General features: G+C 66.4%; 105 protein-coding genes (1 of these 105 only partly in view). 59 read left to right on the forward strand and 46 right to left on the reverse strand.

The window, feature by feature from the left end; all coding sequences use genetic code 11:
* The first annotated feature begins 251 nt into the window (after nucleotides 1-251).
* Nucleotides 252-506 (forward strand): ATP synthase F1 subunit epsilon, encoded by a 255-nt coding sequence (locus SPHN_RS14225; protein ID WP_248524389.1) that lies wholly within the window; start codon nucleotides 252-254, stop codon nucleotides 504-506.
* 542 nt (nucleotides 507-1,048) lie between these two features.
* Here the strand turns inward: SPHN_RS14225 and SPHN_RS14230 are convergent.
* Both SPHN_RS14230 and SPHN_RS14235 read right to left on the reverse strand, forming a co-directional pair.
* Nucleotides 1,049-3,220 (reverse strand): primosomal protein N', encoded by a 2,172-nt coding sequence (locus SPHN_RS14230; RefSeq protein WP_248524390.1) that lies wholly within the window; start codon nucleotides 3,218-3,220, stop codon nucleotides 1,049-1,051.
* 104 nt (nucleotides 3,221-3,324) lie between these two features.
* A complete protein-coding gene (locus SPHN_RS14235; protein WP_248524391.1) occupies nucleotides 3,325-4,767 on the reverse strand; it encodes a diguanylate cyclase domain-containing protein in 1,443 nt (480 codons plus the stop codon).
* Between the two features lie 160 nt (nucleotides 4,768-4,927).
* On the opposite strand from SPHN_RS14235, the gene SPHN_RS14240 reads away from it, so the two are divergent.
* Nucleotides 4,928-5,797, forward strand: a complete 870-nt coding sequence (locus tag SPHN_RS14240) for a tyrosine recombinase XerC (protein WP_248524392.1) — start codon at nucleotides 4,928-4,930, stop codon at nucleotides 5,795-5,797.
* 2 nt (nucleotides 5,798-5,799) lie between these two features.
* Here SPHN_RS14240 and SPHN_RS14245 read toward each other — a convergent pair whose 3' ends face one another.
* The 4 genes from SPHN_RS14245 to rsmI form a co-directional block, all read right to left on the reverse strand.
* Complete coding sequence (locus tag SPHN_RS14245) at nucleotides 5,800-6,405, reverse strand: DedA family protein (RefSeq protein WP_248524393.1); 606 nt, start codon at nucleotides 6,403-6,405, stop codon at nucleotides 5,800-5,802.
* A 193-nt stretch (nucleotides 6,406-6,598) separates the two neighbouring features.
* Entirely contained in the window at nucleotides 6,599-7,552 is a 954-nt protein-coding gene (gshB, locus tag SPHN_RS14250; protein ID WP_248524394.1) for a glutathione synthase, read from the reverse strand.
* 177 nt (nucleotides 7,553-7,729) lie between these two features.
* Nucleotides 7,730-8,092 carry a YraN family protein gene (locus SPHN_RS14255; RefSeq protein WP_248524511.1) on the reverse strand — a complete coding sequence of 121 codons (363 nt, stop codon included), beginning with the start codon at nucleotides 8,090-8,092 and terminating at the stop codon, nucleotides 7,730-7,732.
* 99 nt (nucleotides 8,093-8,191) lie between these two features.
* Nucleotides 8,192-9,037: a 16S rRNA (cytidine(1402)-2'-O)-methyltransferase gene (gene rsmI / locus SPHN_RS14260; protein ID WP_248524395.1), complete on the reverse strand. Its 846-nt coding sequence runs from the start codon at nucleotides 9,035-9,037 to the stop codon at nucleotides 8,192-8,194.
* 10 nt (nucleotides 9,038-9,047) lie between these two features.
* On the opposite strand from rsmI, the gene SPHN_RS14265 reads away from it, so the two are divergent.
* On the forward strand, nucleotides 9,048-10,256 hold the full coding sequence (locus SPHN_RS14265; protein ID WP_248524396.1) for a penicillin-binding protein activator: 1,209 nt from the start codon (nucleotides 9,048-9,050) through the stop codon (nucleotides 10,254-10,256).
* 261 nt (nucleotides 10,257-10,517) lie between these two features.
* Here the strand turns inward: SPHN_RS14265 and coaD are convergent, their stop codons facing one another.
* From coaD to SPHN_RS14300, 7 genes are all read right to left on the reverse strand, one after another.
* On the reverse strand, nucleotides 10,518-11,024 hold the full coding sequence (gene coaD, locus SPHN_RS14270; protein WP_248524397.1) for a pantetheine-phosphate adenylyltransferase: 507 nt from the start codon (nucleotides 11,022-11,024) through the stop codon (nucleotides 10,518-10,520).
* 21 nt (nucleotides 11,025-11,045) lie between these two features.
* The gene (locus SPHN_RS14275) at nucleotides 11,046-11,936 is read right to left on the reverse strand and encodes a polyprenyl synthetase family protein (RefSeq protein WP_248524512.1); all 891 of its coding nucleotides are present in this window, start codon (nucleotides 11,934-11,936) and stop codon (nucleotides 11,046-11,048) included.
* A 13-nt stretch (nucleotides 11,937-11,949) separates the two neighbouring features.
* On the reverse strand, nucleotides 11,950-12,189 hold the full coding sequence (locus SPHN_RS14280; protein ID WP_056060585.1) for an exodeoxyribonuclease VII small subunit: 240 nt from the start codon (nucleotides 12,187-12,189) through the stop codon (nucleotides 11,950-11,952).
* 74 nt (nucleotides 12,190-12,263) lie between these two features.
* Nucleotides 12,264-12,464 carry a hypothetical protein gene (locus SPHN_RS14285; protein ID WP_248524398.1) on the reverse strand — a complete coding sequence of 67 codons (201 nt, stop codon included), beginning with the start codon at nucleotides 12,462-12,464 and terminating at the stop codon, nucleotides 12,264-12,266.
* Nucleotides 12,451-12,615 (reverse strand): hypothetical protein, encoded by a 165-nt coding sequence (locus SPHN_RS14290; RefSeq protein WP_248524399.1) that lies wholly within the window; start codon nucleotides 12,613-12,615, stop codon nucleotides 12,451-12,453. Before SPHN_RS14290 ends, SPHN_RS14285 begins: the two co-directional genes overlap by 14 nt.
* Nucleotides 12,616-12,676: 61 nt before the next feature.
* Entirely contained in the window at nucleotides 12,677-14,995 is a 2,319-nt protein-coding gene (gene clpA, locus SPHN_RS14295) for an ATP-dependent Clp protease ATP-binding subunit ClpA (protein ID WP_248524400.1), read from the reverse strand.
* Between the two features lie 305 nt (nucleotides 14,996-15,300).
* Nucleotides 15,301-15,495 carry a DUF1192 domain-containing protein gene (locus SPHN_RS14300; protein WP_176501302.1) on the reverse strand — a complete coding sequence of 65 codons (195 nt, stop codon included), beginning with the start codon at nucleotides 15,493-15,495 and terminating at the stop codon, nucleotides 15,301-15,303.
* 124 nt (nucleotides 15,496-15,619) lie between these two features.
* Here SPHN_RS14300 and SPHN_RS14305 point away from each other — a divergent pair, with 124 nt between their 5' ends.
* Nucleotides 15,620-16,600, forward strand: coding sequence for an NAD(P)H-quinone oxidoreductase (locus SPHN_RS14305; RefSeq protein WP_248524401.1), 981 nt, complete (start codon nucleotides 15,620-15,622; stop codon nucleotides 16,598-16,600).
* Between the two features lie 548 nt (nucleotides 16,601-17,148).
* Here the strand turns inward: SPHN_RS14305 and SPHN_RS14310 are convergent.
* Nucleotides 17,149-17,412, reverse strand: a complete 264-nt coding sequence (locus SPHN_RS14310) for a hypothetical protein (RefSeq protein WP_248524402.1) — start codon at nucleotides 17,410-17,412, stop codon at nucleotides 17,149-17,151.
* A 180-nt stretch (nucleotides 17,413-17,592) separates the two neighbouring features.
* On the opposite strand from SPHN_RS14310, the gene SPHN_RS14315 reads away from it, so the two are divergent.
* The 6 genes from SPHN_RS14315 (at nucleotide 17,593) to SPHN_RS14340 (ending at nucleotide 23,498) form a co-directional block, all read left to right on the forward strand.
* A complete protein-coding gene (locus SPHN_RS14315; RefSeq protein WP_248524403.1) occupies nucleotides 17,593-18,477 on the forward strand; it encodes a UDP-2,3-diacylglucosamine diphosphatase in 885 nt (294 codons plus the stop codon).
* 159 nt (nucleotides 18,478-18,636) lie between these two features.
* Nucleotides 18,637-19,659, forward strand: coding sequence for a glycosyltransferase family 4 protein (locus tag SPHN_RS14320; RefSeq protein ID WP_248524404.1), 1,023 nt, complete (start codon nucleotides 18,637-18,639; stop codon nucleotides 19,657-19,659).
* Nucleotides 19,660-19,758: 99 nt separating this feature from the next.
* Nucleotides 19,759-20,436 (forward strand): DUF1013 domain-containing protein, encoded by a 678-nt coding sequence (locus SPHN_RS14325; protein WP_056484483.1) that lies wholly within the window; start codon nucleotides 19,759-19,761, stop codon nucleotides 20,434-20,436.
* 266 nt (nucleotides 20,437-20,702) lie between these two features.
* On the forward strand, nucleotides 20,703-21,767 hold the full coding sequence (locus SPHN_RS14330) for an MBL fold metallo-hydrolase (protein WP_248524405.1): 1,065 nt from the start codon (nucleotides 20,703-20,705) through the stop codon (nucleotides 21,765-21,767).
* Between the two features lie 34 nt (nucleotides 21,768-21,801).
* Complete coding sequence (locus SPHN_RS14335) at nucleotides 21,802-22,671, forward strand: dienelactone hydrolase family protein (RefSeq protein ID WP_248524406.1); 870 nt, start codon at nucleotides 21,802-21,804, stop codon at nucleotides 22,669-22,671.
* 212 nt (nucleotides 22,672-22,883) lie between these two features.
* Nucleotides 22,884-23,498 carry a glutathione S-transferase family protein gene (locus SPHN_RS14340; protein ID WP_248524407.1) on the forward strand — a complete coding sequence of 205 codons (615 nt, stop codon included), beginning with the start codon at nucleotides 22,884-22,886 and terminating at the stop codon, nucleotides 23,496-23,498.
* A 452-nt stretch (nucleotides 23,499-23,950) separates the two neighbouring features.
* On the opposite strand, the gene SPHN_RS14345 is transcribed toward SPHN_RS14340, so the two are convergent.
* From SPHN_RS14345 to SPHN_RS14355, 3 genes are all read right to left on the reverse strand, one after another.
* Nucleotides 23,951-24,469, reverse strand: a complete 519-nt coding sequence (locus tag SPHN_RS14345; protein WP_248524513.1) for a thioredoxin family protein — start codon at nucleotides 24,467-24,469, stop codon at nucleotides 23,951-23,953.
* Between the two features lie 5 nt (nucleotides 24,470-24,474).
* Nucleotides 24,475-26,157: a DEAD/DEAH box helicase gene (locus SPHN_RS14350; RefSeq protein WP_248524408.1), complete on the reverse strand. Its 1,683-nt coding sequence runs from the start codon at nucleotides 26,155-26,157 to the stop codon at nucleotides 24,475-24,477.
* A gap of 269 nt (nucleotides 26,158-26,426) precedes the next feature.
* Nucleotides 26,427-26,909, reverse strand: coding sequence for a hypothetical protein (locus tag SPHN_RS14355; RefSeq protein ID WP_248524409.1), 483 nt, complete (start codon nucleotides 26,907-26,909; stop codon nucleotides 26,427-26,429).
* A gap of 107 nt (nucleotides 26,910-27,016) precedes the next feature.
* Here SPHN_RS14355 and SPHN_RS14360 point away from each other — a divergent pair, with 107 nt between their 5' ends.
* The 3 genes from SPHN_RS14360 (at nucleotide 27,017) to SPHN_RS14370 (ending at nucleotide 29,893) form a co-directional block, all read left to right on the forward strand.
* On the forward strand, nucleotides 27,017-28,444 hold the full coding sequence (locus tag SPHN_RS14360; RefSeq protein WP_248524514.1) for an FAD-binding oxidoreductase: 1,428 nt from the start codon (nucleotides 27,017-27,019) through the stop codon (nucleotides 28,442-28,444).
* A 65-nt stretch (nucleotides 28,445-28,509) separates the two neighbouring features.
* On the forward strand, nucleotides 28,510-29,295 hold the full coding sequence (locus tag SPHN_RS14365; RefSeq protein WP_248524410.1) for a SapC family protein: 786 nt from the start codon (nucleotides 28,510-28,512) through the stop codon (nucleotides 29,293-29,295).
* A 34-nt stretch (nucleotides 29,296-29,329) separates the two neighbouring features.
* Nucleotides 29,330-29,893, forward strand: a complete 564-nt coding sequence (locus tag SPHN_RS14370; RefSeq protein ID WP_248524411.1) for a cytochrome b — start codon at nucleotides 29,330-29,332, stop codon at nucleotides 29,891-29,893.
* A gap of 449 nt (nucleotides 29,894-30,342) precedes the next feature.
* On the opposite strand, the gene SPHN_RS14375 is transcribed toward SPHN_RS14370, so the two are convergent.
* From SPHN_RS14375 to SPHN_RS14390, 4 genes are all read right to left on the reverse strand, one after another.
* The gene (locus SPHN_RS14375; RefSeq protein ID WP_248524412.1) at nucleotides 30,343-31,413 is read right to left on the reverse strand and encodes an AI-2E family transporter; all 1,071 of its coding nucleotides are present in this window, start codon (nucleotides 31,411-31,413) and stop codon (nucleotides 30,343-30,345) included.
* A gap of 112 nt (nucleotides 31,414-31,525) precedes the next feature.
* On the reverse strand, nucleotides 31,526-31,810 hold the full coding sequence (locus SPHN_RS14380) for a hypothetical protein (protein ID WP_248524413.1): 285 nt from the start codon (nucleotides 31,808-31,810) through the stop codon (nucleotides 31,526-31,528).
* Between the two features lie 107 nt (nucleotides 31,811-31,917).
* Nucleotides 31,918-33,144 carry a multidrug effflux MFS transporter gene (locus SPHN_RS14385; protein ID WP_248524414.1) on the reverse strand — a complete coding sequence of 409 codons (1,227 nt, stop codon included), beginning with the start codon at nucleotides 33,142-33,144 and terminating at the stop codon, nucleotides 31,918-31,920.
* Between the two features lie 253 nt (nucleotides 33,145-33,397).
* Nucleotides 33,398-33,670, reverse strand: coding sequence for a hypothetical protein (locus SPHN_RS14390; protein WP_248524415.1), 273 nt, complete (start codon nucleotides 33,668-33,670; stop codon nucleotides 33,398-33,400).
* 236 nt (nucleotides 33,671-33,906) lie between these two features.
* On the opposite strand from SPHN_RS14390, the gene SPHN_RS14395 reads away from it, so the two are divergent.
* Nucleotides 33,907-35,223, forward strand: coding sequence for a glycoside hydrolase family 130 protein (locus SPHN_RS14395; RefSeq protein WP_248524515.1), 1,317 nt, complete (start codon nucleotides 33,907-33,909; stop codon nucleotides 35,221-35,223).
* 24 nt (nucleotides 35,224-35,247) lie between these two features.
* On the opposite strand, the gene SPHN_RS14400 is transcribed toward SPHN_RS14395, so the two are convergent.
* The 4 genes from SPHN_RS14400 to SPHN_RS14415 all read right to left on the reverse strand — a co-directional run bounded on the left by SPHN_RS14400 (nucleotide 35,248) and on the right by SPHN_RS14415 (nucleotide 41,539).
* Nucleotides 35,248-35,964 (reverse strand): glycosyltransferase family 61 protein, encoded by a 717-nt coding sequence (locus SPHN_RS14400; protein ID WP_248524416.1) that lies wholly within the window; start codon nucleotides 35,962-35,964, stop codon nucleotides 35,248-35,250.
* A 510-nt stretch (nucleotides 35,965-36,474) separates the two neighbouring features.
* Nucleotides 36,475-39,507, reverse strand: coding sequence for a glycosyltransferase (locus tag SPHN_RS14405; protein WP_248524417.1), 3,033 nt, complete (start codon nucleotides 39,505-39,507; stop codon nucleotides 36,475-36,477).
* 106 nt (nucleotides 39,508-39,613) lie between these two features.
* Nucleotides 39,614-40,687 (reverse strand): polysaccharide biosynthesis/export family protein, encoded by a 1,074-nt coding sequence (locus tag SPHN_RS14410; protein WP_248524418.1) that lies wholly within the window; start codon nucleotides 40,685-40,687, stop codon nucleotides 39,614-39,616.
* 180 nt (nucleotides 40,688-40,867) lie between these two features.
* On the reverse strand, nucleotides 40,868-41,539 hold the full coding sequence (locus SPHN_RS14415) for an ABC transporter ATP-binding protein (RefSeq protein WP_248524419.1): 672 nt from the start codon (nucleotides 41,537-41,539) through the stop codon (nucleotides 40,868-40,870).
* A 26-nt stretch (nucleotides 41,540-41,565) separates the two neighbouring features.
* Here SPHN_RS14415 and SPHN_RS14420 point away from each other — a divergent pair, with 26 nt between their 5' ends.
* The 7 genes from SPHN_RS14420 (at nucleotide 41,566) to SPHN_RS14450 (ending at nucleotide 50,567) form a co-directional block, all read left to right on the forward strand.
* The gene (locus SPHN_RS14420; RefSeq protein ID WP_248524420.1) at nucleotides 41,566-43,002 is read left to right on the forward strand and encodes a glycosyltransferase family 4 protein; all 1,437 of its coding nucleotides are present in this window, start codon (nucleotides 41,566-41,568) and stop codon (nucleotides 43,000-43,002) included.
* Nucleotides 42,992-44,338 (forward strand): glycosyltransferase family 4 protein, encoded by a 1,347-nt coding sequence (locus SPHN_RS14425; RefSeq protein ID WP_248524421.1) that lies wholly within the window; start codon nucleotides 42,992-42,994, stop codon nucleotides 44,336-44,338. The genes SPHN_RS14420 and SPHN_RS14425 overlap by 11 nt, the downstream gene beginning before the upstream one ends.
* Nucleotides 44,339-45,142, forward strand: a complete 804-nt coding sequence (locus SPHN_RS14430; protein WP_248524422.1) for an ABC transporter permease — start codon at nucleotides 44,339-44,341, stop codon at nucleotides 45,140-45,142.
* 176 nt (nucleotides 45,143-45,318) lie between these two features.
* Nucleotides 45,319-46,365 carry a lipopolysaccharide biosynthesis protein gene (locus tag SPHN_RS14435; protein ID WP_248524423.1) on the forward strand — a complete coding sequence of 349 codons (1,047 nt, stop codon included), beginning with the start codon at nucleotides 45,319-45,321 and terminating at the stop codon, nucleotides 46,363-46,365.
* Nucleotides 46,355-47,947, forward strand: coding sequence for a beta-3-deoxy-D-manno-oct-2-ulosonic acid transferase (locus tag SPHN_RS14440; RefSeq protein ID WP_248524424.1), 1,593 nt, complete (start codon nucleotides 46,355-46,357; stop codon nucleotides 47,945-47,947). Before SPHN_RS14435 ends, SPHN_RS14440 begins: the two co-directional genes overlap by 11 nt.
* Nucleotides 47,944-49,269 carry a capsule biosynthesis protein gene (locus SPHN_RS14445; RefSeq protein WP_248524425.1) on the forward strand — a complete coding sequence of 442 codons (1,326 nt, stop codon included), beginning with the start codon at nucleotides 47,944-47,946 and terminating at the stop codon, nucleotides 49,267-49,269. Before SPHN_RS14440 ends, SPHN_RS14445 begins: the two co-directional genes overlap by 4 nt.
* Before the next feature lie 23 nt (nucleotides 49,270-49,292).
* A complete protein-coding gene (locus tag SPHN_RS14450) occupies nucleotides 49,293-50,567 on the forward strand; it encodes a glycosyltransferase family 4 protein (RefSeq protein ID WP_248524516.1) in 1,275 nt (424 codons plus the stop codon).
* Between the two features lie 29 nt (nucleotides 50,568-50,596).
* On the opposite strand, the gene SPHN_RS14455 is transcribed toward SPHN_RS14450, so the two are convergent.
* Entirely contained in the window at nucleotides 50,597-51,937 is a 1,341-nt protein-coding gene (locus tag SPHN_RS14455) for a class I SAM-dependent methyltransferase (RefSeq protein ID WP_248524426.1), read from the reverse strand.
* Nucleotides 51,938-52,085: 148 nt separating this feature from the next.
* Between SPHN_RS14455 and SPHN_RS14460 the strand changes: the two genes are divergently transcribed.
* From SPHN_RS14460 to SPHN_RS14475, 4 genes are read left to right on the forward strand one after another with little or no spacing between them, the layout of a single operon-like run.
* A complete protein-coding gene (locus SPHN_RS14460) occupies nucleotides 52,086-56,309 on the forward strand; it encodes a glycosyltransferase (protein ID WP_248524427.1) in 4,224 nt (1,407 codons plus the stop codon).
* Between the two features lie 29 nt (nucleotides 56,310-56,338).
* The gene (locus SPHN_RS18520) at nucleotides 56,339-58,495 is read left to right on the forward strand and encodes a glycosyltransferase (protein ID WP_248524428.1); all 2,157 of its coding nucleotides are present in this window, start codon (nucleotides 56,339-56,341) and stop codon (nucleotides 58,493-58,495) included.
* Between the two features lie 46 nt (nucleotides 58,496-58,541).
* Entirely contained in the window at nucleotides 58,542-59,363 is an 822-nt protein-coding gene (locus SPHN_RS14470) for a formate/nitrite transporter family protein (protein WP_248524429.1), read from the forward strand.
* Entirely contained in the window at nucleotides 59,363-59,980 is a 618-nt protein-coding gene (locus SPHN_RS14475; RefSeq protein ID WP_248524430.1) for a phosphatase PAP2 family protein, read from the forward strand. Before SPHN_RS14470 ends, SPHN_RS14475 begins: the two co-directional genes overlap by 1 nt.
* Before the next feature lie 94 nt (nucleotides 59,981-60,074).
* Here the strand turns inward: SPHN_RS14475 and metK are convergent, their stop codons facing one another.
* A complete protein-coding gene (metK, locus tag SPHN_RS14480; protein WP_248524431.1) occupies nucleotides 60,075-61,292 on the reverse strand; it encodes a methionine adenosyltransferase in 1,218 nt (405 codons plus the stop codon).
* Nucleotides 61,293-61,363: 71 nt separating this feature from the next.
* Complete coding sequence (lnt, locus tag SPHN_RS14485; protein ID WP_248524432.1) at nucleotides 61,364-62,896, reverse strand: apolipoprotein N-acyltransferase; 1,533 nt, start codon at nucleotides 62,894-62,896, stop codon at nucleotides 61,364-61,366.
* A 358-nt stretch (nucleotides 62,897-63,254) separates the two neighbouring features.
* Here lnt and SPHN_RS14490 point away from each other — a divergent pair, with 358 nt between their 5' ends.
* Together SPHN_RS14490 and SPHN_RS14495 are read left to right on the forward strand one after the other, a co-directional pair.
* On the forward strand, nucleotides 63,255-63,674 hold the full coding sequence (locus tag SPHN_RS14490) for a VOC family protein (RefSeq protein ID WP_248524433.1): 420 nt from the start codon (nucleotides 63,255-63,257) through the stop codon (nucleotides 63,672-63,674).
* Between the two features lie 9 nt (nucleotides 63,675-63,683).
* Entirely contained in the window at nucleotides 63,684-63,986 is a 303-nt protein-coding gene (locus SPHN_RS14495; RefSeq protein ID WP_056411856.1) for a polyhydroxyalkanoic acid system family protein, read from the forward strand.
* Between the two features lie 55 nt (nucleotides 63,987-64,041).
* Here SPHN_RS14495 and SPHN_RS14500 read toward each other — a convergent pair whose 3' ends face one another.
* From SPHN_RS14500 to pyk, 4 genes are all read right to left on the reverse strand, one after another.
* Nucleotides 64,042-64,563, reverse strand: coding sequence for a biliverdin-producing heme oxygenase (locus SPHN_RS14500; RefSeq protein WP_248524434.1), 522 nt, complete (start codon nucleotides 64,561-64,563; stop codon nucleotides 64,042-64,044).
* Nucleotides 64,560-64,748, reverse strand: a complete 189-nt coding sequence (locus SPHN_RS14505; RefSeq protein WP_248524435.1) for a YbdD/YjiX family protein — start codon at nucleotides 64,746-64,748, stop codon at nucleotides 64,560-64,562. The genes SPHN_RS14500 and SPHN_RS14505 overlap by 4 nt, the downstream gene beginning before the upstream one ends.
* Nucleotides 64,745-66,799 (reverse strand): carbon starvation CstA family protein, encoded by a 2,055-nt coding sequence (locus tag SPHN_RS14510; protein ID WP_248524436.1) that lies wholly within the window; start codon nucleotides 66,797-66,799, stop codon nucleotides 64,745-64,747. Before SPHN_RS14510 ends, SPHN_RS14505 begins: the two co-directional genes overlap by 4 nt.
* A gap of 628 nt (nucleotides 66,800-67,427) precedes the next feature.
* Nucleotides 67,428-68,891, reverse strand: coding sequence for a pyruvate kinase (pyk, locus tag SPHN_RS14515; RefSeq protein WP_248524437.1), 1,464 nt, complete (start codon nucleotides 68,889-68,891; stop codon nucleotides 67,428-67,430).
* Between the two features lie 79 nt (nucleotides 68,892-68,970).
* Here pyk and SPHN_RS14520 point away from each other — a divergent pair, with 79 nt between their 5' ends.
* Both SPHN_RS14520 and SPHN_RS14525 read left to right on the forward strand, forming a co-directional pair.
* Nucleotides 68,971-69,285, forward strand: a complete 315-nt coding sequence (locus SPHN_RS14520) for a DUF1244 domain-containing protein (protein ID WP_248524438.1) — start codon at nucleotides 68,971-68,973, stop codon at nucleotides 69,283-69,285.
* Nucleotides 69,286-69,453: 168 nt separating this feature from the next.
* The gene (locus SPHN_RS14525; RefSeq protein ID WP_197942503.1) at nucleotides 69,454-69,696 is read left to right on the forward strand and encodes a DUF2312 domain-containing protein; all 243 of its coding nucleotides are present in this window, start codon (nucleotides 69,454-69,456) and stop codon (nucleotides 69,694-69,696) included.
* Between the two features lie 172 nt (nucleotides 69,697-69,868).
* On the opposite strand, the gene SPHN_RS14530 is transcribed toward SPHN_RS14525, so the two are convergent.
* Entirely contained in the window at nucleotides 69,869-70,159 is a 291-nt protein-coding gene (locus tag SPHN_RS14530; RefSeq protein WP_248524439.1) for a GIY-YIG nuclease family protein, read from the reverse strand.
* 169 nt (nucleotides 70,160-70,328) lie between these two features.
* The gene (locus SPHN_RS14535) at nucleotides 70,329-71,792 is read right to left on the reverse strand and encodes an ATP-binding protein (RefSeq protein ID WP_248524440.1); all 1,464 of its coding nucleotides are present in this window, start codon (nucleotides 71,790-71,792) and stop codon (nucleotides 70,329-70,331) included.
* Nucleotides 71,793-72,055: 263 nt separating this feature from the next.
* Here SPHN_RS14535 and SPHN_RS14540 point away from each other — a divergent pair, with 263 nt between their 5' ends.
* From SPHN_RS14540 to SPHN_RS14560, 5 genes are all read left to right on the forward strand, one after another.
* Nucleotides 72,056-72,598, forward strand: a complete 543-nt coding sequence (locus tag SPHN_RS14540) for a DUF1003 domain-containing protein (protein WP_248524441.1) — start codon at nucleotides 72,056-72,058, stop codon at nucleotides 72,596-72,598.
* Nucleotides 72,599-72,628: 30 nt separating this feature from the next.
* Nucleotides 72,629-73,372 carry a YebC/PmpR family DNA-binding transcriptional regulator gene (locus SPHN_RS14545; protein ID WP_107951882.1) on the forward strand — a complete coding sequence of 248 codons (744 nt, stop codon included), beginning with the start codon at nucleotides 72,629-72,631 and terminating at the stop codon, nucleotides 73,370-73,372.
* A gap of 203 nt (nucleotides 73,373-73,575) precedes the next feature.
* Nucleotides 73,576-74,082: a crossover junction endodeoxyribonuclease RuvC gene (ruvC, locus tag SPHN_RS14550; RefSeq protein WP_248524442.1), complete on the forward strand. Its 507-nt coding sequence runs from the start codon at nucleotides 73,576-73,578 to the stop codon at nucleotides 74,080-74,082.
* Nucleotides 74,083-74,671: 589 nt separating this feature from the next.
* Nucleotides 74,672-75,835, forward strand: a complete 1,164-nt coding sequence (locus SPHN_RS14555; protein ID WP_248524443.1) for a polysaccharide pyruvyl transferase family protein — start codon at nucleotides 74,672-74,674, stop codon at nucleotides 75,833-75,835.
* Nucleotides 75,832-76,026, forward strand: a complete 195-nt coding sequence (locus tag SPHN_RS14560; RefSeq protein WP_248524444.1) for a hypothetical protein — start codon at nucleotides 75,832-75,834, stop codon at nucleotides 76,024-76,026. Before SPHN_RS14555 ends, SPHN_RS14560 begins: the two co-directional genes overlap by 4 nt.
* On the opposite strand, the gene SPHN_RS14565 is transcribed toward SPHN_RS14560, so the two are convergent.
* Nucleotides 76,023-76,274, reverse strand: coding sequence for a hypothetical protein (locus SPHN_RS14565; RefSeq protein ID WP_248524445.1), 252 nt, complete (start codon nucleotides 76,272-76,274; stop codon nucleotides 76,023-76,025). The two genes, SPHN_RS14560 and SPHN_RS14565, sit on opposite strands and share 4 nt — an antisense overlap.
* Before the next feature lie 82 nt (nucleotides 76,275-76,356).
* On the opposite strand from SPHN_RS14565, the gene ruvA reads away from it, so the two are divergent.
* A complete protein-coding gene (gene ruvA, locus SPHN_RS14570; protein WP_107963179.1) occupies nucleotides 76,357-76,956 on the forward strand; it encodes a Holliday junction branch migration protein RuvA in 600 nt (199 codons plus the stop codon).
* A 179-nt stretch (nucleotides 76,957-77,135) separates the two neighbouring features.
* Here ruvA and SPHN_RS14575 read toward each other — a convergent pair whose 3' ends face one another.
* Nucleotides 77,136-78,044, reverse strand: coding sequence for a 2-hydroxyacid dehydrogenase (locus SPHN_RS14575; RefSeq protein WP_248524446.1), 909 nt, complete (start codon nucleotides 78,042-78,044; stop codon nucleotides 77,136-77,138).
* Nucleotides 78,045-78,098: 54 nt separating this feature from the next.
* Here SPHN_RS14575 and ruvB point away from each other — a divergent pair, with 54 nt between their 5' ends.
* The 7 genes from ruvB (at nucleotide 78,099) to SPHN_RS14610 (ending at nucleotide 87,495) form a co-directional block, all read left to right on the forward strand.
* Complete coding sequence (ruvB, locus tag SPHN_RS14580; protein WP_056061260.1) at nucleotides 78,099-79,124, forward strand: Holliday junction branch migration DNA helicase RuvB; 1,026 nt, start codon at nucleotides 78,099-78,101, stop codon at nucleotides 79,122-79,124.
* 269 nt (nucleotides 79,125-79,393) lie between these two features.
* Entirely contained in the window at nucleotides 79,394-81,667 is a 2,274-nt protein-coding gene (gene ptsP / locus SPHN_RS14585) for a phosphoenolpyruvate--protein phosphotransferase (RefSeq protein WP_248524447.1), read from the forward strand.
* A gap of 109 nt (nucleotides 81,668-81,776) precedes the next feature.
* Nucleotides 81,777-82,742: a RodZ domain-containing protein gene (locus SPHN_RS14590; protein ID WP_248524448.1), complete on the forward strand. Its 966-nt coding sequence runs from the start codon at nucleotides 81,777-81,779 to the stop codon at nucleotides 82,740-82,742.
* A gap of 96 nt (nucleotides 82,743-82,838) precedes the next feature.
* The gene (locus SPHN_RS14595) at nucleotides 82,839-83,762 is read left to right on the forward strand and encodes a tetratricopeptide repeat protein (RefSeq protein ID WP_248524449.1); all 924 of its coding nucleotides are present in this window, start codon (nucleotides 82,839-82,841) and stop codon (nucleotides 83,760-83,762) included.
* A 179-nt stretch (nucleotides 83,763-83,941) separates the two neighbouring features.
* Nucleotides 83,942-84,910, forward strand: a complete 969-nt coding sequence (gene tilS, locus SPHN_RS14600; RefSeq protein WP_248524450.1) for a tRNA lysidine(34) synthetase TilS — start codon at nucleotides 83,942-83,944, stop codon at nucleotides 84,908-84,910.
* Between the two features lie 128 nt (nucleotides 84,911-85,038).
* Nucleotides 85,039-87,042, forward strand: a complete 2,004-nt coding sequence (ftsH, locus tag SPHN_RS14605) for an ATP-dependent zinc metalloprotease FtsH (protein ID WP_432715101.1) — start codon at nucleotides 85,039-85,041, stop codon at nucleotides 87,040-87,042.
* Between the two features lie 63 nt (nucleotides 87,043-87,105).
* Nucleotides 87,106-87,495, forward strand: coding sequence for a hypothetical protein (locus tag SPHN_RS14610; RefSeq protein ID WP_248524451.1), 390 nt, complete (start codon nucleotides 87,106-87,108; stop codon nucleotides 87,493-87,495).
* 596 nt (nucleotides 87,496-88,091) lie between these two features.
* Here the strand turns inward: SPHN_RS14610 and SPHN_RS14615 are convergent.
* A complete protein-coding gene (locus SPHN_RS14615; protein WP_248524452.1) occupies nucleotides 88,092-89,198 on the reverse strand; it encodes a DUF3667 domain-containing protein in 1,107 nt (368 codons plus the stop codon).
* A gap of 77 nt (nucleotides 89,199-89,275) precedes the next feature.
* On the opposite strand from SPHN_RS14615, the gene SPHN_RS14620 reads away from it, so the two are divergent.
* The 11 genes from SPHN_RS14620 to SPHN_RS14670 all read left to right on the forward strand — a co-directional run bounded on the left by SPHN_RS14620 (nucleotide 89,276) and on the right by SPHN_RS14670 (nucleotide 97,220).
* Nucleotides 89,276-90,538: a glutamate-5-semialdehyde dehydrogenase gene (locus SPHN_RS14620; protein ID WP_248524453.1), complete on the forward strand. Its 1,263-nt coding sequence runs from the start codon at nucleotides 89,276-89,278 to the stop codon at nucleotides 90,536-90,538.
* A 31-nt stretch (nucleotides 90,539-90,569) separates the two neighbouring features.
* The gene (locus SPHN_RS14625) at nucleotides 90,570-90,824 is read left to right on the forward strand and encodes a hypothetical protein (RefSeq protein ID WP_248524454.1); all 255 of its coding nucleotides are present in this window, start codon (nucleotides 90,570-90,572) and stop codon (nucleotides 90,822-90,824) included.
* The gene (locus tag SPHN_RS14630; RefSeq protein WP_248524455.1) at nucleotides 90,821-91,105 is read left to right on the forward strand and encodes a type II toxin-antitoxin system RelE/ParE family toxin; all 285 of its coding nucleotides are present in this window, start codon (nucleotides 90,821-90,823) and stop codon (nucleotides 91,103-91,105) included. Before SPHN_RS14625 ends, SPHN_RS14630 begins: the two co-directional genes overlap by 4 nt.
* The gene (locus SPHN_RS14635; RefSeq protein WP_248524456.1) at nucleotides 91,102-91,716 is read left to right on the forward strand and encodes a nicotinate-nucleotide adenylyltransferase; all 615 of its coding nucleotides are present in this window, start codon (nucleotides 91,102-91,104) and stop codon (nucleotides 91,714-91,716) included. The genes SPHN_RS14630 and SPHN_RS14635 overlap by 4 nt, the downstream gene beginning before the upstream one ends.
* Before the next feature lies 1 nt (nucleotide 91,717).
* A complete protein-coding gene (gene rsfS / locus SPHN_RS14640; protein WP_248524457.1) occupies nucleotides 91,718-92,119 on the forward strand; it encodes a ribosome silencing factor in 402 nt (133 codons plus the stop codon).
* A gap of 32 nt (nucleotides 92,120-92,151) precedes the next feature.
* Nucleotides 92,152-92,574: a 23S rRNA (pseudouridine(1915)-N(3))-methyltransferase RlmH gene (locus SPHN_RS14645; protein WP_248524458.1), complete on the forward strand. Its 423-nt coding sequence runs from the start codon at nucleotides 92,152-92,154 to the stop codon at nucleotides 92,572-92,574.
* A 3-nt stretch (nucleotides 92,575-92,577) separates the two neighbouring features.
* Nucleotides 92,578-93,750: a murein hydrolase activator EnvC family protein gene (locus tag SPHN_RS14650; RefSeq protein ID WP_248524459.1), complete on the forward strand. Its 1,173-nt coding sequence runs from the start codon at nucleotides 92,578-92,580 to the stop codon at nucleotides 93,748-93,750.
* Between the two features lie 456 nt (nucleotides 93,751-94,206).
* Entirely contained in the window at nucleotides 94,207-95,601 is a 1,395-nt protein-coding gene (locus SPHN_RS14655) for a S41 family peptidase (protein WP_248524460.1), read from the forward strand.
* Nucleotides 95,602-95,621: 20 nt separating this feature from the next.
* Complete coding sequence (locus SPHN_RS14660; RefSeq protein ID WP_248524518.1) at nucleotides 95,622-96,104, forward strand: disulfide bond formation protein B; 483 nt, start codon at nucleotides 95,622-95,624, stop codon at nucleotides 96,102-96,104.
* Entirely contained in the window at nucleotides 96,101-96,637 is a 537-nt protein-coding gene (locus SPHN_RS14665) for a demethoxyubiquinone hydroxylase family protein (protein ID WP_248524461.1), read from the forward strand. Before SPHN_RS14660 ends, SPHN_RS14665 begins: the two co-directional genes overlap by 4 nt.
* Nucleotides 96,638-96,710: 73 nt before the next feature.
* Nucleotides 96,711-97,220, forward strand: coding sequence for a hypothetical protein (locus tag SPHN_RS14670; RefSeq protein WP_248524462.1), 510 nt, complete (start codon nucleotides 96,711-96,713; stop codon nucleotides 97,218-97,220).
* A gap of 388 nt (nucleotides 97,221-97,608) precedes the next feature.
* On the opposite strand, the gene SPHN_RS14675 is transcribed toward SPHN_RS14670, so the two are convergent.
* Nucleotides 97,609-98,241 (reverse strand): DedA family protein, encoded by a 633-nt coding sequence (locus SPHN_RS14675; protein ID WP_248524463.1) that lies wholly within the window; start codon nucleotides 98,239-98,241, stop codon nucleotides 97,609-97,611.
* A gap of 80 nt (nucleotides 98,242-98,321) precedes the next feature.
* Here SPHN_RS14675 and SPHN_RS14680 point away from each other — a divergent pair, with 80 nt between their 5' ends.
* Nucleotides 98,322-99,119 carry an aldo/keto reductase gene (locus tag SPHN_RS14680; RefSeq protein ID WP_248524464.1) on the forward strand — a complete coding sequence of 266 codons (798 nt, stop codon included), beginning with the start codon at nucleotides 98,322-98,324 and terminating at the stop codon, nucleotides 99,117-99,119.
* 148 nt (nucleotides 99,120-99,267) lie between these two features.
* On the opposite strand, the gene SPHN_RS14685 is transcribed toward SPHN_RS14680, so the two are convergent.
* The 7 genes from SPHN_RS14685 to SPHN_RS14715 form a co-directional block, all read right to left on the reverse strand.
* Complete coding sequence (locus SPHN_RS14685) at nucleotides 99,268-100,653, reverse strand: UdgX family uracil-DNA binding protein (protein WP_248524465.1); 1,386 nt, start codon at nucleotides 100,651-100,653, stop codon at nucleotides 99,268-99,270.
* A gap of 34 nt (nucleotides 100,654-100,687) precedes the next feature.
* Nucleotides 100,688-101,932 (reverse strand): putative DNA modification/repair radical SAM protein, encoded by a 1,245-nt coding sequence (locus tag SPHN_RS14690; protein WP_248524466.1) that lies wholly within the window; start codon nucleotides 101,930-101,932, stop codon nucleotides 100,688-100,690.
* A 67-nt stretch (nucleotides 101,933-101,999) separates the two neighbouring features.
* Nucleotides 102,000-102,194, reverse strand: a complete 195-nt coding sequence (locus tag SPHN_RS14695) for a hypothetical protein (RefSeq protein WP_248524467.1) — start codon at nucleotides 102,192-102,194, stop codon at nucleotides 102,000-102,002.
* Nucleotides 102,195-102,240: 46 nt separating this feature from the next.
* A complete protein-coding gene (locus SPHN_RS14700; RefSeq protein ID WP_248524468.1) occupies nucleotides 102,241-105,627 on the reverse strand; it encodes a chromosome segregation SMC family protein in 3,387 nt (1,128 codons plus the stop codon).
* A 361-nt stretch (nucleotides 105,628-105,988) separates the two neighbouring features.
* Nucleotides 105,989-106,729: a thioredoxin domain-containing protein gene (locus SPHN_RS14705; protein WP_248524469.1), complete on the reverse strand. Its 741-nt coding sequence runs from the start codon at nucleotides 106,727-106,729 to the stop codon at nucleotides 105,989-105,991.
* Between the two features lie 26 nt (nucleotides 106,730-106,755).
* Nucleotides 106,756-107,421 carry a thioredoxin domain-containing protein gene (locus SPHN_RS14710; protein WP_248524470.1) on the reverse strand — a complete coding sequence of 222 codons (666 nt, stop codon included), beginning with the start codon at nucleotides 107,419-107,421 and terminating at the stop codon, nucleotides 106,756-106,758.
* The gene (locus SPHN_RS14715; RefSeq protein ID WP_248524471.1) at nucleotides 107,421-107,972 is read right to left on the reverse strand and encodes a DUF721 domain-containing protein; all 552 of its coding nucleotides are present in this window, start codon (nucleotides 107,970-107,972) and stop codon (nucleotides 107,421-107,423) included. The genes SPHN_RS14710 and SPHN_RS14715 overlap by 1 nt, the downstream gene beginning before the upstream one ends.
* Before the next feature lie 26 nt (nucleotides 107,973-107,998).
* On the opposite strand from SPHN_RS14715, the gene SPHN_RS14720 reads away from it, so the two are divergent.
* From SPHN_RS14720 to nudC, 3 genes are read left to right on the forward strand one after another with little or no spacing between them, the layout of a single operon-like run.
* On the forward strand, nucleotides 107,999-109,063 hold the full coding sequence (locus tag SPHN_RS14720; RefSeq protein WP_432715102.1) for an A/G-specific adenine glycosylase: 1,065 nt from the start codon (nucleotides 107,999-108,001) through the stop codon (nucleotides 109,061-109,063).
* Nucleotides 109,060-110,409: a serine hydrolase domain-containing protein gene (locus tag SPHN_RS14725; RefSeq protein ID WP_248524472.1), complete on the forward strand. Its 1,350-nt coding sequence runs from the start codon at nucleotides 109,060-109,062 to the stop codon at nucleotides 110,407-110,409. Before SPHN_RS14720 ends, SPHN_RS14725 begins: the two co-directional genes overlap by 4 nt.
* Before the next feature lie 5 nt (nucleotides 110,410-110,414).
* Nucleotides 110,415-111,293, forward strand: coding sequence for an NAD(+) diphosphatase (gene nudC / locus SPHN_RS14730; protein WP_248524520.1), 879 nt, complete (start codon nucleotides 110,415-110,417; stop codon nucleotides 111,291-111,293).
* Nucleotides 111,294-111,404: 111 nt separating this feature from the next.
* Here nudC and SPHN_RS14735 read toward each other — a convergent pair whose 3' ends face one another.
* Nucleotides 111,405-112,403 (reverse strand): LLM class flavin-dependent oxidoreductase, encoded by a 999-nt coding sequence (locus SPHN_RS14735; protein ID WP_248524473.1) that lies wholly within the window; start codon nucleotides 112,401-112,403, stop codon nucleotides 111,405-111,407.
* Nucleotides 112,404-112,528: 125 nt separating this feature from the next.
* Between SPHN_RS14735 and SPHN_RS14740 the strand changes: the two genes are divergently transcribed.
* Both SPHN_RS14740 and dapD read left to right on the forward strand, forming a co-directional pair.
* Entirely contained in the window at nucleotides 112,529-113,194 is a 666-nt protein-coding gene (locus SPHN_RS14740; protein ID WP_187503876.1) for a pyrimidine 5'-nucleotidase, read from the forward strand.
* On the forward strand, nucleotides 113,191-113,544 hold the start of the coding sequence (gene dapD, locus SPHN_RS14745; protein WP_248524474.1) for a 2,3,4,5-tetrahydropyridine-2,6-dicarboxylate N-succinyltransferase. Its footprint extends 477 nt past the window's final position; only the first 354 of its 831 coding nucleotides appear in the window; it begins with the start codon at nucleotides 113,191-113,193; its stop codon lies beyond the right edge, outside the window. The genes SPHN_RS14740 and dapD overlap by 4 nt, the downstream gene beginning before the upstream one ends.

Raw genomic sequence — 113,544 nt, forward strand, 5'->3', positions numbered from 1 at the left:
TGGGCGTGCGTTCGGGGCGGGTGGGGCGGGGATAAAGTCCCCCCCGCGGCGGCGGCTGTTGCCGGAGGGGGGCACACAGGGGCGGCGCGCCAAGAGGGGGAGGGAGTGGGGGGGGGGGGGGGCCCCCCCCCCCCCCCCCCCCCGGGGGGGGGGGGGGGGGGGGGGGGGGGGCCCCGCCACAAGCGCCCTCGCCCGGTACTGCCCCTCACCCCGACCCTCTCCCCGAAGGGGAGAGGGAGAAGGTCCCAGACATGCTGCATTTCGAACTCGTCACGCCAGAAAAGCTCGTCCGCTCGGAGGAGGTCTACATGGTCGTCGTTCCCGGCACCGAAGGCGATTTCGGCGTCCTCGAAGGCCATGCGCCCTTCATGTCGACGGTCCGCGACGGCGGCGTGCAGATCTTCCGCACGCAGAACGGCGCCCCCGAGGTCATCGCGATCAGGGGCGGTTTCGCCGAGGTCAACGCCAAGGGCCTGACCGTCCTCGCCGAACACGCCGGCGAGTAAGACTGTTTCCCCGCGAAGGCGGGGATCCAGACTGGGCATTCGCCTTCGCGGTTGAACAAACTTGGCTGGTGACGGACGCTGAACTAGCGCCCCCTTCAAACCGTCATCCCAGCGAAGGCTGGGATCTCCCCGTTCCGGACCGCAGCGCCCGCCTCGAGGATATCCCAGCTTTCGCTGGGATGACGGTCGTGGGAGGGGGCGCTCTTCGAAGAAATATGCGGGCAGAGGTCTACCGGCTTGCGAGCTTGCGTCGGGCAGCCGCGCGCCCCCAACCGTCATCCCAGCGCAAGCTGGGATCTCCCCGTTCCGGGTCGTGGCGCCCGCTCCGATGATATCCCAGCTTTCGCTGGGATGACGGTCGTGGGAGGGGGCGCTCTTCGAAGAAATATGCGGGCAGAGGTCTACCGGCTTGCGAGCTTGCGTCGAGCAGCCGCGCCCCCCAACCGTCATCCCAGCGCAAGCTGGGATCTCCCCATTCCGGGTCGCAGCACGCGCCCCAGTGATATCCCAACTTGCGCTGGGATGACGATCTGTGGGCGCCGCTACAAGAAATTATACGGGTCGACGTCGACCGTCACCCGAACCTTCGACGGCCAGTCCAGCTTACCCAACCACGCCCGGATGACATCCTGCACATCCAGCGCCCGCCGTGCGTGGACGAGCAGCCGATACCGGTGCCGCCCCCGCAACATCGCCAACGGCGCCGGCGCAGGCCCATACACGTGCATGCCCTCGACCTCGGGCGCACTCCGCCCCACCAGCTTGGCCGTATCATGCGCGCAACCCTGGTCCTCCGACGACACCACGATCGCAGCATACCTTCCGAACGGCGGCGCCCCCGCATCCTTCCGCGCATCCGTCTCCGCCGCATAGAACGCATCCGCATCACCAGTGATCAGCGCCTGCATCACCTGAGCCCCCGGACTATGGGTCTGAATGAACACATGGCCGGGTTTCTCGCCACGCCCGGCGCGGCCCGATACCTGCCGGATCTGCTGGAACGTGCGTTCCGCCGCTCGGAGGTCGCCGCCGTCTAGACCCAGATCCGCATCGACCACGCCGACCAGCGTCAGGTTCGGGAAGTGATACCCCTTCGTCACGAGCTGCGTACCGACGACGATGTCGATATCGCCCGCCTCCATCCGCCCGACAAACTCGGCCGCCTTGGCCGGCGACCAGATCGTGTCCGACGTGACCACGGCAGTTTTCGCCTCGGGGAACAGCGCCGTCACCTCGTCGGCGATCCGCTCCACGCCGGGCCCGCAGGCGACCAGCGTGTCCTCGCCCTTGCACTCCGGGCACACGCGCGGCGTCGGCTCCGCATGCCCGCAATGATGGCACGCAAGCCGCCGCGTCAGCCGGTGCTCGACCATCCACGCGGTACAGTTCGGGCATTGGAACCGATGCCCGCACGTCCGGCACAAGGTCAGCGGCGCATAGCCACGCCGGTTGAGGAACAGCAACGACTGCTCGCCCCGCTCCAGGGTCGCCTGCATCGCCTTCACGAGCCGCGGCGCGAGCCAGCGGCCACGCTCGGGCGGTTCCTTGATCAGGTCGATCGGCTCGATCGTCGGCATCTCCGCCGCGCCGAACCGACCGGGCAGCTTCAACTCCGCATACCGCCCGGTCACCACCTGTTGCCGCGTCTCGATCGCCGGCGTGGCAGACGCGAGGATTACCGGGCACCCCTCGAACTTGCCGCGCATCACCGCGACGTCGCGCGCATGATAATGCACGCCCTCTTCCTGCTTGAAGCTGGTCTCGTGCGCCTCGTCGACGACGATCAGCCCGAGATCGCGGTAGGGCAGGAACAACGCGGACCGCGCGCCTACCGTCACCAGCGCCTCGCCGCTCGCGATCGCGCGCCACGCCCTGCGCCGTTGGGTCGAGCGCAACCCCGAATGCCAGGCGATCGGCTCGCACCCGAACCGGTCGTGGAAGCGCTTGAGGAACGGCTCGGTCAGCGCGATCTCGGGTAGCAGCACCAAGGTCTGCCGCCCATCGCGGATCGCCTGCGCCACCGCCTCGAAATACACCTCGGTCTTGCCCGATCCCGTAACCCCGTCGAGCAACGTCGGGTGGAACGCGTGCTCCGCCACCCCCGCCACCAGAGCATCGGCCGCCGCCCGCTGGTCGTCGGACAGTGTCGGCTCATGATGCGAGGGATCGGGGACGGGGTAGGGGCTGTCCAGGCTGACCTCGACCGCCTCGATCGCACCGACCTTCACCAGCCCTCGGATCACCGCATCGCTGACGTCGGCGGTCGTCGCCAACTCGCGGATCAGGCCTTGGCGATCACCGATCCGCTCAAGCGCCTGCTCGCGCTGCGGCGTGAGGCGGGGCGGCACGACGCCGGTGGACCGGTACTCGACAGCGGTCCGCGCGCCCTCCAGCGCCGAGGTCGAGGCGAGCGTCATCCGCAACACCGATGCGGCCGGCGCGAGATAATAATCCGCGGTCCACTCGACCAGCCGCCGCAACGGTGCCCCCAAGGGCGGCACGTCGGCGACCGCGAGCAGGTTGCGCAACCGGTTGTCGCCGACCTCCGCATCCGACGGCATCCGCTCCGGCTCCCACACCACGCCGAGTAGTTGCCTTGGCCCCAGCGGCGCGACCACGATCGAGCCCGGCCCCACGTCCATGCCGGCCGGCACGCGGTAGTCGAGCGGCCCGAGGGCGGCGTTGAGGATCAGGACACGGGCGCGGGACGACATCGTGTCCGTATATGGGGCCGGATCGCTCCTGCGTGAACCGCTTTACGCGGCGCAGCACTTCACGCAACGCCGCTGCGCGCCTGCACTGCCCGCCCGCGTCGACCTCAGGCGGCGGTCTTCCGATCGCCACGCCGCCGCTCGCCGACCCGCTCGCGTTTGGCCTGATAGAGATTGGTATCGGCGCGGTGGACGAAATCGCGGATCGTATGGCAATCGTGATCGAGCATCGCGATCCCGACGGTACCGGCACTGATCATCGCCAGCCCCCCCATCGCGATCGGAAAGCGCAGCGCTTCCTCGAGCCGCCGACGGACGTGGCTCATCGACATCGCCAGCGCCGGATCGTCGACGATTACCGCAAACTCGTCCCCGCCGAGTCGTGCGGCGAAACTGCCCTTCAACCACGGCGCTTCGAGCACCCGCCCGACGCCGCGCAGCACGTCGTCGCCTGCGGTATGACCAAGCGTATCGTTGATCGCCTTGAACCCGTCGAGATCGACGAGCGCCAGCAACAACGGCGTGCCGTGTTCGTGCGCGCGCAGTATCGCGGCGTCCAGCGCACGATCGAACGCCGCCCGGTTGGCGATTCCGGTGAGCGAGTCGGTGTCGGCGGTCCGGCGCAGCGTCACTTCCAGCGCATGGCGTTCGGTGACGTCCTGGAACACGCCGACCAGCGCGGTCGGTGTGTCGCCGTCGCCCTCGCATTCGCCCATCACGCGGACGCGGCGCAGTTCGCCTTGTGCGGTCGTGAAATCGACCTCGATATCGAGCGATGCACCGGTCTCGACCGCGCGCGCCAGTCCGGCGCTGATCTCGGCACGGGCATGCGGGGGATAGAAATTCAACGCCGTCGCCATGGTCGGGCGCTCGGACATCGGCAGGCCATAGATGTGATAGACGCCGTCCGACCATTCGATATCGTCGTTGGCGAAATTCACGCGCCACGATCCGAACGCAGCCATCCGTTCCGCCTGGCGAAAGATCCGGTCCTGTCGCGTGAGCGCAGCGGCTTGGCGGTCTGCGATGGTGGCGATCGTTATCGCCTGACGCGCGGCGGCACGCGCCGCGATCGTCGTTTCGGCCAGCGTCGCCAGATGCTGCAACGCGCGCCGTCCGGCGTCGTTCAGGCTGCGGGGTGCGGTATCGACGATGCACAGCGCACCGATCGCATGTCGCTCGCCGGTGTCGTCGGTCGCGTGGATCGGCGCACCCGCGTAAAAGCGCAGGCCGTCCTGGGGAACGACCAGCGGGTTCGCGCCGAACCGCGGGTCGAGCGCCAGATCGTCGACGACCATCGGATCGCCGCCTTGGATCGTATGCGCGCACATGCCGACGTCGCGGGCGATCTCGCCCCGCGCACCCGTACTCGACGCCTTGATCCACAGTCGGTCGGTGTCGACCAGCGTCAACATGGCGGTCGGGCAACCGAGCATTTCTGCGGTCAGCGCAACCAGCGCATCGAATTCGCGCTCCGGCTCGCTATCGAGCAATGCGAGCGCATGAAGCGCGGCCAACCGCCGTGTTTCGTCCGCGAACATGTCGGCCATGGGCAGTGCTGGGGACATAATGTTTCTATTAAAGCGAGGGAGTTAATTTTCTTTGCCGGTTCGTGCGGATACTGTCCATCGGATGACCGTGACCGTTTCCTTGTCTGCCACCGATGCGTCGACATCCGATGATGTTGATCCTTACAACAGGCCGCCATCGATGCTCTGGAGCGAGCATCTCGCGCGGGATCGGCGTCGATCGGTGCATACGGTACGCGCCTATCGCGCGTCGGCCGAGCGGCTGACCGCGTTCCTGATCGGCCATTGGGGCGAGGCGATCGACCGCGCGGCGCTGGCGCGGGTCACGGCGACGGATCTTCGCGCATATCTGGCGCAGCGTCGCGAATCGGGACTCGGCAACGCCTCGGCGGCGCGCGAATTGTCGGCGGTGCGCGGGTTCCTCGCCTGGGCGAACGAAGGCGCCGAGCAACCGCGGATGCGCGGACCGCGCGTCAAGACGGGCGTGCCGCGGCCGATCTCGCCGACCGAAGCCGTCGCGCTGGCGGAGGAGGTGGCCGACGATGCCGCCGAGCCGTGGATCGGCGCGCGCAACTGGGCGGTCCTGATGCTGTTGTACGGCGCAGGTCTGCGGATCGGCGAGGCCCTGACGTTGCGGGGCGAAATCCTGCCGCTCGGCGAGACGATCCGGGTGACGGGCAAGCGCGCCAAGACCCGCGTGGTGCCGCTGTTGCCACAGGTGCGCGACGCGATCGACGCGTATGTCGCGCAGACACCTTGGCCGGCCTCGCGCGACGAACCGCTGTTTCGTGGTGCGAGGGGCGGGCCGCTGTCGCCGGTCATGATCCGTCGTGCGGTGCAAGCCGCGCGGACCCGGCTGGGACTGGGCGACCGGACGACGCCGCATGCGCTGCGCCACAGCTTCGCGACGCATCTGCTGGGGCGGGGGGCGGACCTCCGCGCGCTACAGGAGCTGCTCGGCCATGCCAGTCTCAGTTCGACGCAAGTCTATACGCAGGTCGACGCGGCGCATCTGATGGACGTGTACCGCAACGCGCATCCGCGAGCCTGAGATCAGGCGGAGCCCTTGGGCTTCCACGTGACGACGCGCCAGACATAGCCGATGATGATGACGACGAACGTCGCGACGGCGACCGGCCCGACATAGCGGTCGAGCTCCTCGAAATGCGAGCCGAGCAGGATGCCCGCATAGGCTAGTACGGTGTTCCAGATCGCACTGCCGGCCGCGGTCCAGATCACGAACTGCCAGATCGGCATGCGCGTCATGCCTGCGGGCAGCGAGATGACGGTGCGGAAGGTCGGCATGAACCGGAACACGAAGATCACCCAGCCGCCGCGCTTCACGAAGAAACGGTGGATCTTCTCGACGTCCGACCATTCCATCGTCAGCCAGCGCCCGTTGCGCTCGATAAACGGGCGGAAGCGTTCGTATCCGATGTTGCGGCCGATATAATACCAGAAGTAGTTGCCGACGACCGACCCTGCCGTGCCCCAGGCGATCAGCGGAACGACGGTCATGTCGCCGCGCGCGACCGCCATGCCACCAAGCCCCATGATCACTTCGGATGGTACCGGTGGCACGATATTCTCGAGCGCCATCAACAGGAAGATACCGAAATATCCGCCCCAGGCGATGAGATCGAGGATGAATTCGGTCATGGGTATGAGATACTGCCGGGACGCCGGATGGGTTCCGCGAGGCTTTTCATCATTGCACCACCCCGGCCCATCATTGCACCACCCCGGCGGAGGCCGGGGCCCAATTGGGGGACGGTTGTGACGGAGGACGGCGCTCCGTTACTGCGACCTTTCCAGTTGGGCCCCGGCCTCCGCCGGGGTGTTTTTGGAAAGGCTACCGCGCCGCGACCTTCGCCTCGATCGCATCCCAGATCATGCCCGCCACATCCGTCCCGTCGAACTTTCCGATCGCCACGATCCCCGTCGGCGACGTTACGTTGATCTCGGTCAGCCACCTGCCCCCGATCACATCGATCCCGACGAACAACAGCCCGCGCTTCTTGAGTTCCGGCCCGAGCACCGCGCAGATCTCGCGCTCCTTGTCGGTCAGCTCCGACTTCTCCGCCGAGCCACCGACCGCGAGGTTCGAACGGATCTCGCCTTCGCCCGGCAGGCGGTTGATCGCGCCCGCGACTTCGCCGTCGACCAGCACGATCCGCTTGTCGCCCTTCGCGACGTCGGGGAGGAACGCCTGCACCATGTGCGGCTCGCGCCACGTCATGTTGAAGACCTCCATCAGCGCCGACAGATTGGCGCCGTCCGACTCGACCTTGAAGATCGCCTTGCCGCCATTGCCGTGGAGCGGCTTGATGACGATCGCGCCGTGCTCGGCGAGGAACTTCCGCGCCTCGTCGAGCGAGCGGGTGACCAAAGTCGGCGGCATGAACTGCGGGTAGTCGAGCACGAACACCTTCTCGGGCGCATTCCGCACCTGCGCAGGATCGTTCACGACCAGCGTCCTGTCGGCGATCCGCTCGAGCAGGTGCGTCGCGGTGATGTAGCCGAGATCGAACGGCGGATCCTGGCGCATCAACACGACATCGGCCTCGTCGCCGAGGTCGAGGTTTACCGGTTCGCCGACGCTGAAATGATCTCCGACGACGCGCTGCACGGTTACCGGATGCGCCTTCGCCCAGACCCGGCCGTCACGGTAGTTCAGATCCTCGGCCGAATAATGGAAGAGCGTATGACCACGATCCTGCGCGGACAACATCAGCGCGAAGGTTGAATCGCCGGCGATGTTGATGCTGTCGAGCGGGTCCATCTGGACGGCGACGGTGAGGCTCATTCTCGCATTCCTTCCATGCACCCCGCTTTGGCCGTCACCCCAGCGGAAGCTGGGGTCTCCCAGTTACGGAGAGACCACAGCTTCCGCTGGGGTGACGGGCTGGGATGGTTCGGATCGGGACTTAGGAAGGCGGGCGGGATTTGTCACCCACGCTCGCCTGATCCCCGCCCGATCCCGTCACCCTATCCCGCCTCCGATCCACGCATTCTCGATATGCCGCGGACGCGTACCCGGCGCGAGCAGGATCACGTCCACCCGGATATCGTCGCCCGGCCCCGCATAGCGCGGCATCAGATATTCCGCCGCCGCCGCCACGCGCGCGAGCCGGCGCTCGTCGATCGCGAAGTCGAGTTCGGCCGCGGTCGCGCGCGTCTTGACCTCGACGAATGCGATCAGGTTACCTTTGCGCGCAACGAGATCGACTTCGCCCGCCGGAGTGCGGACGCGGCGATCGAGGATTCTCCAGCCTTTGAGACGCAACCACCACCCGGCCAATCGCTCGCCGCGACGCCCGGCGGCTTCCGCAACCTGTCGGTCAATCGTGTTCCCCTTCCGCTTGCGGGAGGGGCCAGGGGAGGGCGGGGGCGGCACGTCCGTGACATGCCCTGGCCCAACCCCTCCCGCAAGCGGGAGGGGAGATCAGGCCTTCGGCTTCAATTCCAGCGCCCGCGCGTAAAGCGCCTTCCGGTCGAGCCCGAGCTTCTTCGCCACCTCACTCGCGGCCTGCCCGGTCGACAGTCGCGTCAGCGCCTCGACCAGCGCAACATCGCCGTCCTCCGCGCTCGCAGGAGGCGCTTCACCCGGCGGTGCGACGACGATCACGATTTCCCCCCGCGGCGGCGCGTCCGCATAGCGCTCGGCCAAAGTCGACAGCGTCCCCGTCACCGCCTCCTCGAACTTCTTGCTGATCTCGCGCGTCACCGCCGCCTCGCGGTCGCCGAGCCCTTCCAGCAGCGCCGCGAGACACGCCCCCAACCGCGGCCCCGACTCGTACATCACCAAAGTTGCGCGAATGGTGGCTACCTCCGCGATAGCCTCCGCCCGCGCGTGCAGCTTCGACGGCAGGAACCCGACGAACAGGAACCGGTCGGTCGGCAATCCCGCCAGCGTCAGCGCCGCCACCGCCGCGCACGGCCCTGGAATCGTCACCACCAGATGCCCCGCCGCGCGCGCATCACGCACCAGCTTGAAGCCTGGATCCGAGATCAACGGCGTCCCCGCATCCGACACCAAAGCCACCGCCTGCGTCGCCATCCGCGCGATCAATGCCGGTCGCACACCCTCCGCGCTGTGATCGTGATACGGCACCATCGGCGTCTTCGTGCCGATGTGGCGGAGCAAGCCGGCGGTCACGCGGCTGTCCTCCACCGCGATCACGTCAGCCCGGCGGAGGATGTCGGCGGCGCGCGGCGACAGATCGCCAAGATTGCCGATCGGGGTCGCGACGATGTAGAGGCCGGGATCGAGAAGAGATTCAGGGTTCATGGGGATGGTCATGGCAGACGCGACGACGATAGGGCAACCGGGACGGCACCGCGCATTCGGCCGGTGGGTGGCACTCGGTGCGGCGTGCCTGCTTGGCGCATGTCAGACGATCGTCCCGCGCGGACCGGTCGAGCCGTCGCAGCAGCGCCCGACCACGCGTCCGGTCGAGCGTCCCGACATCGGCGTCGAGACCGGCATCCCGCGCGATGCCGAGCGTAACCGCGTCGCGCTGCTCGTACCGCTGTCGGGCAGCAACGCCGGCGTCGGCACCTCGATCGCCAACGCGACGATGCTAGCGCTGCTCGATACGCAGAACCAGCGCGTCCGGATCACCAACTACGACACCGCGACCGGTGCCGCCGCCGCCGCCCAGCGCGCGATCGCGGAAGGCGCGCAGCTGATCCTGGGCCCGTTGCTCGCCGACGACGTCCGCGCCGTCGCACCGATCGCGCGCGCCGCGAACATCCCGGTGCTCAGCTTCTCCAACGATCTCGGCGTGGCGGGCAACGGCGCCTACCTGATGGGCTATGTCCCGACCCAGTCGATCGCGCGCGTCGTCGATTTCGCCAAGGAGCGCGGCGTCAGCAATTTCGCCGGCCTCGTCCCCAACGGCCTGTACGGCGAGCGCGCCTCGACCGCGTTCCTCCGCGCGGTCGAAGGCGCGGGTGGCCAGGTCGTCTCGCTCCAGACCTACGCGCGCGGTCCCGGCGGCATTTCGGGCGCGGTCACGCGGTTGGCGGCAAAGGCCCCCTATGACGCGGTGCTGATCGCCGACGGTGGCGCCACCGCAGCCTCGGCGGCAGCGATGGTCAAGCGCGGCGGCGGTGCGTCGACGCGTATCCTCGGCACCGAACTCTGGAATTCCGACACCAGCATCGCCGCCAAGCCCGCACTGTCCGGCGCCTGGTACGCCAGCGTCTCGGACACGCTGTACCGCCAATACGCCGCCAAATACCGCGCACGCTTCGGCGCCGGGCCATACCGCCTGTCGAGCCTCGGCTATGATTCGGTCCTGCTGACGGTCCGCATCGCGCGCGACTGGAAGCCCGGCACGCCGTTCCCGGTCAACCGCCTGCGCGACGGCGATGGCTTCGCCGGCATCGACGGTGCGTTCCGCTTCGGCCGCGACAACGTCGCCGAGCGCGCGCTGGAAGTGAAGGAAATCCGCGGTGGCACGACCACCGTGGTCTCGCCCGCGCCTACCGGCTTCGGGAAATAACTTTCGGGTTCTGAGGCTGCAGCAACGCCAGATTGGCTTCGGCAGCCCGGGCCAGATTGGCTTCGTCAGCTTGGACCGGGTCGGCGGTTATCCCGATCGGACATGCAAAGCGTGTTTCCCCGCGAAGGCGGGGACCAGTCTGGGCTCCCGCCTTCACCGGGAGAACAAGGCGGCGGGAGTTGCTAGGTCCTCGGCTTCAAACTGGACGGCGGTCTATCCTAGAGGTGCTTCATTCGCTCGCGGGATGATGCACCATCCTGATCAACTGCCCTTGCGGCCGATCTTCTCGACCCGCGCGACGACCTCTTCGCGCACGGCTTCGGGCACGAACTTGGCGATGTTGCCGCCGTACAACGCGATTTCCTTGACCAGCCGGCTCGCGATCGGCTGCAACGCGACATCGGCCATCAGGAACACCGTTTCGACGCGCGGATTGATCTGCTGGTTCATCCCCGCCATCTGATACTCATATTCGAAATCGGCGACCGCGCGCAGGCCCCGGACGATCACCTTCGCCCCCTGCCGCTCGGCAAAGTCCATCAGCAGCGAATCGAACTCGACGACTTCGATATCGCCGCCGATCCCCGCGACCTCGCGCCGCACCGTTGCCATCCGCTCCTCGATCGTGAACATCGGCGACTTCGACGGATTGGTCGTCACCCCGATCACCAGCCGGTCGACCAGCTTCGCGCCGCGTCGGATGATATCCATATGGCCCAACGTGACCGGATCGAACGTGCCTGGATAGACACCAATGCGTGCGGCCATGTTGAACTCCCGGTTATACGCTCAGCGGTCGCGTTCGAGCACGAAGCGCGCGATGTCGCGCAACAGATCGGCTTCCTTGCCATAGCTATGCAGGTGCGCGATCGCTTGGTCGACCAGCATCCGCGCCTGTTCGCGCGCGCGCTCGGGCCCGAGCAGCGACAGGAACGTCTCCTTGCCCGCGACCTCGTCCTTGCGCAGCGACTTGCCGACGACCGCCTCGTCGCCCTCTGCATCGAGCAGGTCGTCGGCGATCTGGAACGCAAGCCCCAGGTCATGCGCATAGCCGCGCAGACCAACCCGGCCCTCCGGCGGCAACCGCCCGAGGATCGCGCCGGCCTCGACCGACGCCGAGATCAGCGCCCCCGTCTTCATCTGCTGGAGCCGCGTAACGGTGTTCAGGTCGAAGCGCGTGCTTTCCGCCTCGATATCCATCTTCTGCCCGCCCGCCATGCCGTTCGGGCCGGCTGCGCGCGCGAGGTCGGTCACCAGCTCGATCCGCACGAACGGATCGGGGTGCGTCGCCGGATCGGCGAGGATCTCGAACGCCAGCGCATGCAGGCAATCGCCCGCCAGGATCGCGGTCGCCTCGTCGAACACCTTGTGGACGGTCGGCTTGCCGCGCCGCATGTCGTCATTGTCCATCGACGGCAGGTCGTCATGGATCAGCGAATAGACGTGGATCGCCTCCAGTGCAGTCGCTGCCCGCGCCGAACATTCGTGCGCGACGTCGAACAGATTGGCGGTCGCGAACACGAGCAGCGGGCGCAACCGCTTGCCGCCGCCGATCGCGGCATGCCGCATCGCCCGGTACAGGTCGCCGCGCGGATCGTGGGGGATCGTCAGCAGCTGGTCGAACTGCCGGTCGATCTCGGCCGCGACGTCGGCAAGGGCGGCATCCAGCGTGACGGGCATCTGGCTCACCGCGTCAGCCCGCCGCGAACGGGCGGACGCCCGCGGGCTTGCCGTCGCCATCGAGCCGGATCGCCTCGATCCGCGCCTGCGCCGCATCGAGCCGGTCGGCGCAACGCTGGCGCAGCTTGTTGCCGCGCTCGTACAGCTCGATCGCCTGCTGGAGCGGCGTATCGCCACTCTCCAGCTTCCCGACGATAAGCTCGAGTTCCTTCAGTGCATCCTCGAACGCGAGGTCTTCGATCGGCGTGTCCATGTCCGTCGCTATGGCGCAGGCACGCGATGGGGGTCAAGGACGTGGCGGCGGGGTTCTGACGGGTTCGGCGGCGTTCAGCGCAGCCGGTTCACGGTCCAGGTGTAGAGCACCGAAACGCCGACCAGCCCGAAATCGACCGCCGCCTGGATCCGGTGCGGCGACGGATCGCGCGAATCATGCGTGACCAGCTGCAGATCGACGGTCGGATGCCGCACGGCCACGACAGCCAGCGCGATCAGCCCCGCGACCACCAGTGTTCCCTTACGATCCCGCATCCTGTGTCCCCCCGGCAACGCGGCCGATCATGTCGCAATTCGTCCTTGCCGACAAGTCGAGTGGCGGTCCGGCGCCGATGCACCCGGCCGCCGCGTCCCCCTTCTCGCCCAATACCGCCCCGGCATCGCCGATCCCCAGGCGGGCGCGCACGAAAAAGCCCGCCGCCGGATCGCTCCGACGGCGGGCTCTTCGCTTCGATCACAACCCGAAGTTACTTCGCGTCGACAGTCTCGACCTTGCCCTTCTTCTTGGGCTTCTTCGGCGCGGCCGGCTCGATCGCGAACGACAGCGCGCCGTCCTTCATCTTCACCGTCACCTCGCCGCCGTGGACCAGCTTGCCGAACAACAGTTCCTCGGCAAGCGGCTGCTTGATCTTCTCCTGGATCAGGCGACCCATCGGCCGTGCGCCGTACAGCTTGTCATAGCCCTTGGTCGTCAGCCACGCCTTCGACTCGTCGTCGAGCAGGATGTGCACGCCGCGGTCCGCCAGCTGGAGTTCGAGCTGGAGGATGAACTTGTCCACGACCCGCGCCACGACTTCGGTCGGCAGGTACCCGAACGGCACCACCGCATCGAGACGGTTGCGGAATTCCGGCGTGAACATCTTGGTCACCGCCACCTCGTCCTCGCCCTCACGCGTCAGGTTGCCGAAGCCGACCGTCTCGCGCGCCATGTCGCTGGCGCCCGCATTGGTCGTCATGATCAGGATGACGTTGCGGAAATCGACCGACTTGCCGTGCTGGTCGGTCAGCCGCCCGTTATCCATCACCTGCAACAGGATGTTGAACAGGTCCGGATGCGCCTTCTCGATCTCGTCGAGCAACAGGACGCAGTGCGGGTTCTGGTCGATCGCATCGGTCAGCAGACCGCCCTGGTCGAACCCGACATAGCCCGGGGGCGCACCGATCAGACGGCTGACCGAGTGGCGCTCCATATATTCGGACATGTCGAACCGCTGGAGCGGAATGCCGAGGATCGTCGACAGCTGCTTGGCCACCTCGGTCTTGCCGACACCGGTAGGCCCGGTGAACAGATAGTTGCCGATCGGCTTCTCCGGCTCGCGCAGACCTGCCCGCGCCAGCTTGATCGCCGACGCCAGCTTCTCGATCGCCGCATTCTGCCCGAACACCACGCGCTTGAGATCGGTCTCGAGCGTAGCCAGCGCCAGCTTGTCGTCGGTCGAGACCGACTTCGGCGGGATCCGTGCCATCGTCGCGATGACCATCTCGATCTCCTTCGGGGTGATCGTCTTCTTGCGCTTGTTCGGTGGCACCAGCATCTGCATCGCGCCGACCTCGTCGATCACGTCGATCGCCTTGTCCGGCAGCTTGCGGTCGTTGATGTACCGCGCCGACAGCTCGACCGCCGACTTGATCGCATCGGGCGTGTACTTGACGTTGTGGTGATCCTCGAACGCCGAGCGCAGCCCCGCGAGGATCTTGATGGTGTCCTCGATCGTCGGCTCGTTCACGTCGATCTTCTGGAAGCGCCGCAGCAACGCGCGGTCCTTCTCGAAGTGATTGCGGAACTCCTTGTACGTGGTCGAGCCGATGCACCGGATCGTACCGCCGCTAAGCGCCGGCTTGAGCAGGTTAGACGCATCCATCGCCCCGCCGCTGGTTGCGCCGGCACCAATGACGGTGTGGATCTCGTCGATGAACAGTACGGCATCGGGGAGCTTCTCAAGCTCATTCACGACCGCCTTCAGCCGCTCCTCGAAATCACCGCGGTACCGCGTACCCGCCAGCAACGCGCCCATGTCGAGCGAGTAGATGATCGCCGGCAACAGCACGTCGGGCACGTCGCCCTCGACGATCTTGCGCGCCAGGCCTTCCGCGATCGCGGTCTTCCCCACGCCCGGATCGCCCACATAGAGCGGGTTGTTCTTCGACCGGCGGCACAGGATCTGGATCGTGCGATCCACCTCCGGCCCGCGCCCGATCAGGGGATCGACCTTGCCGGCCTTCGCCTTCTCGTTGAGGTCGACCGTGAATTGCTTGAGCGCGCTTTCCGTCTTGCCCTTCTCCTGTCCCTTGGCCGGCTTCTCGTCGTCCGCACCCTTTGGCGTGGATGCTTCGGTCGCCTGCTGCCCGCCCTTGCCGACACCGTGGCTGATGAAGCTGACCGCATCGAGGCGGCTCATGTCCTGCTGCTGCAGGAAATACACCGCATAGCTCTCGCGCTCGCTGAACAGGGCGACGAGTACGTTGGCACCCGTCACTTCGTCGCGGCCCGAGGACTGGACGTGGAGGATCGCGCGCTGGACGACGCGCTGGAACCCGCTGGTGGGCGAGGGATCGGTCGCCGCATCGACCTTCAGCGCATCGAGTTCGCTGTCGAGGTAATGCGCGACGGTATTTTTCAGTTCGCCGATCTCGACGTTGCACGCGGTCATGACCTTCGACGCGTGTTCGTCGTCGATCAGCGCGAGCAGCAGATGCTCCAGCGTCGCATATTCGTGGCGCCGGGACGACGCCGCCTCGAGCGCCTTGTGCAGCGTGGTCTCGAGGGCGGGTGCAAATGATGGCATTTACAATACTCCTGTCGGGCCGCGAGCACGCGAGCCCTTTGACGCTATGTCGGAACTGATATCGGTCGCATCAAGCACTTGAACCGTGGCCCGACCGTTCCTGCGTCGGTTAAAGATCACGCGGCGCTGCTCCCTTGCCCCGTCATCCTGGGCTCGACCCAGGATCCAGGGCCAGGATCGCCCACGCTTCTGGCTCTGGATCCCAGCGTTCTCTGGGATGACGGCGGGATGGGGCCATGCGGCAATGGTCGATGGAACAGTGCCGGTCGATGCCGTGGCAGCGAACACAGGCACCGCCGCGCCGATCACCGCCTGAACAGGTCGTCGGCGATGGCGCGATGACTGACGGCGCGGTCTTTCTTGACCTGGCATCGCGCGATCTCGCCCTGCAGCACGGTGATCCGCGCATCGAGTTCGGCGACCGACAACGGATCGAGGTCCTGCCGCACCAGTGCGTCAAGCAGATCGTCGGGACGGGAGGGGGCGTCTTCCAGGTCCATCGTGCCTGCAACGTTGACCCGCACCCGAGTGATGTCAATAAGGCCGGCACATCAAAAGGGACGTGACGAGCCGATGACCGCGATACCCGAAAACCAATCCAGTAACTTACGTGTACCTGACGTCATGAAGGCGATCGATCCAGAACAGCCCGGCGGTCCCGAAGTGCTGGTGCTCGTCGATCGTCCCGTCCCGCAGCCGGGGCCGGGCGAGGTGCTCGTCAAGGTCGCCGCGGCCGGGGTCAATCGCCCCGAGGTCATGCAGCGCCAGGGCAAGTATCCGCCCCCGCCGGGTGCGCCCTCGATCCTCGGCATGGAAATCTCCGGCACGATCGTCGCGGTCGGCGACGACGTCGGCGACGAACAGATCGGTCAGTCGGTCTGCGCGCTGATCTCGGGCGGGGCCTATGCGGAATATGCCGTCGCACCTTTCGGCCAGTGCCTGCCCGTCCCCGAGGCGCTGGCGATGGTCGAGGCCGCGGCGATGCCCGAAACGCTCTTCACCGTCTGGACCAATTTGTTCGAACGCGCCTACGCCACCGAGGGCGACACCGTCCTCGTCCACGGCGGCACCAGCGGCATCGGCACGATGGCGATCGGGCTGTGCAATCTATTCGGCATCGACATCATCGTCACCGCCGGTTCGAAGGCCAAGTGCGAAGCCGCGCTCAGCCTCGGCGCGACCCACGCGATCGACTACAAGACGGAAGATTTCGTTGAGCGCGTGAAGCAGATCACCGGCGGCAAGGGCGTCGCCGCGGTGCTCGACATGGTCGGCGGCGACTATGTACCCCGCAACCTGCAATGCCTGGCGGAGGACGGCCGCCACGTCTCGATCGCGGTCCAGGGCGGCATGATCGCAACGGTCCCCCTGTTCGAGATCATGCGCCGCCGCCTGACGCTGACCGGCTCGACGCTTCGCCCCCGCGACACCGCATTCAAGTCGCTGGTCGCCGACGAACTGGCGCGCACCGTCTGGCCGCACGTCGAGGCCGGCAAGCTGAAGCCGGTCATCGACCGCGTCTTCGCGTTCGCCGATGCCCCCGCCGCCCATACTCGCATGGAAGCCGGCGACCACGTCGGCAAGATCGTCCTGACGATGGGCTGAGGGGAGCACTCGCCCCCTCCGTCACCGGTTGGAGCACGATAGCCAGTAGCATCGGTGAGGGGGGGGCCACCAGTCGCGTCGGTGATGGAGCAGGACACCCGTCCCAATCCCGTCACCCCAGCGAAAGCTGGGGTATCCCCGTTTGACGGATAACGGTCACCCCAAGCTCACCACCACCCTGGCGAAGGCCGGGGCCCAATCGGGAACGCCGAGCAACGACCCGCAGTCCTCCGTTACTGCGACCTTTCCAATTGGGCCCGGGCCTCCGCCCCCGGGGGGGCGTAGGAAAGCGCCGACCCAGCCAATTTTGTTCTCCCGCGAGGGCGGGAGCCCGGTCTGGATCCCCGCCTTCGCGGGAACACAAGCTGCCTTCGCAAACCAAACGGCCCAATCCTCCCCCGCCAGGGGGAGGTGGCTGGCACTTGCCAGACGGAGGGGGAGGGAAGGGTAACTACCGTTCCGTGTCCTCCCCCTCCGCCGCCTTACGGCGCCACCTCCCCCTGGCAGGGGAGGATTGCAGCAGGCTACCCCATTCCCGCGCCTACCCCTTAGTTGCTGTCCGAACCGTCATCGTCATCCCCGCCGCTCGTCGCGAGCAGCACGCCGACCACCAGCGCGGCCAGGATGCCGATATTGACATAGGTCGCGGTCGGACCCTCGGCGAGCGCGCTCTTGCCCGTCGTCGTCGTCCCCGCACGCGCCTTCGCCACCGACAGCGACGACGCGCCATTCGCCGCGGATACCATCGTCGGTGCGACCATCATCGCCGCGCCCGCAACCGCCACCGCAACATTCCTGAAACCAGACTTCACGATATTTTCTCCCTGCAACATCGCCGCATAGGTTCAGCTTCGCCCCGATTCGTCAACGCGTTTGCGCGCAGTTGCAGCAACGTTTTTCACTGACTTCTAACAGTCACCGGACTGCGACTACCCTGTCACAATACTCGGCTAATACTCGCGGCGAGGGATACCTTGCCGGGGGACAGGCTCATGAACGCCGTTACGACGTTTCCGCCATCTAGCGTCTTGGGCGCCGACATCACCGATATCGCCGATTTCATCCACTCCCGGCCCGCCGCGCCCGAGCCGATCGTCGAGCGCCGGCAATATCGCACGATCTGGATCTCCGACGTCCATCTCGGCACGCGCGGCTGCAACGCCGGCATGCTCAACGACTTCCTCGATCACGTCGACAGCGAGACGATGTATCTCGTCGGCGACATGATCGACGGCTGGCGGCTGAAGAAGAAATTCTACTGGCCCGCCGCGCACAACGACGTCCTCTGGCGCCTGCTGAAGCGCGCCAAGCGCGGCACCCGCGTCGTCTACATCCCCGGCAATCACGACGAGGTGTTCCGGCAATATTCGGGGCTCGACTTCGGCGGCATCTCGATCCGGCGGAAAGCGATCCACGAGACCGCCGACGGTCGCCGCCTGTTGGTGCTCCACGGCGACGAGTTCGACGCGATCACGCTCGCGCACCGCTGGGTCGCGCATATCGGCGACGCGGCCTATACGATGCTGATGGGCCTCAACCGCTGGGTCAACGGCGTGCGCCGCCGGATGGGCATGCCCTATTGGTCGCTGTCGAAGCACGCCAAGGCCAAGGTCAAGAACGCGGTCGCCTTCATCTCGCACTTCGAGGAAGTCGTCGCCCACGCCGCCGGCGTCCGCGGCGTCGAAGGCGTCGTCTGCGGCCACATCCACACCGCCGAGATGCGCGAGATCGCTGGCATCGCCTATTACAACGACGGCGACTGGGTCGAGGGCTGCACCGCGCTGGTCGAGCATTTCGACGGCCGCATGGAGCTGCTCCACTGGGCCGACGAAATCGCCGCGCGCGAGCGAGACAAAATCGTCACCCTAGCCGCCTGACCCAAAACCCTCTCCTCAGCGGGGAGAGGGAAAGACGCGAAGCGGCGAGGGTGAGGGCAAGTCCACCGCACTAAACAAAAAGCGTGCCGTCACCCTCCCACCGCAAGCGCGGCGGGCCCTCCCTCTCCCGATGGGAGAGGGGCAAAACGGAGAAGACAGATGCGTATCGCAATCGTCACGGACGCCTGGAGCCCGCAAGTCAACGGCGTCGTCCGCACCCTCCAGTCGGTCCAGCGCGAACTCGAATCGATCGGCCACCAGGTCATGGTCGTCTCGCCCGAGCGCTTCGCCTCGATGCCATGCCCGACCTACCCCGAGATCCGCCTCGCCTTCGCCCGCTCCGGCGCCGTCGGCCGCATGCTTGCCGCGTTCGGGCCGGACGCGATCCACCTCGCCACCGAGGGGCCGGTCTGCCTCGCCGCCCGCAACTGGTGCCTCGCCCGCGCGCTGCCGTTCACCAGCGCCTATCACACGCAATTCCCCGACTATATCGCCGCCCGCACCGGCGCGAACCCCGACTGGATCTGGCGCTACATCCGCTGGTTCCACCGCCCCGCGCAGTCGATCCTCGTCTCCACCCCCTCGGTCGCCGCGACGCTCGCCGCCCAGGGCCTGAATCAGGTCCGCGAATGGGGCAGGGGCGTCGACTTCGCGCAGTTCGGCCTCGACGGCGCGCGCGACCCGGACATGGCGGCGCTCCCCGGTCCGATCCAGCTCTATGTCGGCAGGGTCGCGGTCGAGAAGAACATCGAAGCGTTCCTGTCCTCCTCGCATTCCGGCACCAAGATCGTGGTCGGCGAAGGCCCCGCCCGCGCCGCGCTCGCCCGCCGCTTCCCGGACGCTGTTTTCCTGGGCCAACGCTCCGGCCTCGATCTAGCCGCCGCCTATCGCACCGCCGACGTCCTCGTCTTTCCCAGCCGCACCGACACCTTCGGCCTCGTCATGATCGAGGCGCTGGCGTGCGGCACGCCGGTCGCCGCCTATCCCGTCACCGGCCCGATCGACGTCCTCGACGACCGCGTCGGCGCGATGCACGAAGACCTCGACACCGCGATCGCCACCGCGCTCACGCGCGACAGCGTCACCTGCGCCGCCTATGCCGCGCGCTACAGCTGGCCGGCCAGCGCCCGCCAGTTCCTCCACGCGCTCGTCCCGCTGGAAAGGAAGCTGTTAGCCGCCTGAGCTTGCGTGCTTGCCTGTTGCCACCGCGCGCACTAAGTCTCTCTCATGTCAGGCCGCTCCGAAAGGGGCGGCCCTTTCTATTTTTACGGAGTTTCCGCCGTGGCCCAGCCGCTCATGCCCCACGCGACCGCCGCCTGGATGGTCGACAATACCGCGCTCAGCTTCGAGCAGATCGCGGACTTCTGCGGCCTGCACATCCTCGAGATCCAGGCGATCGCCGACGACACGACGTCGACCAAGCTGACCGGTCGCGATCCCGTCCGCGCACACGAAGTGACGCAGGAAGAGATCGACAAGGGTGCCGCCGATCCCGACTACCAGCTCAAGATGATCAAGGGCCCCGAGCAGGTCCGCCGCACCAAGGGCCCGCGCTACACGCCGGTCTCGAAGCGCCAGGACAAGCCCGACGGCATCTCGTGGATCATCCGCAACCACCCGGAGATCACCGACGGCGCGATCTCGCTGCTGATCGGCACGACCCGCACGACGATCGCCGCGATCCGCGACCGCAGCCACTGGAACATCGCCAACATCACGCCGAAGGACCCGGTCACGCTCGGCCTGACCTCGCAGCGCGAGTTGGATGCAGCCGTGGCGAAGGCGGCCAAGGCAGCCGGCATGGAAGCGCCGACCGACACGCGCCTCGAAGGCGACCGCGAAGTGCTCCTCCAGCAGCTCCGCGCCGAGCGCACCCAGGCGGCAGCCGACGCGCAGTTCGTGGCAGACGGCGGCGTGTTGCCCGTCAAGCCGCTCTTCGACGACCCCTTCAAGCGCTGACCGCACGTCCCCTCCCGCAAGCGGGAGGGGACAGGGGTGGGCGCACGCTCACCTCAAACGATACGTCGAGTGAGCGCGGTAAGGCCCACGTGCCGCGCAGATGGACAAGCGCAAACCCCTCCTCCGTCATCCTGACGAAAGTCAGGATCCAGAGCCAAAAATGTCGCCCTACGTTATCCTGAATCCTGACTTTCGTCAGGATGACGGGGAGCGCGCAACGCCCGCCAGCACTATCTCCCGCCACATCCAGTTGCTAACCGCAACCGATGGCAACCGCACCCGACACCGATTTCGCGCCGACCAGCCACAAGGGCCTGACCTACCCCTTCGGCGGCGCCGAGCCCGAAGTCGGTGACGTCTTCGAGGTCGCCCCCGGCATAGACTGGGTCCGCCTCAAAATTCCCGGCCCCCTCAAACACGTAAACTGCTGGCTGCTAGCCGACACCGACGGCGACGCGCTGATCGACACCGGTATGAACACCGCCGAGGCCCGCGACGCCTGGAAAGCCATCTTCAACGGCCTCAAGTCCGGCGTCCGCATCACGAAAATGATCGGCACCCACTTCCACCCCGACCATATCGGCCTCGCCGGCTGGATGTGCGATCACCATGCCGCCCCCCTCATTATGACCCGAGCCGAATGGCTGACCGCGCGCATGCTCGCCGCCGACGCCCGCGACTCGGTCCCACACGAGATGCTCGCCTTCTGGCGCGGCGCAGGCTGGGGCCCGGACCAGATCGACCATGCCACCGCCAAGGGCTGGGCCGGCTTCCGGAAAATCATCACCCCGCTCCCACTCAGCTACACCCGCATCGAAGACGGCGACACGCTCACCATCGGCGCGCGCGACTGGCGGATCGTCACCGGTTCCGGCCACTGTCCCGAACATGCGTGCCTGTACGACGAAGCCGGCGGCATTCTGATCGCCGGCGATCAGGTCCTCCCGCGCATCAGCCCCAACGTCTCGCTAGGCGTCACCGAACCGAACGCCGACCCGCTGGGCGAATGGTTCGCCTCGATCGCCAAGCTCAAGACGCTGCCAGCCGACCTGCTCGTCCTCCCCGGCCACGGCGACCCGTTCACCGGCCTCCACACGCGACTAGACGCGATGGACCGCGAACACCGCGAGCGACTCGACGAACTCGAAGTCTTCCTCGCCGAACCCCGTCGCGCGGTTGACTGTTTCGGCCGCCTGTTCCGCCGCGCGATCGGACAGGACGTGCTCGGCATGGCGACCGGCGAGGCACTCGCGCACCTCCGCCGCCTCGAAGTCGAAGGCCGAGCGACCCGCGACACGCACGATGGCGTATGGTGGTGGCGCGCAGCCTGAGTTAGCATGCGGCCAAATTCAAGAGGATAGCCCCATGTGCGACGAGCATACCGCAGACGATAACGAAGCGTATCTGGCCGGCGTCTCGCGCCGCCAGTTCGGCGTGATGACCGGCGCGATCGGCCTGACGATGCTGCTGCCCGCCCCAGCGAACGCCGCCGTCATCAAGGGCCGCGACGTCGCGATCACCACGCCCGACGGCAAGGCCGACGCCTATTTCGTCGCGCCCGCCACCGGCAAGCACCCCGGCGTGCTGATCTGGCCCGACATCATGGGTCTGCGCCCCGCCTTCCGCCAGATGGCCGACCGCCTCGCGCAATCGGGCTATGCGGTGCTCGTCGTCAACCAGTTCTACCGCTCGACCAAGGCACCGTTCCTCGCGCCCGGCGAGTCGTACGACCAGCCCGCCGTCCGCGCCCGCATCGCCCCCTTCCGCGAAGCGCTAACGTCCGAAGGCACGGTGCGTGATGCGAAGGCCTTCACCGCCTTCATCGACGCGCAACCGCAGACCGACCGAAAGCGCGGGCTGGCGACCACCGGCTATTGCATGGGTGGCCCGATGGTGATGCGCACCGCCGCAGCCGTCCCCAACCGGATCCGCGCCGGCGCGACCTTCCACGGCGGTGGCTTCGTCACCGACACGCCCGACAGCCCGCACCGCCTGATCCCGCAGATGAAGGGCCGATACCTCATCGCGATCGCCGCCAACGACGACGCGCGATCGCCCACCGAAAAGGACACGCTCCGCACCGCCTTCGCCGCCGCCAAACTCCCCGCCGAGATCGAGGTCTACGCCGGCACGATGCACGGCTGGTGTCCGCCCGACTCGAAGGTCTACAACGCAGCCCAGGCGGACAAGGCCTGGGCCCGCATGCTCGCGCTGTTCGACAAGGCGCTGGTGTGAGGCTCCCGCCGATCTTCCCCGTCACCCCGGACTAGTTCCGGGTTCCACGGTCCCGCATATTCTCAGGCCAACGCGTATGCGGAGCGGTGGATGCCGGAACGAGCCCGGCATGACGGGAGGAGAGGGTAGTGTCTGATGCCCGCAGCCAGCCGCTTGACCATGCCAACTGTCCATGAGACCATCGTTCACGATCCGTTCTCAAGGAGAGTCACATGACCCTGACCCTGTACACCAACCCGATGTCGCGAGGCCGGATCGCGCGGTGGATGCTCGAAGAGGTCGACGCCGAGTATGAGACCGTCGTCCTCGACTACGACACGACGATGAAGGCCGAGCCGTATCTGTCGATCAACCCGATGGCCAAGGTCCCGGCGATCGTCCACAACCACAAGACCGTCACCGAGTGCGCCGCGATCTGCGCGTACCTCGCCGACACGTTCCCCGACGCCGATCTCGCCCCCCGCGACGAAGAACGCGCCGATTACTATCGCTGGCTCTTCTACGCCGCCGGCCCGGTCGAAGCCGCGACCGGCAACCGCGCGCTCGGCGTCGTGCCCGATGCCGCGCAGCAACGGATGATCGGCTATGGCAGCTTCGATCGCGTGATCGACGTGCTCGAACAGGCTGTGGCAGCGCACCCGTACATAGCCGGCGACCGCTTCACCGCCGCCGACGTCTATGTCGGATCGCAGGTCATCTGGGGCATGCAGTTCGGCTGGCTGCCGAAGCGCAAAGCGTTCGCGGACTATGCCGCGCGCCTGATCGAACGCCCGGCGTACCTGCGCGCCGCAGCACTGGACGACGCCCTGATCGCAGTCGCCGCGTAGGAGCGAGCGCGTGACCAACCAACCAAACCCGTCATCCTGACGAAAGTCAGGACCCAGGATACCAGGAGCTAGCCTCCATGGCTCTGGGTCCTGACTTTCGTCAGGATGACGGCGGGGGTTGGAACGACTGGAGTGGGTGAAAATCCACTTTCTACTATAGGCGGCCGGGCCTGTGGACTCGCTGCGTGGTGGGCGGGTACCTCGCGTACAGCTAACGACGATCCTCCCCCGCCAGGGGGAGGTGGCGCCAAAGGCGACGGAGGGGGAGGACACGGAGCAGAGGTCGGCGCTTACCGCCCCCTTCGTCAGGCTGCGCCTGCCACCTCCCCCTGGCGGGGGAGGATCGTTCGGGGCCAGCACCTCAGCTTACCGATACGTTTTAAAACCGAGTCGCCATCGAAGAGCGACTTACGAAAATGCAAACCGCCGGAGTAGACGCTACAGATTAGCGATCAGGCCGCCCATTTCGCCAGCCAGTCGGCCAGCGCCTGCGGCCCCATCGATCGCGCATCCGCCAGTTCGGTCTCATGCCCAGCGTTCAGCAGCTTGTTGCTCCGCGGATCGACCACCAGCACCGCCGGCACGCCCTTGAGCCGCCCCTTGATACCGTAACCCGCCGCGATCTGCCCGTTCTTGTCGAAGCGGCCGATGTCGACCGTCACGACCACGAACTTGCTGTCGACGAAACGCTTCATCTCCGGGAGGTCGATCGTCCCCGCGAGCAGGCGGCAGTCGAGGCACCAATTGCCGCCGAGATCGATCAGCAACCGCTTGTGCGTCTTCAGCGCGCGCGCACGCGCAGCCGCAACCTGCGCATTGGCGTTCGCCGACTCGTTATACGGCAGCGGCAAGGGCTGCGGCAGCTTGTCGAAGCTCGTCGTGTTCACGTGCGGCGCCACGACTTTCGCGCGGGGCGCGGCGGGAGCGGCCACCGCGGTTACGAGCAAGGCAAGCGCGGCGAGACGGCGCATCGACATCATTCATATCCTCCGATCACGGCATTCAGGAAGCTCGGAAATGGTCCGTTCCAGCCATCCGCCGGCGTATCGGCGACCGGTTGGCGCCGACCACCGGTTGGATCCGCAGGAATGCGCTCCGTCCGTGGCGGCTCGACCTTTGCCGCCTCCGTACGAACAGGTTGCGAGCGAACCGGTTCCGACCGCACTGGCTCAGACCGAACGGGCGCCGCGCGAACCGGTTCGACATATGCCGGTTCGACCTGCACCGGCTCGACCCGGGCCGGCTCCGCCACGCGCGGCTTCACCGCGGGCACGGGCTCGTCGATCGGCGTCCGCTCCCAGCGCGGACGCTTGGCCGCCGCAACCGGCTCGGCCGCAGCCAGCACTTCGGCGACGATCGCCGGGGCCACCGTATCCGCCCGCGGCACCCGCCGCGTACGGGGCCGATCCGACTCCTCGGCAACCGCCGCCGCAACCGGCACCGGCGTAAACGTCTCGGACCGAGCCCCACGACGCGGTCGTCGACCGCGCGGCGCCGTGCCCTCGTCTTCAGTCACGGCAGGAACCGCAGCAGCCTTAGGCTCGGCACCCTTCAAGCGCTCGATCGTCTGCCCGGTCAGCTTCTCGATATTGACGATATTCTCGGAATCGTCGGGCGCGACGAACGTATACGCCGTCCCCGTCGCCCCGGCGCGACCCGTCCGCCCGATCCGGTGGACGTAATCGTCCGGATGCCATGGTGCGTCATAGTTGAACACCGTCGACACGCCCTTGATGTCGAGCCCGCGCGCCGCGACGTCCGACGCAACGAGGATCGTCACCGCGCCGGTCTTGAACAGCTCCAGCTCGGCCAGCCGCTGCGGCTGCTCCATGTCGCCGTGGATCTCGCCCGACTTGTAGCCCGCCTGCTTCAGCACCTTGTTCAGGTCGCGCACCGTCGTCTTGCGGTTGCAGAAGATGATCGCGTTGGTCACCTCCTCCTGCGCGAGGATGCGGCGCAGCGTGTCGCGCTTGGCGGTCTGGCTCGCCACCGGCACCAGATACTGCTTGATGTTGAGGTTGGTCGACGCCGGGCGCGACACCTCGATCGTCTTGGGATTGGTCAGGAACTTGTCCGCCAGCTTCTTGATCGGCGGCGGCATCGTCGCCGAGAACAGCAAGGTCTGGCGCTGCTTCGGCAGCTTGGTGCAGATTTCCTCGATGTCGGGGATGAAGCCCATGTCGAGCATCCGGTCCGCCTCGTCGATCACCAGCATCGAACAGCCGTTGAGCATGATCTTGCCGCGCCCGAACAGGTCCATCAGTCGGCCCGGCGTCGCGATCAGGACGTCGACGCCCTTCTCCAGCGCGGCGAGCTGGTCGCCCATCGACACGCCGCCGATCAGCAACGCCATCGAGAGGTTCGAATTGACGCCGTATTTCTCGAAATTCTCCGCCACCTGCGCGGCGAGTTCGCGCGTCGGCTCGAGGATCAGCGAGCGTGGCATCCGCGCGCGGCTGCGGCCATGCGCGAGAATGTCGATCATCGGCAGCACGAACGACGCGGTCTTGCCGGTGCCCGTCTGGGCGATACCGATGATGTCGCGCATCATCAGCACCGACGGGATCGCGCCGGCCTGGATCGGGGTCGGCTCGGTGTAGCCGGAGTCGGTGACTGCCTTCAGCAGTTCGTCGGAGAGGCCGAGGTCGGCAAAACTCATGCAAATGTCCGGTAAATGGAGGGTGAAATGCACTGCCCTCAAGCCTTCCGGCGCTCGCCGATTTAGCGCCAAATGTCAAGGAAACGCGGTGAATGGAGGATGGAGAGGCACCGGTGGCCGGCGCACTTCCGCAAACGCCCCGTCATCCTGACGAAAGTCGGGATCCAGAGCCAAGCAGCGTACCGTCGGTTACTCTGGATTCTGACTTTCGTCAGGATGACGGAACGGGTGACCTTGCATCCGCCAAGCGCGTTAGCGGCCCGACCCCGCTACTTCTTCGCCCGCAAGCTCTTGAACCCGTCGATCTCGCAGCGCGCACCCGAGCGCATGCGGATCGCGTCGCGGTCCTTGCAGATCAGGCCGTCGGGCCCCGGCCTCAGATAGAATCCCGAATAATAATCGAGCGGCCTGCAGTCGCCGTCGAGCCGCGCGCGCAGCCGCGTCGTATCGTCCATCACCAGGTCGACCGCGCCCTCCTTGTTCAGCATCGCGCCGGCAATTTCGGAAACCGCGATGCATTTGGGGCCCTTATGCTCCTTCCACTCCCGAGGCGGCGAGAAGGTCCGCGCTGGCGCCCGGCTCATCCGGGGCACGCGGATGATGACGCGCTGGTGGATCGAGATCTGCGCGACCTGCAGGCCGTCCAGCGCGAACCGAGGCTGGGGGACATCGCGCCCGCTCGCAGAAAAGGGGGCCGCGACGAAGGGGCCCGCGAGCGCGAGGAGGGTGGCGGGAATCGCGGGATGGATCATGTTGACGTAACCGTTAGGGCCAATCGTTGAACGCGCGATGAATTTTGTCTAGCGCTGCTCGCGTGGTTCAAATTCAGACAGCAACCCTGACGCCTTCGCAAGCCGCGATGCTGGCCGCGCTCGCGCCGCATCTCGACGCCAAGGCGATCGTCACCGACCCCGCCGACATCGACCCCTGGCTGCACGACTGGCGCGGCCGTTTTCACGGGGTCGCACCCGCGATGCTGTCGCCCAGCTCGACCGCAGAGGTCGCGCTGATCGTCAAGGCGGCGGCCGAACACCGCGTGCCGCTGGTCGCGCAGGGTGGCAACACCTCGATGGTCGGCGGCGCGACCGCCCCCGCGGACGGCAGCGCGCTGATCCTGTCGCTCCGCCGCCTGAACCGCATCCGCAGCGTCGATGCGGAAGCCGGACTCGCGATCGCCGAGGCCGGCGTGATCCTCGCCGACCTCGACTCCCCCGCCCAAGGGCAGGGGTGGCGCTTCCCGCTGACGCTCGGCGCGCGCGGCACCGCCACGATCGGCGGGCTCGTCTCGACCAACGCGGGCGGCACGCAGGTCCTGAAGTTCGGTACGATGCGCGGCCTCGTCGCGGGCGTCGAGGCGGTGCTCGCCGACGGGACGATCTACGACGGCCTGTCCGCGTTGAAGAAGGATAACCGCGGCTACGATCTCGACCAGCTGTTCATCGGCGCGGAGGGCACGCTGGCGATCGTCACCGCCGCCACGCTCCGCCTCGCTCCCGCGATCGCGGCGCGCGGCACGGCGTGGGTCGGCATCGCGTCCCCCCAGGCCGCGCTGAAACTCCTGCGCACGATGCAGGCGAAGACCGACGCGATCGAAAGCTTCGAGATTCTCCCCGCCGAATCGCACGACGCGGCGGTGGCGCATCTCCCGAACGCCCGCGCCCCGCTAGTGGGCCGTCACCCCTGGCACCTCCTCATCGAGGCGACCGCGGCCTCTACCGAGGGCGAATCCCCCAGCGCGCTACTCGAAAGACTGCTCGCCCAAGCGCTGGAAGACGGCGCGATCGAGGACGCGACGATCGCCACCAGCGAAGCCCAGTCGGACGCATTCTGGCTGCTCCGCGACTCGCTCTCCGCCGCCGAACGCGCGCTCGGCCCCGCGACGCAGCACGACATTTCGATCCCGGTCGAGACGATGCCCCGCTTCATGATCGAGGCGGCGGCGGCGTGCGACGCGCGCTTCCCCGGCACGCACGCGAGCGGTTTCGGCCATCTCGGCGACGGCAACGTCCATTTCCACGTCCGTGCCGCGCCCGGCACCGACCCTGCGCACTGGTATGCCGAGGACGCGCCGGTCGTCACCCGCTTCGTCGGCGATCTCGTCACGGCGGCGGGCGGCTCGATCTCGGCCGAGCACGGCATCGGCCAGATGAAGCGCGACGAACTCGAACGCCTGTCGTCGCCCGCCCGCATGACCGCGCTCCGGGCGATCAAGGCCGCACTCGACCCGCTGGGCATCCTCAACCCCGGCAAGCTCGTCACACTTGCACCAGCCCGCCCCGCACCATAGAGCCTCGCCCCAATCGGTGGCACCAGCCGCCGGCAATGTTTTGACCGACCGACCCGGAGAGTATCATGGCCAGCGCCGCCCAGCTTCCGCTTTTCTATAACGGCCTCGAGCCGCTCTCGAGCGACACGCACGCCAATTACAAGGTCCGCCCGCAGGACAGCGCGCCGTTCCTGGTCGGCCAGCACGCCATCCCGATCACCGTCGACGAGTTCCCGCTGGTCCAGCGCCACATGCCGATCGTCTTCTCGACCGGTGACGACGCCATCCCGCTCGCGCTGATGGGCCTGAACGAGGGCGTCAACGTGTTCGTCGGCGACGACGGCAAGCTGACCGAGAGCACGTTCTACGTTCCCGCCTATGTCCGTCGCTACCCGTACATGCTCGCGCGCCTCCACCCGGACGCGCAGGAGCTGTCGCTCTGCTTCGATCCGACGTCGCCGACGCTCGGCGAGTTCGAGGACGGCGATGCGCTGTTCGAGAACGGCCAGCCGACCGAGCTGACCAAGAACATCCTCGGCTTCAACGAGTCGTTCGAACAGGCCGGCGCACGCACGCAGAACTTCATGAACGAGCTGCGCGAGCTCGAGCTGCTGATGGACGGCGAAGTCACGATCCAGCCCGATGGGGCCGAGCAGCCGTTCGTCTATCGCGGCTTCCAGATGATCAACGAAGAGAAGCTGATCGACATGCGCGGCGATGCGCTGCGCAAGATGAGCAAGTCGGGCATGCTCCCGCTGCTCTACGCACACCTCTTCTCGTTGTCGTTGATGCGTGACATCTTTGCGCGCCAGGCGCAGCTTGGCCAGACTCCGCAGCCGCAGATGGCCGCACCGACGCCGTTCAACGTCTGATCGCGACGGCATAGCCCTTTATCGAAGGAAGACCATGGCAGCGCAGGATCGTCCGGACGGACCCGGGCCGGACCGCTACTCGAGGGTGGCGATCTGGTTCCACTGGACGATCGCGCTGCTGGTCATCTTCAACATCGCGGTCGGCCTGCTGCATGATCCGGTGCCGGCGCTGCGCAACCTGATGGGGGCGCACAAGGCGCTCGGCATCACCGTGCTGGTGCTGACTGCCGGACGGATCGCGTGGCGGCTGGCTCATCGCCCGCCGCCGCTGCCCGTCCATACCCCGATGTGGGAAAAGGCGCTCGCGCATGCCGCGCACGCGCTGCTCTACGTGTTCATGATCGCCCTGCCGCTGACCGGGTGGCTGATGGTGTCCGGCTCGGCAAAGCGTTCGCCGCTGAACTGGTTCGGTCTGTTCGACATCCCGTATCTGCCGGTGTCGGCCGCGACCGGGCGGTTGGGTCATGAAGCGCACGGCGTGCTGGGCTGGCTGATGCTCGCGCTCGTCGTCCTGCATATCGGTGCCGCTCTGCGCCATCACCTAGTGTTGCGCGATCCGGTTCTGGCGCGGATGGCCCCGGTTTTCCGTCGGCGCTGAACAGCCATAGCCAAACCGTTCGAAAAATTATTTGCGGTGCGTCGCAACAAAGGTTGAACCAAAACCGGGCTCACCCATTTAGATCCTGTACGGCATCGTGTCCCCCCCTTTCGCGGCGCCGTACGGTACGCTTCTAGCGTACCTCCTCCCTGAACCTAGGCCACTCCGTGCGTCATGCACGGGGTGGTTTTTTTTGGCCCGCGTAGGCGGATAAGCGCGACGGCGCGCCGCGACCAATTCTAGCGCAACGGGTGCGACCATTCTTCAAACCGATCCTACCCCGCCAGGGGGAGGTGGCACCGAAGGCGCCGGAGGGGGAGGATGGGCAGCAGAGGTGGTCGCTTACCGCCCCCTCCTTCAGGCTGCGCCTGCCACTTCCCCCTGGCGGGGGAGGATTTGAGATTCGTGGCGCGCGGCCAAAGCAACGTCTCGGTAGTGTCGGCAGCGGCTCAGGCGTCGGGCTCCGGCTGGCCCAACCGCTGCTCGGTCAGGATCTGCCATCCGGCCATGAACAGCGCCGCGACCACCGGGCCGACGACGATCCCGCTCAGCCCGCACAGTTCGATCCCGCCCAGCGTGGTGACCAGCACGACGTAATCCGGAATGCCCGTGTCGCGACCGACCAGGATCGGCCGGAGGATATTGTCGGCAAGCCCGATCACGACGATCCCCGACACGATCACCGCAATCCCCTGCCAGATCGCACCGGTCGCCAGCAGATACACCGCGACGGGCACCCACACGATCGCCGGCCCCAATGCGGGCAGCAACGAGGTGAGCGCCATCAGCAGGCCCCACAACAGCGCCGCCGGTACGCCGACCAGCCAGAAGGTCAGCGCGCCCAGGCCACCCTGGACGAGCCCGACGATCACCGAGCCCTTGATCGTGGCGCGCACCACCGAGACGAACTTGCCGACCAGTCGCTCGGTCACGGATCGCTCCAGCGGCAGCGCGCGACAGAGCGCCGGCCCGACGCGGTCGCCGTCGCGCAGCAGGAAGAACGTCACGTACAGCGCGATGCCGAATGCCAGCAGGAACGCGAACGCGTTGCGGCCGATCGACAGCGCCTGGCCGGCGATGGTCCGCACGCTGTTGCCGAGCGCGCCGGAAATACGCGATTGGAGCCGCTCGAAACTGTTGATGCCGGACTTGTCGACCAGCTGCTGGAGCCGCTCGGGCAACGCGTCATGAACCTGTTGAAAATAGGCGGCGAAATTGATCTGACCGCTCTGCATGCTCGTATAGACCGAGGATGCCTGGTCGATCATGAGGCTCGCGATGATCAGCGTCGGGACGATTACCGCGACGAAGATGATCAGCATCGCCAACGATGCGGCAAGATTGCGCCGCTCCGGCCAGCGCTTGAGCAGCTTATGGTACAGCGGCTGGAACAGGATAGCCGCCAGCGCGCTCCATAGCAGGGCGGCCGCGAAGGTCGATACCACCATGCCCAACGCTATGGTGATGATGGTCAAGAAGAGGAGAAATCCCCCGTTCTCGATCCGGCCCCTGTTCGTCATGTCGCCCACCCCGTTTCGCCAGCTTGGCCGACGCGCCCCGGTCGACGCGCACCGGCCGCCGTCTCGCATCACTTATAGAAAAATCCCCCCGGTCGTGCCGGGGGGATGATCGTCAACGCAGCTTCTCGCTACCGTTGACCAGGGCCGCCTTCTCGCTGGCGGGCATCGCCTGCGCGTTCACGTCGGCGTCGTCGATCGCATCGGCCTGCTGGTCGCCGCTCTCACGGACGGCCTCGGCCTGATCCTCGAGATTGTCGGCCTTGGCTTCCAGCGCGTCGGCGCGGTTGTCGGCGGCGCCCTCGACCTGGCTGCCGAGCTTGTCGTCACCCTTGCCGCCGCAAGCGGCGAGCGGAACGGTGAGAGCGGCCATCATAAGCGCTACGGTCAGTTTCTTCATGATCGGGTATCCTGTTGGTGTTGTGTCGACGCAAACCGTCACGGTCACGTAACGGTTCCCAACGACCGCGATCCTTCTGAAACAGTGTGATCTTTTTGCACCGCGGCCTAGTTCGCCGCCGTCCTCCGCTGGAACCAGAAGCCGCCTTCGATCAGGTACACGAGTATGAGCGCGCCCAGTCCGATCCCGAGATATCCGATCGCAAGGGGGAAGGTGGAGCCGTCATAGGCCTGGCCGATCAACGATCCGACGACCACCGCGCCCAGGCTGGTGATGAAACCCTGCACCGACGAGGCTGTCCCGGCGATATGCCCGACCGGCTCCATCGCCATCGCGCCGAAGTTCGATCCGCACAAGCCGATGCACGTCATGCTCAGTGCCTGGAACACGATGTAGCTCCACAGCGTCTCGATGCCCGCGGCGATGACCGCGATGTGGATCAGCGACAGCGCGATCAATATGAAGACGCCGGCCTGCGAGATGAGCCGCGTTCCCAGCCGTTCGACCAGCCGGCTGTTGGCGAACGACGCACAGCCCATCGCGAACGCGCAGACCGCGAACAGGATCGTGAATCGGTCGCCGGCGCCGAACTCGTCGACGAAGATCTGCTGGGCCGACGATACGAAGGCGATGATCCCCCCGAACGTCAGCGACGCGGCGGTCGCATAGCCGATCGAATAGCGGTTGGTCAGCGTGAGACGGTACGCGCTGCGCAACGTGGTCAGGGAGATCGCCACGCGTCTGTCGATTGCCAGCGTCTCGGGCAGGCGGACCGCCGACCAGGCGAGGATGAACGCGGCGAACCCGGCCAGCGCGTAGAAGATGAACCGCCACGGTCCGAACGCCAGCAGCACCTGGCCGATGCTGGGGGCCAGGATGGGCACGAGGAAGAAGATCATCTGCGCCAGCGACAGCGTCTTGGCCATCTGCCGGCCCGAATACCGGTCGCGAACGATCGCCACGGCCAGCACGCGCGTCGATGCCGACATCAGTCCCTGCAGGATTCGCGCGCAGATCAACGCGGTGAAGGTTGCCGAACTCGCCGCGAAGATGCTCGCAAAGACGAAGCCGATCAGCGTGGCGAGCAGGATCGGTCGCCGGCCATAGCGGTCGGCGAGCGGACCATAGACCAGCTGGCCGATCCCGAACCCGAACAGATAGGCGGTGACGATCCATTGCCGTGAATTGGCGGTCGCTGCATGCAGTTCGGCGCCGATCGCGGGCAGCGCGGGCAGCATCAGGTCCACGCCTAGCGCGTTCACCGCCATGATCGCGGCGATGAACGCGACGAACTCGCGACGGCCAAGGGCAAAATGGGTAAGCGGTTGCGTCATATCACCGCGCCTAACGGTTTATGCTGCACCGCGCCATATTCGATCGCACCCTCCCACGATCCTCCCCCGGCAGAGGGGGGAGGCGCCGAGCGCTATCACAATCCTCCCCCGCAAGGGGGAGGTGGCTGGCGCTTGCCAGACGGAGGGGGGAGGAAAGGAAAACCTCCGTTCCGTGTCCTCCCCCTCCGTCGCTGCGCGCCACCTCCCCCTTGCGGGGGAGGATGATCTAATTTCGTGCCCGCCTCAGTCCCCGCTAGTCGGTGACAGGCGTGTCGCTACGCTCCACCGCGACGATATCGACATGGTGGCTTTTCCATCCCCGCGTAGATGCAGCCTCGACCGCGAGAGTCTTGGTCTTCTTCGCGTCGGCAAGCGATTTGCTATGTCCCCAGAAGACTTCGGTCTTGCCGTTGGCCAAGACCGCGACGATGCGCCAGTAATGCGTCAAGTCGAGCGCGGTCGGGCCGATCGTCTTGACATAACCATCGGGCAGGACCGCCGTGAGGTAGAATTTACGCTTGGCCATCGCGCCCTGCTAGAAGCTCGACGAGACGAAGGCATCCGCGAAAATCGCCGTTTACTTAGGGGCGTCATCCACGGCGACAGGATTGCCTGCCCGCCCAGGGATCGAATTGGCGCGTGCAGCGCTCCTTCCATGACTCCTTTCGAAGGGCTGACATGACGACATTCGACGCTGCTCCCACCCATCCTCTCAAGGGCGACCTGACTGCAACGAGCATTCCGGAAACGGCCGGGTCCGATATGCGGGGAATTGATTTCAAGGCGGCCGCCGATGTCTTCACCAAACTCGACGTCGAACTCATGCCCGATCCGTCGCGTACCGTGATCCGTCCCTTCAGTTTCGCGTATCCGGCGGCGTTCGAGGCGGATCGGCCATCCCGGCTCCATGTGGTCGTCGAACGGGTTCGCGCGCTCGATCCGGCGATGCGGACACGGATGCGTGCGCTGCTTGCGGCGCCGATGCGCGAACGTCACCGCAACGCCGACCAGGTGTTTCTGCGCCGTTTCGCCGCAATCCGCGACGAGATCGGTACGGGCGATTTCGATAACGACGAGCAATGGCTGATCGGGGCGTATTTCAGCCAGGAATACGCGTTCGAGGCCGCCGCGCTGTTCAACCCGAGCATGGTCCGGTTGCCCGACGATGCGCTCGACGGGCGACCGACCGAACCGGGTGCGGTGCGGTTTCTGCTGTCGCTGCGCGGGATCGGCGAGGGGCACATCTCGTCGGTGACGTTCCGGACCGGCGAATGGGGGCCGGGCGATCGGCTGGTGGTCGATCCACCGAGCGCGAACGGCGTGCCGCCGCAGATCGAGCGGACCGACTCGGATTGGGTGCGGCTGCTGTGCGAGGACAGCCGGGACGTCTCGGAAACGGTGATCTTCCCGGTCCTGCCCAGCCAGCATCAGGGGATCGAGGATCTCCGCATGGTCACCTTTACCGATCATGACGACGTGCAGAGCGTCATCGGCACCTACACCGCGTTCGATGGCAAGGTCGCGCGGCAGGAGATGTTGCGCGGGATCGATATCAGGACGTTCGAGATGCGGCCGCTGGCGGGGTCGATGACCGGCTACAAGGGGATGGCGTTGTTCCCGCGGCGGATCGACGGGCAGTTCGTGATGCTCGGGCGGCAGGACAGCGAGAATATCTGGCTGCTGCGGTCGGACGATCTTTACACCTGGGATAGCGGCACGCCGATCATGGCGCCGAAATATCCGTGGGAATTCGTCCAGCTCGGCAATTGCGGGTCGCCGATCGAGATCGACGAGGGCTGGCTGGTCTTCACGCACGGCGTCGGCATGGTCCGCGGCTATTGCATCGGCGCGTGCCTGCTCGACAAGGCGGACCCGTCCAAGGTGCTCGCGCGGACGCCGTCGCCGTTGCTGTTCCCGTCCGCGGAACAGCGCGGCGGCTACGTCCCCAACGTCACCTACAGCTGCGGCGGCCTGCTCCACGATCGCCGGATCCTGCTGCCGTACGCGATCGGCGACGAATACAGCGCCTTCGCGGTTGCCGCCGTGGACGACCTCCTCGCCGCCATGGTCCCCGCCTGAGACCATGGCCAACCGCGGCGTGCGTCAGCCAAGCGCCGCGAACATCTTGTGTATAATTTCTGTATCAACCGAAAAATCCCGCCGATCCACCGCGCGGGTGTCGGTGGACACGGTAGGGCCAACGGCAGCCAGATAATCGAGCTGTCGGTGGTGCGCGAGATTGGCGAACAGCGTGGCATCGCCCTCGCGCCCTTCCGGAGCTATCTCGATCAAAGCGCTGCCGGGGCGCATGAACACCGCATTGGCAAGCCCGGCGCCCAGCGGCCCGGCAATGGCGCCCGCGCCGGAAAAGAGTTCGACCTGCTCGCGAAATGCCAGATGTTGCGGCTCGATGGTCTCGAACCCATGCTGCGCGGCAATCGCGATGATCTCATCTTCATTGATCAATTTGCGCGATCCGGCACCGGCGCGCGTGACAAAAAACCTGCGTCCCGATGGCGCGGCTGGCGCGAAACGCTCGCGGATTTCGTCCGCCATGGCAAATGCATGGGCGCCGAACGTGTGTATGTTGCTCAGGCCGCGCGCGGGCATCAGCAACCGGGCGCACCGCGTGATGCCGTCCCCTTGCGTCGCCCGCCTGTCGATAGGTTGCAACGCATCGATCATATCGGCCATCCATGGCCGCAGTTGTGGCAGCCAAACCGTTGCGTCCGCTGCCAACCCTTCACGCTGCGCCAGCCAAAGTCGCGGCATGGCTTCGAGCAGCCAGTGAAAATAGTTCAGATTGGTCTGTATTCCCACGACCAGATGGGTCCCCGGTAGTTCGGGGCCGCCGACCAGATCGATCGAGAAAACGCGATCCGGATGCTCGTGAAAGCCGTAGCGTGCAAGCGACCCGAATGCACGAAAGCTGTCGCTGAGGATTCGATGAGCCTCATCAGCAACCAGGAAACCGTCGGTGAGAATCGCGCCGTGCGGTAGCGCGACGACGAAAGAGGGTGCCAGTCGCGTGGAAGCGACCGCTTCTGCGCGCAGTTGGTGTTCGCGCGCTACGTCGGCGACGCGTGGGTCGATCGCGAAGAATACGGGAGGCTGCCGTAATACCGGAGCGCTGCCAGGCAGGATGACTTGCGTTGCATGACCCGTGGCGGTCGACAGATCATTCGTCGTCGGAATGCTATCGCGGTGGAACAGGCGGTACAGCGTATTGGGTACGAACTGGGGGTCGGCGATCGTCGGTTCCTTGCAGTAAACGTTATGAAGTACCTGCGTCTCATAGTGCCGTCCAATGGCAACCCACGATCGGCGCGATCATGTGGTGCTACCGTCGGCTAGGACCGTCGTGAATACGCGTCGGTCCTGCGCCACTTGCGCGTACAAATCGCAATAGCGGTCCGCCATCGCCGCAGTGTCGTAGCTACGACCGACGGTGTCCTGCCAGCGGACGGTCGCGATGCTGGCGGCCTGGATTGCATCCGGAAGGGCCGCCAGATGGGTAAGCCACTGGGCGAGGTCCGCGGCTGGAATGCCGACATGGTGCAGCCACCCGGCGCCAGATTCCTTGATCCGGTCCCCCACCGCGCCGATGTCGAAGCCGATTACGGGAAGGCCCGCTGCCCAGAGTTCGGTCAACGTATGACAATAGGTCTCCGCCCATATCGAGAATATCGCCCCGACATGTGGTGCGATCTCGGCCACGCGGGCCGCGAACGCATCGCGTTGGTAGCGTCCGTGCAGGACCAGTCCAGGCCGCGCCACCATGTGACCCGAGTCGCCGAGAACGTGGAACTCGAACGTGCGCCCCCTGTCGATGTCCGCCACCGCCTCGACGAGAACGGCCCCTTTTGCGGCAGAAAGGTTGCCGGGCACGAGCACTCTAAGCGGCGCGCCGGAGTGCCGCGGAACCGTCGTGGCGAACCCTGTAAAGCTGCGTCCATGCGGAATGACTTCGAACGGCCTGCCGACGATGTCGGGCAACGCATCGACAATGATTGCCCGAGCCGTAAGGCTTGTCGTGACATAAGCGTCGCAGTGACGAAGCGCGTCGCTCATCATCGCGCGCCAGCGAAAAATGAACTGGTGCTTCAGGTTGGGAAATGCATCGACCGGCCAGAGTTCCGGGCGACAGCGTCCCATGCCCGGCGTGCAGCGGCCACCGCAGAACACCATATCCTGGTCGAGCAGTTTGACCGTCGGGCACAGCATGTAGAAATCATGGAACGAGAAGATCACCGCGATCCCTAGCCGGCGGCATGTTTGGGGGAGGGTGGTGCTGTGCCACGCCATGTGTCGAATATGGACAAGTTCGATCGCGTGCCGGGTGAGCATATCGGCGACGATCATGTCGTATTCGCTCGACCGGTGGACCAGCGGATCGATGCCGCGGTGAAGGTCTGCGGTCTCGACCGGGACGAGCGCGCCATCGTGCAGCCGCGACAATTCGAGCTGGACCGTATCGCAGCGTAGCAGCCACGGCTCGAACCGGTCGTCGATCGCGGTCATCAGGTCCTGGTTGGTCTGCGGCGTGCCACCCGATTGCGTCGCGATCACGTACAGGATGCGGGGTCGCGGCGGCGCGACGGCCTGTGCAACCGCGCGACGGATGCGCCACCGCATCGCCAGCATGTCGCGACCACGCGCGAACACGCCGATCCGCGCCTTGTATTCGGGATAGCGCGCGTCGACCACCAGCCGCCCCGCCGCATACAGCGCCGCCTTGGCCGTGCCGAAGCTCGCCGACCCCTCGTGATGGACGAAGGTACGGTCGTCGACGACGTTGCGCAGCCCGGCATGATCGGCGCGCATCGAGAAATCGTTCTCCTCGCCATACCCACGCGGAAAGGCGGTGGCATCGAGCAGGCCGATCCGGTCGAGCGCATCGCGGCGGATATACAGGCAGAACCCGTGCCCGGTCGGCACCTCCGGCCGCAGCGTCATCGCCGACTGCCGGACCAGCCGCGCCATGTCGTCGAACGACAGCAAGGCAGGAACCGGGTTGGCCATGCCGGTTTCAGGTACCGAGAAAGCGCCCGCATTGTCCGACACCGCGGTGGCGGTCGCGACCGACCGGCCGCTATAGGCCGCAAGACGCAGGCCCTGGAGCCATCCCGTGGTCACCTGCGTATCCGAATTGAGCAGGACCACGTCGTCGCTACCGGCGAGCGCGATCGCCCGGTTGACAGTCCGCGTGAACCCCAAATTCTCCGTGTTGCGGTGAACCTCGACGTTGCGAAGCGCCGCCGCGGTTTCGAGAATGCCGGCGATCGCCGGATCGGTGCTGCAATCGTCGATCAGGATCAGCCGGCAGGGTATGTCGGTGTTGCGGCAGAGCGCGGCGATGCACGCGGCGGTATCGCTCGCGGCATTGTATATCGGGACGATGATCGTCACGCCGCGTTCGTCAATGTCGGGAAGAATGTCGAGTATCACCGACGGCAACAGCGAGCGCCGCTCGGGCACCGCCATGTCGGTCGCGCCGCGAATCGCCATGGCATCATCCCGCGCATGGACCGCAACATGTGCAGTCGATCCACCGGTCATGCTGGTCGAGGGCATTTCGAAGCGAAATCCGCCACCGGCCGTGACGATGCCCTTGGCGACGAGATCGGCGCGGTTCCGATCGGCGAGGCCGGTTGCATAGCGGATGCCGTCGATCCGCATCTCGACCTGGAGCATTCCGTCCGGTCGGTTGGCGTCGGCGGCCCAGCCTCGTGCTTCGGCCGGCGTGACGCGCTCGAGCTTGCCGTGGACGAGCGGCGTCCGGACGATCGCCGCGTCGCCGACGATGTGCGTGCCGGCCCGCAACAGGACCCTGTCCGGTCCCAAGGCGGTATCGGACGACGGCCTTGAGCGCGCGCGCAACGCCTGTAGCGATACGCGAAAGCCATAGGTCGGGGTGTCGCCCGGCACGATCTGCGCGAGATCGGGCCGGTCGATCGCCGCGTCGATCGTGGCCGTCAGCGTGCCGTCGAACTGGAGCGTGACCGGCAGACCTGCCGCGACGATCCATCCCCCGACATCGTCGCTGCCGGCCACCTCGATATGGCCGAGCGGTGCCATGGTGCGGATCGCATCCGCGGCGATCTGGAGCGATGCGCCGATAATCGCGGCGGTGACATGCGTGCCGGGCCCGATCGGTACCGGCAGGCAGACCCGAAAGGCGCGCGCACCGACCGCGGCCAGATCTTCGCGGTAGGTGGTATCGATGATCTGCACCACGGTCTGCGCGATACCGTCGATCGAGAGCGTCAAGGCGCCGGACCGTAACGCGTCGTCGTTGGCCCAGCCCTGCACGACCGTACGATCCGTCAGGCATTCCAGCGCTTCTATATAGCCTGCGGTCATAAGTCTTCGCTGCTCCGTTCGCCCGATTGGTATCCGGAGCCGGCCGGGGAAGGTCGTTCCCGTCGCCGATCGTTTCCGGTCTAGTCCGAATCACCTGTGCCGACGGTTACCGCGTCAGGCTGCGGCCGATCGCTAGCGGGGTGAAGAGCTGGCCGATGATCTGCGTCATCTTGGCCGGCGCATTGGCGGCGGCGCTGGAGACGTAGATGACGTCCTTGTCCTGCATCTCGACGCGTTGCGATAGGAAATAGCTGTCGGCGCGGACCATGTTCAGGCGGTAGACGACCGGCTTGGGTTCGGCACCCAGCGACGTGTCGTAGCGAAAGAGATAGACCGCGGCCGGGTCGGCGGTACGCTCGCTGGGTCCTCCGATCCGCGCCATCGCCTCGGCCAACGACAGGGAGCTTGCACCGAATGCGACCTGCGAGACCTTCTCGGTTGCACCGAAAACCAGGAACGTCCGCGGCCGGTTGAACAATTCGACCCGATCGCCCGGCAGCAGCGCGATGTTCTGGTCGCCCGACGCATCGATTTCGCTGAGCCGCGTTTCGGCAGACCGCGCGCTGCGGGTGAGGCGCACGATCATGTCGTTGGGCTGGTTGGTGGTGCCCCCGGCGCGCGCGATCGCATCGAGCAACCGTTCACGCGGCAGGCCCAGTTCGAACCGGCCCGGGGTCCGGATATCGCCGGAAACATAGAAGACATTGAACGCGTTCGCCATGACCGCCACGACGACCTGAGGGCGTTGCGACAAACCGATCATACCGTGTTCGATCGTCCGTTCGACTTCGCCGGGTGTCTTGCCGGCAACCGGGATGCGACCGACATACGGCAATTGCACATTGCCGGCGGAGTCCACGCGAACGGTAAGATCGGTGCCCGATGCCGAGGGCGTGAAGCTGCTTTGGGCGGTGGCGCCATTGCCGCGCGTAAACAGCGTCACGCCGACCTCGAAAATGTGGATCGACAGCGTGTCGCCGGGCCCCAGCGTGTCGGTGCGACCGACTTCGTCCAGCGCCGCTAGCGGTGCGGCGGGGGCTCCATGGATGGCAAGACGCGCCGTCGTTGCCGCGTCGATGTCGACGATCCGGAACCCCGTGCCGTTGTCCTTGATCTCCGCACGCCGGATCTGTGCCGCGGTCGGGCCGGCGGCCGGCAGGGTCGCGCACCCCCCGATCACGCCAAGTCCGACACATGACAGGATGACCCTCGCCAGAGGTTTCCCGTATCGGCGCCGTGAATTGTAATTTTCAGACACTGTCATCGATCAGTCTTCCAATAAAACGGCAGAAAGGAAAAATGAATCGATCGGCTTTCCCCGGTCCTCCATTAAATCAGCACGTTGCTGAAAACAATCGAATCAACGTGGCGGCGGCGGAAAGCTTTGTAGCCTGTGATGAACATCGGCTGCTTCTTGAATCGTGTCGTATAACGTTACAACTCCACCGAATACGACCGCACCACGCTCACAATATCGAAATAATGCGTGCGTATCATGCGAGACCATGACTAGGGTTCCACGGTCTCTACGCGCGGTAAGTGCCTCTTCAGACTTGATTCTGAAACGTTCGTCCCCCGCGCCCGTAATTTCGTCGACGATGTAGCAATCAAAGTCTATGGCGAGTGATACACCGAACGCCAGACGTGCGGACATGCCTGCCGAGTAGGTGTTGACAGGTTCATGGATATAGGAGCCAAGTTGCGCAAAATCCTGAACATAGTCGAGCAGTTCTTGCGGATCCCGGCCATAGATGCGGGCGATGAATCGGGCGTTGTCGGCACCGGTGAGGCCCGCCTGGAACGCGCTGGCATAGCCGATCGGCCAAGATGTCGTCATGGTGCGCTTGATTACGCCCGACGTCGGCCGCTCGACACCCGAAATCATCCGCATCAAGGTCGATTTGCCGACACCATTGGCGCCGCAAACACCAATACTGTCACCGCGTTTAATGACCATATTCACATCATTGAGTACGGCATTATCAAAACCACGCCCGTGATATTTCTTGTAGACATTCTCGAAGGCGATCATCGCGTCGAATGCTCCGCATGGAAGGGATGACAACTCGGGCTGTACTCGACCGCGCCGTTCATAAGAAGGTGAAGATTGCCGTCGATGCCCGATTGGCAGGAACTGCCGCCACCGGGGTCGCGAGCTACCGTCGGGCGGTACTGGCCGCACTCGCTATCGCGGGCCGCACGACGATGGCCTTGCACGATGGTTCGGTCGGTCGTTTCGGCGTGCCGAGCACGCGGCGCGAGGCGGCATCGCGGTGGCTGTCGGCATGGTCGTCGCGGCCGCGTCGGTTGTTGTTGAAATCGTACGCCGGCGATGGCGGCGATGGCGCCCATGCGCAGAATTGCAGTGCACCGAAGGGTGAGGTGTCGAGACGCGATGCCCCGACATCGCATGTACCGGCTCGCGGTGCCCCGGCAATGGACCTGCTGGCGTGCGATCCGCCGGCCTTGTGGCGACAAGACGTCTTCAGGCTCGCGCATATCCATTTCAGACGGCACGGCACGCTGTTGCGGCTGACCCCGCCGCAGCCCGTCGGCGTGATGCACTGGACGTATCCCATCCCCGCGATCGTCGACGGATGGATCAACGTCCACACCGTGCACGATGTGATCCCGTTGCGTCGACCCGATCTGTCGCCGATCGATGCGGATCGGCTACAGGCATGCCTGCTCGCAATCGCCGCGCGCACCGATCGGATCGTGACGGTATCCGCCTGGGCGCGCCGGACGATCCTCGATGCGCTGGTGGTCCCGGCGGACCTGGTCACCGATTGCGGCAGCGGCCTGGCCGAGCTTGTCGGTACACGTGGCGTGGGCACGGCATACCTCCCCGGTACCGGTGAGAGTGGCAGGGCTGATTCTCATCCGGAGGAACGCGGTGATGGGATCTTGCCCTATGACCTGCGCCCGGACGGTTATCTCTTTTTCTGCGGCGTGATCGAACCCCGCAAGAACCTCGCTCGGCTTGCGGGCGCGTGGAGGGTCAGCGGCTGCGGCATGCCGCTGGTGGTGGCGGGGCCCGATGGCGCCCACGGCGGTGCGCTGCGCCGCGAGCTCGAACGCGCCGGTGCGCTCGTGCTGCCGTATCAGGACAGGCCGGTACTGATCGACCTGATCCGCAACGCACGGGCACTGGTCCTGCTGTCGCTGGAAGAAGGGTTCGGGTTGCCCGTGGCGGAGGCGATGGCGTTGGGAACGCCGGTTCTGACGTCGGATCGTGGCGCATTGCAGGAGATTGCGGGCGGCGCGGGCCTGTTGGTCGATCCGACCGATGCGCCGGCGATCGCCGAAGCGCTCCGGCGGATCGTTGCCGACGACGTCCTGCGCGGGGCGTTGGTCAGGCGTGGGCTGCACCGGGCGGAGGCGTTCCGGCCGGCGGCATTCGGCCGGCGGCTGACCATGCTGTACGATCGCTTGATCGACGCGCGGATCGCCGATGGCGTGTGGCCCGAATTGGAGACCGCGGGTGAACGCTGACGTGCGGATCGCGATCGACGGGTTCAACCTCGCTTTGCCGCACGGCACCGGGGTCGCGACCTATGGCCAGGCTCTTGGCGACGCGATCACGTCGTTGGGCGCGCGCCTGGACGGCGTATTCGGGATACCCGTGGGGATTCACCCGGAACTGCGCGAGATCCTGTTCTACGAGGCGCTCGGGCGGGGAATTCCGCAAGGCCCCGGGCTCGCGGCAGTGCGGGCGGTGCGGGAGTGGTTCGGCCAATATCGGCGGACGCAGATGTTCGACGTTCCGATGCGGGGATTGATCGTCCAGGGCGCGATCGCACGGCGACTGCCGCGATTCGAGCGGATCATGAGTTCCGCCCGGCTGTTCGAGCGTGCCGACCGATATTTTGCGCGGACCGGACGGTTCCTGCCGATCCGGGTCTCCGATCCGCCGCACATCATGCACTGGACCTACCCCGTGCCGATCCGGATGCAGGGGACGAGCAATGTCTACACGCTGCATGATCTGGTGCCGCTCAAGCTCCCCTATGCGACGCTCGACCGAAAGCGGCTCTATTACCGGATGATCGAGACGATCGTGCGCGCGGCGGACCATGTCTGCACCGTGTCGGAGTCGAGTCGTGACGATGTGATCGCGCAGTTCGGTATCGCCGGGGACCGCATCACCAACACCTATCAATGCGTCTCGACCGCGCAGACGCGGCAGGACCATGTCGGCGACGTCACCGCGTTGTTCGGGCTGAAGCCGCGCGGCTATTTCCTGTATTACGGCGCGATCGAGCCCAAGAAGAATGTCGGTCGGTTGATCGAGGCCTATCTCGGCAGCCAGGTGAAGACGCCGCTCGTCCTGGTCGGCGCTGGCGCATGGCAGGCCGACGAGGAGCTTCGCCTGCTCGCGACCGGAGCGGCAGGATCGCACAATGCCTTTGGCAGGCGCGTGGCGAGCCAGGTCATCCGGCTGCAATATCTGCCGCGCGCGCTGTTGCTGCAGCTGATCGCGAACGCCAAGGGGGTGATCTTCCCGTCCTTGTACGAGGGGTTCGGGCTTCCCGTCCTCGAAGCGATGCAGCTTGGCACGCCGGTCATAACGTCCGACCGGAGTTCGTTGCCGGAGGTCGCGGGGCAGGCGGCATTGATGGTGGACCCATACGACGTCGGCGCGCTGACCGTCGCCATCCTCGCGCTCGATACCGACGACGCGCTGGCGGATCGGCTCGTGGCGGCCGGCACCGAGCAGGCGCAAGTGTTCACGCAGGATCGCTACCGCGCGCGGCTCGGCGCGATGTACGACACGATCCTGGCCGGGGGGCTACGGACCCGACGCAATATGCCCAGGGGGTGGGAATAGATGGCAACGCGTATCGCGCCGCGCGGCTCGCTGCGCCGGGGGCTCAAGGTCCAGGGCAACGTGATCGGCGCGCTGATCATGCGCGAACTGCACACGCGCTATGGTCGCGACAATATCGGCTATGTCTGGCTCATCCTGGAGCCGATGATGCTGGCGACGATGATCGCCTTGCTGCACCAGCAGACCGGCGGGCATTTCGGCAACGACGTCAAACCGGTGCCGTTCGCGCTGATCGGCTATTGCATCTTCATCATGTTCCGCAGCATCTTCGGGCGGGCGGAAGGGGCATTGGAAGCCAATCTGCCGCTGTTGTACCACAAGACCGTCACGATCTTCGACATCCTACTCGCCCGTGCCCTGCTCGAAGCGGCTGGCTGTATCCTGTCGTTCATGATCCTGATGAGCCTGGCGGTGGCGATGGGTCTCGCAGATCTTCCGGCGCGACCGCTTTACGTATGCCTGGGCGTGGCGTGCATGTTCTTCCTGGCCTTTGGTCTTTCGCTCGTCGTCTGTGCTTTCACGTTCGAAAACAGAGCGATGGGAAGATTGGTTCATCCGATAGCCTACATCATGCTGCCCCTGTCCGGTGTATTTGTGATGATGCAATGGGTGCCGGCGAAATTCAGGCCGTTCTTCTCGGTAATTCCGATGTCGCATATTTTTGAAATGTTGCGATACGGTTGGTTTGTCAGTGCTGTCCCGTACTTCATCGATGCCTGGTATCTTGCAGGCTGGATATTTGGATCGACCTTGGTCGGTCTGCTGGCAATTGCTGCCGTGAAGCGCAAGATACATATGCCGTGACGATCCGTGACGGCACTATACTCGGCCTTCAGTGCAGGCCGACCCTCGGAGAACATCATGGTGCACGGTTTCATGTCCCCGGCGACGGTCGAGCCGGAGGCGTCGCCGAGCCTCCGCGAGCGATGGCGTTATGCCCGGACGCATTATGGCTGGTTCTTCGTCGTCGTCGCGCTGCCGTGTCTTGCCGCCGCGCTTATCTCTACGCGTTCGCCGCGGATCAGTATGAATCCGAAGCGCATTATCTGGTGCGCGCGCAAGGGGCGCCGGCATCGAGCGGATCGAGCATCGAAAAGCTGCTCGGGGCGAGCGGCGGCGGCGGCGGTGGTCAGGGCGAGGCCAACAGCGTCGCGGACTTTCTGCTGTCGCACGACGCGGTCGACGCGCTCGGCAAACAGAGCGGTTTGGTCGAGCGGTTCCGGCGCCCCGAAGCCGATCGGTTGAGCCGACTGGCCTCCGCCGAACCGACCCCCGAAGCGCTGCTCAAATATTATCGCAAACAGGTCGACGTGCACTACGACACCGACACCGGCATCACGACCCTGAAGGTCCGCGCGTTCCGACCGACCGATGCCTATGTCATCGCCCGCCGGCTGCTCAGGCTGGGCGAAGGTCAGGTCAATACGATGAACGTCCGGTCCTATGACGATGCGGTCAAACTGTCGCGCCAGCAACTCGCCGAATCGGAAGCGGCCCTGACCGAGGTCCAGGCGCGAACGACCGATTTTCGACAGGACAGCAGGGACGTGAACCCGCAAGGTACCATCGCAGCGCAGATCGGCCTGGTATCGAAACTGGAATCCGAGTTGTCCGCGGCACGATCGCAGCTGTCGACGACGGTAAGCCTGATCGGCACGCGCAATCCGCAATATGCCGCGCTGTCGCAGCAGGTGCGGTCGTTGCAGACCCAGGTCACCGCGCAATCCGCAAAGCTTGCGGGCGGCGGCAATGCGATCGCAGCAGGGCTGGGCGATTACGAGCGTCTCCGCATGCAGCAGGAATTCCTGTCGAAGCGCTCCGACGCGGCGTCCGCCGCCTTCGAAGCGGCGCGCCAGCAGGCGGTTCGGCAGCAACTCTACATCGTCCGGATCGTCGATGCGAACATGCCGGTCCGCTCCGAATATCCCAAGCGTGCGCTGTCGCTGCTCACGCTCTTCATCGCGTTGATGGTGCTGTACGGCCTTGGCTGGCTGGTCGCCGCCGGTGTTCGGGAACATGCGAGCTGAGCGCGGCCGCGTGTCGTCGCACGGCATGACGAGCGGGCACGGGACCAGCATCGTGCCGCTGCTGCGGCACGGGACCAGCATCGTGCCGCTGCTGCGGCACGGGACCAGCGTCCTGCCGCTGCTGCGCGCGCCCCCCTTTCCCTCGGCGGCGCCGGTGGCGATCACCGTGACGGGCGGCACGCCCCCAAGTCTTGCAGAGGCGCGTGATGCGCTGGACGCCTTGCGTGCGGCGCGCGTCGGCGGCGCGTTCTGGGACGGCGAGCGCGATCCCTGGACGCAGGTCGCGCAGGGTGCCGCCGTGCAGGCCAATGTCGACGACGATTTGGCGATCGTCGCCTGGCTGTCGGGCGTTGCGGTGCATGACATGGCGGGTACGATCGTCGACCCGGCCCGGGTCGAACGCGCATGCCTCGACCGGCTGACCGCATTTGCCTGCCATGACCCGTTCGAGGATCGACCCGCGACATTGGCTGATACCGTCCTCCGACTGGCAAACTGGCGCCGAACGCTCGACGCCAATCGCGGGATCGGCGTGATGACCGGCATGGCGCTCTGGAAACGAGCCGCGATCGGCAACTTCCTGTGGGACGGACGGCAAAGTCCGGTTGCAGCGTCTGCAAACAAGGCACTCGTCACCGCCCGCCGGTCGGGACGAGCGATTGCGGGCTGGGCATCGCGGATACCGGCCGACTATGCCCGCGACGCGCAAGCGGCAGGGCTCGAGCTTCAGATCGTCGAGGATGGCTTCATCCGGTCCAGTGGCCTCGGCGCCGATGGCCGTGTGCCGAGTTCGATCACGATCGACACGCGGGGTATCTATTACGACCCGGCCCGGCCGAGCGATCTCGAAACACTGCTCCAGACACAGGTTTTTTCCGACGATCTGATCGAACGGGCGCGCCGTCTGCGCACCCTGATCTGCGATCATGATATCGGGAAATACGGTGTCGCCGCCGGCATGGTCAGGCCGTTGCCCGATCGTCGCTGCGTCCTCGCAATCGGTCAGGTCGAGGACGATCGCTCGGTGCTGTGTGGCGGAGCAGGCGTGGCCTCGAACCTGCAATTTCTCGCGCGCGTGCGGGCTTGCGAGCCCGATGCGTTCATCGTCTATCGACCGCACCCCGACGTCGTCGCCGGCCATCGCAAGGGGCATATATCGTCATTGGCGGGCGCAGAATGGGTAGACCGTATCGACCAGGATAGCGCGTTGCTATCGCTGGTCGGCCGGGTCGATGCGGTTCACGTCCTGACCTCGTTGACCGGGTTCGAGGCGTTGATGCGTGGACGCCCGGTCACCGTACACGGTCGCCCTTTTTTCGCCGGCTGGGGACTGACCGAAGACCGTGTCGAGCAACCTGCGCGGCGTCGCCGGACGCTGACGATCGATCAGCTCGTTGCCGCCACGCTCATCCTGTATCCGCGGTACATCGATCCGGTGACGGGTGTGTTCTGCGAAGTCGAAACGCTCATCGCCCGGATCGCGGCGGGGCAGGGCGGGTCCGACACCGCGTTTACGCTGATCCGACAGGCGCTTGGCCGACTCCGGCGGCAGGGCGTCCTGATTGCGGCGGGTGTCCGATGACGCCGGCGACCCGTGGCAAGCATACGTTCCTGTTCCTGCAGGGGCCGCATGGTGCCTTTTTCGATCAACTGGCCTCCGCGCTGGCCATGCAAGGCCATGCGATACGCCGGATCAACCTCAATGGCGGCGATCGCGCCGATTGGAGCGGGTTTTCGACGAACTACCGAAGCTCCCTGAAGGGCTGGCCCTTGTTCTTCGATGATTTCGTCGTCGATCATCACGTCACCGACGTCATCCTGTTCGGCGATTGCAGGCCGCATCATGCCTCCGCGCATGGCATGGCCAAGCTGCGCGGTATCCGCGTCCATGTGTTCGAAGAAGGCTATATCCGACCGGATTTCATGACGTTGCAGGAAGACGGCGTGAACGGAAACTCGACCCTGCCGCGCGATGGCGACTGGTACCGCGACCAGGCAGGCCGCCTGTCAGGGATCCCGCCGGTGGCGCCGGTCCCGTCGAGCTTCGCACGACGCCTGCGCGAGACCAGCCGCTATACGATCCTCAGCGCGCTTACCCGGCCATTATATCCCTTCTATCGCTCGCATCGCTCCGCCGCGATGCTCAGCGAGGCGCTTGGCTGGGCCGTGCACTTCATCACCAGGCGTCGCGAGCGCAGGCGGTCCGCCGCGACGATGGCGGCGATCGGCGACACGCCGTATTTCGCGCTGCCGCTGCAATTGAATTCGGACTATCAGATCCGCGTCCATTCGCCGTTTCGCGACATGCGTGCGGCGCTCCGGTTCATCATCAAGAGTTTTGCGCGGTCGGCGCCGCCCGGGGTCAATTTGATCGTCAAGCGGCATCCCCTCGATGGCAGCCTGTCGAGTTGGCGACGGTTCGTACGCCGCGAAGCGCACCGTTACGGCATCGCCGACCGGGTCTTCTATATCGGCGATGGCGACATCTCGGATCTGGTTGCCAAGGCGCGCGCGGTCGTGACGGTCAACAGCACGGTCGGCACGCTGGCGTTGAACTCGGGCGTGCCGGTGGCCGTGCTCGGCGAGGCGATCTACGATATTGAGGGGATCGTCCGACGTGAACCCCTCGATATGTTCTGGGCCGATCCGCCGGCGGTCGACGTCGCGCTTTACGACGCGTTCAAGCGCGTGCTGATCGACCGATGCCTGATTCCCGGCGGCTATCTCAGCGACGAAGGGATCGCGATGCTCGTCCGGCACGCCGAACGGCGCCTGACCGGCGAGCCCGTGGTCGCACAAACCCCTGAGCCGGCGGATACTGCGGCGGATACTGCGGCAGGCACTGGTAGCGACGACCGCGACGCCGACGGTGAGCTTGGCGCACATGATGAAGACGGCGTTTGAAGCCGTTTCGTGCATTCGCCCCGATGCTGCTTAGCCGGACGCTCGTGCCGCGGTGGCTTGGCGGCCGTGCCAGCGTCGACGCGGAGGTCGTGCTCGACCTGTCGCGCCTGCTGAGCCGATCCTATCATGTGACGCCGACCGGGATCGACCGGGTCGAGTTCGTCTACGCGCGCGAATTGCTGCACCGTATGCCGAACCGGCTCGCGTTCGCCGCGGTGCATCCCGCGGGGGGCTATTACGGCCGACTGCCGGTCGGGGCGGTGCGGCAGTTTCTCAGCTTCACCGATGCGCGGTGGCGAAACCCGGACGTGCTCGACCCCCAAGCGGTGCGGGCCGCCGCCAATCGGCACTTGCTGGCACTTCGGCCGCGCCCGGTGCCGACCGCGGCGCGGCAGCGGATCTATCTTCAGGCGTCGCATCACCATCTGGAAGATATCGACCTGGTGGCGGCGATCCTGAAACGTGAGACCGCGCGGCTGATATCGCTGATCCACGACGTCATTCCGCTGACGCACCCGGAGTTTGCCCGGATCGACGGCAGGGCGCGGCATCTCAGGGCCATGCGAACGATCGACCGCCATGCCAGTGGCATCATCGGCAATTCCGCGGCGACGGTAGAGGCCGTCCGCGAACATCTGACGGACATGCGCAGCGACCGCGTCATCCGGGTCGCGCATCTCGGGACCGACCCCGTCGAACTGCCATCGGTGAGCCGGCCGGCAAGTCTTTCGACGGTTCCAGCCGGCCCCTATTTCGTGTGCGTCGCGACGATCGAGCCCCGCAAGAACCATCTGCTGCTGCTCAACATATGGCGCAGACTGGTGGAAACGCTTGGCAGCGCGGCACCGCGGCTCGTGCTGATCGGCAGGCGCGGGTGGGAAAATGAAAACGCCATCGACATGATCGAGCGCTGTACCGCCTTGTCCGGTTACGTGATCGAGGCGTCGAACATGTCGGATCGCGAGATGCATGCGGTGCTCGGCGGCGCGCAGGCGTTGCTGTTGCCCTCGTTTGCCGAGGGTTTCGGGATGCCGGTCAGCGAAGCGCTCGCGGCCGGGCTTCCGGTAATTTGCAGCGACATCGCCGCGCTACGCGAGGTTGGCGGCGCGGCACCCGACTATCTCGATCCGCTCGACGGCGTGGGATGGCTCGAGGCGATCATGGCGTATTCGGCACCGGCATCGCCGCGCCGTGCCGCGCAACGTGAACGCATGGAGCGATGGCGGCCGGTGAGCTGGGCGGAGCATCTCGACGTGGTCGAGGCGACGATCGATGCGGTCGGCGCTATCGGGCGATAGCGACGCGCCGCACATCGCCGGGGTCTACGTTACCGATCGCCGCGGCGGACGACGATCCCGAACGAGGTCGTGACATACTGACCGAGCGCGAGCTTCAGATGGTTGTCCGCCGAATAGGGGGGCACGTCGACATAGGCGTCCTGTTGCGTGTCGCCGAGATCATATTTGATCTGCGCGACGAAATGCCCGCGCGAGACGAGATCGACCGCGAGCCGTTCGAAATCGCGACGCCGGAACAGGACGGTGCCGCCGCTATCGATCGTCGCGTCGTTCGAGGTGAGATTGAGTTCGGTGGTGTGTACCGCGAGCCCGCCTGGATTGAGGCACTGGACCGCGTTGCGGACGAAATCGAGACCGGCCTCGATCGATCCGAGATGCTCGTACGCGCACGACGACCAGGTGAAGTCGAACCCGCGCAGGTCGGCGGGAATCGCGTTCATGTCGGCCACGCGGAACGCGACGTTGCGATCGAAGACGTCGTTTGGACAGATCTCGGGATAGCGAAGCTGGTCGAGGCCTTCGCTATGCTGGTTGGTCAGGGTCCAGTCGCGGCTGCGGACGTCGTCGGCGGCTAGATCGGTCGCCACGATCGAGCAGCCGATCGCCGCCATCGCTGCGGGCAGGGGTTCGATGCCCACGCCGAAGCCCAAACCGCGCGCCCCCGCCTTGAGCATCCCGTAACGCTCGAGCGTCTGAAGGATGTAGACGAATTCCCATTGCTTTCGATGGCGGTGCTTCGCCAGCTTGAGGCGTTCGAGCCACTGGTCATAGGCCGGCTCGTTGAACTGCGATGCGGTGCAGGTCTGCGATACCGGATCGGCCAGCGTCGCCTTGCCGTGTGCCAGCAACCGCGAGGCGCGACGGAAGACGCGTTGGCCGAAGATCGACTTGCGGGCCGCCTCGACCTGTTGCTCGAAATGCGGTTGGCGGACGGCGGCGTCGAGCAGGATCGTGAACGACTGCGCGATGGCGTCGGTCTCGGTATAGAGATGCCCGAGGACCGCATATTGCATGCCGTCGACCGCATCGAAGGTCAGCCGCATGGTCCCGCCGGCCGCGACGATCTCCTTCACGGCGATCGGCCAGGTCTTGATCGTCTCGGCCGGGCGCGATCCGTCCAGCGGCAACGCGTTGACCCGAACGATCATCGAGCCAAGCGTCGCGGTCAGCCCGGTAAAGACGAGCGAGCAGCGGACCGTGCTGCTCTCCAGCGAAACATAGCGGGTATGGAAGACATAGGCCGGGTCTTCGGAGGATTCGGAGCCGCCAAGTCCTTGAATTCGGCTCGATCGAGTCGGCCAGAAATCGAATGGACCCGTATCTATGTCAAATGTTGCGGCGATTGCCGACGGGGAAGGCGGACTTTGCATGTTGGAGTCGTAGCGATGAAGAATGTAATCGTCACTCGTTTTGCGCGGCCAAGTCCCGAAATTGTACGACTATACTTTGATCGCATATATCCTTCGTGGAGCTTTATCTTATAGTGTCGGCAGCGCAGGCCCGGAATAAGAGAGACCGATGAGCAACTTATTTCAGGCGGGTTTCGAGCGTTTGATGGGCAAATCAGGCAGGGTCGGGCTCGGATCCGCGGCGCGATCGGCCGAGCGGATCGCAGGCGATGCCTCGCGCGACATTCGAGACTGGGCGGGCGCGATCGATGCCTATCGCCGGCACCTTGAAACCTTTCCCGGCGATTTCGCGATCCAGGTGCAATTGGGGCACGCGCTGAAGGAGACCCGCGATTTCGTCGCGTCGATGGAGGCCTATCATGCCGCCTACAGGATCGATGCCCGCGACTCGGATCTGCTCGTCAACATCGGCCATCTGCACAAGATGCGTGGGCAGCAGGCGGCGGCATGCTTTGCGTATGTCGCGGGCTATGCGCTGGATGCCAATGTCGATGCGGCGACCGAACTCGGCGATCCGCAACTCGCCGCAGACATCGCGGTCGCCCGCAACGCCTTCTTCGCCGATCCGACCCGCGATCCGGTTGTCCTTGCCGCCGATCTACCGCCGCCCGCAGCGGCAGCGTCGCCAGACCCGAACCTGGTCCATGGCGACACGATCGGCTCGTCGCCCTTGTTCGACGAACGCTGGTATCGACAGCGGTACGACGTCGGCGCCGACATGGACGCTGCCCAGCATTATGCGACCGTCGGCGCCGCCGAGGGCCATGAACCGCATCGTCTGTTCGACAGCCGCTTCTATCGCTCGCAAGTCACGGGAGACCTGTCGCCGGGCGCCAACCTGCTCGATCATTTCCTGAAAGTCGGTGGGCCGAACGGGCTCGATCCGCATCCGCTGTTCGCCGGCGCCTGGTACCGCGAACAGCATCCCGACGCGGCCCGCGACGGCATCGTGGCGGTCCTTCACTATCTGACGACAGCGCCGGATCGCGCCGTCAGCCCGACGCCGCTGTTCGATGCGGCATGCTACCGGGGGTCGATGTCCGACATGGATCCGACGGACGGCGCGCTCATTCATTATCTGGACTATGGCGATGCCGCGGGCGTCACCCCGATCGCCGGGTTCCAGCCCGGTCGGGTTCTCGAAACCTTTGGGGGTTCGCCGATCGGAGGCGAAAGCGCGCTTGAACTATACGTGCATTTCATCGGCCGTGAGCAGGCGCTGGCCGGTGCGAAGTTCGACGAACTCCGGCCGTCCGAGTTCGGCGTCCGGCCACCACCGCTGCGCCTGGAAGCCGAGCGATCCGTCGACGAGCGGATCACCGCTGCGACCGAGGTGGTCCAGCGGCTGATCGGCAATCCCCCCGGCGGCGACGCGGGCCTGTTCCCCGACCGGTACGCTATGGCGAAGCTCGAATTGCTGCGTCGCGATCCCGCCCTGCTCGATGCCGCGGTCCGAGACCTCCACGCCGCCACCGCCGCCACGGCAACCGAGGTGGTGACGTTGTTCGGCGTGCTGCCGCTGCACGACATTGCGCCGAACGGCGGCGATGCGGATGTCCCGCCGGCCGGGGTGCCAGGGCGCTATCGGGCGAGCCAGCGTGATCTCGCCAGCCGGTTCCGCCTCGATCACGACCGCGTCGGCACGGTGACCGAGGGGGTAAGGATTTCCATCCTGCCGATCTACCGTTCGCCGATCCTCTACCTCGAGCGGGCGCTCCTGTCGGTGCTCGCGCAGACCTACGCCAATTGGGAATTGTGCATCGTCGACGACTGTTCGCGGGAAACCGCGTTGACGGACATCGTCGAGCGGTTCTGCGCGGGCGATGCGCGTATCAAGTTCGTTGGCGCCCGGCGCAACGGCGGGATTGCGGATGCCACCAACCGCGCGCTCGACCTGGCCACCAGCGAGTATGTCGCGTTGTTCGATCACGACGACATGCTGACGGTCGACGCGCTCGAAATCGTCGCGGCACGGATCGAAGCGGCGCCCGATACCGACTGGCTCTACAGCGACGAGTGCAAGATCGGGACCGACGACCAGCCCGACGAACTGCTGACCAAGCCCGACTGGAGTCCGGCGCTGCTGATGTCGGTGATGTATACCGGACACCTGTCGGTATATCGATCGTCGCTCGTCCGGTCGGTCGGTGGTTTTCGCAGCGCGTATGATTTCTCGCAGGATTACGATCTCGCGCTGCGCATTTCGGAGACCGCGCCGATCGTCCATCACATCCGCAAAATCCTGTACGGCTGGCGGATGATCGAGGGATCTGCCGCAAGCGGGGGCAAGCCCGAGGCACGGCGGACTAACATCGCTGCGGTCCAGGCGGCGATGGATCGCCGTGGCTGGGCCGGTCGCGCGATTGCGTTGCCGTCCTCGAACCGTTCGCAGGCCGACTATGCGACGTTCGATCAGCACGTCTCGATCATCATTCCGTCCGACGATTCCGCGCACATCGTCCGGACGGTGATGTCGATCGTCGCCTGGACCGCCTATTCCCGATACGAGATCGTGATCGTCACCAATTCCCGGACGGCCGCGCAGTGTCGCGAGTGGCTGGACGGACCGCGCATCCGCTTCGCGATCTTCGATGCGCCGTATAATTTCTCCGCGAAATGCAATGCCGGTGCTGCGATCGCGCAGGGCGACTATCTCGTGTTCCACAACGACGACGTGCTGGTCGTGACGCACGACTGGATCGAAGTTCTGCTGGAGCAACTCGTCCGTCCCGGGGTCGGCGGCGTCAGCCCCAAGCTGCTCTACGAGAACGGGCGTATCCAATATGCCGGCATGGCGGTTGGCCTGCGGCGACTGACGGGAACGACATTCCACGCCTTTCCCCGCAATACCGCGACCCATTTCAACCTGGCGCAATCGACCCGCGACGTCGGCCTGTTGTGTGGCGCGTGTTGCGCGATGCCGGCCAGCCTGTTTCGGGAGCTTGGCGGATGGGATGCGCAGAACGTCGGCATCGCGCATTCCGACGTCGATCTCAGCCTGCGGATGCGCGAGGCAGGATACCGGCTGGTCTACACGCCGCATGCCGAGCTGATCCATATCGGCCACGCGTCGATCGGCGCCGTGATCGGGGGCGATCCCGACCTGCCGCCGGGATCGCGCTGGAAAAAAAGCAAGGCCGACATCTTCCTGCTCAAGCGCTTTCCGGCGCTGATCGCCGACGATCCGTATTTTCCGCCGACGATGAGCGGGATCAGCTATGTGGATTCCCAAGAGCCCTATCGCATTCATCCCGGCAAGACGCGCTACGCGGGCAATGGACCCGACATCCTGATCCTGTCGCACGACCTGACCAACAGCGGTGCCCCGCGTGTCGCTGTGGACATGGCGATCGCGCTGAAACAGTCGGGCGCGTTCGTCGTCGTGACGTGCCCGACCGACGGCCCGATGCGCACCCGCCTTGCCGAGGCCGATATCCCCGTCATCATCGATGCGCTTGCACTGACCGGCACTGCGAGCTTCCGTGATTTCGCCTGCAATTTCGATACCGTGATCGTCAATACGGTCATCGGCTGGCGCGCCGTACAACAGCTAGATGCCGAAACGGAGCTACGCTGGTACATGCACGAAGCCGGGCTGATCGACGAGATGGTCCGCGACATCGACGGATTCCACGCAGTCCTGAAATCGGCGCGCAATATCCTCGCGGTCAGCACGCGGACCGCAGCGGCGTTACGCAGGCACGGCGTGGCGTCGCGTCTGCTGGAGACCGGAATCGCCGATCCGAGGGGCCTGTATCCGGTGGCCGCGCGGTCGGACGTCGTCCGGATCGGCGTGTTCGGGTCGTTCGAGCCCCGCAAGGGCCAGGATATCGCCGCGCAGGCCTTTGCGATGATCGAACCTGGCGTCCGCGCGAATGCCACGCTCGAGTTCTTCGGCCGCGATCACGATCCCGAGTTTCAGCAGAAGGTCCGGCGCACGTGGCAACGACAGGACGGCCTCCATTTCCACGGTGAAAAGGGGCATCCGGACTATTGGTATTGCTTGGCCGATATGGACATCGTGCTGGTCCCGTCGCGCGACGATCCGCTGCCGCTGGTGGCGTCCGACGCGCTCGCGCTGGGCAAGACGATCGTGTGCAGCGACAGCACCGGGACGTCCGATTATATCGAGCACGAGGTGTCGGGCTTCGTTTATCCCACCGCGCGCGCGGCCGATCTCGCCGCGATGCTGACCCGACTGATCGAGGATCGCGCGTTGCGGGAATCGGTGCGGGTGCCGGCACGCGCGGTCTACGAGGCGATGTTCACGATGACGGCGTTCACCGAGCGGCTGGCGGACCGGATCGCCCCTGTCGCCGTCGGAGCTTCGTAATCGCATCCGATGACGCTGTCGCTGCGCTGGTGGCGGGCGCCGATGCCGCGCGGGATCGCCGCGACTGGCTGGCGGCGGCGGATGGGTATCGGGCGGTGGTGCGCATGCAGCCGCGCAACGCCGGGTGGTGGGTGCAGCTGGGTCACGCGCTGAAGGAATCGGGTGGCCTGCAGGCGGCAGGCGATGCGTATCGGCGTGCGCTGTCGATCGATCGGTTCAACGCCGATACGCATCTTCAGCATGGTCATCTGCTCAAGATGCAAGACGACCGTGGCGGGGCGGTCGCCGCATATGCGCAGGCACTGCGGCTCGATCCGATGCTCGATTCCGCGCTTGGCGAACTCGTCCACCTCGGCGCTCGTGATCATATTCCAGCGGCTGTGATCGATCGTCAGGCGATGTGGCGCAGGCTCGACCGGGTGGCGGAGGCGTTGGCGGAAGCAAACGACGTTCTGCGCGCCTGGATCGGAACATCGGCGTATCCGATGGCGGCGTATGACAGATTTCGCTCGGATATCGCGGTCCGGCCGCCGCCGCCGCTTGCCACGTCGCTCGACGATCCGACAGCGCCGATGATGCTGGCGATCGATTGCCGGACAGCGACCGCGACCGCCGTGCGGGCCACATTGACGGCGTTGCTCGACCAATCGGATCGTTGCTGGGAAGCGCGGTTGGTCGAGGCGTCGGGGATCGCCAGCCATCCCGTGGCGAGCATGCTCGTAACCGACATGCGGATCGGGTTCGAAGACGCGGGGACATACGCGCAGCGACCGGGACTGTTGATCAGCATCGACGCGGGCGTCATCCTCCACCCGCATGCCCTGGCCTGGTTGCGCTATGCAGCGGCTCGGTCGGGCGCGGCCGCGGTAACGTGCGATCATGACCGCGCAAGACGCCATTGGGCGCGCGGTCAGCGTCATGCCGAACCGGTTCTCTACGGGGTCGACGATGCGTTCTTGCGTGCCGCCGTACCGCCTCCGCTCGTGGCGATGCGGGGAGACGCGGTGCCGCGACTGGGCGACTGCGCGGGTATTTCGGGCGCCTGTTTGCGTACCGGCATGACCGACGCCGCGCGGACGGTGCGATCGCCGGTGGTGCATGTTCCGCGTATCCTTGCGTCGATGCTCGACGATGGCGTGGAAAGGCCGATCGTACCGGGTTCGCGCGCTGGGCCGCCCGCCAGCCCCAGTGCCAGCCGCAGTGCCAGCCCCAGTGCCAGCCGCAGTGCCAGCCCCGGCCCCCCAGGTCCGCTTGCAGCGCGACGTTCGCGCATCGCCATCGTCATGCCCACGCGGGACGAAGCGGCGATGCTGGTCGGGGCGGTCGACAGTCTCCTCGCGATGGCTGACCTGCCCGATCGGATTATCGTGATCATCGTCGACAACCGGAGCCAGGAGCCCGCGACGCACGCCGTCCTTCGAGCACGCGCCGCGCGATCCGACCATGCCGTCGTGACGATGGACGAACCCTTCAACTGGTCGCGGGCGAACATGCTGGGTATCGCGGATCCGCTCGCGGCGGACTGCGACCTGCTGGTGTTTGCGAACAACGACGTCGTGATGCTGACGCAAGGCTGGGACCGCGCACTCGAACAGCAGTTGCACGATCCGCAGGTCGGGATCGTCGGGGCACGGTTGCTCTACCCGGACATGACCGTCCAGCATGCCGGCATCGTGATGGGCGCCGGCGAGGGGTTGCCGCTGCACGAGGGGCGCCATGCCGCGTTCGACGACCCGGGGCCGGGCGCACGGTATGTGACCCAGCATGACGCCGCCGCGGTGACGGGCGCATTCCTTGCCATGCGGCGCGACGTGCTGGCGCAGATCGGCGGGTTCGAGTGTGTGCGGCTGCCGATCGCCTATAACGATATCGACGTCTGTCTGCGCGCGCGCGCGGCGGGATACCGAGTGCGGTATTGCCCGCAGATCGAGTTGATCCACGACGAGTCGAAAACCCGGGGCCGGAGCCGCACAGCAGACGAAATGGCATGGGACGATGCCGAACTCGCGGATATCTATGCGCGCTGGGGCGAGGCGTTGACGATCGACCCGGGCCTTAATCCGCAATGGGCGCTGGGCGGCGCGCCGTTCGATGGCGTGCGAGAGCCCGGCCCGAGTGAGATCCTGGCGTTTATCGACCGGTCCGGACGCGCCGATCCGTGGCACGTGACGCCAGCATCGCTCTAGTGGCCGCGCGGACCCAAAGCGGCGAGCGAGCCGTTACACGGGCGTAATGGCATTATCCGACTCATCCGTACCCGAACCCGACGTCGACGACCTCAAGGCCGCCGATGCGCAGGACCTGCACCGCGCGGTTCGCGAGGAGGGGGAAGAGGAACTCGATCGCCCGGTTTCCTCGTTGTTCTTCTCGGCGCTTGCTGCGGGCATGGCGATCGCAAGTTCGCTGATCGCCGAGGGCGCGCTGCACGCCGCGTTGCCCGATACGCCTTGGCGGTCGATCATCGTGTCGCTCGGATATCCGATCGGATTTCTCGTCGTGATCCTCGGGCGGATGCAGTTGTTCACCGAGAGCACGATCACGGCGATGCTGCCATTGGTCACCAGGCCATCGGGCTGGGCATTGCGGCGCACGATGCGACTATGGATCGTCGTGCTGGGGGCAAATCTGCTGGGTACCGCGATCGCCGGTCTGGCGATCGCGACGGGTCTGCTCGGCGGGGCCGAACTGCGCACCGCGATGATCGAGGTGTCGCTTGCGATTACCGAACTTTCGGCATGGGCGACTTTCGTTAATGCTGTGCCGGCCGGGTTCATGATTGCGATCCTCGCATGGTCGCTGCCCAATGCACGCGAACAGGCATTCCTCGTGATCGGTGCGATTACCTATGTCGTGGCGATCGGCGGGTTCAGCCATTCCGTCGTTGGCTCGGTCGAAGCGTGGTTGCTGCTGTTCTCCGACCGGACCGAGATCGTGCAGACCATCGGGCTGATACTGCCAGCGATCCTTGGCAACCTGTTGGGCGGTGCGGGGTTGTTCGCGCTGTTGGCGCATGCGCAGGTACGTGGTGAAATGAACGGGCGGGATGAAAGTTGATGGGTGAAATCAAGCAGGCCGCCAAGGCCGTCGCCAAAGCGGATCGCGACGTTACCCACAAGGCGGCCGAGCATCGGGATAAACCGGTCGTGAAGGCAACCGGATTTCTGGCGGAGATCGGGGATCAGCCGCAGCTGGTCGTCACGTCGATCGGCACGGTCGTGATCGGCCTGATCTCACGGCGGCCCGATGTGATCCGCGGCGGGGTCCGCATGCTCGCCGCACACGCCGCGGCAACGTTCGTGAAGTCCGCGATCAAGAGTTCGATCGATCGCACCCGTCCGGCAACGGCGATCGAGGACGGCAAGGCGCGCTTCGAGCCGGGCAAAAGCGACGCGCATGAGCAGACCTCGTTTCCCTCCGGCCATACTGCGGGAGCCGTCGCGGTGGCGCGTGCGATAGCGCGGGACGTCGATGGGGCCGGGGCGCCCGCTGCGCTGATCTCCAGCGCGGTCGCAGCGGCTCAGCCGGTCAACGGCAAGCATTATCTCTCCGATCTCGTCGTCGGCGCTGCCGTCGGCTGGGTCGCAGAGGCGTTGGTCAGCGCGGTGTTCGACCGGATCGCGCCGGTGATCGAAGGCCAGGTCGCCGCGGCCACGGACCCCGCTAAGGCCTGATATTCTGGGCTGGCGCTTGCGATCGGCCAGTAAAAAAAAAGCCCCGCCCGACTGATCGGGCGAGGGTTTTTTCAACCGGTAAGGTCGAAAGCGATCAGGCGACGGCAGCCTTCAGCGCGTCGACCAGATCGGTCTTCTCCCAGGTGAACGTGTCACCCTGTGGCTCGCGACCGAAGTGGCCGTACGCTGCCGTCTTCTTGTAGATCGGCGCGTTGAGCTTGAGGTGCTCGCGGATGCCCTTCGGCGTCAGGCGAACGAGCTTCGGCAGGACCGCCTCGAGCTTGGCTTCCTCGACGGTACCGGTGCCATGCGTGTCGACATACACCGACAGTGGCTCGGCGATGCCGATCGCGTAGCTCAGCTGGATCGTGCAGCGACGGGCGAGGCCCGCAGCGACGACGTTCTTCGCGAGATAGCGGGCGACATACGCAGCCGAGCGATCGACCTTCGTGGGATCCTTGCCCGAGAATGCGCCGCCGCCATGCGGAGCGGCGCCGCCGTAGGTGTCGACGATGATCTTACGACCCGTCACGCCGGCGTCGCCGTCTGGGCCGCCGATCTCGAACTGGCCGGTCGGGTTGATGTAGATCGCGGTCTCGTCGGTGATGAAGCCGTCGGGCAGCACGTCCTTGAACACGCCCATGACATAGTCGCGCAGCACCGCATACTTGGCGGGATCGGCGTTATCGCCCTTCTCGCAATAGCCCGGTGCATGCTGCGTCGAGACGACCAGCGCGGTCGCGCCAACCGGCACTTCGTTCTCGTACGACAGCGTGACCTGGCTCTTGGCGTCGGGCTCGAGGAACGGCGCGGCGCCCGAATGACGGTCTTCGGCCATCTTGGCGAGGATCTTGTGGCTGTAATACAGCGTCGCGGGCATCAGGCCGGGGGTCTCGTCGGTCGCGTACCCGAACATGATGCCCTGGTCGCCGGCGCCCTCGTCCTTGTTGCCGCTCTCGTCGACGCCCATCGCGATGTGCGCGGACTGGCCGTGGAGGTTGTTCTCGAAGCGGAACGTCTCCCAGTGGAAGCCGGACTGCGCATAGCCGATTTCCTTGACGGTGTTGCGCACCGCAGCCTCGATCTCTTCCAGGACGCCATCGGCCCACTGGTCGTTCTCGTAGATGCCCTTGCCGCGGATTTCACCGGCGAGGACGACGAGCTGCGTGGTCGTCAGCGTCTCGCAGGCGATGCGCGCCTGCGGGTCCTTGGCGAGGAACAGGTCGACGATCGTGTCGCTGATCTGGTCGGCGACCTTGTCGGGATGGCCTTCGGAGACCGATTCGGAGGTGAAGAGAAAGGACTTGCGCATGAAACCTCTTCGCAAAGGCTCGCCCAGGAAAGTCCGGGGAGCGACATATAAGGAAAGCTTTATATGTCCTTCTAGCGCTGGCGACGGCGCAGGGCAACTGCGGTAACGAGCATCAATGCGGCCATGATCGCCGCCATCGCATTGCCGACGCGCGAGAATAGCGTGGGGGGCAGCGCCGAGGGCATCGGTCGCTCGATCGCGCCGGCGGTCTCATGCGGTACGGTCGCGACGAGGCGGCCGTCGGCGGCGATGATCGCGGAGATGCCGGTCGGCGTCGCGCGAAGGATCGGCAGCCCTTCTTCGATCGCACGCATCCGGGCTTGCGCGAGATGCTGCGGCGGCCCCCATTTGCCGAACCACGCGTCGTTCGAGGGATTGAACAGAATGCGGGGGCGGTGCGCGCGGTCGACGACCTCGCCCGAGAAGATGATCTCGTAGCAGATCTGCATCCCGATCGAGCCGAAGCCCGGCAGCGTCAGGTTCGCCGGGCCCTTGCCCGAGGTGAAGTCGATATCGCCGGGCACGAGCCGAGCGAGCCCGAGTGGCTTGAGCAGCCACGGCATCGGCAGATATTCGCCGTACGGCACCAAGTGCGCCTTGTCGTACCGCCCCCGTAGCCGCGCTTGCGCGTCAAGCGCGAACACCGAATTCGCCGCGCCAGAGATCTCATCCTTGGCGTTGAACTCGAGCGCGGTGCCGCCGATCAGCAGGATGTCGTCGGGGCCCAGTAGCCGCGCCATGCGGCGGCGGAGGTAGAGCGGGCTCGACCAGCCATATGCGTAGAACGGATAGCCGTCCTCGACGTAATCGCGCACCACGCCTTCGGGCCAGACGACGAGGCGGGGCGTGGCGCCGCCCTGGCCGCTAAGCTTTTCCAACGCAGAAAGTACGCGTTCGCCATCGGTTTCGCTGCGGTCTTCCTGACCGATATCGGGCTGGACTACGCGGACCAGCGGCGCGTTGGGGGCGGGGGGCGGCGCGTTCGTCCAGAGCGCGGAAAGTGCGGCGAGGCTCAGCGCGGGAATGGCAATCGCGGGCATGGTCCAACGGCGCACGGCGAGCAGCAGCAACGCACCCGCGGCGAGTATCGTGACTCCCGACAAGGCGTAGGTGCCGATCCAGGCCGACAGTCGCGCGACGCCGATCGCGGGCAACCAGACGACGCTCAGCGGATCCCAGGCATAGCCCGTGAACAGCGTCGCGCGGAGCCACTCGGTCGCGATCCAGGCGGCGCCGAAGACCAGCACGAACGTCGCATCGGGGCTGCCGGGTCGCCGTGCGATCCGCCACGCGAGTCCGGCCGCCAGCATCGGGAACAGCGCCAGATACAACGCCAGCCCGACCGCGGCGAAATAGCCCAGCACCGGCGGCATCGCGTCCTGGAAGTCGAACGCGTGCTGGAACCAGTTGTTGTTCACGGTGAAATGCCCAAGCCCCAACATCCACCCGCGCCAGAGGGTGTTGCGCAGGGTCGGAGCATCGTGGACGAGCTTCATCCACACCGCGAACGCGATCAGCGTCAGCGGCCATCGGTCGAGCGGAGCGAAGCCGGTGGCGGCGATCGCGCCGAGGATGAGGCAGGCGAGGGCGGGGAAACGGGTCACGCTGGCGCTATGGCGTGGCGGGGAAGAGGGGGCAATGTTTTCGGTGGGATGGGGGTGGTGCGGCCGCCGCCTAGTACCTCCCTGGCGAAGGCCGGGGCACAATTGGAAAGGTCGCAGTAACGACGCGCTGCCCTTCGTTAGCAACGTCCCCCAATTGGGCCCCGGCCTCCGCCGGGGTGGTGGCGTGTGGGGCGGTATGTGCCGCCCCATTCCTGTTTCCCCGCGAAGGCGGGGACCCAGACTGGGCTCCCGCCTTCGCGGGAGAACAAGGTTTTACGCGGCACGCTCGTATCGGTGATCTCGCCCCACGCAATCCCCCGGGTCGACGAACCCGCCATCCCAACCTATCCTCCGCCGCATGACCCTACGCCCCTTCCACCTCGCCTTCCCGGTCCACGACCTCGCCGCCGCGCGCACCTTCTACGGCGCGACGCTCGGCTGTCGCGAAGGTCGCTCCAGCGACCAGTGGATCGATTTCGACCTGTTCGGCCACCAGATCGTTGCGCATCTCGACCCCTCGGCCAAACCCGTCGCGGTCGCCAATGCGGTCGATGGCCACGCCGTCCCCGTGCCGCATTTCGGCGTCGTCCTGACGATGGACGACTGGACCACGCTGTCGGAACGCGTCACCGCGGCCGGCGTAAAGTTCGGGATCGCGCCCTATGTCCGCTTCAAGGGCGAGCCCGGCGAGCAGGCGACGATGTTCTTTTGCGATCCCAGCGGCAACGCTCTCGAGTTCAAGGCGTTCGCCAACGACGACATGCTTTTCGCGACTTAAGGACTATTCATGGCCAACCCCATCACCGTCGACGTTCCCCATCAGCTCGGCAAGGCGGCAGTCCGCGCGCGACTCGACGGCGGCATCGACAAGATCAGCGCCAGCATCCCCGGCGGGTCGGTGACCGACCATCGCTGGGACGGCGACACGCTGCACTTCACCATCCAGGCGATGGGCCAGACGATCGCCAGCGCGGTTACGGTGTTCGAGACCAACGTCCACGCGGTCGTCGACCTGCCCGGCATCCTCGGGCTGTTCGCGAGCAAGATCCAGGACATGATCCGCAAGGAAGCCCCGAAGCTCCTGCGCTGACCCCGACTAGCCGACACCGACTACTAGCCTACACAGACAGGGCGCCGGAGGCGGATCAGGCCTCCGGCGCGCGCCGATACAGCGCGAACGCAGCCTTGGCGCCGGCGACCGCGTCCGCGACCCAGGCCTCGTCGGCAGGCTGCCGGTCGATCGCGGCCAGCAACGCGCGCCATTCGCCGGACAGGTGTTTGGCGCCGAGATACGCCGACGGCATGTCGTCGGGCACCGATCGCGACAACATGATGCCGCCGAGCCGCGAGCCCTCGACCACGTACATCGCACCCCAGCCGGCCGCTTCGCTCGGCGCCAGGTCGAAGGCCATCGGCGTCGGCATCTCCTCGCCCAGCGCGGCGAGATCGGCGGCAAGCGCCTCACTCCGAGATCGGACCGCGGCAAGACCCGGAATGCCGTCCAGCCAAGCCTCCACGGCCGGCAACGCCCTGGCATGCGCGAGCAGGAACGCGCGGTAATCGTCCGCATCGTTCAGATCATAGCGTCCGAACCCGGCATCGACCGCGTCGTGATCGCTCGCCGTCGCCGCCCGGAGTCGCGCGACGGTCGATGCTGCCTCGATCAACAGCAGCGCCCGCCGCCCTTGCTGCCGTACCGCGCCTCCTGCCGATCGCGGAAGAACGCGCGTTCGTCCATCGGCGCGTGGTCCGGGTGGCGCTCGGCCATGTGCTGGCGATACGCCGTGTAGGACGGCACGCCGACCATCAGCAGCGCGGTCTCGCGCGCCTTTGCGTAGAGCGCGCGAATCATTCCGCGGCCACCAGCTGGGGCGGGACTTCGGTGACGGTCGGCCTGTCGATCTTCAGCGCCGCGAGGCATGTACGGATGCCGAAGAACACGATGGAGAGCACCACAGCAAGGAACAGCGCGCACAGCCCGGCGTCGATCCGGTCATTGAGCACGATCCGCTGCATCTCCGCCATCGTCTTGGCCGGCGCGAGCAACTCACCGCGTGCCGCCGCGTCGGCGAACTTCGACGCATGCGCAAGGAAGCCGACCTTCGGATCGCTCGCGAACAGCTTCATCAGCCCGGCGGTGATCGTGCACAGGCACAGCCACGCAGCAGGCAGGATCGTCACCCACGCGTAGCGCTGGCGCTTCATCCGGAACAGCACGACGGTGGCGAGCACGAGCGCGACTGCCGCCAGCATCTGGTTCGAGATCCCGAACAACGGCCACAGCGTGTTCACGCCGCCCAATGGATCGGTGACGCCCTGGTACAGGAAGAAGCCCCAGGCGGTCACGCAGAGCGCGGTCGCGATCAGGCCGGGCACGATCGCCGAGGCATTGCGGAACGACGGTACCGCGAGCCCGATCAGGTCCTGCAACATGAACCGCCCGGCGCGGGTGCCCGCATCGACCGCGGTGAGGATGAACAGCGCCTCGAACAGGATCGCGAAATGATACCAGAACGCCTTCATCGCCTGCCCGCCGATCAGGTTGCTGAAGATTTCCGCCATCGCCACCGCCAGCGTCGGCGCGCCGCCCGTCCGCGAGACGATCGTGGTTTCGCCGACATCCTTCGCGGTCTGCGCCAGCAGTTCGGGGGTGATCGGGAAGCCCATCGCGGTGACGGCCGTGGCGGCGGAGGCGAAGTCGGTGCCGACCACCGCCGCGGGGCTGTTCATCGCGAAATACACGCCGGGATCGAGGATCGACGCGCCGACCAGCGCCATGATCGCGACGAAGCTCTCCATCAGCATCGCGCCATAGCCGATGAACTGCGCGTCGCCTTCGCTGGCGATCAGCTTCGGCGTGGTGCCGCTGGCGATCAGTGCGTGGAAGCCGGAGACGGCACCGCACGCGATCGTGATGAACAGGAACGGGAAGAGCCCACCCGACCAGACCGGGCCGGATCCGTCGATGAACGGGGTCAGCGCAGGCATCCGCAGTGGCGGCGCGACGACGGCGATGCCGATCGCCAGCGCGACGATCGCGCCGATCTTGAGGAAGGTCGAGAGGTAGTCGCGGGGTGCGAGCAGCAGCCACACCGGGAGGACGGAGGCGACCGCGCCGTAGCCGACCATGAGGACGCAGAGCTGCACCGGGGTGAGCGTGAACAGCGGTGCGAGGGTCGGCGAGGCGGCGACGGCGCCGCCATAGACGATCGCGGCGAGCAGCCCGATGACGCCGAGAACGGAGACTTCGCCGACCTTTCCGGGCCGGATCCAGCGGGTGTAGATCCCCATCAGGAAGGCCAGCGGGATCGTCGCGGCGACCGTGAAGAGGCCCCATGGGCTGCCCGCGAGCGCGCGGACGACGATCAGCGCGAGCACGGCGAGGATGATGACCATGATCGCGAACGCGCCGATCAGCGCGATCACGCCGGGAATCGCACCCATCTCCATCCGGATGAGTTCACCGAGCGAGCGCCCGTCGCGGCGCATCGAGATGAACAGGATCATGAAGTCCTGCACCGCGCCTGCGAGCACGACGCCGGCGAGGATCCAGAGCGTGCCGGGGAGGTAGCCCATCTGCGCGGCGAGTACCGGACCGACGAGCGGCCCAGCGCCGGCGATGGCGGCGAAGTGATGCCCGAACAGGACGTTGCGGTCGGTCGCGACGTAATCGAGTCCGTCGGCGCGGCGCAGCGCCGGGGTTTGCCGCGACGGGTCGAGCTGCATCACATGCCGCGCGATGTAGCGCGCGTAGAAGCGGTACGCGATCAGCTGGACCGAGACCGCAGCGGTCACGATCCACAGCGCGTTGACATGCTCGCCCCGCTCGAACGCGACGACCGCAAGCGCGCAGGCCCCGAGCAGGGCAAGCGCGCCCCAACCGATCTTCTCGCGTAATGTCATTGCGCTCGCCCTCCCGTGCGGTCCGTCCTGCGCGACATCGCGTATTCGGGAGGCGAGCGCTAGCCTAGATTAGCTCAGGCACCCGGCGCACAGCCCCACCTCGGCGGAGGCCGGGGCCCAGTTGGCAAGGTGGCCGTAACGGAGCGGGGGAGTCGTCATCACCGTCCCCCAACTGGGCCCCGGCCTCCGCCGGGGTGGAGCGCTTGGTTGATGCGGTCCAAGCTTCATTGCCGGCGGATCTGATATTTGGGCGGGTTCGACGTTCGGCGCTCGGCGCTCGGCGCTCGGCGTTGGGTCGCCCAGCCACCCAGCCACCCCCTCTTCCGTCACCCCGGCGGAGGCCGGGGCCCACCGTTCCGCATACTCCACGGACCGCGAGCATGCGGAACGGTGGATGCCGGAACGAGCCCGGCATGACGGGGCAGGGCGCGCTCGCATGACGGGTTCCTGCTCGGACGGTCCGCACACACTTCGCTCCCCTCCCTGGAAGGGAGGGGCTGGGGATGGGTTGGTCGGCTTAAGCCACGACCGTCGGGCCTTGGGGAAGCCGACCCACCCCCGACCCCTCCCTTCCAGGGAGGGGGGAAGAGGGCATTTCAGCCCATCAGCCGGACATCAGCCCCCAAACTCAAACCTGCGAGTGATGCCCCTTCAGCTCGTCCCCGACGATCCGCACCACATGGAGCACGTTGGTCGACCCAGGCGTCCGGAACGGTACGCCCGCGAGCACGATCACCCGGTCGCCGGCCTTGGCCATACCGTGTCGCAACGCCATCCGCTTCGACTTCGCGACCATGTCCTCGAACGACTCGACGTCGCGGGTGTGAACCGCGTGCGTCCCCCACAACAGCCCGAGCCGCCGCGCGGTATCCTGGTTCGGGGTGAGCACCAGCAGCGGCACCGAAGGCCGCTCGCGCGCGATCCGGCGGGCGGTCGAGCCCGACGTCGTGAAGCAGATGATCGCCACCGCCGACACGGTCGCAGCGATGTTCTTCGCCGCCTCGGCCAGCGCATCCGCCGTCGTCGGATCGGGCTTCATGACGGTGAAATGCATCCGGTCGCCGTGTTCCGGGTCCGCCTCGACCGATACGCCGATCGCATCCATCATCGCCACCGATTCGACCGGCCACGCGCCCGCCGCACTCTCCGCCGACAGCATGATCGCGTCGGCGCCGTCATAGACCGCGGTCGCGACGTCGGACACTTCGGCGCGGGTCGGCGACGGCGAGGTGATCATCGATTCGAGCATCTGCGTCGCGACCACCACCGGGCGACCCATCCGCCGCGAAACCTCGACGATGCGCTTCTGCAACGGTGGCACCGCCTGCGGCGGCATCTCTACGCCGAGATCGCCGCGCGCGACCATTACGCCGTCACAGGCCTCGACGATCTCCTCGAGCCGCTCGATCGCCGCCGGCTTCTCGATCTTCGCAAGCAGCGCCGCCTTGCCGCCAATCAGCTTGCGCGCTTCCCAGAGATCTTCCGGACGTTGCACGAACGAGAGCGCGATCCAGTCGACGCCCTGGTCGACCGCGAAATCGAGGTCGCTGCGATCCTTCTCGGTCAGCGCCGCCATCGGCAGCACGACGTCGGGGACGTTCAGCCCCTTGCTGTTCGACAGTGCGCCGCCGACCTCGACCCGCGTCGTGATCTGCGTCGGGCCGTGCGAGACGACGCGGAGCACCAGCTTGCCGTCGTCGAGCAACAGCCGGGCACCCGGCTCGATCGCCACGAAGATCTCGTCATGCGGCAGTTCGACGCGGGTCGCATCGCCCGGCGTCTTGTCGCGGTCGAGTACGAACGTCGACCCGGTCTCCAGCACGGTCCGCCCGCCCTCGAACTTGCCGACGCGCAGTTTCGGGCCCTGCAAATCGGCAAGGATGGTCGATGGCCGGCCGAATTCCTTCTCCAGCGCGCGAATCGCCTGGATCACGGCGATCTTCGAGTGCTGGTCGCCGTGGCTCATGTTGATGCGGAATGCGTCGGCGCCGGTGCGGAACAGCGTTGCGATCATCTCGGGCGTGCTGCTGGCGGGCCCGAGCGTCGCGAGGATGCGGACTTTCCGCGAACGGGGTGCGATGGCCATGGTCATGCTTGCGTTTCCTGGGGAAGGTCTTTGCCGCGACGGGCCTTAGCCCCTATCTGCGCTGGATCAACCACGGAGCGTATAAATGACCCCCGATCGCCTCGATACATTGGACGATGCCGTAGCGGCGCAAGCGTTCCGTCGCCTCGTTCGCCATCTCCGCCACCGCGATGACGCGCAGAATGTCGACCTGATGGGGCTGGCCGGGTTTTGTCGCAATTGCCTGTCGGACTGGGTCGAGGAAGCAGGCGGCCTGTCGAAGGATGACGCGAGGGAGACGGTGTACGGAATGCCGTACGCGGAGTGGAAGGCGCACCATCAGGGCGACGCGAGCCCCGAGCAGCTCGAACGGATGAAGGCGAGCGTCGCGAAGAACGCGCCGTTCGATTCAGGCGATTGAGCCAAGCACGGTAAACGCCTAGACGCCGTCCCGCACCAGCAGCGGCATGATTCACGACGTCGTGAGACGGCGGTCACCGGTGCGGGCTTGTATCTCGATTGGCTTTTGGGCCGGCGCGTGGCGCTGGCGAGTGGGGAATTTTCGATGTCTGACGAACGGCAACACGGCATGGGCGGCGGCGCAGTCGCAGCGGACGAACTGCGCCTGCTGATCGAGCGCGCCGAGCGTCTCGAGGAAGAGAAGAAGGGTATCTCGGACGACATCAAGGACGTGATGGCCGAAGCCAAGGGCCGTGGCTACGACCCCAAGGCGATCCGCAAGATCCTGTCGATCCGGAAGAAGAAGAAGGAAGAATATCAGGAGGAGGAGGCAATCCTCGAGGTGTATCTCCAGGCTTTGGGGATGATCTGAGCATCGTCCGATTGAGCCGTCATCCCAGCGAAAGCTGGGATATTCCGCGGCGAGGAGCGTGTCCAAATTACGCAGCGCCGGTTATGTGACCGGCCGCGTTCCTCCTCGCCGCGGGAGATCCCAGCGTTCGCTGGGATGACGGTTATAATTTCGGCCGCGCCGAGAAGGCCGTTCAGTGCAACTGGTCGTAGAGATCCAGCCACTCCGGATTGATCGTGGCGATCAGCTCGTCCTTCCACGACCGTTTCCACGCCTTGAGCATCTTCTCGCGAGCGATCGCATCCTGGATCGTTTCGTGCTGCTCGGCGAATACGAGGATCTTGAGTCCGTACCGCCTGCAATAGGCCGACCCGGTATCCATTCGATGCTGATGAACCCGGGACGCCAGATACGCGGTGACGCCGATGTACAACATGCCGAATGGCTTGTTCGCCATCATGTAGACCCAGCCGCCCTGCGCCATGCCCGCCCCCCATCCATCATCCCAGATTCAATCGTCATCCCAGCGAAAGCTGGGATCTCCTGCGGCGAGGAGGAACGCGCCCCGTCCAATATCCCGTACCAAGTGGGACGGGGGCGCTCCTAGCCGCGGAATATCCCAGCTTTCGCTGGGATGACGGGGGAGTCAAATTTTACGCAGCCTCAGCCGGCAGCGTCGTCCAGCCCAGCCCCGGGATCGTGATCGAGCGCTTGCCGGCCAGATCGGTACGGCAAACGATCAGTTCGCGGCTCTCGATATAGCCGATCAGCCGCTTCACGCGGCCGATTGAACTCGTGCCGTAGGTTGCTGCAATGCGCGCGTCCGAGGGACACGGCTCGCCTTCGCGCGCCGCGCGCGCGACCAGCAGGAACGCTCCGAGCATGTCGTCGGGCAACCCGCTCGCGACGTCCAGCGCGGCGGTCCAGGCCTCGTCGGTCATGTCGAAGATCCCCGCGCGGGCACAACTGAGACGCCGCACGAAACCAGGCAAATCCAGCGGCGGCTTGGCGAGCCCCCCCATCCGACAGCGCACCTGGAAATCCTGGAACAGCACCGATGGCGGCCGCAACGTCGACTCCGGATCCTCGACGATCGCGCGGAAGACGTCGGCATACACCGCTTCGACCTCGTCGTCGGTCTTTTCCGGCGGCGGTGGCGCGGCGGTACGCGGATCGGGCGGGCGGGCGATGCCGTCGAGCAGTTCCTCCGCCGGCACGCGACGCGGGCGCGAATCGAACATCAGGCCCAGTTCTGGGGCGTCGACCACCGGCTCGGACAGCAGGTCCTGCAGGTCCATCGGCGCGGCGCTGGGGAGGGGGGTGAGCTTGGGGCTGCCGCTCCGCGCGGACGTCGCGACGTCGCCGATCTTCACCGTGATCGGTCGCCGTGAGACTGCCGGCCCGAGCGCCATGAACGTACCGCGCTGGAGATCGCGAATCGCTTCGGCCTGACGCCGCTCCATGCCGAGCAGATCGGCGGCACGTGCCATGTCGATGTCGAGGAAGGTGCGGCCCATCAGGAAGTTCGACGCTTCCGCCGCGACGTTCTTCGCCAGTTTCGCGAGGCGCTGCGTCGCGATCACGCCGGCGAGGCCGCGCTTACGCCCGCGGCACATCAGGTTGGTCATCGCCGCCAGCGACGCGCGGCGCACTTCCTCCGACACTTCGCCACCAGTGACAGGCGCGAACATCTGCGCCTCGTCGACGACCACCAGTACCGGATACCAATGCTCGCGCGGGGCATCGAACAGCGCGGACAGGAACGATGCGGCGCACCGCATCTGCCCCTCGACCTCCAGCCCTTCGAGGCTCAGCACAGCCGACGTCCGATGTTCGCGCAACCGCGTGGCGATCCGCGAAATCTCGCGTTCGCTATAGTCGCCCGCCTCGATCACGACATGGCCGTGCGGCCCCGCGAGCGTCACGAAATCGCCTTCCGGATCGATCACGATTTGCTGGACATGCCCCGCCGATCGCTCGAGCAGCCGGCGCAGCAGATGCGATTTCCCCGAGCCCGAATTGCCCTGCACCAACAGGCGGGTGGCGAGTAGTTCCTCCAGGTCGACGCCGACGGCAGTACCATTGCCGTCGGTGCCCATATTCACGCTAACCGTCATGCCGCGCGTTTGGCAGGTGCGGGCGTGTCGGAGCAAGGAGTCTTTGTGGGGTGCAGCTATTCAGCGTCGCGATCCTCCCCCGCCAGGGGGAGGTGGCTGGCGCTTGCCAGACGGAGGGGGAGGAAAGGGCAACGCCTGTTCCGTGTCCTCCCCCTCCGACGCTTCGCGCCACCTCCCCCTGGCGGGGGAGGATGAGCAAGGCTCCGTCGCACCCAGGGCTTTGCGCGCTGGAATAATCCGCAATCCCGGCTAGGCCTTGGGGCATGGCCACACATTCCCCGCTCGCCGATCTCTCGCAACGCCTGCTCGGCAAGGCGCCGGACGATCTCGACGAGGAGGAGCGCCGTGTCCTCGCCGGTATAGAATCGGGTACGACCGTCAGTCGCGACGCCGCCGACGTCTCGGACGAACAGGCGACTTTCGGCGAGCGGCTGTCCGACCGCGTCGCGAAGATCGGCGGGTCGTGGGCGTTCATCATCGCCTTCACGCTGGTGCTGATCGGCTGGATGCTGCTGAATTCGGACATCCTCGCGCATTTCGGCCGGGCGTTCGATCCGTATCCCTACATCTTCCTCAACTTGCTGCTGTCGACCGTCGCGGCGATCCAGGCGCCGGTGATCATGATGAGCCAGAACCGGCAATCGGCGAAGGATCGCCTCGCCGCCAGCCTCGATTACGAGACCAATTTGCGCGCGGAGCTCGACATCCTGCGCATCCATCACAAGATCGACCATCTCGTGCTGGCCCGGCTCGACGCGATCGAGCAGAAGATAGACGGTCTGGCGAAAAGCGCCCCCGGAGCCTAAGAGCGGCGCTTCAGGCTATTAGAGGCACCGATGGCAGGCCATTCCAAATACAAGAATATCATGTACCGCAAGGGCGCGCAGGACAAGAAGCGCTCGTCGGCGTTCAGCAAGCTCAGCCGGGAAATCACGGTCGCGGCCAAGATGGGGCTGCCCGACGTCGACATGAACCCGCGCCTGCGCGCGGCGGTGAACGCGGCCAAGGCGGCGTCGCTGCCGAAGGAGAACATCCAGCGCTCGATCGACAAGGCGAGCCGCGGCGATGCCGAGAATTACGAAGAGATCCGCTACGAGGGTTTCGGTCCCGGCGGCGTGTCGCTGATCATCGAGGCGCTGACCGACAACCGCAACCGCACCGCGACCAACGTGCGTGTCGCGGTCGGCAAGAACGGCGGCAACTTGGGCGCGGGCGGTTCGGTCAGCCATGCGTTCGACCGCGTCGGGCTGATCTCGTATCCGGCGAGCGCGGGCGATGCCGACACGGTGTTCGAGGCGGCGCTCGAAGCGGGCGCCGAGGACGTCACGTCGAGCGAGGACGGCCATGAGGTCTGGACCGCGCAGGGCGACCTGCACGAGGTGGCCAAGGCGTTGGAAGCCAAGCTCGGCGAGGCCGAAGGCGCCAAGCTCGCCTGGCGTCCGCAGGTCATGGTCGCGGTTGAGGCGGACGATGCGGCGACCTTGTTCAAGCTGATCGATGCGCTCGACGAGGACGACGACGTGCAGACCGTCTGGGGCAATTACGAGATCTCCGACGAGATCATGGAGTCGCTGGGTTGAGCCATTGAGATGAAGAAGGCGGGTTCACGCGGAGACGCGGAGACGCGGAGAGTTGTGCCGTGCGGATCCGTCCTCCGCGCCAGCGGCCTCAAATCTGTTGGCCAGCCTAGCGGAGTAAAAGTCCCGCTAACGCGACCCGATCGCCAGGAACGCACCCCCTCCGCGTCTCCGCGTCTCCGCGTGAACCAACTTTCTACTTTCCCATGATCATCCTGGGACTAGACCCCGGCCTCGGCACCACAGGCTGGGGCGTCATTCGCGCCGATGGCAACCGCCTGAGCCATATCGCCAACGGCCAGATCAAGACCGACCCGTCGATGGCGCTGCCCCGCCGCCTGACCGCGCTCTACAACGCGCTGATCGACGTCATCCGTACCGAGCGGCCCGATGGTGCCGCGGTCGAGGAAGTGCTCGGCAACACCAACGCGCAATCGACGCTGAAGCTGGGCCAGGCGCGCGGCGTCGTGCTGCTCGCCGCGGCGGGGGCGGGGCTGCATATCGGCGAATACCACCCGTCGACCGTCAAGAAGGGCGTCGTCGGCACCGGCGGCGCGGACAAGAAGCAGATCCAGGCGATGATGGCAGTGCTGCTGCCCGGCGCGAAGCTCGCCGGCCCCGACGCCGCCGATGCGCTCGCGGTGGCGATCACCCACGCCCATCATGTCGCGAGCGCGGCCGCGCTGTCGCGTCGCACCGGCGTGAGTGCCTGAACCCATCTGGGATTGTTATCGGGGTCTGTCGAGGCGAGCGGTATCTCGATGCCGGGCGTCCGAGATGGCATGCGTCGCTTTGCCGCGGCAGGTCTTTAATATTTCGAGGACGGTTGGCGCTACCGGGCGCTAATCGTCGTTTCCTGTCGCGACGATCATTCCGCGATACCCGGCAGTTTAAGCAATGAGATCATGCGACTTAAAAACAGTCAAATCTTGATTGTAAAAATATGATCCTATCAGATTCGTTGGTCTTAGTTTGTTTGTGTTGCCAAGTCTTCGCAGCCGTGACCAGATAGAAAAAATCTTAAAAGATTTAAGCGACTACTGAGTCGCACAGAAATAATCCGACATCACGTAAAGCACGCTCAGATGGTTTGCCCAGGTCGCACATGGCGACAAGCCTCGATCCTGTTCGAGCACCGCACCCCTCGCCTTCGACCCACCCGCCGCCCCCTTGCTGTGGAGCGCCGGGAAGACCCCGTAAAGTTCAGGCGGCAGACCGCTGGCGCCAATGTCGCGTATCCGGCGCTGGCGCGTGCGCATGTACGCGTGACCGCACGCTTCGACTTCGCTGTGAAAGATTACCATGACCGTCTCGAAGATTCGTCGCCGTGTCGCGATTTTGCCGAACCTGTCGATCCGGCAACTGGGCGACGCGGGCCGTATCCCGATCGCCGACGCCGCGACGCTAACCGAGGCGCTTGGCGGCAATTCGGGTAATGTCGCCTATGTCGACGGGCTGGTCGCGTCGTTGGCCGCCTCGCACATGATTACGTGGAGTACGCCCCCCGAAATCGTCCGCGCTAATGCCGATATTCTCGTCGTCGCGTGTGCCAACCAGCTTGGCGATCATGTCGACCTGTCGGGCTGGGCAGCACGTCTCGCGGCGTTCGGCTTGCCCGTCCTGCTGGTTGGTCTTGGTGCGCAGGCGCCGGGTATTGGCGCGGCTCTCGCGTTGAAGGACGGCACCCGCGCTGCGTTGGACGTCGTCGCGGCCGCCGCTGGCGCGGCGCCCGCCATGCTCGTCCGCGGCGCGTATACGGCCGAGATCCTGGCGCGCAACGGCTATGCCTCGACCATTATCGGCTGTCCGTCGCTGTTCCTGTCGCCGACGAGAGACCTGGGCGGGCGGATCGCGGCGCGGGTCGCCGCCGGGCTCGGGACGCGACCGGCGATCGCGGCCGGGCATCATCACCATGCCGACATGGCGCCCGAACACCGCCTGATCGCCGCGGCCGATCGTCACGACGGTTGCTATATCGTCCAGCATCCCGAGACGATGATCGCGCTGGCCCGATCGGATCTTGCCGATACCCAAAGCGCCGATTTTGCGCTGCTCGCACAGCGGTTGCTGCCCGGCCTCGACGGCGCGCAGGTCCTGGAGTGGGGGCGTCGGCGGGCCTTCGTCTTTACTGACAGCCAGACCTGGATGAGCTTTCTGCGGCGCTATGATTATGCGATCGGACCGCGGTTTCACGGCGTGGCGCTCGCCATCCAGGCCGAGCGACCGGGAGTCGTCCTGCATGTCGACAGTCGCACGCGCGAAATGGCCGAGACCATGGCGATACCGTCGCGGCCCTTCGACGACGATCCGGTATCCGACCTGCGCGAGATCGTCGCGACCGCCTGGACCGCCGAAGCCGGGGCAGCGTTCGACACGCGCCGCGCCGCGCTCGCGAAGACGTTCCGCACCGCGTTGCAGGCGCATGACATCGCCGTCAGCGCGCGGCTGTCAACTCTTTGCGGATGACGCGGCGGCCCACCCAACCCATCGGGCTGATCGCGCCCCGATCGTCGCCCGACCTGCTCTATGCGTTCGTCGGTGCGATCCTGGCGGGCTGCGTTCCGGCGATGATGCCCTTGCCCGCGACCAAGCAGGATCCGGTGCGGTTCTGGGATAGCCATACCCGGTTGTTCCAGCACATCGGCGGGGGATTCTAGCTACCGATACGATCGGCGCCGCGATCTTCGATGCGGCGGTTGTCGACGTGGCGACCACCGCCGACGATGTCGCTGGCTGGCATTCGCTGGCGCACGCCACGCTGTTGATCCGGATCGAGAAACACTTCAACGTCGATCTCGGACTGGAAGGCAAAGGCGGGTAGGATCTCGGCGCGATGCCGAACCTGGCGAACTTGGTCAGCAGCATGAGCATGGCCGGCGCGAGTGCCGCGGACCTGAAGGCGCATGCGGGGTTCGATCGGCTCCCGTAGGCGACCGCGAATTTTGAGAGGATGACGGGACGCACGCCATGTTCTACCGATCGCGGCAATGATCGTGCATCTCAAAGGACGGCTGGACTCGACCGGCATCGACCACGCCGTGATCGACGTCGGCGGCGTCGGCTATCTGGTCGGCGCGTCGGCGCGCACCTTGTCGGCGCTCGGACCGATCGGCGAGGCGTGCACGGTGTTCACCGAATTGCTCGTCGGCGAGGATTTCCAGCGGCTGGTCGGGTTCTCGAGCGCGGACGAGCGCGACTGGTTCCGGTTGCTGACCGGTGTGCAGGGGGTCGGCGCACGCGTAGCGCTTGCGATCTTGTCGGCGCTGGAGCCGGTCGATCTCTCACGCGCGATCGCCAGTGGTGACAAGGCGATGGTCGCGCGGGCGAACGGCGTCGGACCCAAGCTCGCGCAGCGGATCGTCATGGAATTGAAGGACAAGGTCGGCGGCATCGCGCTGGGGCTCGGGCCAGCGGTGGTCAATGCCGCGCCGGGGGCGTCTGCGGATGCGGTGTCGGCGTTGCTCAACCTCGGCTTTCGGCCGAACGAGGCGAGCGTCGCGGTGGCGGCGGCGGACGAGGAACTGGGGCCGGGGGCTTCGCTTGATGCGTTGGTCCGGCTGGCGCTGCGGAAAGCGTCTAAGTCGTAGTTTCACCCTGATTCCAGTTGGCTAAGCTGACGATCCTCCCCCGCAAGGGGGAGGTGGCTGGCGGATGCCAGACGGAGGGGGAGGAAAGGGCAACCTCTGTCCCGTGCCCCCCCCTCCGTCGCCTTGGGCGCCACCTCCCCCTGGCGGGGGAGGATTGGGAGTTGGATAACCCGGTCGGATTAAAGCGGCGTGAGCAGCGCTTTCCCCGCAAAATGCGCGTCGAGGTTGGCAACTACCAACGCCGCCATCGCAGCCCTGCCATCGACGGTCGCGCTGCCTTGATGGGGTGACAGGACGACCTGATCCATCGTCTTGAGCGCATCGGGAACGGCAGGTTCGTCGGCGAACACGTCAAGTCCCGCGCCGGCGATCGTTCCGTCTTCGAGTGCCGCGATCAAGGCGGTTTCGTCGACCAGACTGCCACGCGCGATGTTTACGAAGATCCCGTTTTCTCCCAGCGCTGCAAGGACACCGGCGTCCACGATATGCGACGTCGCATCGCCACCCGGGGCGGCGATGATGAGCGCGTCGCACGCCGCCGCGAGCGAAGCGATATCGGCATGGAACACGCCTGCGAAATCCGGCTTGGCGGAGCGTGCGGTATAATGGAGTTCGGTCGCGAACGGCGCGGCGCGCCTGGCGATCGCCTTGCCGATCCGGCCCAGCCCGAAGATGCCGATCCGTCGCCCGCTGGCGCGCCGAGAAAGGTCGACCTGCCACCCGCCGTCTCGCACCGCCCGGTCGTTGGCCACGATCCGCCGCTGCACCGCCAGCATCAGCCCGATCGCGAGGTCCGCGACGTCGTCGGTCAGCACGTCGGGCGTCGTCGTCACCGCGATGCCGCGCGCCTTGGCCGCAGCAAGGTCGATCCCGTCGTACCCGACGCCGTGGATCGCGATGATCTCCAGCGCGGGAAGGCGATCGAGCAGCGCCGTATCGACCACGCTGGTCCCGCTACCGACGATCGCCCGCGTTGTCGCTGGGTGATCGGTACGGTGCAGCGTGAAGCGCTCGGCCAGCGCCGCCTCCAGCGCGGGCGAGACTCCCGCCAGCAGATACAGGTCGGGATGCGCAGTTTCGTTGGTCATTGCACCCCCATAGCCGCCTTGCCCCCTTCACCGCGAGCGCGCTATCGCGAGCGGGTGACCGATACAGACCGCATCCTGACCGCCGCCAAGCGTCCCGAAGACGTCGACGCCGCGCTGCGCCCGAAGACGCTCGATGAATTCGTCGGCCAGAAGGCCGCACGCGAGAATCTGCGCATCTTCATCCAGGCGGCGAAGTCGCGTGGCGATGCGCTCGATCACGTGCTGTTCTTCGGGCCACCGGGGCTTGGCAAGACGACGCTCGCGCAGATCGTCGCGCGCGAGATGGGGGTAGGGTTCCGCGCCACCTCGGGGCCGGTGATCGCCAAGTCGGGCGATCTGGCCGCGCTGCTGACCAATCTCGAGGATGGCGACGTGCTGTTCATCGACGAGATCCACCGGTTGCAGCCGGCGGTCGAAGAAGTGCTGTATCCGGCGATGGAGGATCGCGCACTCGACCTGATGATCGGCGAGGGGCCGTCCGCGCGTTCGGTGCGGATCGACCTGCCGCGGTTCACGCTGATTGGCGCAACGACGCGGCAGGGGTTGCTGACGACGCCGTTGCGCGATCGCTTCGGCATTCCGGTGCGGCTGCAATTCTATACGGTCGAGGAACTGGAGCGGGTCGTCACGCGCGCGGCGGGGCTGCTCGGGCTGGGGATTGCCAAGGACGGCGCAATGGAGATCGCGCGGCGTGCGCGGGGGACGCCGCGTATCGCCGGACGACTGCTGCGGCGGGTCCGCGATTTCGCGAATGTCGCAGGGCACGAGACGGTCGACGCGCGGGCGGCGGATGCGGCGCTCAACCGGCTGGAGGTCGATTCGCTCGGGCTCGACGCGATGGATCGGCGGTATCTGATGATGATCGCGGATATCTATCGCGGCGGACCGGTCGGGGTGGAGACGCTGGCGGCGGGGCTGAGCGAGCCGCGTGATACGATCGAGGAGGTGATCGAGCCGTACCTGATCCAGTTGGGTCTGATCGCGCGGACCGCGCGCGGGCGGTTCCTGAATGCGGGGGGGTGGAAGCATCTCGGCCTGAACCCGCCGGCGGGTAGCCAGGACGGACTGTTCGACGCTTAAGATCATCGTCGGACCCGTGATCGCTTCCGCCTAAAATCGTCACCCCAACGAAAGCTGGGGTCTTCCGATTGGATGGCGCCAGGGGGCGGCGAGTCCCACGGGGATATCCCAGCTTTCGCTGGGATGACGGATTGGGGGTAGGGGGTAGGGGCTCCGATACCCGCGACAGGGCGCCTTGTAAGAAACCACACCCGAAGATCGATCGAACTTGGCCGCAACACTGCTTTTGTTGCGTGGCACCCAAGCGCTTCATCTGATAGCCAACCCGAATGCCCCTTTCGGCCGCCGCCTCCGCCCGCGAAATCCTCACCAGCCTTCACGACGTGATGGCCTCGCGCACGTCCGCGCAAGCCAAGCTTAACGCCGTCGTCGGCATCATCGCCACCGCGATCGACAGCGAAGTCTGCTCGATCTACCTGTTGCGCGAAGGCGTGCTCGAACTGTTCGCGACCCGCGGGCTGGATCAGGCGGCGGTCCACGTCACCAAACTCGCGCTCGGCGAAGGCCTCGTCGGCACGATCGCCGAGGATGTCGAGGTGCTCAACCTCGACGAAGCCGCGAGCCATCCCGATTTCGCCTATAAGCCCGAGACCGGCGAGGACCGTTTCCACAGTTTCGCCGGCGTGCCGATCATCCGCCGCGAGCGTTCGGTGGGCGTCCTGGCCGTCCAGCACACCGATCGTCGCAAATATGCGGACGTCGAGATCGAGGCGTTGCAGACGGTCGCGATGGTGCTCTCCGAACTGATCGCCAACGCCGGGCTCATCGACACCACCGGCGGCGGCGCGGATCGGCCGCAGTCGACCGCGGCGATGCGTATCCCCGGACAGAAGCTTGTCGACGGGATGGGCGCGGGCTTTGCGGTCTATCATCAGCCGCGTATCCATATCGAGCATACGGTCGCCGAGGACACCGACGCCGAGCGCCACCGCGTCTATGCGGCGTTCGACAAGATGCGCGAAGGCATCGACCGGATGACGCGCGAGGCCGAATTCGGCGTCGGCGGCGAGCATGTCGAGGTGCTCCAGACCTACAAGATGTTCGCTTATGACGAGGGCTGGGCGCGGCGCATCAACGAGGCGATCGACTCCGGCCTCACCGCCGAAGCCGCGATCGAGCGCGTCCAGCAGCGTACCCGCCAGCGCATGCGCCAGATCGACGATCCGCTGCTCGCCGACCGGATGCACGACCTGGAGGATCTGTCGAACCGGCTGCTCCGTATCGTCTCGGGGCAGATGGGCACCGCGGCGCAGATGGGCTTGCGGCAGGACACCATTCTGATCGCGCGCAACCTCGGGCCGGCGGAACTGCTCGAATACGACAAGCGGCGGCTGAAGGGCGTGATCCTCGAAGAAGGCTCGCTCACCGCACACGTCACGATCGTCGCGCGCGCGATGGGCGTGCCGGTGCTCGGCCGCGTCCGCGACATCCGCCGTCTCGTGGCGGAGGGCGACATGCTGTTGCTCGACAGCGCTGAGAGCAACGTCTTTGCACGGCCCTCCGCGGCGATGGAGGAGGCGTTCGAGGCGCGGCTCGCGATGCGCCAGAAGCGCAAGGCGGCGTTCGCGGCACTGCGCGACGTCCCGCCGATCACCAAGGACGGCCACCGCCTGACGCTGATGGTCAACGCAGGCCTGCGCGACGACGTAGCGGCGCTCGACGTCACCGGCGCGGACGGGATCGGCCTGTTCCGCACCGAGTTCCAGTTCCTCGTTTCTGCCACGCTGCCGCAGCGCGAGCGCCAGCACCGGCTGTACCGCGAGGTGCTCGACGCGGCGGGGGATCGGCCAGTGATCTTCCGCACCGTGGATATCGGTGGCGACAAGGCGCTGCCGTATCTGAACAAGGAAGATTCTGACGAAGAGAACCCGGCGATGGGCTGGCGTGCGCTGCGCCTCGGCCTGGAGCGCGACGGGTTGATGAAGGTGCAGGCGCGCGCGCTGCTGGAAGCGGCGGCGGGGCGTACCCTCAACGTGATGTTCCCGATGGTCAGCGAGCCGTGGGAGTTCGACGAGGCGCGCGCATTGTTCGAGGCGCAGCGTCATTGGCTGGAGGGCAGGGGGCGCAAGCTGCCGCTCGCGATCCGTTATGGCGCAATGCTCGAAGTGCCGGCGCTTGCCGAGATGCTCGACGTGCTGCTGCCGCGAATCGAATTCCTGTCGATTGGTACCAACGACCTGACGCAGTTCCTGTTCGCCGCCGATCGCGCCAATCCCAAGCTTGCCGAGCGCTACGACTGGCTCAGCCCGTCGATCCTCCGCTTCATCGCGCGGCTGGTACCGCCGACCCGCGACGCCAAGGTCGATCTGGCGGTGTGCGGCGAGATGGGCGGGCGGCCGCTGGAGGCGATGGCGCTGATCGGGCTCGGGATCGAGCGTCTGTCGATCACCCCCGCCGCGGTCGGTCCGATCAAGGCGATGACGCGCTCGCTCGATCGCGCGGCGCTTACCGCATACATGGCAGGATTGCTGGCCAACCCGCCGCGCAACATGCGCGGTGCGCTGACGACGTGGGCGACTGAAAACGGCGTCGAAATCGTCTGAGAGCCCGAAAGCGGCGGTTCCGGGCCGCGTGCGCGTTGACACGGCTGGGGGCCTCTGAAAGACGGGGGACATGACGGGCAACGCTACGCAGCCCGCTTCGGAGACAAGAATGGACGAGGTCGAAACCGGCCAGAACGCTACGCCTGCTCAACCAGAGCGTGCTGGCGACATTCTTCGGAATACCCGCGAGGCGCAGGGCTTGAGCGTCGCGGATATCGCCACACGTACGCGCGTGCCGCTCCGCCATCTCGAGGCGATCGAGGCATCCGACTATTCCGCGCTGCCGTCCTCTACCTACGCGGTCGGTTTCACCCGCGCCTATGCGCGTGCGGTCGGTGTCGACGAGGTGCGGATCGCGCAACTGGTACGCGAAGACGTCGCCAAGCTCGGCCGCCGCACGCCCGAATACGAACCCTATGAGATGACCGATCCGTCGCGCGTGCCCTCGCGCGGGATCGCCATCGTCGCGCTGGGGATCGCGATTGCGGTGCTGGTGCTGGTTGGCCTCTGGTACGGGACAGACATGTTCCGCGGATCGAGCGAGTCCTCGACCGCGACGCCGGTTGCGCAAACCGCGCCGAACCCCGCCGCGCAGACTGCGCAACCCGTGCCCGCTCCTGCGACGCCCGCGAACGGCCAAGTGACGCTGACCGCCTCGGACGATGTGTGGATGCGTGTCTACGATGCCGACAACAAGACGCTCTACCTCGGCACGATGAAGCCGGGTGAGAAGTTCGACGTGCCCAAGGATGCGAAGGACCCGATGATCAACATCGGTCGGGCGGACAAGCTGGCGGTGACGCTCAACGGTGCCGCCGCGCCGGCGCTCGGCACCGGCGAACGCGCGATCAAGGACGTCCGCATCGGGGCGCCGGCGATCGCCGCGCGTCTGGCGGGTACGCCCGAGCCGCAGTCTGCGCCAACGATGTCGGGCGCGCCGTCCGCGACCAGCGAGCGGTCGCGTACCAGCAGTCGCCCGCGTACGCCGCGTCGTCCCCTGACCGAGACGCAGCGCGCCAATCTGGACGCAGCAGCCAACCTGCCGCCTTCTGCCACGGCGACGCCGACCCCGTGAGAACCGCGGGGCATCGCCAAGGCCTTAAGGCTGGCGACAGGATGGGTAGTGCAGCTATACCCGGACGATTAACCAATCCACCGGGGGGTGTGGCCCATGCGTAAGTCAATTCTGATCGGCGTCTGCCTCGCGGCCCTGATGCCGGCCGCGATCTCCACTGGCGCCCAGGCGCAAAACGTGGAGGGCCGCGTCGGCAAGCTCGAAAGCGAAATGCGCGCGGTTCAGCGCAAGGTCTTCCCGGGTGGTGCCGGCCAGATGCTACAACCCGAAGTGCGCGCACCGCAGAGCGAACAGGGCCCGGGGCCGGGCTCGCCCGCGACCAGCGCGCTCGCCGACGTGAACCAGCGCGTGACGTCGCTCGAACAGCAGATGACCTCGTTGACGGAGCAGATCGAGCAGAACCAGAACCGCACCCGCCAGTTGCAGGATGCGTTCGACACTTATCGCCGCTCGAACGACGCGCGGATGAAGACGCTCGAGACCGGCCCCGCGCCGATCGCGGCGGGGGCTGGTGGCCCGATCGAGTCCGACGATCAGCCCAGTGGCCCATCGCGACCGTCGACGCGCCCCGAGACGTCGGCTGCCATCCCGCCGCCGACTAAGGTCTCGGTCGAGAAGCCATCCACGGGCGATCCGGCCGAGGACGAATATATGTACGGCTACCGCTTGTGGGCGGCCAAGCAGTATCCGCAGGCCGAGGCGCAGCTGAAGAAGGTGGTCGCCGACTATCCGAAGAGCAAGCGCGCGAGCTATGCGCAGAACCTGCTTGGCCGCGCGTATCTCGACGAGGGCAAGCCGAGCCTTGCCTCGATGGCGTTCTACGACAATTACAAGAAGATGCCCGATGGCGAGCGGGCGCCGGACAGCCTGCTGTACCTCGGTCAGGCGTTGACCAAGCTCAACAAGCCGGCGGATGCGTGTAAAGTGTATGACGAGCTGAACGACGTCTATGGGGCGAAGATGGCCTCAGCAATGAAGGGCCAGGTTGCCGCCGGTCGCAGCGCGGCGAAGTGCAAGTAAGTAGGTTCACCAATGAATACCGGCCGCTTTGACGTCCTCTCCTGGAAGGGGAGGTGTCAGCCCATCGGGCTGACGGAGGGGTATCGCGCCATCGAGAGTGGTTCACCCCTTCGGCTGGCAAGCGCTAGCCACCTCCCCTCGCAGGGGAGGATTAGCATCCTCGACACGGCCCACACCGCATGACCGAGGAAGGACGCCGCTTCGCTGACGACTTCGCGCGGCTCGCGAGCGACATCACCAACCCGCTGTTCGCGGTCTCCGGCGGCCCGGATAGCATGGCGATGCTCACCCTCGCGCACGAAGCGCTCCCCCCCGGTTTCACGGTCGCCAGCATCGACCATCGCCTCCGCCCCGAAGCGGTGGAGGAATCCGCGATGGTTGCCGCGTACTGCGCGACGCTCGGCGTTCCCCACGCCACGCTCGCGCCGAGCGAACCGATCACCGGCGCCAGCATCCAGGCGCAGGCGCGCACCACGCGCTATGCCCTGCTCACCGATCACGCCCGCGCGATCGGGGCAGGAGCGCTCGTCACCGGTCATCACGCCGACGACCAGGCCGAGACCTTCCTGATGCGCGCCGCCCGCGGCTCTGGCCTCGCGGGGCTTGCCGGCGTTCGCGCGCGCACGGAAATTCACGGCGTCACGGTTGTGCGCCCGCTGCTCGACTGGCGCCGCGCCGAACTCCGCGCGATCGTGCGGCGTGCGGAAGTGCCGTTCTTCGACGACCCCTCGAACCACGACGACCGCCACGACCGCACCCGCTTCCGCCGGCTCCTCGGCGAGAATGAATGGCTCGGCACCCCCAACCTCGCGCGCGCCGCCGCGGCCCTCGCCGAAACCGACACCGACGTCCGCGCGATGGTCGACTGGATCTGGACCGAACGCGCCAAGGTCGGCGGCGGCGAAGTGAAGCTCGCGGTCGAGAAACTGCCCCGCGAGATCCTCCGCCGCCTCGCTCGCCGCGCGATCGGCACGGTCCGTACCGAAGCCGGCATCGTCGCACCGGAGTGGACCGAGGCCGCGAACATCGAAAAGCTGCTCGACTCGCTCTTGGCCGGCAAGCGCACCACACAGGCCGGCATCATCGCCAGCGTCCGCGGCGACGTCTGGCGGTTCCGTGAGGCACCACCGCGTCGGGCGCCGTCTTAAAAGCCGCCCGAATGCTCGGCCAAGTGAACGTGACGATCCGTTCACACTGATCAACGCAAGTCGCGTGTTGTTCCATTGCCATTAACCTGCGCAGGCCTATCTTGTGCAGTGAAAGGTATCGTGCACCCATGAACGACAACGAGAACCGCGGGCAGAAGCCCCAGGGTCCTGGAAACGGAGGCCCCGGCAATGGCGGCCCCGAGAATGGCGGCGGCAATCCTTGGATGAAGAGCCTGTTGATCTGGGTCGGCATCCTGCTCGCGCTGGCGCTGTTCGTGACCATGTTCGACGGCCGCAGTGCGGCGTCGAGCGGCAACACGATCGCGTATTCGGCATTCCTCGACAAGGTCGACGAGGGCACCGTCAAGGACGTCAACATCTCACGCGACATGATCTCGGGCACGATTTCGTCGGGTGAGAAGTTCAAGGCGTATCCGATTCCGGACTCGACGCTCGTCCCGAAGCTGCGCGAGAAGGGCGTTTCGATCAGCGCGAAGCCCGAAGAAGGCCCGTCGATGCTGGCGCTCCTCCTGTATCAGTCGCTGCCGTTCCTGTTGTTCCTCGGCATCGCGTTCTTCGTGCTGAAGCAGATGCAGAAGAATTCGGGCTCCGGCGCGATGGGTTTCGGTAAGAGCCGTGCGAAGATGCTGACGCAGAAGGAGGGTAAGGTCACCTTCCAGGATGTCGCCGGCATCGACGAGGCACGCGAAGAGCTCGAGGAGATCGTTGAGTTCCTCAAGGACCCGACGAAGTTCGCACGCCTCGGCGGCAAGATTCCCAAGGGCGCGCTGCTGGTCGGCTCGCCTGGTACCGGTAAGACGCTGCTCGCCCGCGCCATCGCAGGTGAGGCCGGCGTGCCGTTCTTCACGATCTCGGGTTCCGATTTCGTCGAGATGTTCGTCGGCGTTGGCGCCAGCCGCGTCCGTGACATGTTCGAGCAGGCCAAGAAGTCCGCGCCGTGCATCGTCTTCATCGACGAAATCGATGCGGTCGGCCGTCATCGTGGCGCCGGTCTGGGCAACGGTAACGATGAGCGCGAGCAGACGCTGAACCAACTGCTGGTCGAGATGGACGGCTTCGAGGCGAACGAAGGCATCATCATCATCGCCGCGACCAACCGTCCCGACGTGCTCGATCCTGCGTTGCTGCGTCCGGGCCGTTTCGATCGCCAGGTCACCGTGCCTCGGCCGGATATCGAGGGTCGGATCAAGATCCTCGAAGTGCACATGAAGAAGGTGCCGCTCGCTCCCGACGTCGACGCTCGCGTCATCGCACGCGGAACGCCGGGCTTCTCGGGTGCCGATCTTGCCAACCTCGTCAACGAGGCGGCGTTGCACGCGGCCCGCAAGGGCAAGCGCTTGGTGGCGATGGCCGAATTCGAGGAGGCCAAGGACAAGGTCATGATGGGCGCAGAGCGTCGCAGCATGGTCATGACCGACGATGAGAAGCGGATGACCGCGTATCACGAGGCGGGCCATGCCGTCGTCGCGATGCACGAGGCTGCTTCGGATCCGATCCACAAGGCGACGATCATTCCGCGCGGTCGTGCGCTCGGCATGGTCATGCGTCTGCCCGAGCGTGACTCGTACAGCTATCACCGCGACAAGATGTACGCAAACCTGGCCGTTTCGATGGGCGGCCGCGTCGCCGAGGAAGTGATCTTCGGCTACGACAAGGTCTCCTCGGGCGCATCGGGCGACATTCAGTACGCCACGGGTCTGGCACGCGACATGGTCACGCGCTGGGGTATGTCGGACAAGGTTGGTCCGCTGGAATATGGCGAGCCAGAAGGCGAGTCGTTCCTGGGTTACTCGTCGAGCCGTCCGTCGCGCATGTCGAACCAGACCGCGCAACTGATCGATGACGAGATCAAGCGGATCGTCGAAGGTGGTCTCGACCGCGCCAAGCAGGTGCTGAGCGATCATGTCGACCAGCTTCACACCGTGGCCGGTGCGCTCCTCGAGTTCGAGACGCTGACCGGTGAGGAGATCAAGAAGCTGATCGCCGGAGAGGATCTCGATCGTCCGGATCCGGGTGCAAAGGCGTCAACCGTCCCGCGTGCGGGTACGTCGATCCCGAAGACGCGGCGTCCCAACGGTCCGTTTGGTACGCCGACCCCGCTGGGGGCGTGATCCGGTTCACCCGGCAGTAACCTAAGTATCTCTATGGGCGGTCTTTTCCCGGAAAGGCCGCCCATGTCGTATGTTCGCTCCAAGGCGCTGATCGCCGCGCTGACGATCGCTGGTCTGGCGATGCCGGCGAGCGCCGCGATGACGGTTGGCACTTTCCTCGCCCGCGCCAACGCGCTGCGTGACCAAGGCCCGATGGCGTTGATGTCGCCCGATCTGCCTGCGCTAAAGGCCGAGGCGAAAGCCGCGACCAACCAGCTGAAAGCCGAACGCGCCGCCCGCGCGGCCGCCGGAAAACCGCCGATCGCGTGCGTTCCCGAGGGCGAGTCCGTCGGCATCATGGATATGCTCGACGGGCTCGACGAACTCCCCGCCAGCTACCGGAAACGCCCCCTCAAGGACGGCTACGCCCGGGTATTGGCGAACCTGTACCCCTGCCGCCGAGCGGGCACGTAATCGGGGTCAAGGTGGCCCAGATCACCACCACGCGGTACCACGCGGTCCGCCGCACCAGCCTTCTCCGTCCTCCGACCCAAGTCCGCCTCCCGGCCCAAGTTCATTGTCTGGCCAGTTCGTCCTCTGGCCCGAGTTCGTTCTCTGGCCCAAGTTCGTCTTCGGCCGAAGCCCGTATCCTGACACAGGTCCTTCACCCAATCCGATCCAAACCCAGCCCCCAAGCTCGTCACCCCAGCGAAAGCTGGGGTATCCCCGTTGGCTGGCGACGTGGCCGGCATCGTGAGATCCCAGCTTTCGCTGGGATGACGGGGGGGGGGGGAGGGAGAGAGCCAGTTTTCGCGGAAGGGAGGCCGGTTTTTATGGGCATGGCGAATTCGGTCACCCGGCCCCCAAGCCCGTCGCCCCAGCGAAAGCTGGGGTATCCCCGTTGGCTGGCGACGCGGCCGGCACCGTGAGGTCTCAGCTTTTGCTGGGATGACGGCGATTGGGGCGGTCCCGATTCTCGTTCGGCTTTCGGCTAAGGAGTGCGCTTGGATAGCGGACCCATTCTTAAATGACGGAACGACAGGCCGCCCCCCCCCGCCCACGCTCCCGACCTATTCCGTCAACCCGTGCAGCAACAGCAGCACGACAAACGCCAGCAGCACCGTGAACGCGAACGTCAGCAGCGCCACCGTACGCCACGCCGCCGATCGCTTCCGCAGCGCATACGCCCCGCGAAGCTGCGCGAACATGTGCACCGGCGGGACCGCCACCGCGGCGAGCCTCAGCGTTGCGTCGGGCACGCCGACCAGATGTCCGACGATCAGCGCTATCGTCAGCAGCATCATGAACGCAATCGAGTAGGTCACGAAGATCGCGTGGTCGTACAGGTGATGCTTGCGCCGCCAAAGGAAGAGCAGCGCCAGGAACGGCACCGAAAGCAGGATCAGGCCCCAGCTGTATTTATACGCGCTGGTCTGCAGCTTGTAGATCATCAGGCCAGGATTTTCATTGGCCTTGGCGATGCCGTGGTCGAGCCGCTCCCAGCCGGTCTTGAAGTCGCCCAGGTCGACGACCGGTCCGTGACTGCCGCCGCGCTTCATGTCCGTCGCGACGCCGAGCGCGCGGATCGTCGTGCGCAGCGCCGCCGCGCGTTGGTCGAGTTCGGCGATCGGTGGCCCGGAATACGCCTTATCGCGTGTCGCGGCGGACCTCTGCGCGTCGATGATGGCGAGTGCCGCGCGCGCCTTGTCGGCCTCACGGGCATAGTCGGACGTCGCACCCGGCCGTTCGTCGTTCACGATCGTATCCGCGAGTTCGCCGCCGACGGCGCCGATCGTCGCGAACATCAGGAAGACGGTGAACAGGAACAGTGCGAGCGGCGACACGAACCGCGCCCGCTCGCCGTTGACGTAGCGCCGCGTGAGCGTGCCGGGATGCAGGATCAACAGCGGCAACGTCCGCCAGATCTTGCCTTCGAAATGGAAGACCCCGTGCGCGATCTCGTGCCCGATCCCGCCAAGCGAACGGTGGACGTGCGCGGACTGCCCGCAGGCATGGCAGTGCTCGCCGAGCAACCGGGTTCCGCAATTGAGACAGAGCGCATCGTCCGGACCATGGCCGGCATGCGCACGGTGGGCGTTCCCCGCCTTGGGTTCGACCGCGCGTCCGACCAGGGCACCCGTGGCGATATCCGCCGCTGCTTCAATATCTCCGATCATGGGCCCCCCTGTAATATCGGTAGCGTAACGAGTTCGCGGCGTTGGCGCGAGGGGCTTCGCATGCTAGCGCGCGGGCCATGGCCGACGCAGAGAATCCGACCGAATTGATCGCCGAAATGGGCCGCCGTGCGCGCTCTGCCGCGCTGGTGCTGGCGTCGATGCCGTCTGCGCGGAAGGCTGCGGCGCTGGCGTCGGCGGCGGAGTCGATCCGGGCGGCATCGGCGGGAATCGTTGTGGCGAACGCGGAGGACATGACGCGTGCAGCGGACGCCGGGCTGTCGGGCGCGCTGCTGGATCGGTTGCGGCTGGACGAAGCGCGCGTTGCGGCAATGTCGGATGGGGTCGCGGCAGTCGCGGCACTCGCCGATCCGGTCGGGCAGGTGATCGACTCCAGCGAGCGTCCGAACGGTCTGAGGCTCTCGCGCGTCCGCGTGCCGATCGGCGTCATCGGCATCATCTACGAGAGCCGCCCTAACGTCACCGCGGACGCTGCGGCGCTGTGCGTGATGGCCGGCAACGCGGCGATCCTGCGCGGCGGGTCCGAAGCGGTGAAGAGTAACCGCGCGATCCATGCGGCGCTGGTCGAGGGCCTGAAGGCGGGCGGGGTGCCCGTCGATGCTGTGCAACTCGTGCCGACCACCGATCGTGCGGCCGTGGGTGCGATGCTGAAGGCGGACGGGGTGATCGATCTGATCATCCCCCGCGGCGGCAAGAGCCTGGTCGCACGCGTCCAGGCCGAAGCACGCGTTCCCGTCCTCGCGCATCTCGACGGCATCAATCACGTCTATGTCGATGCCTCCGCGGATCCGGCAATGGCAGCGGCGGTCGTGGTCGATGCGAAGATGCGTCGCACCGGCGTCTGCGGCTCGATGGAAACGCTGCTGATCGACCGGGATTACGCTGACGCACCGGCCCTGATCCGAGGTCTCGCGGCAACGGGTTGCGAGGTGCGCGGCGACGCGCGCGCGCGCATGCTCGTTCCGGAGATCGCCGCTGCCGACGCGGCCGACTGGGACACGGAATATCTCGACGCGATCGCCTCGGTCGCGATCGTCGACGGCTTGGACGCGGCAGTCGCGCATATCGCCCGGCACGGCTCGCACCACACCGACGCGATCATCGCCGAGGATTCTGGCGTCGCCGAACGCTTCCTGACCGCGGTCGACAGTGCGATCGTCCTCTGGAACGCCTCCACGCAGTTCGCCGACGGCGGCGAATTCGGCCTCGGCGCCGAGATCGGCATCGCCACCGGCCGCCTCCATGCCCGCGGCCCGGTCGCGCTCGAAGGCCTCACCACCTACAAATGGATCGGCCGCGGCACCGGCCAGGTGCGCGGTTGATGCTCTGGGCCGATAGGCGTACCTTAAGCGTATGAATGCGTCCGTCTCGATCACGACTCCACTCGATCCCGCGACCTTCGCGATGGTCGAGGAACTTGCGCGGTATCGGGGGATCACCGGCGAGGAGTTCGCCGCAGAGGCGATTCGAGAGGCGGCCGAGCATCATGCAGGGATGCGCGCCTTCATCCAGGAGGGGATCGACTCCGCTGATCGTGGTGAACTGATCAGCCAAGAAGAGATGGAAATCTGGTTCGAAGAGCGCGTGGCTGCTCGTCGGCGAGGATGAGCCGCGCAACCTGGGCTCCTCTCGCGCAGATCGACCTCGCACGGATCGATGACTTCAATGCTCGACGCGATCTCGACTATGCCGACCTGGTGGGCCGCGCTGCGATCGCGGCAGGTAATTTCCTCGCCGATTTTCCCGCGGCAGGTCCGATCGTCGACCGCAACGAACGGAAATGGCGTGTGCCCGATACCGACTATGTGTTGATCTACCGCATCGTTCCGCACGGCGTCGAAATCCTCCGAGTTTATCATGGTCGTGAGAACTGGCGTAAACAGTCATGACCCACGTCGGCATACTCGGCGGGTCGTTCAATCCGGCGCATCGCGGCCATCGCGGGATCACGCTTGCGGCGATCGATGCGCTCGCGCTCGACGAGGCGTGGTGGCTGGTGTCCCCCGGCAACCCACTCAAGGACGCCGCCAACGACATGGCGCCGCTTCCCGCACGCCTCGCGTCTGCACGGCGCATGGCCCGCCGTGCCCCAATCCGCGCTACCGACATCGAGGCCCGACTCCATACCCGCTACACGCTCGACACGATCCGCAAGCTCAAGCGCCGCTACCCCAAGATCCGGTTCATCTGGCTGATGGGCGCGGACAATCTTGCCGACTTCCACCGCTGGAAGAACTGGCGCCAGATCGCCCGCGAGGTTCCGATTGCGGTAATCGCGCGGCCGGGATATGACGGGCGCGCCCTCGCGGCCCCCGCGATGGGTTGGCTGCGGCGCTTCCAACGGCGCACAGACCATGCGAAGAGCTGGACGACGTGGAGATTGCCGGCCCTTGTGCTGTTGCGCTTCCGACCCGACCCGACCTCCGCAACCGGCCTGCGTGCCAAAAATCCCGACTGGGTTCAGCATGTTGCTGGTCCGGTAGTCTTACCCAGGAGCTGACTTGGCCACTTCCCCTACTGCCCCTCGCGCGACCGACCCCGAAGAGGTTGAGGCGCTGCATCGCCTGATCCTCGCGTCGCTCGACGACGACCAGGCGGTCGAGACCATCTCGATCCCGCTCGCGGGTAAGACCAGCATCGCCGATTACATGGTGATCGCCAGCGGTCGTTCGACCCGCCAGGTCGCCTCGATGGCGCAGAAGCTGGCCGAGCGGATCAAGGCCGAGTTCAAGCGTCCGGTGAAGATCGAGGGGCTCCCCACGGCTGACTGGGTGCTGATCGACGCGACCGACGTCATCGTCCACCTGTTCCGTCCCGAGGTCCGCAGCTTCTACAATCTGGAGCGGATGTGGGCGTTCGGCGACGCGCCGGCGCCGCCGCCGGTGCCGACCTTCACCGACTAAGACTAAGCGCGGAGGCGGCCTGAAAGCGGATCATGCTGCTCCACATCGTCGCCCGCGGTCGGATCGGGCGCTCGCCTGAGGCCGACCTCGTCGACCGCTATCTGAAGCGGATCGTCTGGCCGACCAAGGTCAGCGAGCTGCCTGACATCGGCGGCAAGATCCCGCTGGTCGGCGAGCAGACCAAACGCATCCTGCTCGACGAGAAGGGCGAGACGCTGTCGTCGACGCAGTTCGCGCAGAAGCTCGAACGTTGGCGCGACGACGGTGTGCGCGAGGCACGTTTCATGATCGGGGCTGCAGACGGCTTCGACGACGCGGCGCGCGACGAGGCGGACCTGCTCTTCTCGTTCGGCCGCGCGACGTGGCCGCATCTGCTCGCGCGCGCGATGCTGGCCGAGCAGCTCTTCCGCGCGACTAGCATCCTTGCCAATCACCCCTATCACCGCGAAGGGTGATGCATGAGGGCAGGGGGCGTCTTGGCGATCGCGGCGCTGTTCGCGGCGGCGGGCGTAACCGCGCAGACCGACGTGCCCGAGCTGGCTACCGAGCAGCAACGTCTGGTCGCGGCGAAACGCGACGCCGCGATCGCTGCCGCGCGTGCCGCTAAACTTGCCGCCGCGGCCACCCAGGAACGCAATGCCGCCGACAAGGCGCGCCGCGAGGAGCAGGCGCTCGCCGCCCGCGTGACTGCTGCCGAAGCGAACCTCGTTACGGCCAGCGCGCGCGTGACGTTGGTCGAGCGCTTGCTAACCGATCAACGCGCGAAGCTCGGCCGCGCGCAAGCGCCTGTCGCACGCCTGCTCGCCGCGCTGGAATCGCTCGCCCGCCGTCCGACGATCGTCGCGGTTGCGCAGCCGGGATCGGTCGACGACCTCGTCCATGTCCGCGCGGTGCTGGGCAGCGCGCTCCCCGTCGTCCGTCAGCGTACTGAGGCGGTCCGCACCGAACTGGCCGAGACCCGCCGCCTGCAGGCGAGCGCGACACTCGCAGCCAAGGCGCTGTCGGACAGCCGCGCGCGTCTGGAGAACGACCGCGTCGCGCTGGCCAACCTCGAGGCACGTCATCGCCAACGTAGCCGGGCGCTCGGCCGAGGGGCGCTCAGCGAGTCCGACCGCGCGCTGGCGCTCGGCGAACGCGCGCGCGATCTGGTCGACGGCATGGCCGCCACTACCAACGCCAAGGCGACCGCCGCCGCCCTGATCGCGCTCGCCGGCCCGATCCCCCGTCCGATCGCGCCCGGCACCATACCGCCGCCACCGCCCCGCGGCGTGTACCGCATCCCGGTAGCGGGCAGGCTCGTCACCGGCTTCGACGAGGTTTCGGACTCCGGCGTCCGGTCACGCGGCCTGACCTTCGCCACCGCCCCCCGCGCGCGCGTCGTCGCCCCCGCCGCAGGGATGGTCCGCTACGCCCGCCGCTTCCGCGATTACGGCGTCATCGTTATCATCGACCACGCCGATGGCTGGACCAGCCTCGTCACGGGACTCGCCGCAACGTCGGCAAAGCCCGGCGACCGCATCGCGATGGGCGCGCTGATCGGCACCGCGCCCGGTGAAGATCCGCGCATCACCGTCGAACTCCGCCGCCGGGGTCGGCCGGTTGACGTCGCTTCGTTGATAGGATCGCGCTGATCGGCTCAGCCGGTCGACGCCTGACTTTGTGGTCGAAACTCGCCAAGACCACCCCGTCACCCCGGACTGGTTCCGGGGCCTACCGTTCCGCGAACCCAATTCTATCGAGCGTGCGGAACCGTGGATGCCGGAACGAGCCCGGCATGACGGAGCGTGGTGGAAGAGACTTGCCGCCGAAACCTGATGGACGCCGCATTTCGATCCTCCCCCGAAAGGGGGAGGTGTCGCCGAAGGCGACGGAGGGGGAGGACACGGAACAGAGGTTTCCCTTACCTCCCCCTCCGTCTGGCAGCCGCCAGCCACCTCCCCCTGGCGGGGGAGGATCGAAAGCGCCTCCAGTCAGCCCCCGTTAACCCCCATCAGTCTTCACTCCGCGCGCGCGTTGCCGCCACCACGTCATTACGCTACGCCGTCACGACTGTACGACACGTCACTTCTCAGGTTGCAGGACCATCGATGCCCCGTCCTATTCGTGCTCCTATGCTTACCGCGACGGCGATCGTCGGCGCGCTGACGCTGATCCCGCTCGCCACCTCGGCGATGGCGGCGGTCGACACCGACACCTATCGCGAGTTCGACCAGTTCCTCGACGTGTTCAATCGCGTGAAGGCGGAATATGTCGACAAGGTCGATGACAAGACGCTGATCAAGGGCGCGATCCAGGGCATGCTCGCCAGCCTCGATCCGCACAGCTCGTACGTCGACGCGCTCGACTACGAAAACCTGCGGATCATGACCGAGGGTAATTACGGCGGCCTAGGCCTGACGGTCCAGATGGAGGACGGCGCGATCAAGGTCGTCTCCCCGCAGGAGGACTCCCCCGCCGCTCGCGCCGGCGTCAAATCCGGCGACTACATCACGCATATCGACGGCAAGCTGATCTACGGCGATTCGCTCGACGAGGCGGTCGGCAAGATGCGCGGCAAGCCCGGCAGCAAGATCACATTGGGCCTCGTACGCCCAGGCCGCGACAAGCCGCTCGACGTGACGATGATGCGCGAGATCATCGTCCAGAAGCCGGTGAAATGGGAAGTCCGCGGCGATGTCGGCTATATCAACATCAACACGTTCAGCGAAAGCACCGGTGCCGATACGCGCGCGGCGATCATGGCGATCGACAAGTCGCTCGGCCACCGTCCGCTCGGCTATGTCGTCGACCTGCGCGAGAATGGCGGCGGCTTGCTCACGCAGGCGATCGAGGTCAGCGACGCCTTCCTCGATCATGGCGAGATCGTCTCGCAGCGCGGCCGAGAGAAGACCGACATCGAGCGTTATTACGCAAAACCCGGCGACGACGCGCACGGCCTGCCGGTCGTGGTCCTGACCGATCCCGGCACCGCGTCCGCGTCCGAGATCGTCGCCGGGGCACTCCAGGATCATCACCGCGCGCTGATCATGGGTGACCGCAGCTTCGGCAAGGGCTCGGTCCAGACCGTACTTCCGCTCGGCCCCCAAACCGCGCTTCGCCTGACCACGGCGCGCTACTTCACGCCGTCCGGCCGATCGGTGCAGGAGGGCGGGATCGAACCCGACATCAAGGTGCCGCAGCTCACCGATCCCGATTACAAGTCGCGTCCGGTGTTCCGCGAGGCCGACCTGCGCAAGCACCTGATCAACGAGGTGAAGGCCGACAACGCGGTGCTCGAGGAGGATACCAAGACGGATCCGCGCTTCTCGCAGACGCCCGACCAGTTGAAGAAGCAGGGTATCGACGACTTCCAGCTCTATTATGCGCTGAAGACCGTCGCGCGCCTCGGTGGCCCGGTGCAGGTTGCCGCGGCGACCAAGCCGCGCCCGATGAAGCCCGATCCTACCGCCGCCGCCGATGCAACCAAGGCGCCCAACAAGTGAGTGTGCGTCGCGGGCTCGGCATGACCAAGAACGAAGAGATCGCGCGCGCCATCGCGCTGCTGCTGCCGGCGTTCCTGCTCCTCGGCGCGCTCGGTTCGCAATATCTCGGCGGGCTGTACCCGTGCGAGATGTGCCACTGGCAACGCTGGCCACATTATTCCGCGGTGTTGATCGCCGGCGCCACGTTCTTCGTGCCCGGCCGTTCGTTGCGCGCATCGCTGGTTATCATCGCCGGGCTGCTGATCGGGCTCAGCGGGCTGATCGGCGTCGCGCATGCCGGTGTCGAATATCATTGGTGGAACGGCTTCACCGCCTGCACCACGACCGTCTCGATGGCCGGCACCACGGCCGCCGAACGGCTCGCGGCGATCATGAACGCGCCGATGGTGCGTTGCGATTCAGCGCAGTGGAAACTGTTCGGCATTTCGCTCGCCGGTTTCAACGCCATCTTTTCTCTGGCGGGTGCGATCACCATATTCGCTCTCATGAGGAAGACGAGATGAGCGGCTGGAAGCCAGGCGACGCCAAACGCGCGACCGACTCGATGATACGGGTCGACCAGGCCGGAGAATATGGCGCGATTCGCATTTATGCGGGCCAATTGGCCGTGCTCGGCGACCGTCACCCGGCGTCGCGCTCGATCCACCACATGGCGCAGCAGGAGGAACGCCACCGTGCGTTCTTTGATCGTATGATCGTCGAACGCCGCGTGCGGCCGACAGTGTTGCAGCCGATCTGGAAAGTTGCGGGCTTTGCGCTCGGCGCGGTGACCGCCGCGATCAGCCCGCGGGCTGCGATGGCGTGCACCGCGGCGGTCGAGACCGAGATCGACAAGCATTACGAGGAGCAGCTCGGTCAGCTTGGCGCCAGCGATCCCGAGCTATCGGCGGCAATCGTCGATTTTCAGGCTGAGGAACTCGAGCACAAGGCGACCGCGATCGCGGCGGGCGCCGAGGAAACGCCGGGCTATCCGGTTTTGAGCGCGGTAATCCGGCTCGGCTGCAAGGTCGCGATCGCTACCGCCAAACGGATCTAGCTGGACGGGAACCGAACAACGGATACGGCCGAGCGACTATAACAAGCCGAACGAACGCGTGGGAGTGATGCGTATGAAGATGCTTTTTGCGGCGGCCTTGCTCGTCGCCGGCCCTGCGGTCGCACAGACTACGCCGCCGACGTCGAACGGCAATGTGGGACCGACCCTCGCGCAACCGCCCGCCAAGGCTCCGGCACTGCCGGGTGCGACCCCTCGGTCCAAGCCGATAGTGGCGCCCCCGCAGGTTTCACGGAACGCGCCGATCAACGGCGTCCTGACGCTGTTCGGTAACGAACGCTGCCCGACCAACGCGAACGGCGAAGAGATCGTCGTCTGCGTCCGCCGCAGCGCGCAGGAGCAATACCGCGTTCCCAAGGAACTTCGCGAGTTCGTCGTGACCCCCGAAAACGCCAGCTGGGCGACCAGGGCTCAGGGGACGATGGACGCGGGCTCGGGCGTCAATACGATCGGCAGCTGTTCGGCCGTCGGCGCGGGCGGGGCCACTGGCTGCTTCGGCCAGCGAGTGAGAGAATCCCGCCTGGAGAACAAGACGCGCGCGGCGGAAGTCCCGGTTCTTCCCTAAACTTCCTTCGAAGCGAAACAGGACCTACACGACGAGAGCCTAGCTTTCGCTAGAATGACGGGTAGCGAAACCGGCCTCCTGATCCTGTTCATCCGTCACTCGAGCGATAGCTGGGGCGTCCTTACCGTGAGTGACGCCAATCGCACATGACGGCTCGTCTCGCTTAGAATACCGCTGACGCCGGACGCGATGATCCCAAGTGAGGCGCACGCTCGCGCCGTCCAGCGCGGCCTGGAATATGACCCGCGCCATCGTTCGACAGCGGCTCACCAGCCTGCGCTAGCCCGGAGATCGTCGCGGCGTATCAGCGCCGCGTCAGGCTCCTCGTTCCTAAGCGCCAAGACGACTTCCGCGCGCTGGCAAAGCGCCTGAAATATCCCCGAGAGGTTTAAGGGTGACGCTTCAGCCCGCGGACGCGGTGCCAGATGTAGAAGGCGACCAGCGCGATCAGGACGATGCCGATCAGCAGGTCGGCGCTGTGGAACGCGGCCTTCACGCGCGGATCGCTGTCCCATTTGTCGCCGAGCTTCATGCCGACCCACGCCAATCCGAAGCACCACGGCCACGATCCGATGAAGGTGTAGAGGTGGAACGGCACCAGCTTCATCCGCGCGACGCCCGCGGGGAAGGCGATGAACGAGCGGATCACCGGCAGCAGGCGGCCGACCAGCACGGCCATCGAGCCCCAGCGCGCGAAGAACCGGTCGGCCGCATCGAGCTCGCCCGGCCCGATCAGGACGAAGCGGCCCCAGCGTTCGGCCATCGGTCGACCGCCGCGCTTGCCGACCTCATAGGCGACGATCGAGCCGAGATTGCACCCGATCGCGCCTGCGGTGGCGGCGAGATACAGGTCGAATCGCCCGGTCGAGACGAGGTAGCCCGCAAACGGCATGATGATTTCGGAGGGCAGCGGGATGCACGCGCTTTCGATCGCCATGAGCAAGGCGATGCCGACATAGCCACCGGACGAGATGACGCCGATCGTGAAGGTGGCCAGCACGGCCAGGATCTTTTCGAACATGGATCGGTCGATTGCGCGAACCGGGCGGCGAAGGGAAGAGGCAATCGGAACCGCCGGCCGTGTCGTGCGCTGTTTGCGGCATGACAGATATTACACTCAACGACGGCCGCACCATGCCCCAGCTCGGCATGGGCACGTGGCAGATCCCCGATAGCCAGGCGGCGGCGATCGTCCGCGCCGGACTCGATATCGGCTTCCGTCTGGTCGACACCGCCGCGATCTATGAGAACGAGCGCGGCGTCGGCGACGGCTACAAAGGCTCGGACGCGTTCCTGACCACTAAGCTGTGGAACGATCGGCAGGGCGATGCCGAAGCGGCGATGGACGAGAGTCTCGCCATGCTCGGCGTCGAGTCGGTCGACCTGTACCTCATGCACTGGCCGGTGCCGAAACAGGACAAGTATGTCGAAGCTTGGAAGGCGATGATCGCCTTGCGCGATGCGGGTAAGGCCAAGTCGATCGGCGTGTCGAACTTCCTTCCCGAGCATATCGACGCGATCGTCGCCGCCACCGGCGTGACCCCGGCGGTCAATCAGATCGAACTCCACCCGAACTTCCAGCAGCGCGAGCAGCGTGCGTATCATGTGGCGCACGGTATCGTGACGCAGAGCTGGAGCCCGCTGGGGCAGGGCAAAACGCTGTTGCAGGACGAGGCGATCGTCCGGATTGCCGACAAGCACGGGCGGACTCCGGCGCAGGTCATCCTGGCGTGGCATCTGGCGAACGGCTTCTCGGTCATCCCGAAGGCCTCGGATGCCGAGCATCTCGCGGACAATTTCGCGGCACTAAACCTTACGCTGGACGACGAAGACACGGCCGCGATCGAGGCGCTCGACGATCCGGCGGGCCGCTTGGGACCGGAACCGAACAGCATGTAACGGGGTAAGGAGGAGACTCGGCTGAGACGCTCGTCATCCTGACGAAAGTCAGGACCCAGAGCCACGACCGCTATCCCCTGTAACCCTGGGTCCTGACTTTCGTCAGGATGACGGACGGAGGGAGGGAGGGAAGCGGCGACGCCGACCTTCATCCGACCCGGCCGCCGACTACCCTCAAATCCTCCACGAACCGCGCATATTCCTCCCCCGCCTGCACGGGATCCGGCAACCGCAGCAGATAGCTCGGGTGCACCGTAATCCAGGCCTCACCACCATCCGGCAACTGCAACGCGCGCCCGCGCTCTCGCCCGATCGTCATGACCTTCCCGAACAACGATCGCGCCGCCGTCGCGCCCAGCGCTACCGTCACCTTCGGCTTGATCAGCATCTGCTCCTGCTCGATCCACCAGCGACACGCATCGATCTCGCCCGCGCCCGGCTTGGCATGGATACGCCGCTTGCCGCGCTGCTCGAACTTGAAATGCTTGACCGCGTTGGTGACGTAGGCGCGCGAGCGATCGACGCCGGCTTCGGCCATCGCCTTGTCGAACATCTGGCCCGCGGGCCCGACGAACGGTCGCCCGGCAAGATCCTCCTGGTCGCCTGGTTGCTCGCCGACGAACATCAGCGGCGCATCGACCGGGCCCTCCCCGAACACCGTCTGCGTCGCGGGCTTATACAATGGACATCGCGTGCACCCGGCAGCCTCGTCCCGCAGCGCTTCCCACGCGATCAAGCTGTTGCCACCGACCGTGTCGCGCGCCTTCGCGATCATCCCGCTCTCCCTCGCCTGCGCCGCCGCCAGCAGGCCCGGCACCAGCGCGGTTTCGGGCATGTTCTTCCAGTATTTTTTTGGCATCTCTTTCAGCATCGCGCCGATCTTCACGCGCGCCGGGTTGAAGATGCTGGCGTAATAGGTCTTCCAGACCTCCTCGGTCGGATCGCCGTCGGGGGCGTCGGCCTTGCTCGCGCCGGGGCCTTCGCAGAGCGCCTTGCCGTCCCAGTGGATCGAGACCTCGGGCGTCAGGATCGACCAGCGCATGCTGGCGAAGCGGTTGACGAAGAACGCGGCGTTCGCGCGGACGATGTGGTGATCGGGCTCGAACCACGCGACGAACCGTGTTCCACCTTCCTCGTCGAGCTCGCGGAAACGCAGGAAGGCGCGCATCTTGTGGATATCGCGGCGGACATCCTTGGCGATCCGGTCGAGCCGTCGGACGAGCGGATCGGCGCGATCCTCGATCAGTTTGGGCTCGCGACGGAGGCGGAAGAGCAGCGTGTAAAGCAGCGCGAATCGTTCGGGATCACTGCCGAGAATCGCGCTGCGGGCGAGATCGAGGAACGCGCGTGGTACGGAGAACGCGCCAGGGGCTGGTACGGGTGCCGGGTCCGCAACGGTTGCGAAAAGATCGACCGGTTCGTCACCGACCTGCCAGACCACGTCGTCGGGCGGCACGTCCGCTGCGATCAGTCCGCGCGCGGCATCACGCCAGCCGTCGAAATCGTCGGGTTCGGAGAGGGTTACGACGCGCATAATCCTCCCCGTTCCGGGGAGGAATGCGGAAGCGTCACGCGAACATTTCCATCTGCTTGGGCTTCGGCGCGACGATCGGGCGGAGTTCGGCACGGTCGGACAGGACGACGGGACGCCAATCCTCTGCGATGATGAAGGGGCGGATCTTGGCGACCGACACCGTCAGCCGCGCGACGTCGGCGAGGTGCAGGCGGCGCCAGCGGCGACTGGTGAGGATTCCGTTAACCGCCTTCACGCCGAGCCCGGGCACGCGCAGCAGCATTTCGCGCGGTGCGCGGTTCACGTCGACAGGAAACGACCCGCGAAATTTCAACGCCCAGGCGAGCTTCGGATCGATGTCGAGTGGGAGCATCCCCGTCGCATCATCGGCAGCCGCCACCACCTCATGCGGCTGGAACTCGTAGAACCGCATCAGCCAGTCCGACTGGTACAACCGGTGCTCGCGCATCAACGGCGGACGTTGCAGCGGCAGCACCGCGCTCGCATCCGGGATCGGACTGAACGCCGAATAATACACGCGACGCAGCCCGAACCGGTCGTACAGGGTCGACGCCTTTCGCACGATGTCGCCATCCGTCGCCGCGTCTGCCCCGACGATCATCTGCGTCGACTGGCCGGCAGGCGCAAACTTCGGTGCAGACTTGTATTTGGCCTTCGCATCCTTGCCGTCGATGATCGCGGCCTTCACCTCCGCCATCGCAGTCTCGATCCGCACCCCGTCCTTCTCGGGTGCAAGCCGCTTCAACCCGTTGGCCGTCGGCAACTCGACGTTGATCGACACACGATCCGCGTACAACCCGGCCTGGTGGACGAGTTCGGGATCAGCGTCGGGGATCGTCTTGAGGTGGATATACCCCCGGAAATGATGATCCTCGCGCAACGACCGCGCGACCTCGACCATCTGCTCCATCGTGTAGTTCGACGACGCAATGATCCCCGACGACAGGAACAGCCCCTCGATATAATTGCGCTTGTAGAAGGCGATCGTCAGGTCGACGACCTCCTTCGCCGTGAACCGCGCCCGCCGTACGTTCGAGCTCTTCCGGTTGATGCAGTAATGGCAGTCGAAGATGCAGCTGTTCGTCAGCAGGATCTTGAGCAACGAGATACACCGACCGTCCGGCGCATAGGCGTGGCAGATGCCCATGCCTTCGGTCGAGCCTAGCCCCTTGCCGTCCTTCGAATTGCGCTTGGTCGTCCCCGACGACGCGCAGGACGCATCATATTTGGCCGCATCCGCAAGAATCTCGAGCTTTTCACGGGTATCGAGCTGCGCCATCCGTTCGTCTTACGTTCCGCTATCGCACGTGTCGATTGATCGACATCAACCATCCCCGTGATAGGCGTCAGTCGAAGACATACCGGAACAGGTCGACGAACCCGCCGAGGCTGACGGGCAGGAGCAGCAGGACCAGCGCGTAGAACAGCAGGATGCGACTCAACGCCTTTTCGTGGCGGAACACAGGCTTGCGTGGGGGAAGGTCTTCCTTGCGCGGCCAGATGCTGGATTCGTCGAGGAACATCCGCGCGGTATACCGCAAATCTACCGAGCGTTCGGGCAAAATAATGCGGAAAAATCGATCTGTATCATTCAGCCGCCAACAGCCCCGTCGCAGCCTGCAGGTCGACCGAGACGAGCCGGCTGACGCCGCGTTCGATCATCGTCACGCCGAACAGGCGGTGCATGCGGCTCATCGTGACGGCGTTGTGCGTGACGACGAGGTAGCGCGTGTCGGTGTCACGGGACATGCGGTCGAGCAGGTCGCAGAAGCGTTCGATATTGGCGTCGTCGAGCGGTGCGTCGACTTCATCGAGGACGCAGATCGGTGCGGGGTTGGTGAGGAACAGGCCGAAGATCAGCGCGACCGCGGTGAGCGCTTGCTCGCCGCCTGAGAGCAGTGTGAGCGATTGCAGGCGCTTGCCGGGCGGTTGCGCCATGATCTCGAGTCCGGCTTCGAGCGGGTCGTCGGAGTCGATCAGTTCGAGATGCGCGGCGCCGCCGTCGAAGAGGGTGGTGAAGAGGCGCTGGAAATGGCCGTTCACCGCCTCGAACGCGGCGAGCAGGCGCTGGCGGCCTTCGCGATTGAGCGTGCCGATCGAGCCGCGGAGGCGGTTGACCGCCTGGCCTAGTTCTTCGCGTTCGACGGCGTTGCCCCGCGTGGAATCTTCGAGTTCGGCGAGTTCGGTTTCGGCGACGAGGTTGACCGGGCCAATACGTTCGCGGTCGGTGGTCAGGCGGTCATGGGTGGCGGACTCCTCGGCTGGCGCGCGGACGTCGGCGACTGCGAAGCCGAGACGTTCGGGGAGGACGGGGGCGGGGCATTGGAAGCGCTCGCCAGAGAGGCGGCCGAGATCGAGGCGGCGGGCTTCGTGGTTTTCGACGCGGGCGATCGCACCGGCGCGGGCTTCGCGGGCTTGGGAAAGGGCTTCGGTGGCGGTGCGGTGGGCGTCGTCGGCGGTGCGGGCGGCGGTTTCTGCAGCGCGCTCGGTAGCGAGCAGGGTGTCGGCGGTGGCGCGGGCTTCCTGGTGTTCGCCGTCCAGCGTGGCGATTTCCACTTCGAGCGTCGCGGGGCGATCAGCGATGGCGGCGAGGTCGACGCCTAGGGTCGTTTCCCGCGTGTCCATGGCGGCGATGCGCTTGGCGGCCTCCCCGGCGCGCGCGCGCCAGCTTCGGGTGTCCGCTTGGGCGGCGGCAAGGCGTTCGCGGTGGGTGGCGATGCTGCGGTCTAGCGTGGTGCGATCGGCGCGGGCCTGCGCGACCGCGGCGCGGCTGCGTTCGGCGTCGTATTGCAGCGCGGCGACCTGGCGGGCGTTGGCGGTGCCGTCCGGGACGGCGGCCATCGCGGCCTCGGCGCGGGAGCGTTCGGCGTGCGCTTCGGCGACGTCGTCGGCAATGCGGTGCGCGCGGACGTCGAGGTCGGTGCGTTGGGTGGCGAGGCGTTCTAGCGCTGATGTGGCGCGGTCTTCGTTGCGGGTGGCGTCGCGCGCGGTGGTTTCCGCGCGTTGCAGGGCGGCGCGGGCGGTTTGCGACTGGCGGCGGGCTTCGGCGATGTGATGGTCGATTGCGGCGCGCGCGTGTTCGGCTTTTTCGAGAGCGGTGGCCGCTGCGGGGCGTGCGGCCTGGAGCGCAGCGAGGCGGTTGCGGCGGACGAGGCGTTCGGCGGCGGCCGCGCCGGTGCCGGTTGCGGTGAACCCGTCCCAGCGGCGGAGTCGGCCGTCCCGGGTAACGATGCGCTGGCCGACGGCGAGATATTGGTTGGTGTCGGTGTCGACGACGAATACCTGTTCGAGCCTGCGGGCGAGGGCGGGGGGCGCGTCGACATGCTTTGCCAGCGGTTCGGCGTCGGCGGGCGCTTTGGGGTCTTCGTCGCGGGGCTCGCCGCCGGTCCATGCGTCGAGGCTGGTGTCGAAATCGTCGCCGAGTGCTGCCGCCAGCGCGCGTTCATAGCCTGTGCTGGCCGAGACGTGGTCGAGCAGTCGGTTGCGGCCTGAACTTTGCGTGGCTTTGGTGAGCGCGGCCACTTCGCTGTCGATCGCGGCGAGGTCCGCGCGGGCGGTGGCGCGGGTGGTTTCGGCGGCGTCCCGTGCGCCGGTCGCGGCGGCTTCGTCGGTGTCTGCGCGGGCGATGGCCTGGCGGGCGGACTCGGCGGCAGCGGTTGCGGTGCGCCGGGCTTCGGCGGCAGTTTCTCGCTCGGCGTTCAGCGGGGCGGGGTCGCCGAGGGAACGGAGGGCAGCGGCGATCTGGGCGGCGTCGCGATCGGCGCGGTCGGCGCGGGTGCGGGCGGCGGCGAGGGCTGCGCTGGCGACGCGGACTTCGGCGGCGTCGCGGGCCTGGGTGGCGAGCGCCTGGGCGAGTGAGACCTCGGCGTCTCGGGCTTTGCGTTCGGTGTCGGCGAGCGCGGCGTCGAGATCGGGGATTGCGGCGGTGGCGTCGACGATCGCGGTGTCGAGCGCCTTGGCCTCGTCGGCGAGGCGGGCGAGCGCGGCGGCGGCGTCGCTGGCGAGCGATCCTTCGCGGGCGCGGTCGTCGGCGATGCGGGTGCGCGCGTCGGCAAGGTCGGCGATCCTGCGTTCGACGCCGGCCTTTTCGGTTTTCAGCGAGGCGAGGCGGTGGGCGAGATCGCCGACGCGGTCGCGGGCGGCGAGGGCTGTGGTGCGGGCGGCGGAGACGGCTTCGACCGCGCGGTGCTGATCTGCGGCGGCTGCGCGTTCGGCGTCGGTGCTGGCGCGGACGCGGGCTTCGGCGGCGGTGGCTTCGGCCTTGGCGGCGTCGGATGCGGCGGCGGCTTCGCGCCAGCGGGCGAAAAGCGTGCGGGCTTCGGCGACGCGGATCTGGGCGGAGATCAGGCGATAGCGTTCGGCGGCGCGGGCCTGGCGTTTCAGCGTGGCGGCGCGTGCGTCCTGGTCCGAGATGATCTCGTCGAGCTTGGCGAGGTTGGCTTCGGTGGCGCGGAGTTTGCCCTCGGCGTCTTTGCGGCGCACGTGCAGCCCGGCGATCCCGGCGGCTTCCTCCAGCATCGCGCGGCGGTCGGCGGGCTTGGCGGCGATGACGGCGCCGATCTTGCCTTGGCTGACGAGCGCGGGGCTGTGGGCGCCGGTGGCGGCGTCGGCGAAGAGCAGGCCGACGTCCTTCGCGCGGACGTCGCGGCCGTCGATCCGGTAGGCGGACCCGGCGCCGCGCTCGATCCGGCGGACGATTTCGCGCTCGTCGCCGGCTATTTCGGCGAGGATCGAGACTTCGGCGAATTCGCGCGGCGGGCGGGTCGCGGTGCCTGCGAAGATGACGTCTTCCATGCCGGCGCCGCGCAGCGACTTGGCGCTGGCCTCGCCCATCGTCCAGCGGAGCGCTTCGAGGAGGTTGGACTTGCCGCAGCCATTGGGGCCGACGACGCCGGTCAGGCCGGGTTCGATGCGGAGGTCGGCGGGGTCGACGAAGCTCTTGAAGCCGGTGATGCGGAGGCGCTTGATCTGCATTCGTGCGCCCCCGACGACTAAAGTTGGATCCTATCGCGGCTGCAACCTTGTGTCCCCGCGAAGGCGGGGACCCCGACTGGACTCCCGCCTTCGCGGGAGAACAAGGAAGGGGCAGCCCGCCTTCGACACGCCCACCACATCTGGCCCTTCCTCTCACCCGTTCGTGCTGAGTAGAGACCGAGTAGTCCCCTCAGGAGCGTATCGAGGGCTCGTATCGAAGCAGGGTTCCGCCCGCCAACCTGTCCTTCGATACGCCGTCTCGATACGCCGCGTTGCAGCTACTCGACGGCTACTCAGGACGAACGGCAGTGGAGTGAGCCTTCGTCCTGAGCAGAGCTAGTGCAGCGTTTAACGGCGTAGCTTAAGCCCCGGCCGCCTTCAGCGCCTTCTCCATCTGATCCCAGCTGACGACCTGGTCGAGCTTCTTGTCGTTCAAAAGGAAGGTCGGCGTGCCCGTGACGGTGCCAGCCTGCATCGCGTTCTCGGTCGGCTTGGCCATCACCTCGAGCTGCTTCTGATCGGCGAGGCACGCGCGCGCCTTGGCCTCCGGGATCCCGCGCTGCTTGACGAAATCGATCGCGCCCATCTGTTCGGCGAGCTTGGTCGCGACCACCGTCGGCGGCTGATTGGCCAGCCCCTGCTGCTGCGCGGGCGTCATCGCCTGGAGCTTGTCGAGGAACGCGATCTGGTTGCCGTACATCTGCTCGAGGATCGGGAAGAACGGCGCGACGCCACCGCACTGGCCGAGCAGGGTCAGCGCCACGTCGGGTGCGCCGTGGACCAGGAAGTCGCGGAATTCGAAGCTTACCTTGCCCGTCGAGACGTACTTCTCGGTCAACGGCTTGTACGCTTCGCGGGCGAACGAGCCGCAGGTCGGGCACGAGCGCGCACCGTATTCCACCAGTTTGATGGCCGCGTTCGGGTTGCCCATCAGATAGCCCTCGGGGGTCTTCACGACCGTCTCGGTCCAGTTCTGGCCGGCGGGCGCGGCGGCGGCTGCGACGGGTGCCGCGGCAGGCGCGTCGACGTTGCCGGTGGAATCGTTCTTCGAGCAGGCGGTGAGCGCGAGCGGCAGGACGGCGAGGGCGATTGCGAACTTCATCGGGTTACTCCAGTGGATCACGTGAATTAACGGGCGCCGGCCTTGCGGAGCGCGGGTTCGAGCTGTTCCCAACCGACATGGGGCACGATCTTGCCGTTGAGGTAGAAGGTCGGGGTGGAATCGATTTCCTTAGGCGCGTCGGCGGTCAGTTTGACGATGCGGTCGATCTCGGGCTGGTTGGCGAAGCACGCGTTGATCGCCGCATCCGAGAGCCCGCGCGCCTTGACCATCGCGGTCAGGCCGGAGCCGTCGGCGTTGGCGCGGATCTGTGCCGAGGGCGGGTACATCGCGAGCCGCGCGGCGTTACCCTGCTGGTACTCGATCCCGCGCTCTAGCCATTGCGGCTGTGCGGCGAAGATCGCGGACGATGTCGCGGAAAATCCCTTGGGGCCGGTGCAGCGCGCGAGGATCGCCGCCGACAGGTCGAGCCGGTCGCGGATGAAGTGGCGGAATTCGAGGCTGGTCGAGCCCGATGCGATCATCTGGCGCTTCAACACGGGTTCGGACTTCACCGAGAAATCGGCGCAGTGCGAGCAGGTGTAGCTGGCATATTCGACCAGCTTCACGCGCGCAGCGGGATTGCCGATCAGGTAGGCGCCCGAAGGGAGGATGCGGGCGGTCTGCGACCAGTCGCGCTTGGGCGCGGCGCCGGTTAGCAGGAAGAGGGCGAAGACGGCAAAGAGAACGCGCATCAGGTGATCCTGGGAAGGCCGTGCGTCGAGGCGACGCCGGCGGCGAGGGATTCGAGGACGGCGCGCAGTTCCGGATCGGCGATGCCTTTCAGGCTGGCACCGAGATCGACGGGGACCGGGCGGATCGACGGTGGGGCTTTGCGCGGCACGGGGGCGGCGACTTCGCCCTGGCGGATCGCGACCTTCACGATGGCCGCGTACCCGAAGAAGCGATTCACGCGCTCGATGATCTCGGGCGCGATGTGCTGCATCATCGGCGCGTGTGCGCCGCGGACGGTGAGGGTGAGGACGCCGTCCTGCTTCTTGCCGACCGGGAAGCGGATCGATTCGGGGATGCTCGCGCCGGCCAGTTTCGCGCCGACGATCTCGGGCCAGCGGCTGACGATCGACGACTGGACGAAGCCGAATCGCCGGAATGCCGCGCCGCCGATCGCGGGCAACAGCTCGGCGACCGCGCGCGAGCGATTCTCGCGCGGCGCGTCGGGATCGGTCTTGCCTTTCACCCGGCGTGGCGCGGGCGGTTTCGGGGAAGGGCCAGGCGGCTTGCTCATCCGCGAACCCATGCCATAGGCGACGCGTGAACGCCAAGCGCTCTTCGGTCTCCGGGGCCCTGCTCGGATGGTACGACGCGCATCGTCGCGATCTGCCGTGGCGGGCGAAGCCGGGCGAGGCGGTCGATCCGTACCGGGTGTGGCTGTCCGAGGTGATGTTGCAGCAGACGACGGTGGCCGCGGTGACGCCGCGGTTCCTGGCGTGGACCGCGCGGTGGCCGGATTTCGCGAGTCTGGCCGCGGCGGACGATGCCGATGTGATGGCGGCCTGGGCGGGGCTTGGGTACTACGCACGGGCGCGCAATCTGGTGAAGGCGGCGAAGGCCGTGGTTTCGGATCACGGCGGCGTGTTTCCGCGGACCGAGGCTGAATTGCGCGAACTGCCGGGGCTGGGCGCGTATACCGCCGCGGCGGTGGCGGCGATCGCGTTCGGGGAGCGCGCGGTGGTGGTCGATGCCAATGTCGAGCGAGTGGTCGCTCGGTTATTTGCGATCGAGACGCCTTTGCCGGGTGCGCGGCCTGCGATTCGGGTGGCGGCGGATTCGATCACGCCCGACCTCCGCGCGGGAGACTTTGCGCAGGCGATGATGGATCTGGGGTCGGGGACCTGCACTTCGCGCGCGCCGAAATGCTTGCTGTGTCCGATCCGCGAGTTTTGCGAGGGCTTTGCGCAGGGCGCGCCCGAGCGGTTGCCGGTGAAGGCGAAGAAGGCGGCGAAGCCTCAGCGCTACGGGACGATCTTCTGGCTGGAGCGCGACGGGCAGGTGTTGCTGGTGCGGCGGCCGGACAAGGGGTTGCTCGGCGGGATGCGCGCGTTCCCGACCGGACCTTGGGGCGAGACTGCACCCGGGTTCGAGGATGCGCCGGCGCAGGCGGAGTGGCGGATGCTGGACGAGACCGTCGCGCACGGATTTACGCATTTCGATCTGCAACTGACGCTTGCGGTGGCGACCGTCCAGGCGCATCAAACCCGCGTTCCGACGGCAAGCGAATGGTGGCCGATCGACGACCTGGATACCGCCGGGCTGCCGACCGTTTTCGCCAAGGCCGGGAAAGCCATTCGGAACTGGGCCACACGGAGATCTGCATGAAACTGGTGCACTGGATTACGGGCGGCCTCGCCGCGCTGGCCGCCGCCACGGCCTATGCCCAGCAGGCGCAGCCTCGGCCGCAGCCTTCCCCGCAGGCTCGGCCGACGCCGCGGATGACGATCCCGGTCAAGGCGCTGTTGCCCGCAACGACGGCGCTGTTCGATGGCTATGTCGCGCAGGACAAGATGCCGGGGATCGTCGGGGCGTTCGGCGTCGGCGACGGTCCGACGCTGTTCCCCTCGGCTGGCAAGATCAGCGACGACCCGAATGCTCCGGCGGCGGGCCCCGACTCGCTGTGGCGCGTCTATTCGATGTCCAAGCCTATCACCGGCATGGCGGCGATGATGCTGGTCGAGGACGGCAAGCTCAACCTTGACGATCCGGTCAGCAAATACATCCCGGCGTTCAAGGACATGAAGGTGGCGACCAGCCCCGACACCTCGCTCGCCACGCGCCCGGCGACGCGGCCGATCACGATCCGCAACCTGCTGACGCATACCGCCGGGCTCGGCTACACGATCGTCACCAAGGGGCCGCTGCTCAAGGAATATGAGCGGCTCGGCATCCTGCCGCTGTCGGTCAGCGCGGCGATGGAAGAGAAGATGCGGCCCGTCCGGCCGAAGTCGCTCGAAGAGTTCGCGAACCGCGTCGCGATGCTGCCGCTGATCGCGGAGCCCGGCACCAAGTGGAGCTATTCGATCGGGCTCGACGTGATGGGCCGGGTGATCGAGGTCGCCAGCGGCATGAGCTTCGAGCGGTTCGTCCAGACGCGGCTGTTCGATCCGCTCAAGATGAAGTCGAGCTTCTGGCAGGTGCCGCAGAGCGAAATCGGCCGGCTCGCGACCAACTACGCGTTCGTCGGCGACACGCGGACCCCGCTCGATCCGGCGGCAAACTCCGTGTTCCTGCAGAAACCCAGCTTTCCGTACGGCGGTGCCGGGCTCGTGATGTCGGCGCGCGATTACGATCGGTTCCTGCACATGATCCAGGATGGCGGGACGCTCGACGGCGTCCGCGTGATGAAGCCCGAGACGATCGCGCTCGCGACGTCGAACCTGCTGCCGCCGGGCGTGACCTATGGTGGCGTGAGCGGCGGTACCGGCGGCACGAAAGGCAGCAACATGGGCTTCGGCGCAGGCGGTTCCGTGGTGCTCGCCACGACGCCGAACGGGCCGGGCAAGGGCACCTATGCGTGGGGCGGTGCGGCGGGGACGATCGCGTGGGTCGATCCGCTGAAGCATTCGCGCGGCAGCGTGATGGTCAATTACTTCCCGGCGGACCGCATTCCGCTGCGCGAGCAAGTGGTCGCGGCGCTGATGCAGGACGCAGCGAGGATGCGCCGATGAGCGTGATGGAAGCACCTGGATTCACGGGTGGGACGCTCGATCGCTCCGATGCGCTGCGCCACGATCCGGAAGGGCTGGCGGCGGCGCAGCGTGATTGGCGCGCACGGTTGCTGGTGCTCGACGGGCTGCTGCCGGGCACGACCGACGACGGGCGTCTCGCGTGGACGTCGATGGCGGACATGCCGGACGATGCCGAGCCGATCCTGCTCGGGCTCGACGAGAGTGGGCGGCCGCATTTCGCGGCGTTGTTGAACGGGATGCGGGTCGACAATGCGCCGGCGATGCGGTCGCCTGCGCTGATGGCGGTGCTGGCGGCGCTCGCGCCGGGAGAGGCCGCGACCTATGCTGGCGCGCGGAGCGTCATCGATTGGCACGTCCGGCATGGGTTCTGTGCGAAGTGCGGTTCGCCGACCGCGGTGTTTCGTGCCGGATGGGCACGGAAGTGTCCGAACTGCGCGACCGAGCATTTCCCGCGAGTCGATCCGGTGGTGATCATGATCGCGGAGCATGACGGGCGGGCGCTGCTCGGGCGCGGCAAGGGGTGGCCGCCGGGACGCTATTCCGCCTTGGCTGGGTTCGTGGAGCCGGCAGAGTCGATCGAGGAGGCGGTCGCGCGCGAGATCCTTGAGGAGTCGGGGGTTCGGGTTGGGAAGGTGCGGTATATCGCTAGCCAGCCCTGGCCGTTTCCGTCGTCGCTGATGGTCGCGTGCGTGGCGGAGGCCGAGGACGACGCGATCACCCTCGACGTGAACGAACTGGAGGATGCGATGTGGGTGCCGCGTGAGATGGTGCGCGCGGTGTTGCGGGGGGAAGAGGGACCGTTCCTGCCGCCGCCGCCCTATGCGATCGCATATACGTTGTTGAAGGAATGGGCGGGGGCGTAGGTCTCCCACTTCCCGTCATCCTGACGAACGTCAGGACCCAGGGTTACGGGCGGCGCCGCTTTTGGCTCTGGGTCCTGACGTTCGTCAGGATGACGGAGGGAAGCGTTAGATCTAGGCCGCGATCTTCAGATCCTGCATCACGTCCGCGGTGATCGACAGGCTCCGCTTGCGCGCCTCGTGATCGTAGATCGCGCTCGTCACCATCACTTCATCCACCCCAGTCCGGTCGATGAACGCGGCGATCCCGCGGGCGACCTTGGCCGGGCTGCCGACCGCCGAGCATTGCAGCACGTGGTCGAGGATCTGGTTCCCCTGCGCGCCGAGCGATTCGCGATAGCCGGCGAGGGGCGGCTTCATCTTGCCCGGGTTGCCGGTGCGGAGCGCCACGAACGACTGCTGCTGCGAACTGGCGAGCAGTTCGGCCTCGGCGTCCGTGTCCGCCGCGAAAACGTTGAACCCGGCCATCGCGTGCGGCTTGGCAAGCCGCGCGGACGGGCGGAAATCGCGGCGGTAGATCGCCAGCGCAGCGTCGAGCGCGTCGGGCGCAAAATGCGAGGCGAAGGCGTAGGGCAGACCAAGTGCGGCGGCCAATTGCGCGCCAAACGTGCTGGAGCCGAGGATCCACATATCGACATCCGCGCCGGCACCCGGCGTGGCGACGATACCGGTCTGGCCGTCGTTGGCGAAATAGCTCTGCAGCTCCATCACGTCCTGCGGGAAGGCGTTGGCGTCGGTTTCCAGCGTGCGACGCATCGCGCGCGCGACCCGCTGGTCGGAACCGGGTGCGCGGCCGAGACCCAGGTCGATGCGGCCGGGGAACAGCGCGTCGAGCGTGCCGAACTGCTCGGCGATCACCAGCGGCGCGTGGTTGGGCAGCATGATGCCGCCCGAGCCGACGCGGATCGTCTTCGTGGCTGCGGCGATGTGCGCGATCACCACCGCGGTCGCGGCGGAAGCGATGCCGGTCATGCCGTGATGTTCGGCGACCCAATAGCGCTGGAATCCGACGCTCTCGGCATGGCGCGCGAGATCGGCCGCATTGGCGAGCGATTGGGAGATGGTGCCGCCTTCGACGACGGGGACGAGATCGAGCAGGGAATAGCGTGTCATGCACCAGAGATAGGTACCGAGCGGTAGCTTATCCACCCTTGATGTGGATTGCGGTACTTTCGTCCGCTTGAGCAAGCGTCAGCCGGCTTGTCGCCACGCCTCGCGCTCCCTAGAGGTTCCGGCCGATGCTTGCCCGCCTAAATCATGTCCGCAACTGGATCTTCGATCTCGACAACACGCTGTACCCGGCGAGCGCGGACCTGTTCGCGCAGGTCGATCAGCGGATGACCGGGTTCATCCAGGATCTGCTCGGCCTCGACCATGACGAGGCGCGGCGCGTGCAGAAGGGGTATTTCCACAATCACGGCACGACTCTGTCGGGGTTGATGACCGAGCATCACGTCGACCCGCACGCGTTCCTGGAGCATGTCCACGATATCGAGATGGACGTGCTGGAGCATGACGCGCCGCTGGTCGCGGCGATCGCCAAGCTGCCGGGGCGCAAGCTGGTCTTCACCAACGGCGACAAGCCCTATGCGCTGAAGATCCTCGACCGGCTCGGGCTGGGCGAGAGCTTCGAGGCGATCCACGACATCCACGCGATGGACCTGATGCCGAAGCCGCATGCGTCGGCCTATGCGGGCTTCTGCGCGGCGTTCGATATCGATCCGCGGGAGTCGCTGTTCGTCGACGACATGACGCGCAATCTCGCGCCGGCCAAGGCGATCGGGATGACGACCGTGTGGGTCGACAACGGCTCCGAGCAGTCCCCCGGCGGCGCGCGCGACCACATCGATTTTACCGTGCCGGTGCTTGCGCCGTGGCTCGAAACCATCCTGGAGACATCATGACCTTGCAGACCATCATCGACGCCGCCTGGGACGACCGCGCGAACCTCGGCCTCGATACCAAGGGCGAAGTGCGCGACGCGGTCGAGTCCGCGCTGGCGATGCTCGATGCGGGCACCGCGCGCGTTGCCGAGCCGACGGCTGATGGCTGGCAGGTCAATCAGTGGCTGAAGAAAGCCGTGCTGCTCTCGTTCCGGCTCAACGACAATGTCGTGATCGACGGCGGTTCGGCGGGGGCGCCGGCGTTCGACAAGGTGCCGTCGAAGTTCGCGGGCTGGGGCGATGCGGAGTTCCGCGCGGCGGGTATCCGCGTCGTTCCGGGTGCGGTCGCGCGGCGCGGCAGCTTCATCGCC

Origin of the sequence: Sphingomonas faeni, from assembly GCF_023195535.1 — a bacterium.
Taxonomy (GTDB): domain Bacteria; phylum Pseudomonadota; class Alphaproteobacteria; order Sphingomonadales; family Sphingomonadaceae; genus Sphingomonas; species Sphingomonas faeni_B.

Excerpts from the sequence above, each read along its gene's own strand:
- SPHN_RS14705 (WP_248524469.1), bottom strand. The coding sequence starts at position 106,729 with ATGAAGTTCGCAATCGCCCTCGCCGTCCTGCCGCTCGCGCTCACCGCC.
- SPHN_RS14445 (WP_248524425.1), top strand. The coding sequence starts at position 47,944 with ATGACGCCGGCGACCCGTGGCAAGCATACGTTCCTGTTCCTGCAGGGG.
- ftsH (WP_432715101.1), top strand. The coding sequence starts at position 85,039 with ATGAACGACAACGAGAACCGCGGGCAGAAGCCCCAGGGTCCTGGAAAC.
- SPHN_RS14405 (WP_248524417.1), bottom strand. The coding sequence starts at position 39,507 with ATGACCGCAGGCTATATAGAAGCGCTGGAATGCCTGACGGATCGTACG.
- SPHN_RS14355 (WP_248524409.1), bottom strand. The coding sequence starts at position 26,909 with ATGATCCATCCCGCGATTCCCGCCACCCTCCTCGCGCTCGCGGGCCCC.
- SPHN_RS14365 (WP_248524410.1), top strand. The coding sequence starts at position 28,510 with ATGGCCAGCGCCGCCCAGCTTCCGCTTTTCTATAACGGCCTCGAGCCG.
- SPHN_RS14320 (WP_248524404.1), top strand. The coding sequence starts at position 18,637 with ATGCGTATCGCAATCGTCACGGACGCCTGGAGCCCGCAAGTCAACGGC.
- SPHN_RS14395 (WP_248524515.1), top strand. The coding sequence starts at position 33,907 with ATGCGGGGAATTGATTTCAAGGCGGCCGCCGATGTCTTCACCAAACTC.
- SPHN_RS14525 (WP_197942503.1), top strand. The coding sequence starts at position 69,454 with ATGGGCGGCGGCGCAGTCGCAGCGGACGAACTGCGCCTGCTGATCGAG.
- SPHN_RS14565 (WP_248524445.1), bottom strand. The coding sequence starts at position 76,274 with ATGCGCCTTCAGGTCCGCGGCACTCGCGCCGGCCATGCTCATGCTGCT.
- SPHN_RS14535 (WP_248524440.1), bottom strand. The coding sequence starts at position 71,792 with ATGACGGTTAGCGTGAATATGGGCACCGACGGCAATGGTACTGCCGTC.
- SPHN_RS14450 (WP_248524516.1), top strand. The coding sequence starts at position 49,293 with ATGCTGCTTAGCCGGACGCTCGTGCCGCGGTGGCTTGGCGGCCGTGCC.
- SPHN_RS14230 (WP_248524390.1), bottom strand. The coding sequence starts at position 3,220 with ATGTCGTCCCGCGCCCGTGTCCTGATCCTCAACGCCGCCCTCGGGCCG.
- SPHN_RS14665 (WP_248524461.1), top strand. The coding sequence starts at position 96,101 with ATGAGCGGCTGGAAGCCAGGCGACGCCAAACGCGCGACCGACTCGATG.
- SPHN_RS14345 (WP_248524513.1), bottom strand. The coding sequence starts at position 24,469 with ATGCGCCGTCTCGCCGCGCTTGCCTTGCTCGTAACCGCGGTGGCCGCT.
- SPHN_RS14715 (WP_248524471.1), bottom strand. The coding sequence starts at position 107,972 with ATGAGCAAGCCGCCTGGCCCTTCCCCGAAACCGCCCGCGCCACGCCGG.
- SPHN_RS14670 (WP_248524462.1), top strand. The coding sequence starts at position 96,711 with ATGAAGATGCTTTTTGCGGCGGCCTTGCTCGTCGCCGGCCCTGCGGTC.
- coaD (WP_248524397.1), bottom strand. The coding sequence starts at position 11,024 with ATGGCCGCACGCATTGGTGTCTATCCAGGCACGTTCGATCCGGTCACG.
- SPHN_RS14430 (WP_248524422.1), top strand. The coding sequence starts at position 44,339 with ATGGCAACGCGTATCGCGCCGCGCGGCTCGCTGCGCCGGGGGCTCAAG.
- SPHN_RS14385 (WP_248524414.1), bottom strand. The coding sequence starts at position 33,144 with ATGACGCAACCGCTTACCCATTTTGCCCTTGGCCGTCGCGAGTTCGTC.
- SPHN_RS14590 (WP_248524448.1), top strand. The coding sequence starts at position 81,777 with ATGGACGAGGTCGAAACCGGCCAGAACGCTACGCCTGCTCAACCAGAG.
- SPHN_RS14540 (WP_248524441.1), top strand. The coding sequence starts at position 72,056 with ATGGCCACACATTCCCCGCTCGCCGATCTCTCGCAACGCCTGCTCGGC.
- SPHN_RS14315 (WP_248524403.1), top strand. The coding sequence starts at position 17,593 with ATGAACGCCGTTACGACGTTTCCGCCATCTAGCGTCTTGGGCGCCGAC.
- SPHN_RS14700 (WP_248524468.1), bottom strand. The coding sequence starts at position 105,627 with ATGCAGATCAAGCGCCTCCGCATCACCGGCTTCAAGAGCTTCGTCGAC.
- SPHN_RS14490 (WP_248524433.1), top strand. The coding sequence starts at position 63,255 with ATGACCCTACGCCCCTTCCACCTCGCCTTCCCGGTCCACGACCTCGCC.
- SPHN_RS14595 (WP_248524449.1), top strand. The coding sequence starts at position 82,839 with ATGCGTAAGTCAATTCTGATCGGCGTCTGCCTCGCGGCCCTGATGCCG.
- SPHN_RS14475 (WP_248524430.1), top strand. The coding sequence starts at position 59,363 with ATGGGTGAAATCAAGCAGGCCGCCAAGGCCGTCGCCAAAGCGGATCGC.
- SPHN_RS14350 (WP_248524408.1), bottom strand. The coding sequence starts at position 26,157 with ATGAGTTTTGCCGACCTCGGCCTCTCCGACGAACTGCTGAAGGCAGTC.
- nudC (WP_248524520.1), top strand. The coding sequence starts at position 110,415 with ATGGAAGCACCTGGATTCACGGGTGGGACGCTCGATCGCTCCGATGCG.
- SPHN_RS14275 (WP_248524512.1), bottom strand. The coding sequence starts at position 11,936 with ATGCCCGTCACGCTGGATGCCGCCCTTGCCGACGTCGCGGCCGAGATC.
- SPHN_RS14225 (WP_248524389.1), top strand. The coding sequence starts at position 252 with ATGCTGCATTTCGAACTCGTCACGCCAGAAAAGCTCGTCCGCTCGGAG.
- ruvA (WP_107963179.1), top strand. The coding sequence starts at position 76,357 with ATGATCGTGCATCTCAAAGGACGGCTGGACTCGACCGGCATCGACCAC.
- ptsP (WP_248524447.1), top strand. The coding sequence starts at position 79,394 with ATGCCCCTTTCGGCCGCCGCCTCCGCCCGCGAAATCCTCACCAGCCTT.
- SPHN_RS14460 (WP_248524427.1), top strand. The coding sequence starts at position 52,086 with ATGAGCAACTTATTTCAGGCGGGTTTCGAGCGTTTGATGGGCAAATCA.
- SPHN_RS14555 (WP_248524443.1), top strand. The coding sequence starts at position 74,672 with ATGACCGTCTCGAAGATTCGTCGCCGTGTCGCGATTTTGCCGAACCTG.
- SPHN_RS14740 (WP_187503876.1), top strand. The coding sequence starts at position 112,529 with ATGCTTGCCCGCCTAAATCATGTCCGCAACTGGATCTTCGATCTCGAC.
- SPHN_RS14305 (WP_248524401.1), top strand. The coding sequence starts at position 15,620 with ATGAAGGCGATCGATCCAGAACAGCCCGGCGGTCCCGAAGTGCTGGTG.
- SPHN_RS14650 (WP_248524459.1), top strand. The coding sequence starts at position 92,578 with ATGAGGGCAGGGGGCGTCTTGGCGATCGCGGCGCTGTTCGCGGCGGCG.
- tilS (WP_248524450.1), top strand. The coding sequence starts at position 83,942 with ATGACCGAGGAAGGACGCCGCTTCGCTGACGACTTCGCGCGGCTCGCG.
- clpA (WP_248524400.1), bottom strand. The coding sequence starts at position 14,995 with ATGCCATCATTTGCACCCGCCCTCGAGACCACGCTGCACAAGGCGCTC.
- SPHN_RS14360 (WP_248524514.1), top strand. The coding sequence starts at position 27,017 with ATGCTGGCCGCGCTCGCGCCGCATCTCGACGCCAAGGCGATCGTCACC.
- SPHN_RS14560 (WP_248524444.1), top strand. The coding sequence starts at position 75,832 with ATGACGCGGCGGCCCACCCAACCCATCGGGCTGATCGCGCCCCGATCG.
- SPHN_RS14335 (WP_248524406.1), top strand. The coding sequence starts at position 21,802 with ATGTGCGACGAGCATACCGCAGACGATAACGAAGCGTATCTGGCCGGC.
- SPHN_RS14610 (WP_248524451.1), top strand. The coding sequence starts at position 87,106 with ATGTCGTATGTTCGCTCCAAGGCGCTGATCGCCGCGCTGACGATCGCT.
- SPHN_RS14655 (WP_248524460.1), top strand. The coding sequence starts at position 94,207 with ATGCCCCGTCCTATTCGTGCTCCTATGCTTACCGCGACGGCGATCGTC.
- gshB (WP_248524394.1), bottom strand. The coding sequence starts at position 7,552 with ATGAGCCTCACCGTCGCCGTCCAGATGGACCCGCTCGACAGCATCAAC.
- SPHN_RS14575 (WP_248524446.1), bottom strand. The coding sequence starts at position 78,044 with ATGACCAACGAAACTGCGCATCCCGACCTGTATCTGCTGGCGGGAGTC.
- SPHN_RS14370 (WP_248524411.1), top strand. The coding sequence starts at position 29,330 with ATGGCAGCGCAGGATCGTCCGGACGGACCCGGGCCGGACCGCTACTCG.
- SPHN_RS14390 (WP_248524415.1), bottom strand. The coding sequence starts at position 33,670 with ATGGCCAAGCGTAAATTCTACCTCACGGCGGTCCTGCCCGATGGTTAT.
- SPHN_RS14470 (WP_248524429.1), top strand. The coding sequence starts at position 58,542 with ATGGCATTATCCGACTCATCCGTACCCGAACCCGACGTCGACGACCTC.
- SPHN_RS14680 (WP_248524464.1), top strand. The coding sequence starts at position 98,322 with ATGACAGATATTACACTCAACGACGGCCGCACCATGCCCCAGCTCGGC.
- SPHN_RS14545 (WP_107951882.1), top strand. The coding sequence starts at position 72,629 with ATGGCAGGCCATTCCAAATACAAGAATATCATGTACCGCAAGGGCGCG.
- SPHN_RS14300 (WP_176501302.1), bottom strand. The coding sequence starts at position 15,495 with ATGGACCTGGAAGACGCCCCCTCCCGTCCCGACGATCTGCTTGACGCA.
- SPHN_RS14690 (WP_248524466.1), bottom strand. The coding sequence starts at position 101,932 with ATGGCGCAGCTCGATACCCGTGAAAAGCTCGAGATTCTTGCGGATGCG.
- SPHN_RS14265 (WP_248524396.1), top strand. The coding sequence starts at position 9,048 with ATGGCAGACGCGACGACGATAGGGCAACCGGGACGGCACCGCGCATTC.
- SPHN_RS14735 (WP_248524473.1), bottom strand. The coding sequence starts at position 112,403 with ATGACACGCTATTCCCTGCTCGATCTCGTCCCCGTCGTCGAAGGCGGC.
- SPHN_RS14615 (WP_248524452.1), bottom strand. The coding sequence starts at position 89,198 with ATGATCGGAGATATTGAAGCAGCGGCGGATATCGCCACGGGTGCCCTG.
- SPHN_RS14340 (WP_248524407.1), top strand. The coding sequence starts at position 22,884 with ATGACCCTGACCCTGTACACCAACCCGATGTCGCGAGGCCGGATCGCG.
- SPHN_RS14660 (WP_248524518.1), top strand. The coding sequence starts at position 95,622 with ATGACCAAGAACGAAGAGATCGCGCGCGCCATCGCGCTGCTGCTGCCG.
- SPHN_RS14710 (WP_248524470.1), bottom strand. The coding sequence starts at position 107,421 with ATGCGCGTTCTCTTTGCCGTCTTCGCCCTCTTCCTGCTAACCGGCGCC.
- SPHN_RS14245 (WP_248524393.1), bottom strand. The coding sequence starts at position 6,405 with ATGACCGAATTCATCCTCGATCTCATCGCCTGGGGCGGATATTTCGGT.
- rsmI (WP_248524395.1), bottom strand. The coding sequence starts at position 9,037 with ATGAACCCTGAATCTCTTCTCGATCCCGGCCTCTACATCGTCGCGACC.
- SPHN_RS14375 (WP_248524412.1), bottom strand. The coding sequence starts at position 31,413 with ATGACGAACAGGGGCCGGATCGAGAACGGGGGATTTCTCCTCTTCTTG.
- SPHN_RS14455 (WP_248524426.1), bottom strand. The coding sequence starts at position 51,937 with ATGCAAAGTCCGCCTTCCCCGTCGGCAATCGCCGCAACATTTGACATA.
- SPHN_RS14510 (WP_248524436.1), bottom strand. The coding sequence starts at position 66,799 with ATGACATTACGCGAGAAGATCGGTTGGGGCGCGCTTGCCCTGCTCGGG.
- SPHN_RS14635 (WP_248524456.1), top strand. The coding sequence starts at position 91,102 with ATGACCCACGTCGGCATACTCGGCGGGTCGTTCAATCCGGCGCATCGC.
- SPHN_RS14620 (WP_248524453.1), top strand. The coding sequence starts at position 89,276 with ATGGCCGACGCAGAGAATCCGACCGAATTGATCGCCGAAATGGGCCGC.
- metK (WP_248524431.1), bottom strand. The coding sequence starts at position 61,292 with ATGCGCAAGTCCTTTCTCTTCACCTCCGAATCGGTCTCCGAAGGCCAT.
- SPHN_RS14420 (WP_248524420.1), top strand. The coding sequence starts at position 41,566 with ATGACAACTCGGGCTGTACTCGACCGCGCCGTTCATAAGAAGGTGAAG.
- SPHN_RS14380 (WP_248524413.1), bottom strand. The coding sequence starts at position 31,810 with ATGAAGAAACTGACCGTAGCGCTTATGATGGCCGCTCTCACCGTTCCG.
- SPHN_RS14240 (WP_248524392.1), top strand. The coding sequence starts at position 4,928 with ATGCTCTGGAGCGAGCATCTCGCGCGGGATCGGCGTCGATCGGTGCAT.
- SPHN_RS14630 (WP_248524455.1), top strand. The coding sequence starts at position 90,821 with ATGAGCCGCGCAACCTGGGCTCCTCTCGCGCAGATCGACCTCGCACGG.
- SPHN_RS14675 (WP_248524463.1), bottom strand. The coding sequence starts at position 98,241 with ATGTTCGAAAAGATCCTGGCCGTGCTGGCCACCTTCACGATCGGCGTC.
- SPHN_RS14285 (WP_248524398.1), bottom strand. The coding sequence starts at position 12,464 with ATGCGGGATCGTAAGGGAACACTGGTGGTCGCGGGGCTGATCGCGCTG.
- SPHN_RS14495 (WP_056411856.1), top strand. The coding sequence starts at position 63,684 with ATGGCCAACCCCATCACCGTCGACGTTCCCCATCAGCTCGGCAAGGCG.
- SPHN_RS14415 (WP_248524419.1), bottom strand. The coding sequence starts at position 41,539 with ATGATCGCCTTCGAGAATGTCTACAAGAAATATCACGGGCGTGGTTTT.
- SPHN_RS14505 (WP_248524435.1), bottom strand. The coding sequence starts at position 64,748 with ATGATTCGCGCGCTCTACGCAAAGGCGCGCGAGACCGCGCTGCTGATG.
- SPHN_RS14625 (WP_248524454.1), top strand. The coding sequence starts at position 90,570 with ATGAATGCGTCCGTCTCGATCACGACTCCACTCGATCCCGCGACCTTC.
- ruvC (WP_248524442.1), top strand. The coding sequence starts at position 73,576 with ATGATCATCCTGGGACTAGACCCCGGCCTCGGCACCACAGGCTGGGGC.
- SPHN_RS14235 (WP_248524391.1), bottom strand. The coding sequence starts at position 4,767 with ATGGCCGACATGTTCGCGGACGAAACACGGCGGTTGGCCGCGCTTCAT.
- SPHN_RS14725 (WP_248524472.1), top strand. The coding sequence starts at position 109,060 with ATGAAACTGGTGCACTGGATTACGGGCGGCCTCGCCGCGCTGGCCGCC.
- pyk (WP_248524437.1), bottom strand. The coding sequence starts at position 68,891 with ATGACCATGGCCATCGCACCCCGTTCGCGGAAAGTCCGCATCCTCGCG.
- SPHN_RS14440 (WP_248524424.1), top strand. The coding sequence starts at position 46,355 with ATGCGAGCTGAGCGCGGCCGCGTGTCGTCGCACGGCATGACGAGCGGG.
- SPHN_RS14645 (WP_248524458.1), top strand. The coding sequence starts at position 92,152 with ATGCTGCTCCACATCGTCGCCCGCGGTCGGATCGGGCGCTCGCCTGAG.
- SPHN_RS14685 (WP_248524465.1), bottom strand. The coding sequence starts at position 100,653 with ATGCGCGTCGTAACCCTCTCCGAACCCGACGATTTCGACGGCTGGCGT.
- SPHN_RS14330 (WP_248524405.1), top strand. The coding sequence starts at position 20,703 with ATGGCAACCGCACCCGACACCGATTTCGCGCCGACCAGCCACAAGGGC.
- SPHN_RS14280 (WP_056060585.1), bottom strand. The coding sequence starts at position 12,189 with ATGGACACGCCGATCGAAGACCTCGCGTTCGAGGATGCACTGAAGGAA.
- SPHN_RS14530 (WP_248524439.1), bottom strand. The coding sequence starts at position 70,159 with ATGGCGCAGGGCGGCTGGGTCTACATGATGGCGAACAAGCCATTCGGC.
- SPHN_RS14520 (WP_248524438.1), top strand. The coding sequence starts at position 68,971 with ATGACCCCCGATCGCCTCGATACATTGGACGATGCCGTAGCGGCGCAA.